General features: G+C 59.2%; 107 protein-coding genes and 5 tRNA genes (2 of these 112 only partly in view). 39 read left to right on the top strand and 73 right to left on the bottom strand.

What is annotated here, in order from left to right:
• A protein-coding gene (locus LG409_RS08970) for a helix-turn-helix domain-containing protein (RefSeq protein ID WP_039177909.1) crosses the window boundary here: on the bottom strand, nt 1-625 show its 5' portion. It extends 8 nt beyond the left edge of the window; 625 of the gene's 633 nt are visible here — the first part of the coding sequence; the start codon lies at nt 623-625; its stop codon lies beyond the left edge, outside the window.
• Nucleotides 626-710: 85 nt separating this feature from the next.
• A complete protein-coding gene (locus LG409_RS08965) occupies nt 711-1,652 on the bottom strand; it encodes a histone deacetylase family protein (protein ID WP_227408042.1) in 942 nt (313 codons plus the stop codon).
• Between the two features lie 106 nt (nt 1,653-1,758).
• Here LG409_RS08965 and LG409_RS08960 point away from each other — a divergent pair, with 106 nt between their 5' ends.
• The gene (locus tag LG409_RS08960; RefSeq protein WP_039177913.1) at nt 1,759-4,506 is read left to right on the top strand and encodes a bifunctional acetate--CoA ligase family protein/GNAT family N-acetyltransferase; all 2,748 of its coding nucleotides are present in this window, start codon (nt 1,759-1,761) and stop codon (nt 4,504-4,506) included.
• A 56-nt stretch (nt 4,507-4,562) separates the two neighbouring features.
• Here LG409_RS08960 and pdxH read toward each other — a convergent pair whose 3' ends face one another.
• Entirely contained in the window at nt 4,563-5,207 is a 645-nt protein-coding gene (gene pdxH, locus LG409_RS08955; protein ID WP_096922983.1) for a pyridoxamine 5'-phosphate oxidase, read from the bottom strand.
• Nucleotides 5,208-5,372: 165 nt separating this feature from the next.
• Between pdxH and LG409_RS08950 the strand changes: the two genes are divergently transcribed.
• On the top strand, nt 5,373-6,065 hold the full coding sequence (locus tag LG409_RS08950) for a cytochrome b/b6 domain-containing protein (protein WP_096922984.1): 693 nt from the start codon (nt 5,373-5,375) through the stop codon (nt 6,063-6,065).
• Between the two features lie 2 nt (nt 6,066-6,067).
• On the opposite strand, the gene LG409_RS08945 is transcribed toward LG409_RS08950, so the two are convergent.
• From LG409_RS08945 to LG409_RS08935, 3 genes are read right to left on the bottom strand one after another with little or no spacing between them, the layout of a single operon-like run.
• On the bottom strand, nt 6,068-6,463 hold the full coding sequence (locus LG409_RS08945; protein ID WP_039177918.1) for a DUF2069 domain-containing protein: 396 nt from the start codon (nt 6,461-6,463) through the stop codon (nt 6,068-6,070).
• A complete protein-coding gene (gene wrbA, locus LG409_RS08940; protein ID WP_096922985.1) occupies nt 6,460-7,089 on the bottom strand; it encodes an NAD(P)H:quinone oxidoreductase in 630 nt (209 codons plus the stop codon). Before wrbA ends, LG409_RS08945 begins: the two co-directional genes overlap by 4 nt.
• Entirely contained in the window at nt 7,086-7,631 is a 546-nt protein-coding gene (locus tag LG409_RS08935) for a gamma-glutamylcyclotransferase family protein (RefSeq protein ID WP_227408041.1), read from the bottom strand. The genes wrbA and LG409_RS08935 overlap by 4 nt, the downstream gene beginning before the upstream one ends.
• A gap of 137 nt (nt 7,632-7,768) precedes the next feature.
• Here LG409_RS08935 and smrA point away from each other — a divergent pair, with 137 nt between their 5' ends.
• Nucleotides 7,769-8,359 carry a DNA endonuclease SmrA gene (gene smrA, locus LG409_RS08930; protein WP_016913852.1) on the top strand — a complete coding sequence of 197 codons (591 nt, stop codon included), beginning with the start codon at nt 7,769-7,771 and terminating at the stop codon, nt 8,357-8,359.
• 58 nt (nt 8,360-8,417) lie between these two features.
• Here smrA and LG409_RS08925 read toward each other — a convergent pair whose 3' ends face one another.
• From LG409_RS08925 to metH, 4 genes are all read right to left on the bottom strand, one after another.
• Nucleotides 8,418-8,960, bottom strand: a complete 543-nt coding sequence (locus LG409_RS08925) for a DUF934 domain-containing protein (protein ID WP_039177925.1) — start codon at nt 8,958-8,960, stop codon at nt 8,418-8,420.
• Complete coding sequence (locus LG409_RS08920; RefSeq protein ID WP_096922987.1) at nt 8,947-10,605, bottom strand: nitrite/sulfite reductase; 1,659 nt, start codon at nt 10,603-10,605, stop codon at nt 8,947-8,949. Before LG409_RS08920 ends, LG409_RS08925 begins: the two co-directional genes overlap by 14 nt.
• A gap of 138 nt (nt 10,606-10,743) precedes the next feature.
• Entirely contained in the window at nt 10,744-12,033 is a 1,290-nt protein-coding gene (locus LG409_RS08915; protein ID WP_227408040.1) for an MATE family efflux transporter, read from the bottom strand.
• Between the two features lie 29 nt (nt 12,034-12,062).
• Entirely contained in the window at nt 12,063-15,758 is a 3,696-nt protein-coding gene (gene metH / locus LG409_RS08910) for a methionine synthase (RefSeq protein ID WP_227408039.1), read from the bottom strand.
• A gap of 235 nt (nt 15,759-15,993) precedes the next feature.
• Between metH and nfuA the strand changes: the two genes are divergently transcribed.
• The gene (nfuA, locus tag LG409_RS08905) at nt 15,994-16,599 is read left to right on the top strand and encodes a Fe-S biogenesis protein NfuA (RefSeq protein ID WP_016913846.1); all 606 of its coding nucleotides are present in this window, start codon (nt 15,994-15,996) and stop codon (nt 16,597-16,599) included.
• A gap of 186 nt (nt 16,600-16,785) precedes the next feature.
• Nucleotides 16,786-18,474 (top strand): BCCT family transporter, encoded by a 1,689-nt coding sequence (locus LG409_RS08900; RefSeq protein WP_084123766.1) that lies wholly within the window; start codon nt 16,786-16,788, stop codon nt 18,472-18,474.
• 118 nt (nt 18,475-18,592) lie between these two features.
• On the opposite strand, the gene LG409_RS08895 is transcribed toward LG409_RS08900, so the two are convergent.
• The gene (locus LG409_RS08895) at nt 18,593-19,609 is read right to left on the bottom strand and encodes a DNA-binding protein (protein WP_227408038.1); all 1,017 of its coding nucleotides are present in this window, start codon (nt 19,607-19,609) and stop codon (nt 18,593-18,595) included.
• A 221-nt stretch (nt 19,610-19,830) separates the two neighbouring features.
• Between LG409_RS08895 and LG409_RS08890 the strand changes: the two genes are divergently transcribed.
• Entirely contained in the window at nt 19,831-21,048 is a 1,218-nt protein-coding gene (locus LG409_RS08890) for a tyrosine-type recombinase/integrase (RefSeq protein ID WP_227408037.1), read from the top strand.
• Nucleotides 21,049-21,097: 49 nt separating this feature from the next.
• Complete coding sequence (locus LG409_RS08885) at nt 21,098-21,514, top strand: SufE family protein (protein WP_016913843.1); 417 nt, start codon at nt 21,098-21,100, stop codon at nt 21,512-21,514.
• 155 nt (nt 21,515-21,669) lie between these two features.
• On the opposite strand, the gene yidD is transcribed toward LG409_RS08885, so the two are convergent.
• The 6 genes from yidD to LG409_RS08855 form a co-directional block, all read right to left on the bottom strand.
• Nucleotides 21,670-21,942 carry a membrane protein insertion efficiency factor YidD gene (yidD, locus tag LG409_RS08880; protein WP_227408105.1) on the bottom strand — a complete coding sequence of 91 codons (273 nt, stop codon included), beginning with the start codon at nt 21,940-21,942 and terminating at the stop codon, nt 21,670-21,672.
• 64 nt (nt 21,943-22,006) lie between these two features.
• Nucleotides 22,007-22,477: a phosphoribosyl-AMP cyclohydrolase gene (hisI, locus tag LG409_RS08875; RefSeq protein ID WP_096922993.1), complete on the bottom strand. Its 471-nt coding sequence runs from the start codon at nt 22,475-22,477 to the stop codon at nt 22,007-22,009.
• A complete protein-coding gene (locus LG409_RS08870) occupies nt 22,477-22,926 on the bottom strand; it encodes a transcriptional repressor (protein ID WP_039177943.1) in 450 nt (149 codons plus the stop codon). The genes hisI and LG409_RS08870 overlap by 1 nt, the downstream gene beginning before the upstream one ends.
• A 31-nt stretch (nt 22,927-22,957) precedes the next feature.
• On the bottom strand, nt 22,958-23,956 hold the full coding sequence (locus tag LG409_RS08865) for an alpha-L-glutamate ligase-like protein (protein ID WP_039177944.1): 999 nt from the start codon (nt 23,954-23,956) through the stop codon (nt 22,958-22,960).
• Nucleotides 23,953-25,476, bottom strand: coding sequence for an inactive transglutaminase family protein (locus LG409_RS08860; RefSeq protein ID WP_096922994.1), 1,524 nt, complete (start codon nt 25,474-25,476; stop codon nt 23,953-23,955). The genes LG409_RS08865 and LG409_RS08860 overlap by 4 nt, the downstream gene beginning before the upstream one ends.
• A gap of 38 nt (nt 25,477-25,514) precedes the next feature.
• On the bottom strand, nt 25,515-26,351 hold the full coding sequence (locus tag LG409_RS08855; protein ID WP_039177948.1) for an ATP-dependent zinc protease family protein: 837 nt from the start codon (nt 26,349-26,351) through the stop codon (nt 25,515-25,517).
• Nucleotides 26,352-26,623: 272 nt separating this feature from the next.
• On the opposite strand from LG409_RS08855, the gene LG409_RS08850 reads away from it, so the two are divergent.
• The gene (locus tag LG409_RS08850) at nt 26,624-27,160 is read left to right on the top strand and encodes a DUF3833 domain-containing protein (RefSeq protein WP_039177950.1); all 537 of its coding nucleotides are present in this window, start codon (nt 26,624-26,626) and stop codon (nt 27,158-27,160) included.
• Between the two features lie 50 nt (nt 27,161-27,210).
• Here the strand turns inward: LG409_RS08850 and LG409_RS08845 are convergent, their stop codons facing one another.
• The 4 genes from LG409_RS08845 to gorA all read right to left on the bottom strand — a co-directional run bounded on the left by LG409_RS08845 (nt 27,211) and on the right by gorA (nt 31,252).
• The gene (locus LG409_RS08845; protein WP_016913836.1) at nt 27,211-27,603 is read right to left on the bottom strand and encodes an ectoine synthase; all 393 of its coding nucleotides are present in this window, start codon (nt 27,601-27,603) and stop codon (nt 27,211-27,213) included.
• 43 nt (nt 27,604-27,646) lie between these two features.
• Entirely contained in the window at nt 27,647-28,915 is a 1,269-nt protein-coding gene (gene ectB, locus LG409_RS08840; protein ID WP_081193193.1) for a diaminobutyrate--2-oxoglutarate transaminase, read from the bottom strand.
• Between the two features lie 96 nt (nt 28,916-29,011).
• Nucleotides 29,012-29,590 (bottom strand): diaminobutyrate acetyltransferase, encoded by a 579-nt coding sequence (ectA, locus tag LG409_RS08835; RefSeq protein ID WP_100730670.1) that lies wholly within the window; start codon nt 29,588-29,590, stop codon nt 29,012-29,014.
• Between the two features lie 252 nt (nt 29,591-29,842).
• Entirely contained in the window at nt 29,843-31,252 is a 1,410-nt protein-coding gene (gene gorA, locus LG409_RS08830; RefSeq protein WP_100730669.1) for a glutathione-disulfide reductase, read from the bottom strand.
• Nucleotides 31,253-31,408: 156 nt separating this feature from the next.
• Between gorA and can the strand changes: the two genes are divergently transcribed.
• Nucleotides 31,409-32,056: a carbonate dehydratase gene (gene can, locus LG409_RS08825; RefSeq protein ID WP_100730668.1), complete on the top strand. Its 648-nt coding sequence runs from the start codon at nt 31,409-31,411 to the stop codon at nt 32,054-32,056.
• A gap of 15 nt (nt 32,057-32,071) precedes the next feature.
• Here can and LG409_RS08820 read toward each other — a convergent pair whose 3' ends face one another.
• The 6 genes from LG409_RS08820 to LG409_RS08795 are packed head-to-tail and all read right to left on the bottom strand — an operon-like array spanning nt 32,072 to nt 41,265.
• A complete protein-coding gene (locus LG409_RS08820) occupies nt 32,072-32,578 on the bottom strand; it encodes a c-type cytochrome (protein WP_227408036.1) in 507 nt (168 codons plus the stop codon).
• Nucleotides 32,579-32,610: 32 nt separating this feature from the next.
• Complete coding sequence (gene msrA, locus LG409_RS08815) at nt 32,611-33,231, bottom strand: peptide-methionine (S)-S-oxide reductase MsrA (protein WP_227408035.1); 621 nt, start codon at nt 33,229-33,231, stop codon at nt 32,611-32,613.
• A gap of 10 nt (nt 33,232-33,241) precedes the next feature.
• Complete coding sequence (tamB, locus tag LG409_RS08810; protein WP_446719094.1) at nt 33,242-37,240, bottom strand: autotransporter assembly complex protein TamB; 3,999 nt, start codon at nt 37,238-37,240, stop codon at nt 33,242-33,244.
• 9 nt (nt 37,241-37,249) lie between these two features.
• Nucleotides 37,250-39,094: an autotransporter assembly complex protein TamA gene (gene tamA, locus LG409_RS08805; RefSeq protein ID WP_446719093.1), complete on the bottom strand. Its 1,845-nt coding sequence runs from the start codon at nt 39,092-39,094 to the stop codon at nt 37,250-37,252.
• A 41-nt stretch (nt 39,095-39,135) separates the two neighbouring features.
• Complete coding sequence (locus tag LG409_RS08800) at nt 39,136-39,963, bottom strand: hypothetical protein (protein ID WP_096923003.1); 828 nt, start codon at nt 39,961-39,963, stop codon at nt 39,136-39,138.
• Nucleotides 39,964-39,972: 9 nt separating this feature from the next.
• The gene (locus LG409_RS08795) at nt 39,973-41,265 is read right to left on the bottom strand and encodes a nucleotide sugar dehydrogenase (protein WP_039177964.1); all 1,293 of its coding nucleotides are present in this window, start codon (nt 41,263-41,265) and stop codon (nt 39,973-39,975) included.
• Nucleotides 41,266-41,446: 181 nt separating this feature from the next.
• Here LG409_RS08795 and ubiG point away from each other — a divergent pair, with 181 nt between their 5' ends.
• Both ubiG and LG409_RS08785 read left to right on the top strand, forming a co-directional pair.
• On the top strand, nt 41,447-42,190 hold the full coding sequence (gene ubiG, locus LG409_RS08790) for a bifunctional 2-polyprenyl-6-hydroxyphenol methylase/3-demethylubiquinol 3-O-methyltransferase UbiG (protein ID WP_016913825.1): 744 nt from the start codon (nt 41,447-41,449) through the stop codon (nt 42,188-42,190).
• Nucleotides 42,191-42,862, top strand: coding sequence for an HAD family hydrolase (locus LG409_RS08785; protein WP_096923005.1), 672 nt, complete (start codon nt 42,191-42,193; stop codon nt 42,860-42,862). It begins immediately after the preceding gene.
• A 54-nt stretch (nt 42,863-42,916) separates the two neighbouring features.
• On the opposite strand, the gene LG409_RS08780 is transcribed toward LG409_RS08785, so the two are convergent.
• From LG409_RS08780 to LG409_RS08720, 13 genes are all read right to left on the bottom strand, one after another.
• Nucleotides 42,917-43,678: a YciK family oxidoreductase gene (locus LG409_RS08780; protein ID WP_016913823.1), complete on the bottom strand. Its 762-nt coding sequence runs from the start codon at nt 43,676-43,678 to the stop codon at nt 42,917-42,919.
• A gap of 27 nt (nt 43,679-43,705) precedes the next feature.
• Nucleotides 43,706-44,512: a tol-pal system protein YbgF gene (ybgF, locus tag LG409_RS08775; RefSeq protein WP_039177973.1), complete on the bottom strand. Its 807-nt coding sequence runs from the start codon at nt 44,510-44,512 to the stop codon at nt 43,706-43,708.
• A gap of 52 nt (nt 44,513-44,564) precedes the next feature.
• Complete coding sequence (pal, locus tag LG409_RS08770) at nt 44,565-45,104, bottom strand: peptidoglycan-associated lipoprotein Pal (protein ID WP_039177975.1); 540 nt, start codon at nt 45,102-45,104, stop codon at nt 44,565-44,567.
• Nucleotides 45,105-45,149: 45 nt separating this feature from the next.
• On the bottom strand, nt 45,150-46,436 hold the full coding sequence (gene tolB / locus LG409_RS08765) for a Tol-Pal system beta propeller repeat protein TolB (RefSeq protein WP_039177977.1): 1,287 nt from the start codon (nt 46,434-46,436) through the stop codon (nt 45,150-45,152).
• Nucleotides 46,436-47,590 (bottom strand): cell envelope integrity protein TolA, encoded by a 1,155-nt coding sequence (gene tolA, locus LG409_RS08760; RefSeq protein ID WP_227408034.1) that lies wholly within the window; start codon nt 47,588-47,590, stop codon nt 46,436-46,438. The genes tolB and tolA overlap by 1 nt, the downstream gene beginning before the upstream one ends.
• Nucleotides 47,591-47,603: 13 nt before the next feature.
• A complete protein-coding gene (gene tolR / locus LG409_RS08755) occupies nt 47,604-48,041 on the bottom strand; it encodes a protein TolR (protein WP_016913818.1) in 438 nt (145 codons plus the stop codon).
• An 11-nt stretch (nt 48,042-48,052) separates the two neighbouring features.
• Nucleotides 48,053-48,733, bottom strand: coding sequence for a protein TolQ (tolQ, locus tag LG409_RS08750; RefSeq protein ID WP_227408033.1), 681 nt, complete (start codon nt 48,731-48,733; stop codon nt 48,053-48,055).
• A gap of 112 nt (nt 48,734-48,845) precedes the next feature.
• Nucleotides 48,846-49,247, bottom strand: coding sequence for a tol-pal system-associated acyl-CoA thioesterase (gene ybgC, locus LG409_RS08745; RefSeq protein WP_039177985.1), 402 nt, complete (start codon nt 49,245-49,247; stop codon nt 48,846-48,848).
• On the bottom strand, nt 49,244-50,281 hold the full coding sequence (gene ruvB / locus LG409_RS08740) for a Holliday junction branch migration DNA helicase RuvB (protein ID WP_039177987.1): 1,038 nt from the start codon (nt 50,279-50,281) through the stop codon (nt 49,244-49,246). Before ruvB ends, ybgC begins: the two co-directional genes overlap by 4 nt.
• A gap of 83 nt (nt 50,282-50,364) precedes the next feature.
• Nucleotides 50,365-50,970, bottom strand: coding sequence for a Holliday junction branch migration protein RuvA (ruvA, locus tag LG409_RS08735; protein WP_039177989.1), 606 nt, complete (start codon nt 50,968-50,970; stop codon nt 50,365-50,367).
• 69 nt (nt 50,971-51,039) lie between these two features.
• On the bottom strand, nt 51,040-51,591 hold the full coding sequence (gene ruvC, locus LG409_RS08730) for a crossover junction endodeoxyribonuclease RuvC (RefSeq protein ID WP_096923010.1): 552 nt from the start codon (nt 51,589-51,591) through the stop codon (nt 51,040-51,042).
• A gap of 99 nt (nt 51,592-51,690) precedes the next feature.
• Entirely contained in the window at nt 51,691-53,472 is a 1,782-nt protein-coding gene (aspS, locus tag LG409_RS08725; protein WP_039177993.1) for an aspartate--tRNA ligase, read from the bottom strand.
• 65 nt (nt 53,473-53,537) lie between these two features.
• A complete protein-coding gene (locus LG409_RS08720) occupies nt 53,538-53,813 on the bottom strand; it encodes an FmdB family zinc ribbon protein (RefSeq protein ID WP_016913811.1) in 276 nt (91 codons plus the stop codon).
• Nucleotides 53,814-54,012: 199 nt separating this feature from the next.
• Here LG409_RS08720 and LG409_RS08715 point away from each other — a divergent pair, with 199 nt between their 5' ends.
• Nucleotides 54,013-54,966 carry a D-2-hydroxyacid dehydrogenase gene (locus tag LG409_RS08715; protein ID WP_227408032.1) on the top strand — a complete coding sequence of 318 codons (954 nt, stop codon included), beginning with the start codon at nt 54,013-54,015 and terminating at the stop codon, nt 54,964-54,966.
• 149 nt (nt 54,967-55,115) lie between these two features.
• On the opposite strand, the gene LG409_RS08710 is transcribed toward LG409_RS08715, so the two are convergent.
• Complete coding sequence (locus tag LG409_RS08710) at nt 55,116-56,015, bottom strand: YihY/virulence factor BrkB family protein (RefSeq protein ID WP_227408031.1); 900 nt, start codon at nt 56,013-56,015, stop codon at nt 55,116-55,118.
• A 178-nt stretch (nt 56,016-56,193) separates the two neighbouring features.
• Between LG409_RS08710 and LG409_RS08705 the strand changes: the two genes are divergently transcribed.
• The gene (locus tag LG409_RS08705) at nt 56,194-57,288 is read left to right on the top strand and encodes a bifunctional nicotinamide-nucleotide adenylyltransferase/Nudix hydroxylase (RefSeq protein WP_227408030.1); all 1,095 of its coding nucleotides are present in this window, start codon (nt 56,194-56,196) and stop codon (nt 57,286-57,288) included.
• On the opposite strand, the gene LG409_RS08700 is transcribed toward LG409_RS08705, so the two are convergent.
• The 7 genes from LG409_RS08700 to LG409_RS08670 all read right to left on the bottom strand — a co-directional run bounded on the left by LG409_RS08700 (nt 57,285) and on the right by LG409_RS08670 (nt 64,957).
• Nucleotides 57,285-58,202, bottom strand: a complete 918-nt coding sequence (locus LG409_RS08700; RefSeq protein ID WP_039178001.1) for a LysR substrate-binding domain-containing protein — start codon at nt 58,200-58,202, stop codon at nt 57,285-57,287. The genes LG409_RS08705 and LG409_RS08700 overlap by 4 nt on opposite strands.
• 57 nt (nt 58,203-58,259) lie before the next feature.
• Entirely contained in the window at nt 58,260-59,678 is a 1,419-nt protein-coding gene (gene cls, locus LG409_RS08695; RefSeq protein WP_144982777.1) for a cardiolipin synthase, read from the bottom strand.
• A 121-nt stretch (nt 59,679-59,799) separates the two neighbouring features.
• Entirely contained in the window at nt 59,800-61,305 is a 1,506-nt protein-coding gene (locus LG409_RS08690; RefSeq protein WP_227408029.1) for a fumarate hydratase, read from the bottom strand.
• Nucleotides 61,306-61,475: 170 nt separating this feature from the next.
• Nucleotides 61,476-62,306 (bottom strand): endonuclease VIII, encoded by an 831-nt coding sequence (gene nei / locus LG409_RS08685; RefSeq protein ID WP_227408028.1) that lies wholly within the window; start codon nt 62,304-62,306, stop codon nt 61,476-61,478.
• 3 nt (nt 62,307-62,309) lie between these two features.
• Nucleotides 62,310-64,334 carry an excinuclease ABC subunit UvrB gene (gene uvrB, locus LG409_RS08680; RefSeq protein WP_039178009.1) on the bottom strand — a complete coding sequence of 675 codons (2,025 nt, stop codon included), beginning with the start codon at nt 64,332-64,334 and terminating at the stop codon, nt 62,310-62,312.
• A 17-nt stretch (nt 64,335-64,351) separates the two neighbouring features.
• Complete coding sequence (locus tag LG409_RS08675) at nt 64,352-64,759, bottom strand: OsmC family protein (protein WP_227408027.1); 408 nt, start codon at nt 64,757-64,759, stop codon at nt 64,352-64,354.
• On the bottom strand, nt 64,760-64,957 hold the full coding sequence (locus tag LG409_RS08670) for a hypothetical protein (protein WP_039178013.1): 198 nt from the start codon (nt 64,955-64,957) through the stop codon (nt 64,760-64,762).
• 221 nt (nt 64,958-65,178) lie between these two features.
• Here LG409_RS08670 and ygfZ point away from each other — a divergent pair, with 221 nt between their 5' ends.
• Nucleotides 65,179-66,129, top strand: a complete 951-nt coding sequence (ygfZ, locus tag LG409_RS08665; RefSeq protein WP_039178015.1) for a CAF17-like 4Fe-4S cluster assembly/insertion protein YgfZ — start codon at nt 65,179-65,181, stop codon at nt 66,127-66,129.
• A 17-nt stretch (nt 66,130-66,146) separates the two neighbouring features.
• Here ygfZ and LG409_RS08660 read toward each other — a convergent pair whose 3' ends face one another.
• The 4 genes from LG409_RS08660 to LG409_RS08645 form a co-directional block, all read right to left on the bottom strand.
• The gene (locus tag LG409_RS08660; protein WP_227408026.1) at nt 66,147-66,920 is read right to left on the bottom strand and encodes a TatD family hydrolase; all 774 of its coding nucleotides are present in this window, start codon (nt 66,918-66,920) and stop codon (nt 66,147-66,149) included.
• A gap of 46 nt (nt 66,921-66,966) precedes the next feature.
• On the bottom strand, nt 66,967-68,556 hold the full coding sequence (locus tag LG409_RS08655) for a peptide chain release factor 3 (protein WP_016913797.1): 1,590 nt from the start codon (nt 68,554-68,556) through the stop codon (nt 66,967-66,969).
• A gap of 151 nt (nt 68,557-68,707) precedes the next feature.
• A complete protein-coding gene (locus tag LG409_RS08650; protein ID WP_039178020.1) occupies nt 68,708-68,917 on the bottom strand; it encodes a putative motility protein in 210 nt (69 codons plus the stop codon).
• An 87-nt stretch (nt 68,918-69,004) separates the two neighbouring features.
• Nucleotides 69,005-70,246 carry an NAD(P)/FAD-dependent oxidoreductase gene (locus LG409_RS08645; RefSeq protein WP_227408025.1) on the bottom strand — a complete coding sequence of 414 codons (1,242 nt, stop codon included), beginning with the start codon at nt 70,244-70,246 and terminating at the stop codon, nt 69,005-69,007.
• Between the two features lie 333 nt (nt 70,247-70,579).
• Between LG409_RS08645 and amt the strand changes: the two genes are divergently transcribed.
• Nucleotides 70,580-73,954: an ammonium transporter gene (amt, locus tag LG409_RS08640; protein WP_227408024.1), complete on the top strand. Its 3,375-nt coding sequence runs from the start codon at nt 70,580-70,582 to the stop codon at nt 73,952-73,954.
• 89 nt (nt 73,955-74,043) lie between these two features.
• Here the strand turns inward: amt and LG409_RS08635 are convergent.
• The 4 genes from LG409_RS08635 to LG409_RS08620 form a co-directional block, all read right to left on the bottom strand.
• A tRNA-His gene (locus LG409_RS08635) sits at nt 74,044-74,118 on the bottom strand.
• 32 nt (nt 74,119-74,150) lie between these two features.
• Nucleotides 74,151-74,225: transfer RNA gene (locus tag LG409_RS08630), tRNA-His, on the bottom strand.
• Nucleotides 74,226-74,282: 57 nt separating this feature from the next.
• Nucleotides 74,283-74,359, bottom strand: a tRNA-Arg gene (locus LG409_RS08625).
• Nucleotides 74,360-74,455: 96 nt separating this feature from the next.
• Nucleotides 74,456-74,532 (bottom strand) — tRNA-Pro (locus LG409_RS08620).
• Nucleotides 74,533-74,737: 205 nt separating this feature from the next.
• Between LG409_RS08620 and folD the strand changes: the two genes are divergently transcribed.
• Nucleotides 74,738-75,598: a bifunctional methylenetetrahydrofolate dehydrogenase/methenyltetrahydrofolate cyclohydrolase FolD gene (folD, locus tag LG409_RS08615; protein ID WP_096923019.1), complete on the top strand. Its 861-nt coding sequence runs from the start codon at nt 74,738-74,740 to the stop codon at nt 75,596-75,598.
• Nucleotides 75,599-75,659: 61 nt separating this feature from the next.
• Nucleotides 75,660-76,367, top strand: a complete 708-nt coding sequence (gene mtnN / locus LG409_RS08610; protein WP_039178027.1) for a 5'-methylthioadenosine/S-adenosylhomocysteine nucleosidase — start codon at nt 75,660-75,662, stop codon at nt 76,365-76,367.
• 42 nt (nt 76,368-76,409) lie between these two features.
• On the opposite strand, the gene pyrC is transcribed toward mtnN, so the two are convergent.
• Nucleotides 76,410-77,447, bottom strand: coding sequence for a dihydroorotase (gene pyrC / locus LG409_RS08605; protein WP_227408023.1), 1,038 nt, complete (start codon nt 77,445-77,447; stop codon nt 76,410-76,412).
• A 150-nt stretch (nt 77,448-77,597) separates the two neighbouring features.
• On the opposite strand from pyrC, the gene LG409_RS08600 reads away from it, so the two are divergent.
• From LG409_RS08600 to LG409_RS08590, 3 genes are read left to right on the top strand one after another with little or no spacing between them, the layout of a single operon-like run.
• Nucleotides 77,598-78,014, top strand: coding sequence for a hypothetical protein (locus LG409_RS08600; RefSeq protein WP_096923021.1), 417 nt, complete (start codon nt 77,598-77,600; stop codon nt 78,012-78,014).
• Nucleotides 78,015-78,020: 6 nt separating this feature from the next.
• Nucleotides 78,021-79,292 carry an ATP-binding protein gene (locus LG409_RS08595; protein ID WP_227408022.1) on the top strand — a complete coding sequence of 424 codons (1,272 nt, stop codon included), beginning with the start codon at nt 78,021-78,023 and terminating at the stop codon, nt 79,290-79,292.
• Between the two features lie 37 nt (nt 79,293-79,329).
• A complete protein-coding gene (locus LG409_RS08590; RefSeq protein ID WP_016913788.1) occupies nt 79,330-79,869 on the top strand; it encodes a response regulator transcription factor in 540 nt (179 codons plus the stop codon).
• 17 nt (nt 79,870-79,886) lie between these two features.
• Here LG409_RS08590 and LG409_RS08585 read toward each other — a convergent pair whose 3' ends face one another.
• Nucleotides 79,887-80,660 (bottom strand): 3-hydroxybutyrate dehydrogenase, encoded by a 774-nt coding sequence (locus LG409_RS08585; protein ID WP_227408021.1) that lies wholly within the window; start codon nt 80,658-80,660, stop codon nt 79,887-79,889.
• Between the two features lie 93 nt (nt 80,661-80,753).
• Nucleotides 80,754-81,185 (bottom strand): [NiFe]-hydrogenase assembly chaperone HybE, encoded by a 432-nt coding sequence (gene hybE / locus LG409_RS08580; protein WP_227408020.1) that lies wholly within the window; start codon nt 81,183-81,185, stop codon nt 80,754-80,756.
• A 149-nt stretch (nt 81,186-81,334) separates the two neighbouring features.
• Here hybE and LG409_RS08575 point away from each other — a divergent pair, with 149 nt between their 5' ends.
• Nucleotides 81,335-81,598, top strand: coding sequence for a GrxA family glutaredoxin (locus LG409_RS08575; RefSeq protein WP_039178039.1), 264 nt, complete (start codon nt 81,335-81,337; stop codon nt 81,596-81,598).
• A 131-nt stretch (nt 81,599-81,729) separates the two neighbouring features.
• Nucleotides 81,730-82,497, top strand: coding sequence for a DUF1338 domain-containing protein (locus LG409_RS08570; protein ID WP_096923023.1), 768 nt, complete (start codon nt 81,730-81,732; stop codon nt 82,495-82,497).
• 25 nt (nt 82,498-82,522) lie between these two features.
• On the opposite strand, the gene LG409_RS08565 is transcribed toward LG409_RS08570, so the two are convergent.
• A complete protein-coding gene (locus tag LG409_RS08565; RefSeq protein ID WP_039178044.1) occupies nt 82,523-83,185 on the bottom strand; it encodes a CoA transferase subunit B in 663 nt (220 codons plus the stop codon).
• A 21-nt stretch (nt 83,186-83,206) separates the two neighbouring features.
• Nucleotides 83,207-83,905 (bottom strand): CoA transferase subunit A, encoded by a 699-nt coding sequence (locus tag LG409_RS08560; protein WP_039178046.1) that lies wholly within the window; start codon nt 83,903-83,905, stop codon nt 83,207-83,209.
• Nucleotides 83,906-84,091: 186 nt separating this feature from the next.
• Between LG409_RS08560 and LG409_RS08555 the strand changes: the two genes are divergently transcribed.
• From LG409_RS08555 to LG409_RS08545, 3 genes are all read left to right on the top strand, one after another.
• On the top strand, nt 84,092-84,988 hold the full coding sequence (locus LG409_RS08555) for a LysR family transcriptional regulator (RefSeq protein ID WP_144982748.1): 897 nt from the start codon (nt 84,092-84,094) through the stop codon (nt 84,986-84,988).
• Nucleotides 84,989-85,174: 186 nt separating this feature from the next.
• Nucleotides 85,175-86,056, top strand: coding sequence for an acyltransferase (locus tag LG409_RS08550; protein ID WP_039178051.1), 882 nt, complete (start codon nt 85,175-85,177; stop codon nt 86,054-86,056).
• A gap of 119 nt (nt 86,057-86,175) precedes the next feature.
• Nucleotides 86,176-86,958 (top strand): LysM peptidoglycan-binding domain-containing protein, encoded by a 783-nt coding sequence (locus LG409_RS08545; protein WP_144982975.1) that lies wholly within the window; start codon nt 86,176-86,178, stop codon nt 86,956-86,958.
• 62 nt (nt 86,959-87,020) lie between these two features.
• Here LG409_RS08545 and LG409_RS08540 read toward each other — a convergent pair whose 3' ends face one another.
• A complete protein-coding gene (locus LG409_RS08540; RefSeq protein ID WP_227408019.1) occupies nt 87,021-87,536 on the bottom strand; it encodes a POTRA domain-containing protein in 516 nt (171 codons plus the stop codon).
• 227 nt (nt 87,537-87,763) lie between these two features.
• Here LG409_RS08540 and LG409_RS08535 point away from each other — a divergent pair, with 227 nt between their 5' ends.
• Nucleotides 87,764-88,783 (top strand): helix-turn-helix domain-containing protein, encoded by a 1,020-nt coding sequence (locus tag LG409_RS08535; protein WP_227408018.1) that lies wholly within the window; start codon nt 87,764-87,766, stop codon nt 88,781-88,783.
• A 28-nt stretch (nt 88,784-88,811) separates the two neighbouring features.
• Here the strand turns inward: LG409_RS08535 and gcvT are convergent, their stop codons facing one another.
• Both gcvT and LG409_RS08525 read right to left on the bottom strand, forming a co-directional pair.
• On the bottom strand, nt 88,812-89,924 hold the full coding sequence (gene gcvT, locus LG409_RS08530) for a glycine cleavage system aminomethyltransferase GcvT (RefSeq protein ID WP_227408017.1): 1,113 nt from the start codon (nt 89,922-89,924) through the stop codon (nt 88,812-88,814).
• Nucleotides 89,925-90,012: 88 nt separating this feature from the next.
• Nucleotides 90,013-91,416: an alanine/glycine:cation symporter family protein gene (locus LG409_RS08525; protein WP_039178057.1), complete on the bottom strand. Its 1,404-nt coding sequence runs from the start codon at nt 91,414-91,416 to the stop codon at nt 90,013-90,015.
• A gap of 410 nt (nt 91,417-91,826) precedes the next feature.
• On the opposite strand from LG409_RS08525, the gene gcvH reads away from it, so the two are divergent.
• Both gcvH and gcvP read left to right on the top strand, forming a co-directional pair.
• Nucleotides 91,827-92,216, top strand: coding sequence for a glycine cleavage system protein GcvH (gene gcvH, locus LG409_RS08520; RefSeq protein ID WP_039178059.1), 390 nt, complete (start codon nt 91,827-91,829; stop codon nt 92,214-92,216).
• A gap of 166 nt (nt 92,217-92,382) precedes the next feature.
• Nucleotides 92,383-95,274, top strand: a complete 2,892-nt coding sequence (gene gcvP / locus LG409_RS08515; protein ID WP_227408016.1) for an aminomethyl-transferring glycine dehydrogenase — start codon at nt 92,383-92,385, stop codon at nt 95,272-95,274.
• A gap of 33 nt (nt 95,275-95,307) precedes the next feature.
• Here the strand turns inward: gcvP and LG409_RS08510 are convergent, their stop codons facing one another.
• Complete coding sequence (locus tag LG409_RS08510) at nt 95,308-96,207, bottom strand: LysR family transcriptional regulator (protein WP_227408015.1); 900 nt, start codon at nt 96,205-96,207, stop codon at nt 95,308-95,310.
• Nucleotides 96,208-96,422: 215 nt separating this feature from the next.
• Between LG409_RS08510 and ppnN the strand changes: the two genes are divergently transcribed.
• From ppnN to LG409_RS08495, 3 genes are all read left to right on the top strand, one after another.
• Entirely contained in the window at nt 96,423-97,805 is a 1,383-nt protein-coding gene (gene ppnN / locus LG409_RS08505; RefSeq protein WP_144982727.1) for a nucleotide 5'-monophosphate nucleosidase PpnN, read from the top strand.
• Between the two features lie 52 nt (nt 97,806-97,857).
• Nucleotides 97,858-98,586 (top strand): sulfite exporter TauE/SafE family protein, encoded by a 729-nt coding sequence (locus tag LG409_RS08500; protein WP_081193248.1) that lies wholly within the window; start codon nt 97,858-97,860, stop codon nt 98,584-98,586.
• 103 nt (nt 98,587-98,689) lie between these two features.
• Nucleotides 98,690-98,893 (top strand): hypothetical protein, encoded by a 204-nt coding sequence (locus tag LG409_RS08495; protein WP_039178069.1) that lies wholly within the window; start codon nt 98,690-98,692, stop codon nt 98,891-98,893.
• Between the two features lie 54 nt (nt 98,894-98,947).
• Here the strand turns inward: LG409_RS08495 and LG409_RS08490 are convergent, their stop codons facing one another.
• Nucleotides 98,948-101,659 (bottom strand): cation-translocating P-type ATPase, encoded by a 2,712-nt coding sequence (locus LG409_RS08490; protein ID WP_227408014.1) that lies wholly within the window; start codon nt 101,657-101,659, stop codon nt 98,948-98,950.
• A gap of 255 nt (nt 101,660-101,914) precedes the next feature.
• Between LG409_RS08490 and LG409_RS08485 the strand changes: the two genes are divergently transcribed.
• Nucleotides 101,915-102,124 (top strand): hypothetical protein, encoded by a 210-nt coding sequence (locus LG409_RS08485; protein ID WP_189463024.1) that lies wholly within the window; start codon nt 101,915-101,917, stop codon nt 102,122-102,124.
• Nucleotides 102,125-102,171: 47 nt separating this feature from the next.
• Here LG409_RS08485 and LG409_RS08480 read toward each other — a convergent pair.
• The 4 genes from LG409_RS08480 to LG409_RS18675 form a co-directional block, all read right to left on the bottom strand.
• A tRNA-Pro gene (locus LG409_RS08480) sits at nt 102,172-102,248 on the bottom strand.
• A gap of 122 nt (nt 102,249-102,370) precedes the next feature.
• The gene (locus LG409_RS08475; protein ID WP_227408013.1) at nt 102,371-103,183 is read right to left on the bottom strand and encodes an inositol monophosphatase family protein; all 813 of its coding nucleotides are present in this window, start codon (nt 103,181-103,183) and stop codon (nt 102,371-102,373) included.
• Between the two features lie 121 nt (nt 103,184-103,304).
• Entirely contained in the window at nt 103,305-103,766 is a 462-nt protein-coding gene (locus LG409_RS08470; protein ID WP_227408012.1) for an anti-virulence regulator CigR family protein, read from the bottom strand.
• A gap of 184 nt (nt 103,767-103,950) precedes the next feature.
• Nucleotides 103,951-104,391 carry a pilin gene (locus tag LG409_RS18675; protein ID WP_319799345.1) on the bottom strand — a complete coding sequence of 147 codons (441 nt, stop codon included), beginning with the start codon at nt 104,389-104,391 and terminating at the stop codon, nt 103,951-103,953.
• 245 nt (nt 104,392-104,636) lie between these two features.
• Here LG409_RS18675 and pilB point away from each other — a divergent pair, with 245 nt between their 5' ends.
• Genes pilB through LG409_RS08435 form a run of 6 tightly spaced genes read left to right on the top strand, consistent with a single transcriptional unit; the run spans nt 104,637 to nt 110,278 of the window.
• A complete protein-coding gene (pilB, locus tag LG409_RS08460) occupies nt 104,637-106,394 on the top strand; it encodes a type IV-A pilus assembly ATPase PilB (protein ID WP_227408011.1) in 1,758 nt (585 codons plus the stop codon).
• 8 nt (nt 106,395-106,402) lie between these two features.
• Nucleotides 106,403-107,632, top strand: a complete 1,230-nt coding sequence (locus tag LG409_RS08455; RefSeq protein ID WP_096923036.1) for a type II secretion system F family protein — start codon at nt 106,403-106,405, stop codon at nt 107,630-107,632.
• 41 nt (nt 107,633-107,673) lie between these two features.
• Nucleotides 107,674-108,516, top strand: coding sequence for a prepilin peptidase (locus tag LG409_RS08450; RefSeq protein ID WP_096923037.1), 843 nt, complete (start codon nt 107,674-107,676; stop codon nt 108,514-108,516).
• Nucleotides 108,517-108,528: 12 nt separating this feature from the next.
• A complete protein-coding gene (coaE, locus tag LG409_RS08445; protein ID WP_039178086.1) occupies nt 108,529-109,128 on the top strand; it encodes a dephospho-CoA kinase in 600 nt (199 codons plus the stop codon).
• Between the two features lie 34 nt (nt 109,129-109,162).
• On the top strand, nt 109,163-109,396 hold the full coding sequence (gene yacG, locus LG409_RS08440; RefSeq protein ID WP_227408010.1) for a DNA gyrase inhibitor YacG: 234 nt from the start codon (nt 109,163-109,165) through the stop codon (nt 109,394-109,396).
• Nucleotides 109,397-109,408: 12 nt separating this feature from the next.
• Nucleotides 109,409-110,278 (top strand): DNA replication terminus site-binding protein, encoded by an 870-nt coding sequence (locus tag LG409_RS08435; protein ID WP_189463019.1) that lies wholly within the window; start codon nt 109,409-109,411, stop codon nt 110,276-110,278.
• A 9-nt stretch (nt 110,279-110,287) separates the two neighbouring features.
• Here LG409_RS08435 and LG409_RS08430 read toward each other — a convergent pair whose 3' ends face one another.
• Entirely contained in the window at nt 110,288-110,617 is a 330-nt protein-coding gene (locus LG409_RS08430; RefSeq protein WP_039178092.1) for a hypothetical protein, read from the bottom strand.
• A gap of 365 nt (nt 110,618-110,982) precedes the next feature.
• Between LG409_RS08430 and LG409_RS08425 the strand changes: the two genes are divergently transcribed.
• Nucleotides 110,983-111,822 (top strand): helix-turn-helix transcriptional regulator, encoded by an 840-nt coding sequence (locus LG409_RS08425; RefSeq protein WP_039178094.1) that lies wholly within the window; start codon nt 110,983-110,985, stop codon nt 111,820-111,822.
• Between the two features lie 126 nt (nt 111,823-111,948).
• On the opposite strand, the gene LG409_RS08420 is transcribed toward LG409_RS08425, so the two are convergent.
• Together LG409_RS08420 and rpsA are read right to left on the bottom strand one after the other, a co-directional pair.
• Nucleotides 111,949-112,323, bottom strand: a complete 375-nt coding sequence (locus tag LG409_RS08420; protein WP_039178096.1) for a histone-like nucleoid-structuring protein, MvaT/MvaU family — start codon at nt 112,321-112,323, stop codon at nt 111,949-111,951.
• A gap of 293 nt (nt 112,324-112,616) precedes the next feature.
• On the bottom strand, nt 112,617-113,801 hold the 3' portion of the coding sequence (rpsA, locus tag LG409_RS08415) for a 30S ribosomal protein S1 (RefSeq protein ID WP_039178097.1). 495 nt of this gene lie beyond the right edge of the window; the window shows 1,185 of its 1,680 coding nt (coding positions 496-1,680); its start codon lies beyond the right edge, outside the window; its stop codon occupies nt 112,617-112,619.

Here is a 113,801-nt window from a genome sequence, read left to right as displayed (position 1 = left end):
GATCTCCACGCGTACAGACCGAGAGCACCACGGCATCGTCCTGGCTGGTCGACACCAGCGCGTGGCCCATGTCGCTGTCGAAATAGATGCTGTCACCCTCTGCCAGTACCAACGGGGCATAAAACTCGGTGTACAGCATGATATCGCCGTGCAATACCATCAAAAACTCTTCGCCGTCGTGACGCACCCACTGATGATATTCGTCAAAGCTGCGGGCGCGCACGATGGTCTTGAACGGGATCATGCGCTTTTGAGCCAACTGATGCCCCAGTAGCTCGTGTTCGTAGGTGGGGGTGGGGTGCAGCTGCCCTTTGCCTTTGCGAGTAAGATCGCGACGCCCCATGGTGTAACGCTCACGCTTGGGCGGCGTAAACAGCTGCGGCAGGTCGATATTCAAACCGCTGATCAGCTTCTGAACCACCCCGAACGTAGGCGAAACCTGATCATTTTCGATCTTGGACAGCGTCGAACGGGCAATGCCGGTACGTTGGCTCACATCTTCCAGGGTCCACTGGTTGGCCAGACGAATCTGCTTCAACCGCTCACCCAGGCGCAGCGGTTCGACAAAAGGTTTTCGCCCTGAGGCAATGCGCAGCGCGGCATGCTCTTCGGAAGTCGCGGTCATAAAGGTCACGTAGTGAGAGCGTCAATGAGAGAGAACGTCAACGAAAGCCGCATGGTACCACAGGCAAAAGGGGCGCGGTGGCGCCCTAGGGCGTATCGGTGAAAGGTAACCCCAACAGGGCCTTGAGATGTGCTTCACTGCTACTGGCCAATGAAGTCAGGTTATAGCCGCCTTCCAGCACTGACACCACTCGGTTGTCGGCATACAGGGCCGCTATCTCCATGGCCAGGTGCGTCACCCAGTAAAAGTCCTCGTCCTCCAGGCATAGGTCGCCCATGGGGTCCTCGCGGTGAGCATCGAACCCCGCCGAGAGCATCACCAGGTCCGGTTTGAACGCATGCAGCACCGGTAGCCACTGACGTTCGATGGCGCTGCGAAACGCCGCGCTGTCGGTACCGGCCTCCAGCGGGGTGTTGACCACGTTCTGCCACTCGCTACGCAGGTAACGCCATGGATAGAAGGGGTACTGGAAGCTGGTACAGACCAGCACATCGGGGTCATTCTTGAAAATATCGATGGTGCCGTTGCACTGATGGACATCGAAATCGAGTATGGCGATACGCCGAGCGCCATATTTTGCGCGGGCATGGGCAGCGCCCACCGCTACGTTGTTGTAGAAGCAGAAGCCCATGGCGTCGGCAGCTTCCGCATGGTGCCCAGGGGGTCGGACCGCACAAAACACGTTGTCTGCCTGCCGTTTGTAAACCTGATCGACACCACGAATCACCGCTCCGGCCGCCACTCTGGCCGCTTTCAGGCTCTCCGGGTTCATCATGGTATCGCTGTCCAGCGTCACGATACCTTCATCGGGCACGCACTTCTCCAGCGCTTTCAGGTGGCGCAGGGGGTGCACCCGCGCAAGCGCTTCATCATCCGCTTCCTTGGCATCCCCCTGCATGGTTTGTTGCAGCAATCCGCTCAGCGACAGGCGTGCACGAATGGCTTCCAATCGCTCAGGGCTTTCAGGATGTTCCGGCCCCATGTGGTGCAATACGCAATGGGGGTGGGTAAGGTAGGCGGTAATCATGCAAGTGCTCCGGTGACGGTAAAGCCACCTTAATCGCCCCGGGGGCTTGCGCGACAGTGTCAATAAGTCGTACACAGTAGGGACCCATGTCAGAGGAGATGCCTTCGTGAGCACACGCTTTCTGCACCATTTTTTCGAGCCTCGCTCCATTGCCGTGTTTGGGGCGTCTGAAAAGCCTGAATCGCTGGGTGGGCTCGTGTTGGGCAACGTGCAGGAGGCGGGCTTCAAAGGTGCGCTATGGGCGGTGAACCTGAGGGGCTACGACAGCGTGTTTGGAGTCAAATGCGTCAGAAATGTCGACGAGCTGCCGGAAGTCCCTGATCTGTGTGTCATCTGCTCGCCTATCGAGGGCGTGCCTCGCTTGATCCGCAAGCTGGGCAAGTTCGGCGCCAAGGCCGCGCTGGTACTGTCAGGCGGCGCCTATCTGGACCGCGAGGAGGGCGACAAGGGGTCGATTCGTCAACGCATGCTGCAGGCCGCTCGGGAATCTGGCATCCGAGTGCTGGGCCCGGAGTGCATGGGCCTGATCGTGCCAGGTAAAAAACTCAATGCCTCTTATGCCAGCCAACCTATCAAGGCCGGGCGAGTCGCGTATCTGGGCCAGTCCGGCATGCTGGCCAATGCGATGATCGACTGGGCGGCGGGGCGGGACGTGGGCTTTTCCCATCTGATTACCGTGGGTGACAGCGTCGATGTGCTGCTGCCCGATTTGATCGACTACGTGAACCAGTACTCACCGGCCCAGGCCATCCTGCTGCACCTCGAACGGGTCACCGACGCCCAGCATTTCATGACCTCCGTGCGGGACGCCTCGCGCAACCGACTGGTGGTGGCGATCAAGAGTGGCCGAACCCCGCAATCGGATATTTCCGGCATGCCGCCGACGCCAGGAATCGCGAACCGTGACGTAGTGTTCGACGCTGCCTTTGCCAGGGCGGGGGTGGTACGGGTGAATGATTCGGACGAGATGCTGGATGCGCTGGAAACGCTGTCACGCATGAAACCACTGCGGGGAGACCGCCTGGCCATCGTGTCCAACGGCCTGGGCCCTGCCATGCTGGCCATCGACAAGCTGATCAGTGCCGGAGGAACGCTGGCCGAGTTCGACGCCGACACCCAGGCGGCTCTGCACAAGAGCCAGGTCGACATGAGCAAGCCGGGGGAAAACCCGGTAGACCTGGGGGGCAACGCCACACCGGAGCGCTTCGTCGAGGCGCTGCAAATCGTCACTGCAGACCCCAATGTCGATGCGGTACTGGTGGTTCACGCCCCCACTCGGCTTGCACCTTCGGTGACCACTGCCCAGGCGCTGATCGATCACCGCAAATCCTTCAAGCGCAACCTGCTGACCAGTTGGATGGGGCTCAAGGAAGCCCTCAACGCCCGCCATGTCTGTAATCTGGCGGGGATTCCTACCTATACGTCACCGGAAAAAGCGGTCAAGGCTTTCATGCACATGGTCGACTATCAGCGGGTGCAGGCGCTGCTGCATGAAATTCCGCCCAGCCTGCCGTTTTCCACCAGTCCGGCGATTCGCGCCGAGTGCCGTGCCCTGATCAAACACGCCAAGGAGCAGGGGCGGCAAACGCTGACCCACTCGGAAACCGCCCGGGTACTGGAAGCCTACGGCATCCCCACGGCAGAGAGTGTCTACCTTCAGTCGCCGGAAGAAGCCTTGCAGGTAGCAGAGCGCTTCCCGGGCCCCAAGGCGTTGAAAGTGATTCACGACGGCAACTGTCGGCCCTATCGTTATCGAAAACATCCCCACAAGATTTCGGCAGGCCTGCTGCAGGACCTCGAAAGCGCTCAGCAGGTGGCCGATGGCGTGCGCCAATTGGGAGACAAGGTCCGTGAGAAATTTCCCGAGCACAGCGTGCGTGAGTACTGCCTTCAGCCCATGCAGCGGGGCAAGCACTCCATGCAGATATGTGCCGGCATCACCCGAGACCCGGTGTTCGGCCCGCTGATCGTGTTTGGTATCGGGGGCTACAAGGTCAACGTGCTGGCGGACCGGCAGGTGGCGCTGCCACCGCTGAACATGAGCCTGGCCTCGGATGTGGTTGGCCGCACCCATGCTGCCTCGCTGATCCGTGAACACTCTGCCGACCCCGAGCGGGACATCCAGCGGCTCTGCCAGCTGCTGGTCAAGCTGTCACAGATGGCCTCCGACCTGACCGATCTGCGCGGCCTGGAGCTCAACCCGCTGTTGCTCAACCGTGACGGTATGCTGGCGGTGGATTTTGCCATGGATTTGGGCACTCCCGCCCGGTTCGCCATCATGCCGTACCCGGAAGAGCTGCGGGAATGGGTCTCCCTGAAAAACGGTTGGCAGGTGGAAGTGCGGCCAATTCGCGCAGAAGATGCGCCGCTGATCACCGCCTTTCACCGGCAGCTGTCGGAGGAGAGCATCCGTTTTCGCTATTTCCACAACAAGTCCAGCCTGACACAGCGTGACCTCTCGATTCTCTCGCATATCAATTATGACCGGCAGATGGCCTTCATTGCCGAGCATCAGCACGACGATGGCAGCAAGGAGATGCTGGGAGTGGTGCGAGTGTGGAACGACCCCGACAACATTCGCACCGAGTTCTCGATCATCATTCGCGATGATTTGCAGGGCTTGGGGATCGGTAGCCTGCTGATGAAGAAAATGATCGATTACTGCACCAGCATCGGCACCCTGGAAATGATCGGCAAGATCATGGTGGACAACCACCCCATGCGGGCGCTGATGAAGCATTTGGGGTTCCGCTGCCGCTATAACATGGAGGAGCAGGTAATCGATGCCGTGCTGAGACTCAACGAGCCGGATAGCGAATGGCAGCGCCACCGCCTGGAGAGCCTGCCGGATTAAGGGCGGGTACTGCCTGAGGAGCGGCCTCCTCAGGCAAGGTTACATGGAAAGCAACGTCAGGGCGCCAGGCGGAAGCGACTCCACTCGCCCCCATCGCGGCGCTCGTAGCGCAGGCGGTCGTGCAGGCGGCTTGGCTGGCCTTGCCAGAACTCGATCATTTCAGGATTGACTCGATAACCTCCCCAGTGAATCGGGCGTGGAATCGTCTGGCCCTCATACGCCTGCTCGAAGCGCTTCTGACGCTCCTCGATCCAGTTGCGGTCAGGAATCACCACGCTCTGGGTAGCGATCCAGGCGCCCAGCTGGCTGCCGCGAGGTCGGCTGGCAAAATACTCGTCTGACTCTGCCGCGGGAACCTGCTGGACAGGCCCTTCGATACGCACCTGCCGTGACAGCGACGGCCACCAGAAAGTGAGTGCCGCGTAAGGCACATTGTTGAGCTCGCTGCCTTTGTGGCTGTGGTAGTTGGTAAAAAACACCATGCCCTGGGCATCGAAGCCCTTGAGCAATACCACGCGAGCATGGGGGCGTCCCTGGCTGTCTACCGTGGCCAGGGTCATGGCGTTGCCATCCTGGCCTTCCTGTTCCAGGGCAAGGCTGAACCACTCATCGAACAGTACAAACGGGTCGCTGGGGGCGGCAGCCTCTTCCAGACGTCCACCTTCATAGTCGCGCCTGACATCGGCAATGTTACGTGTCATGAGCGGATCTCCCTTGCTTTCATCAGTTGTATGCAGGTTATGTTCGCTGGTCTGTGCGTAAAGCTCAAGCATTGATCATGGCTCGCTCCGATGCCGACGCTTGTGACTGTGATACCAACGTGGATAATGAGACACCTTGCCAGCACCATGACAGAGGAACGGGGAATGCAGAAGCAGACAAGACGCATTGCAGTGTGGGATGTGCTGATACGCCTGTGCCACTTGGCCTTGCTGGTCGCCGTCGCCCTGGCCTTTTACACGACCAAAACCGACGGAGCCCCGTTTCTGTTTCCCATCGAGGTGCATGCGCAGGCGGGCTACGTGATTCTGGGGCTGGTCGTCTTCCGCGTACTGTGGGGCCTGGTGGGCAGCCGCTACGCTCGTTTCTCGACCTTTCTCTACTCACCGACGCGCACCACCGACTATGTCCGTGCGCTGATGAAGCGCCAGGAGCCTCGCTATGCCAGCCACAACCCGTTGGGCGGCTGGATGGTCGTGCTGCTGCTGTTGAGTCTGGGATTTCAAGCCCTCAGTGGCCTGTTCCTGAGTGACGACATCTTTTTTCAGGGGCCGCTGAACGGCTGGGTCGAACGTGACCTGAGCCGCGATCTCGCCAGGCTACATGCCTTGAACAGTGATCTGCTGTTGATATTGATCGGCGTGCATGTGGCGGGGGTGGCGCTGCATGGTGCCAAGGGGGAAGGGCTGATGGCGGCCATGGTCACCGGCGTGAAACGCTTTGCCCGGCCGCCTGTGGATGAAGCACCCGCCGTTCACTCGGCGACTACTCAACGGCTGTGTGCCGTCGGTGCGCTGCTGGTGGCGGCGGGTGTCAGTGGTTGGCTGTGGTTTGCGTAAGATCAGCCTTTCAGGTGCTGCTGACGGCTACGGAAACGCGCGTAGCCCATGCAGCCGGTGAATAGCGCCAGTGCCACGATGGCTTCCAGCACGCCGCGCAGACCTTGCCCTGGCAGCGTGGCCAGCATGACCCCTTGGGTGAAATAGAGCAGACTGACGAAGGCCAACCAGGCATGGCCGCGCGCACGCTGGCCAATGATCGAGGGCAGAAACAGTATCAGCGGCAGAATGAATGCCACCACCGGCCGCCAGTTGAAGTCGTCCCCTTGAATGAAAAACCCGCGATAGATGACCAACAGCAGCAGTAGCGCGAAACTCCCCAGTACCAGCTGGCGAGAGTAACGGGTCAACGTATCCAGTCCATGGCGCTGTTCCAGACCATCCAGCCACTGTCTCATGATGCCTCCTTGCGGCGCATTGCTTCGAGTGCCAGGGCCAGACGGGCAATGCGCTTGCCTTGTGCTTGGCACAGCGCACGTTCGTCGGCATCCACCGGACGGTCACTGCGAGCCCCAGCCACGTGGCTCGCCCCGTAGGGGGTTCCGCCGGTTTGGGTGCTCAGCAGCTCGGTTTCGCTGTAGGGTACGCCTGCGTACACCATGCCATGGTGCAGCAGGGGCACCAGCATACTCAGCAGCGTGCTCTCCTGGCCACCGTGAAGGCTAGAGGTCGAGGTGAAGGCACAGGCGGGTTTATCGATCAGTGCACCATTCATCCAGAGGTTGCTGGTGCTGTCCAGGAAGTACTTCAAAGGGGCGGCCATGTTGCCAAAGCGGGTCGGGCTGCCCAATGCCAGCGCGCTGCAGTGGCGTACATCGTCCAGCGTGGCGTAAACCGCGCCTTCTTCCGGAATCTCGGGGTCGACGGCCTCGCAGGTGGTCGATACTGGCGGCACCGTGCGCAGGCGCGCTTCGATACCTGCCACGCTTTCCACGCCTGCGGCCAGCTGTCGTGCCATCTCTGCCGTCGCGCCTGAGCGAGAGTAGTAGAGAATCAATACATAAGGGGTAGCATCGCTGCTCATGGTCGCTCCTGAAGGGGCCTGAAGTAGGCAAGGACGCTGCCTGGGGTTGGCGGCGGCGTCAAAGATGTGGGGTATGTTACCAGAGCGGCCAGGTCGACAGGAGGGGCAAGCCAACGCTGCCCGAGGGTTGGCAAGCGCACATATACCCAGGCCTGCTGCCCGTTGGCCAGCGGCTGTTTGATGCGGTTATAGCGCACTCCCAGCCGTTCGTAGCGGTCCAGCCTTTCCAACTGATCTGCCGTCACGGTCAACAGCAGCCCCTCCACGTGGGCCGCCGGGTTGGGCGACAGGTCGAGGCCCCGGCGTTCGAAGCCCGGTAGCCGTGCTTCGCTTGGATTGCCGGACGCACCCATGACCACCCAGCGCACCGGCCAGTAGAGCAGCGTGCCGTAGACGAACACCTGATGCGTGCGCGGTTCGATCTCGGCCACGGTATCGGGGCGCTCATAAAACCAGGGGCTCAGCATGGTCAGCCACAGCCACCCGGCCATACCGATCAGCAGTAGCGCTATGAGCCACAGCCCGCGTTTGACCCAAACCATGGGCATGACTCCTCAGGTTGCAAATCTCTCAGCTTGAACGGCGTGACGGCACAAGACAAGTCTTAAGCAATATCGCGGGGTTTGCTACGATGGTAGAAGATAGCGTGGCACTCTATAGCTGACGAAAGGAGCCTGATATGAGTCAGTCACTTCGGGATGAGTTGGATTTCCGTTCGCTAGTCGGCGAGGTAACGCCGCTGGCCAAGCGAAACCGTGCCGATACAGGCCCTCGGCGGCAAACGCCCTCCGAGGCGCAGCTGGCCAGACGTGAGAGCGCCGCTCAGCGCTTCGATGAGCGCAATTTTCTGTCCGATGATTTTGTCGATCTGCTGCCTCCTTTCGACCCCATCGAGTTTCGCCGCGAGGGGACCCAGCAAGGCGTGGTCGATAAGTTGAAGCACGGCGGTTACAGCGTTCAAGCTCAGCTTCACCTGCTGCGCAGACCTTTGGCGGAGTGCCGGCGCATGCTGTTTCCGTTCATTCAGGAGGCCTATGCCCACGACTTGCGCTCGGTGCTGATCGTGCATGGTCGTGGCCGCGAGCTGGATAGCCCAGCCAACGTATTACGCTCTTATATCGCCAAGTGGCTGACCCAGTTCGACGAAGTGCAGGCGTATGTCTCCGCCCAGCCGTCGGAGGGCGGGTTGGGCGCCACCTGGGTGATGCTGCGCAAGAGCGATCGCGCCAAGGCCCACAATCGAGAGCGCCAGCAGAAACGGCGAGGCTGAACGCAAAAACGCCGACAGGGGCTGCCCCGGTCGGCGTTTTTTTAACGTATGGCCGCGCCTAGTGGCTGGCGGTCAAACGCTTCTCGAACAGCGCCTGACGCTCTTCGACGTCCGTCTGGTAGCGAACGCTGAAGGCGTTGAGGGCACGTAGGGCGTCTTCGGGGTGCTGATCATCCCGCAGGGCCATGGTCGAAAACCCGCAGCGGCGCATGTAATCGAGCTGGTCGACCAACACGTCACCCACTGCACGAATTTCCCCCGTGAAGCCGTAACGCTCCCGCAGCAGGCGGGCAATGGTGTAACCACGGCCATCGGTAAAGGCAGGAAAATCGACGGCAACGGCAGGTGCTTTATCGAGCGTGCTGGCCAGCTCGGCATTCAGCTCGGTATCACTGGCCAGCAGGGGGGCCAGTTCCGCATCTTCCTTGTTTGCCTGCCAGAGCGCCAGCGGCACGAACGCAGGGCGCTGCTCGGGCAGCGCGTCGGCATCGTAGGAAACGCACCAGGCATTCTCTGCGGCCAACTCACCCTCTTCGATCAGGTGATCCACGTGCACCGGCGTCTGTGGCAGCGCTTCGGCTTGAGTGTCATTGCTGGGCATAAACACGCTCCTTGAAGGGTTTCAGGCCAATGCGACGGTAGGTATCCAGGAAGCGCTCGTCTTCGTGGCGTTCGGCCACGTACACTTCCAGCACTTTCTCGACCACACCCGGCACGTCTTCGCGGAAGAAGGAGGGGCCGAGAATCTTGCCTAACGAAGCATCATCGGTGGCGTTACCGCCAATCGAGATCTGGTAATACTCTTCGCCTTTCTTGTCGACGCCCAGAATGCCGATATGTCCAACGTGGTGGTGACCACAGGCGTTCATGCAGCCGGAGATGTTCAGGTCCAGCGGCCCCAGGTCGTAAAGGAAGTCGAGGTCCTCGAAACGCTCCTGAAGCGCCTGGGCGATGGGGATCGACACCGCATTGGCAAGGCCACAGTAATCACCGCCGGGGCAGCAGATGATGTCGTTGAGCGTGCCTACCGTGGGGTTGGCCATGCCCAGCGCGTCCAGCTCGTTCCAGAGTGCTTCGATCTCGTCGACGGGCACGTCCGAGAGCACCAGGTTCTGCTCATGGGTAACACGTACTTCACCGAAGCTGTAACGGTCTGCCAGGTCGGCAACGGCGTCCATCTGGTCGGCGGTCACGTCGCCAGGCGCGTGCTCACGGCGCTTGAGCGACAGCGTCACGGCCTTGTAGCCCGGCACTTTGTGGTCGGTCACGTTGTTGGTGACGAAACGCGCAAAACTGCGGTTTTCACCGCGCAGCTGTTCGTAGGCGTCGATGGCGCTCTCGCTGACAGGGCGGCGCTCGGGCTCCGGGAAGTGCACCTTGGCGGCATCCACGGCGGCCTGGTTCAGCGTTTGCGGGCCATCCTTCAGGTGGGCCCACTCTTCATCGACGCGGCGACGGAACTCTTCGATACCCAGCGCCTTGACCAGGATCTTGATGCGCGCCTTGAACTTGTTGTCGCGGCGGCCAAACTGGTTGTACACCCGTACACAGGCTTCCAGGTAGGTCAGCAGGTGCTGCCAGGGCAGGTCATGGCGGACCACGTCACCAATCATCGGCGTACGTCCCAGGCCACCGCCTGCCAGTACCGAAATGCGCAGCTCACCTTCATCGTTGCGCCACAGGCGCAGGCCAATATCATGCACCTGAATGGCTGCACGGTCCTGAGCGGCGCCGGTGACGGCGATCTTGAACTTACGCGGCAGGTAAGCGAATTCGGGGTGCAGCGTCGACCATTGGCGAATCAGCTCGCACCACGGGCGCGGGTCTTCCACTTCATCGTTGGCGATACCCGCAAACTGGTCACTGGTGGTATTACGGATACAGTTGCCGCTGGTCTGGATGGCGTGCATCTGCACCTTGGCCAGTTCTGCCAGGATGTCCGGCACGTCTTCCAGGGCGGGCCAGTTCAGCTGGAGATTCTGGCGCGTGGTGAAGTGGCCATAGCCGCGGTCGTAGCGACGGGTGATCTCCGCCAGCGCGCGCAGCTGATAGCCCGCCAGCATGCCGTAGGGAATGGCAATGCGCAGCATCGGGGCATGCTTTTGGATGTAGAGCCCGTTCTGCAACCGCAGGGGGCGGAACTCTTCTTCTCCCAAACGCCCTGCGCGGTAGCGTTCCATCTGGTCGCGGAACTGAGCGACGCGCTCATCGACCAGCGTCTGGTCGTGAATATCATAACGGTACATGTGGCACGATCCTGCTAAAAGCGAAATGGTCACGTCGGGACGGACGGTATTGTGCCGCCACCTTAACGCGGGCGTCATATTCTACAAAAGAATATATAATTATCTTTTTATCGTTAAATGCTATTAATGCGTTAGCGCTCAGGCATTCGCCTTGAGGCCGTGGGCCAGCCAGCGTCGTCGCTGCCAAACCCATAAAAAACTGCTGGAATTGAGCAGCCGATAGCATAGCTGGCTCAGCCATACGCCGACCAGCCCGTAGCCCATGACGATGCCGACCCACCAGGCCAAGGGCAGAAATACCAGCCACTGCATGCCCAGCGTCAACAGCATCACGGTACGTTGTGCGCCCGCTCCCATCAACGCCTGGGCCAGCACCAGGGCAGCCGCATCCAGCACGATCATCACGGCGGTAATGCGTAGCGGGAGTGTCCCCAGTTCGAGCAGCGCCGGATCCGTAAAAAAGATCCCCAGAATCTGCGCGGGAAACAGCAGCATGGGGAGCGCCAGTATACTCAACATCATGGCCGCGACGCGAAGGGCGTCCAGCCCCCAGCGATGTGCCTCGCGCTGATCGTCACGCCCCAGGGCTTCGCCCACCAGGCTCATGGCAGCCACGCCAATACCCACGCCAGGCAGAATCAGCAGCAGAGAGAGGTTCACCAGCACATGGCCTACCGCCACGCTGGAGGTACCCAACCGCCCCAGCAGCCAGAACAGCACCACATAGCCCGCGGCAAACCAGAGCTGTTGAAGTGAGTGGGGGAAGGCCAGCCGGACGGTTTGCCATAAGGCCGCCAACGGCAAGGGCTGCCACGTAATGCGCGCCCGCAGCGTTACCCAGGCCCAGGCCAGCAGGCCCAGCAGCAGTGAAAGGCTGGTGCCCATGGCCGCGCCATTGGTGCCCAGCGCAGGCAAGCCTGCCAACCCGTAGATCAACCCCGCGCTGAGCAGCACGTTGACCAGATGCACCGCCACGACAATACGCAAATACAGGTGGGTGTGCTGAAGCCCGTTCCAGTAGCCCCTCAGGCAGAGGGTCATGGCGATCACCGCAAGCGACAGCACCCGCCAGCGAAAGTAGTCGACGGCCACCTGCGAGACATCATCGGCGGGAGCGATCAGCTGTATCCACCAGGGGGCTTGCCACCATGCCCAGGCGGTCAAGGGAACCCCTACCCCCAGGCTGATGAGCAGCCCGGCCTGCAAGGCAGTGGGCGCGGTGCGGCCTTCTCCGAAAGCGTGAGCGGTCTGGGATTGCACGCTGGACGAGAGGCCGAACACCAGTGCCGTCATCATGAACATGGCGTAGCCACCCAGCCCCACGCCCGCCAGAGCCTCCTCTCCCAAGTGGCCCACCAGCGCGGCATCCACCAGGTTGAGCATGCTCTGTGACAGCATGCCCAGCATGACCGGGAGAGCAAGGCGCATGACCTTGCTCTGACGACGAACCGGCGACATCAGCTCGGATCGTAGGAGAGCACGGGCGCCAACCAGCGCTCCATTTCTTCCAGCGACATCTGTTTGCGCTGCGCCAGCGCATCGACCTGGTCACGGGTGATCTTGCCGGTGGAGAAGTACTTCGACTGCGGATGGGCAAAGTACCAACCGGACACCGCCGCCGCTGGCCACATGGCAAAATTCTCGGTCAGCACGAGCCCGGTATTCTTTTCGGCTTCCAACAGCCGGAACAGCGTGGCTTTTTCGGTGTGATCAGGGCAGGCAGGATAGCCGGGGGCAGGGCGGATGCCCTGGTACTTCTCGGCGATCAAGGCCTCGTTGTCCAGCGTCTCTTCCGGCACGTAGCCCCAGAACTCCTTGCGTACCCGCTCGTGGATACGCTCGGCAAAGGCCTCCGCCAAACGATCGGTCAGTGCCTGTACCAGGATGGCATTGTAGTCATCTCCCGCCGCTTCATAGGCTTTGGAAAGCTCATCCACACCATGGCCCGTGGTGACCGCAAAGCCCCCGATCCAGTCAGCCTTGCCGCTCTCCTTGGGGGCGATGAAATCAGCCAGGCTGTAACAGATGCCGTCACGGCCTTTGGTGGTCTGTTGACGTATATGATGCAGACGCTCGACGACCTGGGTGCGGGATTCGTCGGCATAGACTTCGATGACATCGTCGTCCACGCTGTTGGCAGGCCACAGGCCGATCACACCCCGCGCCTGCACGCGTTTTTCATCGATCAGCTTGCGCAGCATCACCTGCGCATCGGCAAACAGGCTGCGCGCCGCTTCACCCACGATCTCGTCGTCGAGAATTTTCGGGTACTTACCGGCCAGTTGCCAGCTCATGAAGAAGGGCGTCCAGTCGATGCGCTCCACCAGCTCGTTCAGGTCGTAATCGTCGAAGGTCATCAAACCCGGCTGCCGGGGGGCCACAGGGATATGCGTGGCCCAGTCGGTGCGGAAGCGCCGCTTGCGGGCCTGTGTGTAGTCCAGGTCGGCGGCTTTGGGGCGACGCTTGGCGTTGCGCTCGCGGACCTTTTCGTACTCTTCACGAATCTCGGCGACGTAGGCCGCCTTGAGGTTGGGCGCCAGCAGCTTGCCAGCCACGCCCACGGCGCGGGAGGCGTCGGTGACGTAGATGACCGGGTGGTCGTACTGGGGCTCTATCTTGACGGCGGTATGCGCCTTGGAAGTCGTCGCACCGCCGATCAGCAGCGGCAGGTTCATGCCGCGTCGCTGCATCTCCTTGGCCACATGGACCATTTCGTCCAGCGAAGGCGTGATCAGGCCCGACAGGCCGATGATATCGGCATTGTGGTCAATGGCGGCCTGGAGAATTTTCTCGGTGGGCACCATGACGCCCAGGTCGATCACTTCATAGTTGTTACACTGCAGCACCACGCCAACGATGTTCTTGCCGATATCGTGGACATCGCCCTTGACCGTGGCCATCACGATCTTGCCCTTGGCCTGGGTCTCGGCGCTTTTCTCGGCTTCGATGAACGGGATCAGATACGCCACCGCCTGCTTCATGACGCGGGCCGACTTGACCACCTGAGGCAGGAACATCTTGCCCGCGCCAAACAGGTCGCCGACCACGTTCATGCCATCCATCAGCGGTCCTTCGATGACCTCGATGGGGCGTTCAGCCTGGGCGCGGGCCTCTTCGGTATCTTCCTCGATGAACGCCGTCACGCCCTTGACCAGCGCATGCTCGATGCGCTTGTTGACCGGCCAGCTGCGCCACTCCAGATCTTCCTTCTTGGCTGCGCCGCTGCCATCTCCCTTGTATTTGTCGGCAATGTCCAGCAACCGCTCGGTGCCATCATCGCGGCGGTTGAGCACCACGTCTTCGACGGCGTCGCGCAGTTCGGCGGGCAGGTCATCATAAACCGCCAGCTGGCCGGCGTTGACGATGCCCATGGTGAGCCCGGCGCGAATAGCGTGGTAGAGGAACACCGAGTGGATGGCTTCCCGCACCGGGTTGTTGCCACGGAACGAGAACGACACGTTGGAGACGCCGCCGGAAATCATCGCATGGGGCAGGTGCTCACGGATCCACTGGGTGGCCTCGATGAAATCGACGGCGTAGTTGTTGTGCTCCTCGATGCCGGTGGCGATGGCGAAGATATTCGGGTCGAAGATGATGTCTTCCGCCGGGAAGCCTATCTCGTCGACCAGCAGGCGGTAGGCGCGTTCACAGATTTCCACCTTGCGGGCGAAGGTATCGGCCTGGCCCTCTTCGTCGAAGGCCATCACGACGATCGCCGCACCAAAACGGCGACATTTGGTGGCCTGTTCGCGGAACGCCGCTTCACCCTCTTTGAGCGAGATGGAGTTGACCACCGCCTTGCCTTGCACGCACTTCAAGCCCGCCTCGATGATGTCCCACTTGGAGGAGTCGATCATGATGGGCACCCGGGCGATGTCAGGCTCCCCGGCAATCAGGTTGAGGAAGCGCACCATGGCTTCCTGCGACTCCAACATGCCTTCGTCCATGTTGATGTCGATGATTTGCGCGCCGCTCTCGACCTGCTCCAGCGCCACTTCCAGCGCCGTGGTGAAGTCCTCTTCGACGATCAGGCGTTTGAAGCGGGCCGAGCCGGTCACGTTGGTACGCTCACCCACGTTGACGAACAGCGAGTTGGCCTCGATGTTGTAAGGCTCCAGGCCCGCCAGGCGGCAGGCGCGACGGCGCTCGGGCACCTGACGGGGCGCCATGCTGTGAACGGCCTCGGCAATGGCGCGGATATGTTCCGGCGTCGAGCCACAGCAGCCGCCAATGATGTTGACCAGACCGCTCTGGGCAAACTCGCCCACGATGGCCGCCATCTCTTCTGGCGTCTGGTCGTACTCGCCGAACTCGTTCGGCAAGCCCGCATTGGGGTGTGCCGACACGAAGGTATCTGCCTTGGTGGCCAGCTCTTCCAGGTAAGGGCGCAGTTCCTCGGCGCCCAGCGCACAGTTGAGGCCCACCGAGAGGGGCTGGGCATGGCGAATGGAGTTCCAGAAGGCTTCGGTGGTCTGCCCTGACAGGGTGCGCCCGGAGGCATCGGTGATGGTCCCCGAAATCATGATCGGCAAACGACGGCCCAGGTCTTCGTAAAGCTCTTCAAGTGCGTAAATGGCGGCCTTGGCATTGAGCGTGTCGAAAATGGTCTCGATCATGATCAGATCGGCACCACCCTCGATCAGCGCGTTGGCGGCTTCGTAATAATTCTCGCGCAGCTCGTCGAAGGTCACGTTGCGCTTGGCGGGGTCGTTGACGTCCGGCGACAGCGATGCGGTACGCGAGGTAGGCCCCAGCACGCCGGCCACATAGCGGGGGATGTCGGTTTCCGCGGCCACGGCATCACACACCTCTCTGGCCAGCCGGGCAGACTCCCTGTTCAGCTCGGGCACCAGGTCTTCCATGCCATAGTCGGCCTGGGAAAGTCGTGTGCTGTTGAAGGTGTTGGTTTCGAGAATATCGGCGCCTGCCAGCAGGTAGTCGCGATGGATACGGGCCACCACGTCGGGACAGGTCAGGGCCAGCAGGTCGTTGTTGCCCTTGAGATCGGAAGGCCAGTCGTGAAAACGCTCGCCACGAAAATCCTCTTCACTGAGCTGGGCATTCTGCAGCATGGTACCCATGCCGCCATCCAGAATCAGGATGCGTTGGGTCAGGCGTTGGGTAAGGGATGCAGTCAAATCACTAGCGGCCATGGCAGGGGAAGTTCTCCAGCGTCTCGGTCGAAAAGGATATTCTTGTTGTCGTCGTCATGGGTGAGCGGCGCTTATCATACCAAAGGGTGCTCGCAAGGGCAGCAAGTAAGCCATGCCGCTCGCCCAATAGCCGACTAAAACGGTCGGGATTGTGTCGCAACGTGGTTTTGCTTACCATAGGCACAAATGACATGTGAAGTGGCAACGCCACTACCACGGGAGGATAACATCCCTTATGACCACGACTATCGAAGCGCCGGGCATTGACATCACTGATAGCGCACAGGGCTACCTCGCCGAGCTGCTGGAAAAGCAGAACGTCGAAGGCATTGCCGTGCGTATTTTCATTACCCAGCCGGGCACGCCTTATGCAGAAACCTGCCTGGCCTACTGCCGCCCGGGTGAAGAAGAGCCCACCGACGTCAAGCTCGAGCTTGACAAGATCAACGTGTTTCTCGACAAGAACAGCTTGGCGTTTCTTGAAGAAGCCGTGGTGGACTTCAATGCCGACCGTATGGGTGGGCAGCTGACCATCAAGGCACCCAACGCCAAAATGCCCAAGGTCAATGCGGACAGCCCGCTGGAAGACCGCATCAATTATATCCTGTACAGCGAGATCAACCCCGGGCTGGCGGCCCACGGCGGTGAGATCAAGCTGGTCGAGCTGACCGAAGACAAAATGGCCATTCTGGCCTTTGGTGGCGGTTGCCAGGGCTGTGCCGCGGTCGACCTGACCCTCAAGGATGGCGTCGAAAAAACGCTGCTGGAGCGCATCCCCGAGCTGGCGGGTATTCGTGACGTCACCGACCACACCGATACCAGCAACGCCTACTACCGCTGACAAATAGTCGCCCCATGAAAAGGGGCTGAATCCAGGCTGATTTGTTTGTCTGGATGTATGTAGCAAGCGTGTTAGAGCCCGGCAGGCAACTGTCGGGCTCTCTTGTTCATGACCTTGCAACGGCAAGATAGCGGCACGGTTTAAAAAATGTTAGCCAGCAAATAGCGAGAAACAGACCCTAGGTGTATAACTGTTGTAGAGGAGAAACGACAACAGGGAGCATCGATCATCAAAACGTCATCCGCTTTTTCCAACATTCATAAACCCATCTTCTTTGGTTCACTAGGCCTGCTGCTGGCCGTCACGATCCCCCTGGTGCTGTTTCCAGACATGGGACGCGTATGGGTCATGGCGGCGCAAGGCTTCGTCACCACCAACTTCGGTATGCTCTACCTGGCCATGGGGCTGGCTTCTCTGGGCTTCATGTTTTACATCGTGTTCAGCGACATTGGCCAGATCAAGCTGGGGGATGTGGATACCGAACCCGAATTCTCGCTGTTTTCCTGGGGTGCAATGCTCTTTGCCGCAGGTATCGGTGGCTCGGTAGTGTTCTGGGGCATGGTGGAGTGGATGTACTACCTGCAAGCACCGCCATTTCATCTCGAGCCTTTCTCGGAAGAAGCGACGGCCTGGGCAGCCACCTACGGCATGTTTCACTGGGGGCCTATCGCCTGGTCGATCTATCTGGTGCCTGCGCTACCCATGGCGTACTTCCTGCACGTACGCAAGCATAAGGTCTTGAGAATCAGCGAAGCAATTCGCCCAGTGCTGGGTGAAAAGCTGGCCAGAAGCTGGCTGGGCAACATCATCGACGTGCTGTTCATCTTCGGCATGCTGGGTGGCGGTGCCACGTCGCTGGGCATTCTGGTGCCGCTGGTCAATGAAGGGGTGGGCGAGCTGCTGGGCTTCACGCCCAACGCGCTGAGCCAGGTGCTGGTGCTGCTGGGCACGACAGCCCTGTTTGCCGTCAGCGCCTGGCGCGGCTTGAAGGGTGGCATCGAGGTTCTGTCGGACATCAATATGTGGCTGGGGTTGGGGCTGCTGCTCTTCATCCTGATCATGGGGCCCACGGTGTTCATCCTCGATACCGGCCTGAACTCGATCGGCCTGATGCTCAGCAATATCGTTCGCATGGCTACCTGGACCGAACCTTTCGGCAGTTTGAGCGGCTTCGAAGAAACCGGCTTTCATCAGTCGTGGACCATTTTCTATTGGGCCTGGTGGCTGGTATTCGCTCCTACGGTGGGCTTGTTCATCGCGCGGATTTCGAAAGGCCGGCGCATCAAGACCATGGTGGCCGGGTCGATCTTTTTCGGCTCCATGGGCTGTGCACTATTTTTCATGATTCTGGGCAACTACGGCCTCTATCTGCAGCTTTCAGGCACTTTGGATGTCATCCAGGTCATGAATGAACAATCCGCCAACGCTGCCTTCTTTGCTGTATTGGGAGAGCTTCCGTTTGCCTGGCTGGTCAAGCTGCTGGTCGTGGTGCTGCTGTCCATATTCACTGCCACAACCTTCGATTCGATTGCCTATATTCTGTCGTCTGCCGCTGAAAAGAAGCTGGACAAGGAGCCCGCCCGCTGGCACCGACTGTTCTGGGCCTTTACGCTGTCGTTGTTACCCATGTCCTTGCTGTTTCTGGGCGGCCTGCAAACGCTGCAAACTGCCAGTATCGTCAGCGGTCTGCCGCTGCTGGTCATTGCCGTACTGCTCATGGTATCGATGGTTAGGGCAGCGCATTATGACCTGCGCTACCAGCCAGATTACGATGAGCCGGAAATCAATATCGAGGAATTCCCGGAAAACGACCCTTGGACAGAAGAGGGTAGCTGGGAGGTGCCTGAAGAGAGCGGTGCTCCCGACAAGGGATGACCCAACCGCTGGCGAGCGCCACCTCCTTGGAGGTGGCGTTTTGCATTGGATTCATCTTGTAAGGTTTATCTTGTTGCGTCTCTCTTATCGGGACAACCGCAAGGCTTATTTCTGTGGCCTATTCCTGTGACCTAGAGGTCATGGCTTCCGGTAGCGCTGCCAGCTGTGCCTGCATAGCCTCCATTCGCTGCCACAATTGTTGTTGCCACTCTTCACGCCTTGCCGATTGCTGCTGCTCCGCCGCTAACGCCTGCCTTGCCTGATCGAGATTACGCTGAGCGGTTTCCAGTGCCACCTCCAGTGTTTCCTGGTGCCCCTGATGCGTTTGCAGCTGCTGCTCGAGCTTGCCGTTGTCCACCTGCAAACGGCTAACCGTATCGTTTTTATTGCGCAGCTCCTGCTCCAGCGTCTCGCTACGCTTTTCCCACTGCTGCAGACGTTTCTGCAGCGCTTTCTCTTCGTTGGCACGCTCCTGACGCAAGGTGTCCAGCAGCGCCATCAACCGCGCCTCGGCGGCTTCGTTACGCTGCTCCTCCTGTGCGAGGCGCTCCTCCCATGCCTGCTGCTTAGCCTCCAGTTGCATAGTGAAGTCCTCCTCGGCAGCCGTCAGGGCGCGCTGGGCGCCTTGCAGGTCAGCCAGGTGCTGCTCGGCATGCTTTGTGGCCTGCTGAGCCTGCTGCTGCCAATGCCGCTCGCGGGCCTGACACTCTGCCAGTTCACGATGCAGCTGTTCGAGGCGCTGCTCGGTGTGGCGAAGGTGCTCTGCCAGGGCGCTTTCTCGCTGTTCGGCATTGGCGGCCTGCTGGCGTGCTTCGGCGGCTTCCTGCTGAGCGTTTTCTACTTGCTTGTTGGCATCTTCTCGATAGTGCGACAGTGCCTCGTTGGCCAGCTCCTGCGCTTCACTCCATAGTTCACTCGCCACATTGGCCACCACTTCCGGGACGCCCTTGGGTGGGGGAACGTCACGATTCTGCTCACGTGCCGCCCGCCAAGTGCGGAAATGTTCGCTGATGGTGGTGAAGCTGCCGGTTCCCAGTACATCGCGTATGCGCTGCACGCTTGGAGAGTCGCCACGAGACAGCAGCGTATCGATTGCCTGCTGTACATCACTGTACTGAATGCCGTTCCGAGCCATGCCTGTTTGAATCCTTGAAGTGAGTCGCGCCTGAAATGTTCAGGATGGATATTTGCTATGCGCCATTGTCGTGTAAAAACGGACTCAACTCAATTATTACGTATTACATAAAACGTAATATTATTTATCTCAAAACCTATAAATTCAAGATTACCCATATTATCTTGAATTTATGTATCAAAAAGGCGATGCTGAGCGCTCTGATAGCGCGAGTTACCACCATGACCCAGCCACCTGTGCCGCTCTACGACTCAACGCACCTTGTGACCTTCGCCAACGGGCTGGATATGGCCGAGCGGAAGGGCAGTGGCGACGTGTTTTCCGACATAGGGGGCAGGCAGGCAACAACAACCGATTCAGCAACGCCCCATGTGGCGGCCGACACCGACTATCAGGCCGTTGCGCAATGGCTGGCGGAGTACCAGGACAGCCCGCAAACCCTGAAGAGCTATCGCCGTGAAGCGGAGCGGCTGTTGCTCTGGCTGGCCAACCAGGGGCGCGGGCTAAGGGAGGTGAACCGTGAAACGATGCGGGACTACGAGGCATTTCTGGAAAACCCGCAGCCCAGGGAAATGTGGGTAGGACCTTCCAAACCACGCCACCATACGGCTTGGCGACCGTTTCGCGGCGGGCTGTCACCGGCCAGTCGACGTCAAACCCTCGTCATCCTGCAAGGGCTGTTTGGCTGGCTAGTGGAAGCAGGGTGGGTAGGCCACAACCCATTCGTGCTGATGCGCGACAAATCGCGCCGCCTCAATAATCAGACCCAACGTATCGAACGCTACTTGGAGCGACCGCTATGGGACTGGCTATGGGCGTGGCTGAATACACGGCCCATGCCCGCGGATGCACGCGGCCGCTATGAGCATGCGCGGCATCGCTTCATTTTCGGCTTTGCCTACCTATTGGCGCCGCGCATCCATGAGATGGCCAACGCCACCATGGCCGATTTTCGGGTCAGTGAAGGGCGCTGGTGGTGGCATGTGATTGGCAAGGGCGGCAAGCAAGCGCGCATACCGCTGCCCGAGGACATGCAGGCGTGCCTGCAACAGTGGCGCCAGGCGCTGGGCTTAGCGGGCCTGCCCGGTGTTAGCGAACATGGCCCGCTGATCCGCGCGCTGGACAAGCAGCGCGGCATCAGCGACAACCAGCTCTATCGTTTGATCAAGGAGGCCTTCGGTGATGCGGCTCTGGCCCTTGAAGCAGAAGAGGGCAAGAGGGAGTATATCGATGCGCTACGCAAGGCTACGCCCCACTGGCTACGCCACACTTCGATTACCCATCAAGCCCAGGCGGGTGTCAGCCTGCGCTACCTGGCAGAAAACGCCCGCCACTCAAGACTGGATACCACCAGCCGATACCTGCACACCGAAGCCCATGAGTGGCATGAGCAGCAGCAGCGGCATCGCTTGAAAACAGCACCCCCAGAACAGCCTTGAACCGTTATAATGTTGGCCTTCAACGCACTCACCCTGAAAAGGAACCACCATGACCACTTCCGGTGCCGAGCTCGCCCAACAAGAGCTGGTCGAAGAGTTTGAAATGTTCGATAACTGGATGGATCGCTACCAGTACATCATCGATATGGGGAAGCAGCTCCCGGCGTTTCCCGCTGACAAAATCACCGACGAATTCAAGATTCAAGGCTGCCAGTCAAACGTGTGGATGTGCCATGAAGAGCAGGGCGGCCGCTTGATCTTCAAGGCCAAGTCCGACGCTGCCATCGTCTCTGGGCTTATCGCGGTGCTGCTGCGCATTTATAGCGAGCGCACGGCAGAGGAAATCCAGCAGACGGAACCGCATTTTCTGGCAGATCTGGGATTGGACAAGCACCTGTCACCCACCCGGAGCAACGGCCTGCATGCCATGCTGGAGCGCATCTATCAGGTGGCTAAGCAGCATTAGATAAGCAATTTGCTAGGCTTTGTACGAAAAGTCGGCGAGCGATGGCCAGACAAGGCAAAAATCGGCGAAAAGACGGAGTTTACAAGGTGTAAATGAGTACTTTGAGCCGATTTTTAACGCCGTATGGGCGAGCGTAGGCAGTTTTCGTACAAAGCCTAATGCTCTGAAGGTTTGGAGGAGGAGCCTGAGCAGCAGCCATCATCTTCCTTGCAAAGCTGCTCGCTGCGGCCGCCCGGTACCGGGTCCATGCCCCCCGCGCTGCCGGGGTGGCAACGCAGGATGCGCTTGAGCGCCATCCAGCCCCCTTTGAAAGGGCCATGCACCTGGATGGCTTCGATGGCATAGGACGAGCAGCTGGGCCAGTAGCGACAGCGGGGGCCCAAGAGCGGGCTGATCGTATATTGATAAAGCCGAGCCAGGCCGACCATCAATAGTGACACTCCCTTGATCAACGCGTTCTTTACCGCCTTCAACGCTTTCAAGAGGGCGCCTTCAAGGGCTTTTTTTGCCATACAGCGTGGCGGGGTCGATCAAGGGCTGGCTGGTGATGGCGGCCTTGTGGGCATCCACCGCCACGTAAAAACAGCTGCGCCTGCCGGTATGACACGCAGGCCCCGTCTGGTCTACCTGCAGCAGCAGCGTATCGCCATCGCAATCCAGCGCAGCGCTTTTCAGATGCTGCTGCTGGCCGGACGTCTCACCCTTGCGCCAGAGCGCCTGACGAGAGCGAGAGTAGTAGCATACTCGTTGGGTAGTGAGCGTTTCTTCCAGCGCTTCCCGGTTCATCCAGGCCATCATGAGCACTTCGCCGCTGTCGTGCTGCTGTGCTATGGCAGGCAGCAGGCCATCCGAATTGAAGCGCACCGAGGCCAGGATGGTCGCCACATCGGGCAGCGTGTCTGAAGGGGAGGCGGACTCCAGCGACTTGAACAGATCGCCGTCGTACTGGTTGACTATGGACATCACGCGTTACTCGCAGGTCGGCACGCCTGGCACAAGCCCTGAAGCTCGATGGTCTGGCGCTCTACATGAAAGCCCTGGCGCTTGGCCAGCGCAGCCAGCTGGTCGCTGATTTCGTCCAGATGAAGCTCTTCCACATAGCCACACTGACGGCAAATCAACAGCTGAAAGCCGTGGACGTGCTCCGGGCAGGCGCAGGCAACGTAAGCGTTCTGCGACTCGATGCGATGCACCAGCCCCTGGTCGATCAGGAACTCCAGCGCCCGATACACCGTCGGTGGCCGTGCGGCGGCATGCTCCGTGGAGAGCTGATCCAGCAGGTCGTAGGCTTTCAGGCCGCCACCATTTTCGGCGATCAACTCCAGCACCCGGCGGCGGATAGGGGTAAAGCGTACACCGCGAGTGTGGCACTGAGACTCGGCTTGTTGCAGTAACGTGTTGGCTTCAGTCATTGGACAGCTCGTTGAACATCATGGGCCTAGTCTACGCGCTTGCCGAAGAGGTGTCAGGCGTTTCCACCAGCTCGCTTCGTCGCGCAAAGTGATGCTGGGCAAACGCAACCCGCTTGGCAACGGGAACGTTATCTGGCTGCCGTTCGATCAAGTCCAGGCGGCGGCGCAGGCCTTCGCCATTGGTCATCTGGATGGCCAGGCCAGGGCGCGCGTTCAGCTCCAGAAGCATGGGGCCATGCTCCCGATCCAGCACCATATCGGTGCCGAGGTACCCCAGCCCGGTCATTTCATAGCAGCCCGCTGCGAGGTGCAGCAGCGTTTCCCACTGAGGTACCACCAGGCTAGCCAGATCATGCCCGGTGTCCGGGTGGCTGAAGCAGGGGCGGTCGAACTGCACACCGCGCAGCGCGGCTCCCGTGGCGATGTTCAGCCCTACACCCACTGCTCCCTGGTGGAGGTTGGCCTTGCCATCCGAGGCCGCCGTGGACAGGCGCATCATGGCCATGACCGGATACCCCTTGAACACGATGACGCGAATGTCCGGCACGCCTTCGTAGGTATACTCCAGCAGGCTCTCGTCGAAGTTGATCAGCGTTTCGATGACCGCGACGTCAGGGGAGCCCCCCAACGAATAGAGCCCCGAAAGTAGGTTCGAGACATGTCGCTCGATATCTTCCATGGTCAAGGAAGCACCGCTGGGCTTGAAGAACAGGCCATCCTCGACCCGCTCGATCACCAGGATTCCCTTGCCGCCGCTGCCTTTGGCGGGCTTGATGACGAAACCATGGTGACCTACCAGCATCTCGCTCATGTGCTTGACGCCGAATTGCGTGGTCACGGTACCGATCAGTTTGGGCGTGGTAATGCCGTACTGCTCGGCCAGCAGCTTGGTCTTGAGCTTGTCATCCACCAGCGGATAAAGATGGCGCGCGTTATATCGGCCGATATAACGAATATTGCGCCGATTCATGCCAATGATGCCTTTATCCCTCAGCCTGGTCGGCCAGGTCCAGTTTTCGAACCAACTCATGAGGGCTTCTCGTCATCGGTGATGGGTTTGAAGCGACGCAGTTCCAGCAGGCGATAGCCGGTGTAGTTGCCCAGCAGCAGAATGAACGCCATCAGGATCAGCTGTACGCCAAGGAAGTTGAAGGTGATGTGGCGCACCCAGGGGTTGTTCATGGCCAGGTAAGCCAGCACCGCCGTGAGCAGGCTGCCGCCGCCCTGGATCAGTACTTGCTTGGGGCCTTCCTCTTCCCAGAGGATCGACATGCGTTCGATGGTCCAGGCAAGAATGATCATCGGGAAGAAGGTCACCGTCAGACCCGCACTCAGGCCCATGCGGTAGGCGAGTACCGTAAAGATGGAGATGATCGCGATGACCGTGATGATCACCGCCGACACCCTCGCCACCAGCAGCAGGTTGAGGTAGGAAAGGTAGTTGCGGATGATCAGACCAACGCTGACGATCAGCAGGAAACCAATCAGACCGGTCAACAGGGTGGTCTGGATAAAGGCCAGGGCAATCAGCACGGGCATGAAGGTGCCCGACGTTTTCACACCCACCAGCACGCGCAAGAAGACCACCACCAGCGCGCCAATCGGGATCAGCAGAATCGTCTGGAACAGCGCTTGCTCTTCCAGGGGCAGGCTGTGGATCGAGAAGTTGAGCAGCGTATCATCGGAGTAGTGGTTGCGAACCGCCGCTGATGCAGGCTGATTGTGGGTCAGCATGGAGAACGATACTCGCGAGTTGGTACCGCCCTGTACTTCGAGCACGGCACGCCCGCCGGTTTCCCAGAGCAGCAGGTTCTCAGGGCGACCGCGCTCGCCGGTGGCAGGGTTGAACAACGCCCACTCTTCGGCGGTCTGGTCGAATACCTGGATCCAGCTACTCAGGTTCTGGCGACGCCGTCCATCCTCGAGCAGCAGGCCACTCACTTCACGGGCCTGAACGCCCGCCTGGTTGAGCAGACGTACGATCAGCGGCGAAGGCTGCATCTGGGTCAGCAATAGACGGGCATTTTCCCCTTGGCGTTCGCCAGTGATGTCGAGGATGAGCTCGCGGGCAAAGGTCGCGTTGTTGGCGCTACGCGCCCAGGCACGCTCGATGAGCTGGCTGGCGGCCGTGTCATAGGGGCTTTCCCAAGGGGTAATGCTGGGGATCCCTGGTGGCGTTTGAATGGGAGAGCGAGCGTCGGGGGATACCAGCATCTGCACGGAGTAGTAAAGCTGCTGACTACCGGCCGCATCACGAATGGTCCACTGCGCCTGACGACCCATCTCATCGGCCTGGTACGCCAATCCATAGCCGGAAGACGCAGTATTTTCAGTCAATACGCGGTAACCCGCCTGATGAGAAGGCAGCGCGAAGTCTACCTGCACCGGCCCGTTCTGCGCATTGAAATTGATGACGGCTTCGATTTCCCATACCTGCCGCTGTTCACCCGGAAACCAGGGTATTTCGAACTGCAGATGCCTATGCACACTGGTGGCAATACCCGCCAACAGCAGCAACCCAACGATAAAATAAAATGGTAACCGGGACATGATGATTCCTTTCAGCGTAAAGCGGCAGGGGAGTGATATTACTCTTCGGTATCGTCTTGATCGGCCGCTTCATCATCAGCCGCCTGCTCAGAAGGTTCACCGCCTGGAAATTCGGGGCGTTCATGAAGGTAGGTTTCCGCCACGTCGATAGTGGCAATGTCCATCATGAAGCGGCGACCCAGCAGCACCGGAAAATCCAGATGGGTACGGTCGTTCAGGGTGAACTCGACGTTCTCGCGGATCGGCCCCAGAGTCATCAGCAGCGAGATCACCGGACGCGACTCTTCGCCAGAAGCTTGCACGATTCTGACACGACGCTGGATGGGCGCCTCGATCCACTCGTCCCGAACGCGATCTACGACCACATCGTCTTCATTGAGTGCCAGCTTGAAGCGCACCCAGTTTTCACCGTCACGCTCAAAGCGCGTAATGTCCGAGGCGGACAGCGAGGAAGTATTGGCGCCAGAATCCACTCGGGCCTTGAGGTACGTACCGATGCCGGGAAAGCCGACCCATTCGCTGCGCCCAAGCAGCGTCTTGCCGTCTTCGATGGCTTCTGTCGGACACTCTTCACGAATGATCACGGGCTCCTCACCACGTGCTTCGAGATTGGCGACATCGTCACGCAGCAGGCGCAGGAGGCTTCCCACTTCGCGCACGTCGGCGGTCAGCGTGCGCTGCTGGGCAAGCTGCTGTTCATTGAGCGCCGAAGAAGCCTGACACTGTTGCTGCAAGCTGGATTCGAGTTCAAGGATACGCGTGTTGAACGACGCCTCGCTTAGTGGCGGGGGCTCATTCGATTCGGGCTGTGTCACTGCACAGCCTGCAAGCGACATCGACAAACCGGCCATTAGCCATAAAACACCTGAGCGCATAACGAGGGATATCCTTAAACAATAAGAGCACGAATGATAAGGAGAAGGGTATCTGCTTGTCCAACGTCACGGTGGCTTTTAATGGGCTCGCAAGGTGTTTGTGGCATCCTATTTAACATAATATATATTATGCGAACCCGTGTGGCCTGAAAAGACGTGGATGAACGTTCATAGGCAGAACTCGTTCGCCATGCTAAATTCTTTTACAAGAGTCATACCAAAAACCAAGACCATACAGGTAACCCACAATGAAACGTCTTTACCGATGGCCCATGCTCCTTATCATCCTGGTCACCAGCACCCTGCTGATGTCCGGATGCTCCAGTGTAAAGGTCGAAGACTACGCTGGCACGACGCCTGGACTGGACATTGCCGACTACTTCACCGGACAAACACGCGCCTGGGGCATGGTGCAGGATTACAGCGGTGAGGTGCAGCGCCGCTTCACGGTAGATATCGAAGGCACTTACGAAGGTAATACCCTGACGCTAGATGAAGCTTTCGTGTTCGACGACGGCGAAACCGACCGCCGAATCTGGCAGTTCACCCGTATCGATGAGCACCGCTGGATCGGTACCGCCAATGACGTCGAAGGCCAGGTCGAAGCTCGTCAATATGGGCATGTCTTCCACATGCGCTACCCACTGGAGATCGAGGTTAGCGGCCGTTCCATTCGCTTCACCATGGATGACTGGATGTATCTGCAGCCGGACGGTCGCTTGATCAACCGTACCTCCATGCGCAAGTTTGGCCTTACTTTGGGTGAAATTACCCTGGTTTTCGAGCAAGTGGCGCCAACCGACGACTGACGCAAAGCGGCCTGGCACCAGGCCAGGCCGCAAACACCTACGTCCGACGATCAGTCGTCAGCGGGTGCGTAGGATCCATCTTCACGGTGCACTTCGTTGCCGGTAATCGGCGGCGTGAACACACAGGCCAAGTGCATGGTCTTGTGGGCACGCAGCAAGTGCTCATCGTGCTGGTCGAGGATGTAGATGTCACCTGGCTTGATGGGCCAGATCTTGCCATCTGCCAGGGTTTCCACTTCGCCTTCGCCTTCGATGCAGTAGACGGATTCGTAGTGGTGCTTGTAGTGAATATGAGTCTCGGTCCCTTCAAAGATGCGCGTGATATGGAACGAGAAATTGCCGCCGTCATTGGCCAATACCAGGCGCGTGCTATCCCAGTTGCCGTTTTCGGCCGTGACGAGACGGTCGGTCTTGCGAGCTTCTTCGATATTACGAACGATCATGGGCGTACTCCATAACGTGGCAGCCAAGGCGGCTGCCGTTCCATTAAGCGTTGATGACTTTCTTGACCGACGCTTCCAGAATATCCAGCGCTTCGAGCAGGTCGGCATCTGGAATGGTCAGCGGGCACAGACATTTGACCACTTCGCCATCCTGGCCACTGGTTTCGATGATCAGACCCTCCTCGAAAGCCGTGCTGGTGATCTTGTCGGCAATCTCACCCGAGACCACATCGATACCACGCATCAGGCCACGACCGCGCTCTGTAGCAGGCATGCCGTTCTCGCTGAGCAGCGCTGCCAAGGCCTTGAAACGTTCTTCGACGATACGTGCTTTACGCTGAACGTCGCGTTCGAAGGTATCGTTGGACCAGTATTTTTTCAGCGCCGCCGTGGCAGTCACCATGGCGAGATTGAAACCACGGAACGTACCGTTGTATTGGCCTGGCTTCCACTTGTCGAGCTCCGGGCGCATCAATACGTGGGCGAACGGCAAGCCAAAACCTGACAGCGACTTGGAGTTGGTCACGATGTCTGGCGTGATGCCTGCATGCTCGAAGCTGAAGAATTTGCCGGTACGGCCACAGCCTGCCTGAATGTCGTCCACGATGAGAAGAATGTCGTGGGCACGGCAAATCTGTTCCAGGCGCTTGAGCCACTCCAGGCCCGCCACGTTGATACCGCCCTCCCCCTGCACGGTCTCGACGATGACGCCGGCCGGAACATCGAGACCACCCGACTTGTCGTTGAGCAGCTTCTCGAAGTAATCCAGCGTATCGGCGTGCTCGCCCATGTAGCCATCGAACGGCAGGAAGCTGGCACCCTGAGTGGGAATGCCACCGGTGGCTTCGCGGAACTTGCGATTACCGGTGGTGGCCAGTGCGCCCATGGTGACACCGTGGAAGCCGTTGGTGAAGGTCACAATGTTATGGCGACCTTTAGCAACACGGGCCAGGCGAATGGCCGCTTCCACTGCGTTGGTGCCGGTAGGCCCAGGCAGATGCACCTTGTAATCCAGACCCCGTGGTTTGAGGATTACGTTTTCCAGCGTTTCAAGATAGTCACGCTTGGCGCTGGTCCACATGTCCAGGCCATGTACGACACCATCCGTGGCCAGATAGTCGATCATCGCCTGCTTCAGATCGGGGTTGTTGTGGCCGTAGTTAAGCGTGCCGGCACCGGCAAGAAAATCGATGTACTCACGCCCATTCTCATCGGTCAGGCGTGCGTTCTGGGCCTTTTTGAAGACGACAGGAAAAGAACGTGAATAGGTACGAACATTGGATTCCATGCGTTCGAGCGTCTGGGTCTGCATAAGCGACCTCCTTATCAGTCGGGTCTGGTTGGCCTGATCGGCAAAAAGTGGCAGCCGGGGCAACACAAGTGGGAAAACCGTTAACCTTGAAAGCTGTCAGAGACTGCCAGTTTGAAACGGGCCGATTCTTACCAGGTTTTCCGGATCGTGCTCTCCACCGAGCTGTTCGGTCGAAAAGTATTCTCGGCTATTCAGCGGGGCCTGCCAGCGGGCAGCCAGGCGGCGAAACAGCCCCCAGGATGCCTGGTTGTCTGGCGTAATGGTGGTTTCGAGGTGATGCACGTCATCCAGTTCAGGACGCGACATGATCGCCTCTACCAGCCGCCGTGCAAGCCCTGTACCACGGGCTTTCTCACCTACGGCGACTTGCCATAGGAAGTAGGTATCAGGGGCATTGTCTTTCACATAACCTGAGACGAAGCCAACGATTTCGCCCTCTTCGCTAGTGGCCACTGCGCAGGTATCGCGAAACTGGGTTGCCAACAGCAGGTAGGCATACGCGGAGTTGACGTCTAGCGGTGGACACGCCTTGACCAGCTCGTAAATGCCCCAACCGTCGTCGGCGTTGGGCTTGCGAATGAACAGCGGCGCTTCGGCATGGCCCACGACGGCATCGGCCACGGTGGGTCTGGCGAGTTCCGCAGAGGGCGTAAAAGGCTTGATAGGCGTACTCATGGTTATGCTTCGCTGTAGCGAATTTGAGTTTCATTATAACAGCTGATTATGAGCAATTCAAAAATCATATTATTTATCCGTGGCTTTTCCATAATTCAGGATTATCAAAACGCCTGCCCGGCGCGCTGGGATCCACTGCACGACCATGATTCACTGAGTCTAGAACACCCACGCGTATGCGCGAGACAAAAAAAGAGGCAAGCTTCCGCTCGCCTCTCTGTTTGACACTAATGCCTCTGGCCAAGCCGACGCTCAGTAGCGTGAGGGAGTCCTTAGCGTGACGAACTCTTCTGCCGCCGTGGGGTGAATGCCCACGGTACGATCGAAGTCTTCCTTGGTCAGCCCTGCGCGCACGGCAATGGCAATGCCCTGGATCAGTTCCCCCGCCTCTTCGCCTACCATATGGGCCCCCACCACGACATCAGTGGCATCGTCGACGATCAGCTTCATCAATACACGCTCATCGCTCCCCGAGAGCGTGTGCTTCATGGGCTTGAAGTCGGTGCGATAGACCCGAATGCCGTCGAACTGCTCTCTGGCGGCTTCTTCGGAGAGCCCTACCGTGCCGATATTGGGATGACAGAACACGGCGGTCGGGATCGTGTGGTAATCCAGTGGTCGTGGAGCCCGCTGATGAAAGTGGATGTCGACCAGCTGCATGGCTTCTGCCAGCGCGACAGGCGTCAGTTCTGGGCCCGCGGTCAAATCCCCCAGCGCCAGAACGGAGGGCACGCGGGTCTGGAATCGAGCGTCTACCGGCACCTTGCCGTCCGCATCCAGCTCGATCTGCAGCGCCTCGAGCCCTAGTCCTGCCGTATTGGCTTTCCGACCCGTCGCTGCCAACACGGCATCGACTTCCAATACGTCACCGTTGGTCAGCTCCACTCGGAGCGCGCCACACTCCAGCGCATCGATACGAACGATGTTGACACCGAAATGAAGATTGACGCCTTTCTTGGCCATTTCCGCGCGGGTGAACTCCCGAACTTCCTGATCGAACCCTTTCAGGAACATCTCACCGCGATAAATGAGGTGGGTGTCGCTCCCCAGTCCATTGAAGATGCTGGCAAACTCCACCGCGATATAGCCGCCCCCCAGCACCAGGAAACGCTCAGGGAAGCGTTCGAGATCAAATACCTGATTGGAGGTGAGCGCCAGTTCGCTGCCCGGGAACTCGGGCACCCATGGCCAGCCACCCGTCGCCAGCAGGATCTTCTCGGCACTGTAAGTGGTTTCCTGACCCTCTTGGGTCAACACAACCTGATGCGGCCCTACCAACCGTGCACGGCCATTGAGCAGCGTGACGCCCGCACCTTCCAGCATACGCTGGTAAATGCCATTGAGGCGCTTGATCTCGCTGGTCTTGTTGTCGCGCAAGGTAGTCCAGTCAAAGGTCGGCGGCACACTCATTTGCCAGCCAAAACCTGCCGCATCGTCAAAGCTGTCGTGAAAATGCGCAGCGTAGGAGTATAGCTTCTTGGGCACACAGCCTACATTGACGCAGGTGCCACCCAGGTAACGATCCTCAGCCACCGCTACCCGAGCGCCAGTCGCCGCAGCCATACGCGCGGCACGCACGCCTCCCGACCCCGCCCCAATCACCAGTAAATCGTAATCATGCGCCGTGTTGGCTGACCCGGTGTCTGACATCGTTTCTGACATGGTTGCTTCTACTCCTTGCTTGAAGCTGCCGCACTTGATAGGCAGCCCCCGGTTGATCTGGAACTGACGAGACGCATAAAACTCGTTACTCTGTACGCCCTCGGCAGCATTGGCATGCTGCTTCTACGATGGAACTCGTGCTCCTGGGAGACTCAATTGTCCGATAAAATTGCCACGCTGCTGGAAAACAACCGCGCCTGGGCCGAGCGGATGTGTCAGGAAGACCCTGATTATTTCAAGCGCCTCTCGAGCCAACAAAAGCCAGACTACTTGTGGATTGGCTGCTCCGATAGCCGCGTACCGGCCAATCAGATCATCGCGTTGCCGCCTGGCGAAGTGTTCGTTCACCGCAACGTCGCGAATCTGCTGCACCATACCGACATGAACGCCCTGTCGGTGGTGCAGTATGCCGTCGACGTCCTCAAGGTCAGTCATATCATGATCGTTGGCCACTACGGCTGCGGGGGCATCAAGGCCGCCGTCACCGGAGGCGAGTGCGGCGTCGTGGACTACTGGCTGCACTCGGTGCGTGAGCAGTACAACCAGCACCGCCAAACGCTGGAAGCCCTGCCTCTCGACGCGCAAATCGATCGAATGTGTGAACTCAACGTACAGGCGCAAGTGAACAGCCTGTGTCGCACCAAGATCCTCCAGCGCGCCTGGCAGCGTGGCCAGAAGATCTCGGTGCATGGTTGGGTATATGGCCTGGACGATGGCCGAGTGAAGGACCTCGATTGCACCATCAGTGGGCTCGAACAGGTCGAGACCCTCTACCGTATCGACCGCGTTCAGCCGGGCGATTGAGCATAGGCCATCGCGCTAGTTGTAGCGATAAGCGCGGTGGCAGCTCCGGCAGCTGAGACTCACGTCCGAAAAGGCCCGCGTAGCGGCACGGTAATCCTCCTGCTGTGCGGCCTCCACCAGGTCGGCTACTTTTTCTTCCAGGTCAACGAAACCCGCCGAGAAGTCTTCCCACTCCTGCCATATTTCCGGCCGAGCATCGGAACCACGCCCATGGGTGCCTTCGATGAAGGCAGGCAAAAAATGTGCTTGAGTGGCCTTTTGCTGCAGCGCTTCCAGCCGCGGCTCGGCACCACGAGCATCCCGATTATTGACCAGGTCGAAACGCAGCTGGCGCAATAGCCGCTCCAGATCCTTAAGCTCATCCTGACGCCAAATGACGGCGTCTCGTTCGCTGGCAAAAGGCGTGCCCTCTGCCGAGGTCGGCATATCCGACGGGCTGGCTTGAGCCATGGAGCCCATCATCAAAAGTACGCACCCTGCCAGGCTGCTGTGCCATACATCATTGCGTCTACGCTGCCGCATCGTTAGTTTCCTGTTCAAACGGATATCGTGGGCTAGCCAATGGCACAGGTCACACCCGTACCCTTCAACCCGCAGTAGCCGCCGGGATTTTTATCGAGGTACTGCTGGTGATAAGCCTCGGCATAGTAGAACGTATCCAGCGGTTTGATTTCGGTGGTGATACGCCCTTTGCCCGCCGCTTCCAGCGCCTGTTGAAACGCGGCTGCACTCTGCTGGGCACGCGCCAACTGCTGCTCGGTGGTGGTGAAGATCGCTGAACGGTACTGGCTGCCGATATCGTTGCCCTGACGGTCTCCCTGAGTAGGGTCGTGCTCTTCCCAGAAAATCTGCAGCAGCTTTTCCAGACCAATCACACTCGGATCATAAACGACCCGCACGACTTCCGTGTGCCCGGTAAGCCCGGTACAGGTCTCCTGATAAGTAGGGTTGGGAGTGGTACCGCCCGCATAACCGGCAGCTGTGACGACCACACCGGGCTGACGCCAGAAAAGGCGCTCCACGCCCCAGAAGCAGCCCATCCCCAGCACGATTTCCTCGCAGCCAGCCGGAAATGGCGGATGTAGCGACGCCCCCGTCACGGTATGCACCTCACTGGTCTCGATAGACGTGCTGCGGCCTTCGGGTGCCGTCTGGCGAGATGTAAAAAACGACATCGATGTTCTCCTATTGCTGCGGATAGACGTAAGGATCGCCCGAGCGGGTAAAGGTGTAAATCAGGTCAACCGCTTGATTCGCACCAGACACCGCCTGGAGGTACAAGTTCCGCCACAGGGTGTAGCGCAGCGTCAGCTCAGCGATGGGTGAGAAAATGCCTACCCCGTAGCTGATGCGCAGGTCATCGGTCAGCTGGCCACTCACCGCCACTTGGCTTTCATCGCCAGCCCCCGTGGTATCCAGCGTCAGGTCATCGATCCCGAAGGCTTGTCCCAGAGATCCGACAGCCCCACCGGTCCGACCCAATGACATGCCGATCAGTGCCGTGGTCAAAGCACTATCGATACCGCCACCCGAAGCGTCAGGGGCACGACCACGTAACAGATACGAAAGCGCGCGGGTCTCGTCCATGGAGGGTTCGGAAAAGATCATGACGTTCGGCTCTTCGGCGTTGCCCGAGACCCGCAGCCCGGCAATGACTTCGTCTTCGGTAATGTCCGGATTACGAATCGCTTCGAAATCCAGCACGGGCAAGCCGGGCGGACCGCTAAAGAGCAGTTGGCCACGCCGAATCAGCAAGTCCTGCCCAAAGGCCTGGAAGCGGCCATCCACCAGGTTTACGTCGCCAAACAGCTGCAGTACCCCGCTCTCCTGGCGTATTTCCAGGCTACCCCCTAAACCAGACTCGAGGCCGTAGGCGGAAATCTGCATGTCGCGACCCAGGGTCAAGGTAATCAGGACATCGATGGCCATTCCCGTGGCCGCCAGTTCCTCGGCAGCGCTGGGGTCTTCGCCCGCTGCGATGGCGCGCTGGCGCGCCTGTTCGGCTTCTCGATCATCACGCTCGGTAATGATGATCTCATCAGGGCTGGGTGAAGTGGCCGACGAGGGCAAATCGCCTATTTCCAGCCGCGCCCAGGGCAGGTCGACATTGCCCCTGACCTGCAAACGCTCTGGAGTAATGCGTACACGAATGTCTGGTGCGGCTTCCAGGCGGCCGAACTGGGGCAGTACCACCAGCAGGGGCTCCTGAGTGGCATTGAGATCTATCCCGATCCGCCAGGCATCGCTGGCTGGCCAATAAGCTTCGCCGCTGATGTTCATCCGGCCTCTTTCGGCGGCTACGAAGCCGTCGATATCCCCCTGCTCACCATCGAAGATGATGCCGAATTCACCGTCCTGAACATCCACCGGGATGTCCGGGCCATGTACTCGCAGGCCACGCAAGGCGAGCTGCCCCTGCAGGTCGGGCTGCTGTGTGCTACCACCAATTTGGACGCTGCCGTTCAACGCCCCCTCGAGGCGGTCCATGCCCAGCATCATCGGACGATAGGGTTCCAGGGAGACATTGTTGGCACGCAGTTCGCCTGCCAAGGCTCCTTGACCCAAGGGGTCGTTGACGGAGAGATCGAGGGTTATTTCTCCGGCTTCGGACAGCGAGAGCAGCAGGTTGGCATCGGCCTGTGATTGATTGGCCTCGATTTGGGTATCCAGGCTCAACACCGGCAGGGCCACCGGCTGGCCGTAATCGTTGATGGCGGTGATCGCCAGCTCACTGAGTACTTGCACATTGGCTTGCCAGCGCGCGCCTCCCTGACGCCAGTTGGCCGCCAGCTCAGCGGTCGTGGCACCTTCGAAGCTCCACTCTTCGGACAAGAAAGGTTCGAGCATCTCCATGGGGACTTCGCTGACTCGCAGGCTGGCTTGCCCCTGCTCTGCCGATGCCGTGATGGGCTCATCCGAACAGACCAGGCCGCCTTCCAGTCGCCGCAAGCAGAATGGCGACAGTCTCGCCTGGCCATTGGCCAGGTTGTAGCCGATATCCAGCGGCGCTTCGAGGCGAATACTACCCGCCTCGCTGTCCAGCTCCAGCGGCATCAGCCGGGCTTGATACTGCTCCGTAGCCTGATTGAAGCGGCCATCCAAAGCCAACGAGGCAGCGCTGAGCACATTGCCTGGCGCACCGTCGACATCGACGCTCAGAGTGTGTTGAGACAAGCGCCCGCTCAGATTGACGGCCAGGCTGGATAGCGCCTGCCCACCGGCATTGACACTTTGGGCATCGAGTTCGACACGCAGAACCGGATCATCGACCCCCTGAACATTGGCCGCCAGGCCAAGGGTTTCAATACGGTTTTCGGCAAACCTCAGTTGATTGCCGGTCAAGCGTGCGACCAACTCGGGGGCACTAAAGCTCCCGGTAGCGCGGAGGTCGCCGCTGAGGCGACCGGCCAGCTCCGGGTGCAGCGTTTGCAGTTCGGTGAGCGCGATATCCGCCTGCAGCGACATGGCTTGTTCACTCACCTGGCCGGAAGCCGTCAGGCGGTTGTTCCCCTGCGTGAACAGCAGTCGTTCGATAGCGACTTCCAAATCGCTGTTGGCCTCCAGCGCGGCCTCCAGCGTCAGAGGATACTCTTGCAACTCACCGTCGATGGCCAGCTCAGGGAGCGCAATGTCCCAACGCTCTCCCTGCTGCTGAACGTTGGCAGTCAGGCGCCCATTCAGGTTGCCTTCCAACTGGTCGACGAATAGCGAGGGGTCGACACTGCTCAATTGCACACTGGCATCGATGCGCAGCGCCTCGGCCCAGTTCACTTGCCCTTCGCTGGTCAAGCGGCTCTCTTCGATACGCAGGTTGAGGGGCGCCCAGCGGAAGGAGGTCATGTCACCATCGCCGGTCAGGTCTATCGACGTATCCGGTACCTGAGGCGCCTGCGCGTCGACCAACAGCCGCACGGCGTAGGCGTCCAGGCTACCGTTGACGGTCAAATCCACATCTTGTGCCACGTAGGTGGTGTCGGGATCACGCTCCATGCTTTCCAGCGGCCACTCGACGCGTTCGCTCTGCAGCCGCGCGGTGAAGGGCATATCAGGCGCCAGGACATCGACGTCGGCAGCCAGGGTCGCGTTGATCTGCCCCGACACATCCAGCTCCGCCGACAGGTCCGCCAGCGAGCCAGAAAGCCGAAGCATCAGCGTTTCTCCGCTCAAGGCCGGGAAGAGTTCCGGCAGCAGAAGCACGCTGTGCAGCTCGGCTTCCAACGGGTAATCGTCTGCCAGCGTCACATCCGCCATCAACCGCGCCGTGGCATCCTGGGTATCCACCTCAAGCGTAGAAAGCACCACGTTGTCACGCTCAGCATGTCCGGCCAGCAGTACTCGCTCCACGTCATAGGTGAACGCACCTGTCACGCTGACATCGGTGACCAACAGCGACGTGATCGCCACATCGATGGGTAGCTCGATGGCTGGCAGCGACAGTCGTTCACGCGGTGCCGGGGAACCCGCTATTGGCTCCTCATCGTGGGGCTGATTCACTTGGATGGCACTATCGATACCGACGGCGGTGAGCGGCGTGTCGATATCCTCTGTGAGCTGCCCACCCGGTGAAAGCGGCAGATGAACGGCAAGGCGTTCAAGGCGCGTCGGCTCGATGATGAGCTGCTGCTGTGCGCCAGAGAGGGAGGTAGAAAAGCGCTCCCAGGCCACATGGGTGCCATCGGCCAGGTGCAGCTGAACGTCGCTGATATCGATATCACGCAGCTCGATAGGGAATGGCAGGTGAATGCGCGAAAGGGGCGTGGATTCGCTGTCGGGCTCTTCAGGTGCATCGCTGGCAGCCAAGCGGATATCGGCGCCCGAGAGGTGCAATCTTTCCAGGCACAGCCTACCTGACAGCAGACAATCGTCGGCCCAGGCAAGCTCCACCTCATCCAGGGTCACCTGCGTGCCGCCCATGGCCAAGTGAAAGCCCTGAAGCCGAAAGCTCTCCAGCAGCGCCCCTTCCTGCTGTTCATAGCTGAACCAGCCGCGCTGTTCACCTTGTGAGAACAGCTGTGCCGTGCCCCAGGGGGACAGCGCCACGCCCAGCAACAGGGCGGCCAGGCCCAGCACCCAAAGGGGCAACAGAATCATCAAACGCAGCAGACTCCACAGCGTCAGCCATAGGCGACGCCGACTAGAGAGCATCTCGCGGTTTGGGGGTGTCGTTACATCAACCTTGGCCAAAGAGCTCTCCTAGAATTCTGGTCCGATCGAAAAGTGCACGCGGTAGTCATCGTCGTTGTCGAACGGGTGCGCCACGTCGAAGCGTATTGGGCCCACCGGCGATACCCAACGCACACCTACCCCCGCCCCGGTCTTCAGATCTTCGGGGCCCCAGTTATCGAATGCATCACCGCTGTCGACGAAGGCAGCGCCCCACCAGTCGCCCGTCACGCGGCGCTGATACTCCAGCGTGGAGGTCAGCATTTGCTGGCCACCGCGCAAACGACCCTGCTCGTTACGCGGAGAGAGGCTTTCGTAGGAGTACCCGCGTACACTGCGATCCCCACCGGCAAAAAAGCGCAGTGATGGGGGCAGCTTGTCGAAGTCATCGGTTTCGATAGCCCCGATGCTCAGGCGAGCCACGAAGCGGTTGTCGCTGCCCAGCATACGAATCCATTCGGTGTCTCCCGTAAGACGGGCAAAGTCGGCATCGGAGCCCCAGGCACTGTCGGAGTATTCTAGTGACAGCTGCTGGCGATCCCCCCAGAGGGGAAAGCGCTGGGGGCGAGTCCGTGTGCGCGACCATTGAATGCCGGGATAGAAAAGCCATACCTGGTCGGCCTGACCCCCTTGGGTAAAGTCCTCATAGGTGGTTCTGAAGTAAAGCGTTTGCACCCAGCGGTTCTCGAACTCCCAGCGACGCGCTACCTCGACCGTACCCTGCAGTGAGCGGGTATCGCTGTCATCGATATTGCGCACGCCGTACTGGAGGCGATAGTTATCGCGGATCGGGTCTTCTAGCGGAATGTTATACACCCCGGTGAAGCGCTGTTCCGGCGCTGAGAGGTAGAGATTGTGTTCCAGACTGTGGCCCAACGAATTGATCCACGGCTGACGCCAGCCAAAACGCAGCCTGGGGCCTACATCGGTGGCAAACCCTATCCCCACCTCGTACTGATGGCGGTCGGCGGGTTGCACGTTGACATCAACAGGAAGGCGCGTATCGTCGCGGCTATGAAGACTCAGCGCGCTGGCCAGTGCCGCACCGCTGATACGCGGCCGAACAGGCTGTGAGGCCACGGCTTCGCTCCACCAGGGGGAGCCTCCCGTTGGCGGCGCAATGATCAGTTCCCGAGCGGTTTCAAGGCGTGGTCGCACCGACACCGAGCTGAACCAGCCGGTTTCGGCCAGGCGCTGGTTGTAGAGGGCCAGGGACTCCGCCAGGTAAGGGTCGCCTTCGTCGAATGTCTGCATCTGTCGCAGGCGTTCAGGGTCGATGTGACTACCGGTAATCAGCGTATTGCCGAACTGGTAGCGAGGCCCGCTATCGAACCCCATGTAGAGTCTGGCACTTTCCAGGTAGGGACGTACTTCCATACGGCGGTCCGAAAACCCCCAGTCGAAATAGCCGCGCTCGATGGCCAGCCCGGAAAACTGGTTGCGCAGTCGGTCCCAGGGTGCGTGACGCAAAGGGTCTCCCACTTTGAGCGGAAAGTCGTCTAGCGCTTCCTGGAAGGGGGGGTCATCCGCCGCATCGCCAGTGACGTTGATCTCGAGTACGTCTATCGTCACCCGTGGCCCAGGCTCGATACGAACGGCAATCGGAGTCTCTTCGAGAGAGACACGCACCTCGGGCTGGTAATAGCCATATACCCGCATGGCTTCCTGAGTGCGCTGGCGAATTTCACCTTCCAAGCGCACATCGGTGTACTGTTCGGCGTCGATGTTTTCCAGATAGGCATCGATATTGTTACGCACTTGCTGATCGACACCGCTGATGTTGGCTTCCAGCCCCCATACCGACACCGAAGCCGCCAATAACGGTAGTGCACAAGCCATGCGCACCATGCCAGGCCATTGCCGTTGTCTTCCCATACGTCTTTATCCCTAACCCCAAATTATCGGCGTGTGGCGTGCTAGTTACGCAGCATCTCCATTTGTGCGCTAAAGGCCAGTTGGGCTTGCCGCACCTGTCGCACATCGCTTTCGAGGGTCGCCAACCGCTGCGACCACTCGGCTTCCAGTGACGCCAGCTCGGACTGGCTTGCAAACGTGGCGGTGGTGTCATCCTCCAGCGCTTCAGAGAGCTGGGCAAGCTGTTGCTCCATGGTATCACGCCACTGCTGCTGCTCGGCCAAGACAGCCTGCTCGCTGGCCAGTTGCTGCTCCAGCTGCTCGAGTCGTTGGCCGAAGGACTGTTCCAGATAAGACACCTCTTCAAGCAGATTTTGTCTACCGGAAGTCCCTACCTGCTCCAGCGCATTCAGCGAGGCACGAATCGCTGCCAGCTGGTTGTCTCGCATGGCAGCCTGCTCCTCCAGACGCTCGAACTGCTGAGCGACGGAGTTCAGCGCATCACTGGAGGCACTGGCCTCATGGTCAGTGAGCAGGCCATACAACTCTTCACGCGTGGTGGAGAGCGCAATGGCAAGTTGCTCCTGCTCCTGGAACAGTGTGGCCATTTGAGCCTGTACAAAGGTTATCTCATCCTGAGCATCGGTGTCACCCGAGTCCAATCTCGCATGAAGATTGGAGACCTCGCCACTCACCCGGTTGACTTGTCGCAGGAGCTCTTCACGCTCGTACCACAACAGCACCGATGCCCCGGCCAAGGCCACGACGAGCAGCATCAGGAAACACCATAATGGCCAGAGCCTTGGGCCTTTGCGATGCCGCAAGTGCTGCGCAGTGAAGCTCTGGTCGACATCCGGCACGATACGAGGTGATGAGGTGGCGTCAGACATGATTTTTCCTTAGGGCAACATCGGGTCGGCGCGTCGTCCAATTCCCCGGTAGTGTAGGCCACAGCTGGCGACAAAAGCAGGGTCATAAATATTGCGGCCATCCAGTACCAGTTTTTCTCCCAGCAGCGTCGCCAGGCGATGCCAATCCGGGTTCCAGTAAGTCTTCCATTCCGTCACCAGCATCAAGGCATCTGCCCCTTGGCACGCCTGGTAAGGGTCGCCTTGGACGGTAATCAAGTCATCGCGCTGGCCGACGGCTTCATGCAGGGCCGGCAGTGCTGCCGGGTCATGCAACTTGACCGTTACGCCCTGCGCCCAAAGGGCTTCCAGCAGTGTCAGCACAGGGGCGTGGTCGATTCGTGCCGTTCCTGGCTTGAAGGCAGCCCCCCACACGGCAATCGTCTTGCCCGCCAGGTTACCATCGAAAAACGCCCACAATTTTCTGAACAAGGTCTCTTTCTTTTGCTCGTTGATATCCATGACCTGCTCCAGCAAAGCGGAGTAACGGCCATGCGCCGATTGAACATCGGCCAGGCCCATCAGATCACGGGAGAAATTGGGGCCACCAAAACCACAGCCGGGATAGAGATATTCGAAACCGATTCGGCTATCCGCCCCCATCCCCTGGCGCACATGCTCCACGTCCACACCCAAGGTATCCGCCAAGCCAGCAACTTCATTCATGTAGCTGATACGCGTGGCCAACATACCATTGATGGCCAGCTTGGTCAGTTCAGCCGCTCGGCAGGGCATACGCTGAAACACTTCGCTGCGGCGATTGAAGGCCCGCAACAACTCACGCGTGACCTGCTCACCGTGAGCATCATCACAGCCCAGTAGCCAACGCACCGGCCGAGTGAAAGCGGACCATGCCCGGCCTTCTTCCAACGTGTCAGGCAGCGCTACACGGCTATGCTGATGGCCCATCAACGCATGAAGGCGCTCGGTTTCACCCACAGGGAAAGTCGAGTTATTGATCAGCACGCCGCCTTGATAATCAGCAAACGTGGAACTGTTGAGCAGACGGCGCGCTGAATCACGTTGGCTAGGTGACAGAGCCAGCCAGACCACATCGGGCGCGTGAGACGAGTCGAGTGTTTCGATGACGCGCAGTTGCCCCGACGCCAAGGCCTGTTCCAGCTGCGCCATGAGCGAAGGCTCACGGCGCAGCCAGTCGACCTGAGCCAATGATGACCAGGGCATGTCTTCGTGCAACAGCCAGTCCACCTGATGACCTACCCAGGCGAGGGCGGCAGCCGCCGTTGCGGCACTCAGCTCGCTACCGTGCAGTAATACCCGCATTCAAAGGCTCTCCATGGCAAACAACCGTCGATAAAATAGGGGGTTGGGCATCATGCCTCGCTCCTTTTCATGCGTTCCGCTCCGGGAGTGGTTAGAATACTCCCATACTCAACGATAGAAGGGTGATGGGCAAGGCATTGCCCTCTCCGCTTTATTGCCGACTTGCTCAGGGAGCCATACCATGTCATCGACTCTTCAGGATAGCACCACTGACCGCCTACAGGGCAACGTTGATGCGGCAGAAGTTGCCAAATTTGAAGCACTTGCCAGCCGCTGGTGGGACCCTCACAGTGAGTTCAAGCCACTGCACGACATCAACCCTTTACGGCTGGACTTCATTGATGCTCGCGCTGGCCTGGCAGGCAAACAAGTGCTGGATGTAGGTTGCGGGGGCGGCATCTTGAGCGAAGCCATGGCGCACCGTGGTGCACGCGTGACCGGTATCGACATGGGCGAAGCACCGCTGGGAGTGGCCAGACTGCACGCTGAAGAGAGTGGTGTGGCTATCGACTACCAGCACATCAGTGTCGAAGCACTGGCTGCCCAGCAGCCTGGCACGTTCGATGTGGTCACCTGCATGGAGATGCTGGAGCACGTGCCAGACCCGGCTTCTATCATCCGTGCCTGCAGTCAACTGGTACGGCCAGGCGGCCACGTTTTCTTTTCTACGCTGAACCGTACGCCCAAGTCCTACGCCTTCGCTATCGTCGGTGCCGAATACCTGCTCAAGCTACTTCCCCGTGGCACCCACGACTATGCAAAATTCATTCGCCCCTCCGAAATGGCCCACTGGGCGCGTAGCGCCTCGCTGGAAGTGCGTGAGCAGAGCGGTTTGACCTATAACCCGCTGACACGACATTACCGCCTGGTGGCCCATGACGTATCGGTCAACTACATGATGCACTGTCGCAAGGTGAGCGAATAGATGCGCCCTTCTGCCCCCCACGCCGTGATCTTCGACCTGGATGGCACGCTGGTGGACACAGCGCCGGATCTGGCCGCCGCCACCAATGCCTTGAGAGCCCATCATGGCCTCGCGGCCCTGCCCTTCGAACAGATTCGCGGGCAGGTCTCCAATGGTGGCAGTGCTCTGGTCACGCTGGCTCTGGGTCTTGACAGCGGCAGTGACGAGCATGAGCAGGCGCGTGACTTTCTACTCGATGCCTACGAGCAGAAAGTCGCCGTACACAGCCGCCTGTTTTCTCCACTGGACGTGTGGCTGCATGCCTGGCAAGAACGCGCTCGCCCCTGGGGAATCGTCACCAACAAGCCACGGCGCTATACCGTTCCGTTATTGGATGCCTTGGAACTCACACCTGGGGCACTGCTGTGTGCCGATGACCTGAGCGTCAAGAAACCCGCCCCCGAGCCTCTATGGGAAGCTGCCAAGCGGTTGGGCGTAGCGCCCGAGCGTTGTTGGTACATAGGCGATCATGTCAGGGACATGCAGGCAGCGCGAGCGGCTGGCATGCTGGCCGTTGCGGTGGGCTATGGCTACATCAGTGAAGAGGACGACTATCAGCAGTGGCCTGCCGATGTCTGGTTTGCGACGTGCGAGGAGCTGGTGGCCGCGTTAGACGACCACCACTCCCAGTGACATGCTCATCGGCCCATGGGGCCGATGGCGCACTTGCTGCATCCTTCAGGCAAATCAACTACGCGGCGGCTGGGCATCGTACTTCTGGCCGCTGACCCCTTGGCTGTCCGGGCCCATCAGCCATAGGTAGGTGGGCATGATCTCTTCTGGCGTGCGCAGCGTCAGCGGGTCTTCGCCAGGATAGGCCGAACGCCGCATCTGGGTTCGCGTGGCACCAGGATTGAGCGTGTTCACCCGCACATGCGGCTGATTTTCGAGCTCGTCTGCCAGCACTTCCATGAACCCTTCGGTGGCAAACTTGGAGACTGAGTAGGCGCCCCAATAAGCACGACCTTTACGACCGACGCTAGAGGAGGTAAAGATCACCGACGCGTCATCAGACGCCTGCAGCAGCGGCAACAGCGCCTGCGTCATCCAGATGGGGCCGTTGATGTTCACCTGCATGACCTGTTCCCACAGCTCGGGATTGTACTGGTCGAAGGGGGTGATACGGCCCAACAGCCCTGCATTGTGCAACAAACCATCCAGCCGACCGAACTCGTTGTTCAACGTCTCGGCCATGTCGTGGAAGTCTTTTAACGTAGCGCCTTCGAAGTTCAACGGGAAAATGGCTGGCTGAGGACCGCCTTGAGCTTCGATTTCATCGTAAACGCGTTCCAGCTTGGCAATGGTACGACCAAGCAAAATCACGGTTGCCCCATGTTTGGCATACTCAAGCGCTGCAACACGCCCTATGCCATCGCCCGCACCGGTTACCAACACGACGCGGTTTTCAAGCAAGCCAGGCGCTGGTTGATAGTCGATTTTGCAGTTCATGAGGATTCCTTGATCCAAGAAAGCCGATTAACCGGCTGATTGACGGAGAAAATCATTGGCAAGGCCAGCAGCGCTGCTTTGCGGGTAGTCGTCACGCACTTGCTCCAACAGCTCACGACTGCGTGCCGCTTCCCCTTTACGCGCCTTGACCAGTCCCAGCTTGTAAAGCGCATCAGGCACTTTGGAGCTGCCACTGTATTGCTCGATGACACGTGTAAAGGCCTGATCTGCCGCGTCCAACTCACCTTCTGCCGCGTACAGTTCGCCCAGCCAGTAATGGCCATTGGCAGTCAGGCTGCTGTCCGGGTGGTCGGCCACGAACGATTCGAAAGCCGCAATGGCATCGCCGAACTGGCGCGCCTGCACATGAGCAAAGGCAGCCTGGTAATCGGCCTGAGCGTCGTCACTGACGTTGCGGGTCGATGGGGCCTGGGCTACCTGCTCGGCAACTTCCGGTTCGACTTGGGGCGTGGACTGCTCGATCTGACTGGGGCCGCTGCTCATCAGGCGGTCTTCGATATCCAGATACTGCTGCTGAGACTGTCTACGCAGCTGTTCCAACTGGTGACGCAGCTCTTCGATCTGCCCCCGCAACTGCTGGATTTCCTGCTGGTGCTCTTGAACCTGATTGAACAGCACCAGGTTGCCACCCGAGGACTCCTGACGCTGCGTCTGTTGGTAGAAACCCGAAGAACCAGAAGAGAGATCTTGCACCAGCGGCTGCTGAGCAACGGCGGAGGCAGTAAACAGGGATAAGGGCAATACGGACAGCGGGAGCACCAAGGCTCCCGCACCGCACAGCCTCTCAAAATAGCGTTTGAGACTGTGATTCATTGATAGCTCCGAAAGGCCATTGGCGTGCCTGATGGCAGGCACGCCAACGCTATCAGTAGTTGAAGACTACGCGACGGTTCTGAGAGTAAGCGCTTTCGCTCTGACCGCTCACTGCCGGACGCTCTTCACCATAGCTGACAACGCTCATCTGTGAAGGAGAAACGCCCTGAATGTTCAGGAAGCGCTGCACGGCTCCGGCACGACGCTCGCCGAGGGCCATGTTGTATTCACGCGTACCGCGCTCATCGGTGTGGCCATGCAGAACGACGCGCGCGTTCGGGTTGGCACGCAGGTAGCGAGCATGTGCCATGACGACGGACTCATATTCGCTCTTGATGGTATCGCGGTCAAAATCGAAGTAGATGGTACGCACTTCGGGAATACGCGAGTCGGCTTGCTGACCAGCACCCGAGCCAGTGGTGGAACCATACTGACCACCCGCACCTGCGCCCGACGTGCCAGACCCTACGCTGCTGCCAGACTGGCTGCCGTAGGCGTCCCCGTCCTGGGATCCGCCGGTGCTGGAACAGCCAGCGATCACTACGATAGATAACGCTACTGCCAATGAGCGAGCCAACGGCTTAAGTTGCATAATCAGACTCCTTGCCTGAAAACAGAGTTTAGTGCTGTTCATTCGTTAATTTAAAAAAGGTGACCATGCAGGGTCACGCACTTCGCCTTGTGCTGCTGGCAGCCTGAACGATGAACGGCCATCGGCTGAAACGGCACTGAGCACACCCGCACTACCCTGCTGGGTAGCGAAGATTACCATGGTACCGTTCGGTGCAACACTAGGAGATTCATCTCTTGTCGATTCGCTCAAGACCACTAAGCGACCACCGCCAAGATCCTGCTTGGCAACCTGATAACCCCGGCTTGAACGATGGATGAAGAAGATCTCTTCACCGTCGGGAGAGAAGCGGGCACGGGCATTATAGTTACCTGTGAACGTAATGCGATTAGTTTCGCCGCTACCCAGCGAATATTGATAAATCTGCGGCCCACCGCTGCGGTCAGAAGTGAAAATCAGGCTGCGGCCATCGGGTGACCATGCAGGCTCGGTGTCGATGCTGTTGCTTTGGGTGACACGCTCCACGGAGCGGTTGGCCACATCCAGAATATAGATTTCAGGCTGACCATCCTTTGACAGCGACATGGCAATGCGACGGCCATCGGGCGACCAGGTAGGCGCGCCATTGATGCCGTCGAACGACGTCGCCTGCACACGCTGGCCGGTGGCCACGTCCTGAATGTAGATGGCGGCCTGGCCAGACTCGAAAGACACATACGCCAGTTTACGTCCATCCGGTGACCATGCTGGCGACATGATGGGCTGGTCAGAGGTCAGCACTTGCTGGCTTCTGCGGCCATCGGCATCGGCCACGTAGAGGCCGAACTGCATGTTGTCGCCCACGCCTTGCGCAGTCACATAGGCAATGCGCGTGGAGAATGCGCCACGAATATCCGTGATCGCTTCGAAGATCTCATCGCTGATATAGTGCGCCGCACCACGCAGATCATTACTGTTGGCGGTGACGGTTTCACTCAGGATGGGACGCTGACCACTGATATCCATCAGGTCGAACTGCAGCTCATAGCCACTGCCCGATTGGCGCGCTCGGCCTACTACCAGATAGCGGACATCCAATGAACGCCAAGTGCCGAACTGAACGTCGCTGGCCTGGCTGGGGCGCTCGAACATGGCGCCTCTATCCAGCGGTGAAAAGAAGCCGCTGCGCTCGAGGTTGTCCTGGATGATCTGAGCCACGTCTTCCGGGAAGCCTTCGCCTCCCTCGAACGGGACCACGCCAATGGGCAGCGCACGGTCACTGCCACGGGTTATTTCAATGGTCAGGTTTGCGCTTGCCACACTGCTGATCAACAGCAGTACGCAAAAAAGCCACACTTTGCTCAACGTTTGCATCAGCGAACATCCCCCGGGGTAAATCGCAGATTAAATTGACGTAAATTGCGCTGCTGATCCGCTGGCAAGTCGCGTAACTCGCCAAACGGTGCTGCATGTTCGACCGCCTGCATTGCCGACCGGTCAAAGGCACTGTCGCCACTTGAAGTGACCACCGATGTGGCAAGCAGTTCGCCAGATGGTCCAAGCCTTACCTGTATGGTAGCACTCATCGAGTTGCTTGCTCCCGGCGGAATGACCCAGGCCTGCTCAACGGCTCGCCGCACGATGTTGATAAAGCTGTTTGCCGCCTGCTGGGCCTGCTGAGCATTGGCAGCCGCTTCGGCTTCACCCGCCAACTGGCGCTGCATGGCCGCTTCTGCCGCTTCGGCAGCACGTCGCTCCTCAGCCTCACGCTGACGCTGGGCTTCTGCTTCAGCCTCCCGCTGGCGTTGGGCTTCTGCTTCAGCCTCCCGCTGACGTTGGGCTTCTGCTTCGGCTTCCCGCTGGCGTTGGGCTTCTGCTTCGGCTTCCCGCTGGCGTTGGGCTTCTGCTTCGGCCTCCCGCTGGCGCTGGGCTTCTGCTTCGGCCTCCCGCTGGCGCTGGGCTTCTGCTTCCCGCTGGCGCTGGGCTTCTGCTTCCCGCTGGCGCTGGGCTTCTGCTTCGGCTTCCCGCTGGGCTTCCGCCTCGGCTTGGCGTTGGGCTTCTGCTTCTTCCCGGGCGCGCTGCTCAGCGGCCTGCTCTTCTGCTGCCCGCTGAGCTTCCTGCTCGCGCCGCTGGGCCTCTGCTTCGGCCTCGGCCTGGGCTTCGGCCAGCTCACGGGCTTGCTGCTCTGCACGGGCTGCGGCTTCTGCCTCGCGCTGCGCCGCCGCGGCAGCCTCTGCTTCAGCTGCCTGCTCTGCGGGGCTAGGTGCTTCAGGTGCTGGCTCGCTCTCGGCCGGCTCGGTCGCACTGTTCAGCGCGGCCTGCTGCTCGGTGACCTGCTGCGCCTGATCGGTAAAGGTTTCCGTGCTGACAAAAGTGGCCTGCACGATCGATGAGGAGTCGGGCTCTGCAGGCGTGCTGGGTAGCCGAATCAGCGTGAACGCAATCACGACGAGATGCACGCCAATCGCCAGAACCGTCGGCAATGTGTAGCCGACATCCTGGGGGTCGCGTGGTGGTTTCACTGCCATCGGTGACTCGCCCTTAGCCATCTTGCGGCGGCTCTGAGAGCAGCCCAACGTTCGCCACACCAGAGCGTTGCAGGGTGCTCATCAACATGACGACCTGGCCATAAGGCACGCTACGGTCGCCCCTGACCATGACAGGGGTGCCAGGTCGCCGTTGGAGAATGGCAATGACGCGTTCGGAAATCTGCTCCAAAGAGACATTGCTGGTGTCTTCACCCAAGGTGATGAAGTAGCCACCGTCACGATCCACCGAAATGATGATCGGATCACTGTCTTCTTGAGTCTCGATAGGTTCCGAAGTGACCTGCGGCAAATCCACCTGTACGCCTTGCGTCAACATGGGCGCCGTGATCATGAAAATGACCAGCAGCACCAGCATGACATCGATGAAGGGGACGACATTGATCTCCCCCATGGGCTTTTTCTTGCCGCCGCGATTAAACGAACCTTGCATGACGAACTCCTTTAGCGGGCATCGGGCTTGCCGTCGCGACCTTGCAAGTTGCGATGCAGGATCGCATGGAATTCTTCAGCAAAATTTTCGTACTTGCCCAACAGGCGAGAGGCTTCGTTGGAAAGGCGGTTATAGAAGATAACGGCAGGAATCGCTGCCAGAAGACCCATGGCGGTGGCGATCAGGGCTTCGGCAATCCAGGGCGCCACGGTGGCCAAAGTGGCTTGCTGGGTCATGGAAAGCGACTGGAACGAGCCCATGATGCCCCACACCGTACCAAACAGGCCGACATAAGGGCTGACCGATGCCACGGTGGCCAGAAAAATCAGGTGCTGGGTAAGGCGATCCTCTTCCCGCGACCAGGCAACGCGCATGCTGCGCTGAACGCCTTCGAGGATCGTGTCGGCATTACGCGTCTTGGGCATCAGACGGTTGAACTCGCGAAAGCCGGACTGGAAGATATGCTCCGCGCCGTGGCGTGGGTCATCGGCAGGAATTTCGCGGTACAGTTCATTGAGGTCGACACCCGACCAGAATGACTCTTCGAATTGATTGTACTCCTGCTTGGCACGACGCAATGCCATGCTGCGCTGGAAAATCACCACCCAAGAGAGGATCGACCCCACCACCAGCAGTAACATGACGAGCTGCACGACGGTGCTGGCACTCATTATCAAGTGGGGTATGGACATGGTGTTATCGTTCACAGTTGCCCTCTTCAATCTATTGGCGTCGACATGGCGACATGGGTAGCGGTGGTCATTTCACCGGGTTTAGCTAGCACGAGATCACACTGAAGGTCGGCTAGTGAGCCGACACAGAAAGATCGAGCGATGCAGGCCACGCTTTGGGCCGTAAGGTATCAGCGCTCAAACAGGCTATCTCGACTGTGGCGGAGCACAAGAGTTCCTTGTCTCGCCACACCTGCTGCTCGAATGTCATTCGACAACGGCCTTGATTGGCCATGGTGGCCGTTACGGTCAGCGCATCGTCGAGACGTGCTGGCTTGGCATAGCGGCAGGCAATGCGGTATACCACTAGCTGCGTCCCTTCGTCTAGCAGCGTTTGCTGATTCAGCCCCAATTCTCTCAACCATTCACTGCGGGCGCGTTCCATAAACTTCAGATAGTTAACGTAGTAGACAATACCGCCCGCGTCAGTATCTTCTATGTAAACGCGCACTGGCATCGCAAAACCATCGGTCATGGCCGCCGCTCCCCTTCTGCATTCATGGCACTGTCGGGCGCTATACGCTCGAAATGTTGCCACGCCTGGCGCGTCACCACCCGACCACGTGGCGTACGCATCATCAGGCCCTGCTGAATCAGGTAAGGCTCGATCACGTCCTCGATGGTATCGCGCTCCTCGCCAATCGCCGCCGACAGCGAATCGACCCCGACAGGCCCACCGTCGAACTTGTCGATCATGGCCAGCAGCAGGCGGCGATCCATATGGTCCAGGCCATGATGGTCGACGTTGAGCATGTTCAAGGCGGCATCGGCAAGGGTCACATCGACCACCCCGTTGCCCTTGATCTCGGCATAGTCACGTACGCGGCGCAGCAGGCGATTGGCGATGCGAGGCGTCCCCCGCGAGCGCCGTGCAATTTCCACCGCGCCTTCTCGGCTGGTTTCCACCCCTAGCAGGCGTGCCGAACGGGCGACGATTTCCGTCAGCTCTTCGAGATTGTAGAACTCCAGACGCTGGACGATACCGAAGCGATCGCGCAGCGGCGAGGTCAGCAGCCCTGCTCGCGTGGTCGCCCCCACCAGCGTAAAGCGGGGAAGGTCGAGCTTGATGGAGCGCGCCGCAGGCCCTTCACCAATCATGATGTCGAGCTGAAAGTCTTCCATGGCGGGATAGAGGACCTCTTCCACCACGGGCGAAAGGCGATGTATCTCATCGATGAACAGAACGTCACCCGGCTCCAGGTTGGTCAGCATCGCAGCCAGATCCCCGGCCCGCTCGAGCACCGGCCCGGAAGTCGACTTCAGGCCGACCCCCATTTCGGTGGCGATGATATTGGCCAGCGTGGTCTTGCCAAGGCCTGGTGGGCCAAACACCAGCGTGTGGTCGAGGCTCTCTTCCCGCAATCTGGCCGCGCCAATAAAGATTTCCAGCTGCTCACGGACTCGGGGCTGGCCAATGTAGTCCCGAAGGCGCTTGGGCCGAATGGCGTGATCGATGCGAACTTCCCCGTGCTCCGGTTCAGCGGCGATCAATCGGTCATGTTCTAGCATGTCAACTCTTCTACTGGATCTGATCAACGCCGGAGCGACACGAGGTCCGGCACGCGGTGTATCAAGTGGAATTTGCGTTGCGCTCAGCCACTCATGCGCTGAGTCAGCGCCGCCTTGATCAACGCTTCGGTGGATTGATTAGGATCTACATCGGCCAGCATTTTAGCAGCTTCGGTCAGCTTGTAGCCGAGGCTGACCAGCGCTGCCTCTGCATCGGCCAAACTGTCGCGCGGGGCTGGACGGCCACTGGTGGCCTCCAGGGCCAACGGGGCATGGCTCTGCTCCCAGTCGGGAAAGCGATCACGCATGTCGATGATCAGCCGTTCGGCCGTCTTTTTGCCCACCCCAGGCAAACGGGTCAATGCCTTGCTGTCATCGTCACGCACGCAGCGCATGAAGGCGTCCTCATCCATCCCCGAGAGAATCGCCAGCGCCAGTTTGGGGCCTACACCACTGACCTTGATCAAGGCGCGAAACAGCGCACGCTCATGCTCACGGCCGAAGCCATACAGCAAATGGGCATCGTCGCGAATGGTCAAGTGCGTATATAACGAGACGTTTTCACCTGGCGCAGGCAGCGCCACCAGCGTGTTCATGGAGGCTTCCAGTTCGTAGCCAACGCCATGGACATCCACCACGATCCAGGGGGGATGCTTCTCGATCAATAAACCAGTTAACCGACCAATCATAGGGGTGCTCGCGGGTAGTGAAAACGGTAAGCCACTATAAAGCGACTCTGTACAGATGACCAGTAACGGCTATAGCCGCCAACGCCCCGTAGAGCGTCGTTTGCCCTGTTTGGCCGCGGGGGGCACTCGACCACTTCCGGTGAACGCATGGGTCAAGGCAATGGCCAGCGCGTCGGCCGCATCGGCTTGAGGCGTGGCGGTCAACTGCAACAGCGTCGTCACCATGTGCTGCACCTGTGTTTTCTCGGCACCCCCATGTCCCGTGACGGCCTGCTTGATATGCCGGGCAGCATACTCGGAAATACTCAGCCCATGGTTGGCCAGGCATACCAGCGCGGCGCCTCGAGCTTGGCCCAGCTTTAGCGCCGAGTCGGCATTCTTGGCCATGAACACACGCTCTACCGCGACTGCTTCAGGTCGATACAGGCCGATCACTTCCCCGAGCCCGGCATAGATCTGCGCCAAGCGCTGCTCCAGCGCCCCATCAGAGGTACGTATACAGCCGCTGGCCACATAGCGAGGCTTCATGCCGATCAGGTCAATGACGCCGTAGCCGGTAATCCGTGACCCAGGGTCGATACCCATGATTCGAACGACTGCCACGGACTGATGTCCTTCCATGTACTGACTCCTGGTAACGCGATGGCAGATAAGGTGACACATAACAAAACACCGACGCAGAGCGTCGGTGTTGGCTACCTCTGGCAGGCGACAGAGCGTTTACTCGCCTGTGGTCTCCGCCTTGGCCTTTTGGCGCAGTCGAATGCTCAGCTCCTTGAGCTGCTCGGGGCTGACTTCGCCGGGGGCGTCGGTCATCAAGCAGCCAGCGCTTTGCGTTTTCGGGAAGGCGATCACTTCACGGATGGTTTTGGCACCGACCATCAGCATGACCAGGCGATCCAGACCAAAAGCCAAACCACCATGGGGCGGTGCACCGTACTGCAAGGCATCCAGCAGGAAGCCGAATTTCTCCTGCGCTTCCTCCTGGCCAATACCCAGAATGTCGAATACGGTGCTTTGCATGGACTGATCGTGGATACGAATGGAACCACCGCCCAGCTCAGTACCGTTCAATACCATGTCGTAAGCACGCGATAGTGCGGCGGCCGGGTTGGCCTTGAGCTCTTCCGGCGTGCAGGAAGGCGCCGTGAAGGGATGGTGCAGCGGGCTCAGGCGGCCTTGATCATCGGCTTCGAACATCGGGAAATCGACCACCCAGAGCGGCGCCCAGGGCTGGGTATACATGGCCAGATCAGCGCCCAGCTTGACACGCAGTGCGCCGATGGCTTCGTTGACGATGCGCGTTTTGTCGGCACCGAAGAAGATGATGTCACCATCTTCTGCACCCACGCGATCGAGCAGTTCCTCGACGACGTTCTCCATGAACTTGACGATGGGCGACTGCAGGCCTTCCAGCCCTTTGGCGCGCTCGTTGACTTTGATCCAGGCCAGGCCCTTGGCGCCGTAGATACCGACGAATTTGGTGTATTCGTCGATCTCTTTGCGCGACAGCTTCGCTCCACCCGGCACACGCAAGGCAGCTACACGGCCATCTTCCGCGCTGGCAGGACCAGAGAACACCTTGAAATCCACCTGCTGCATCAGGTCATCGACATCCGTCAGCTCCAACGGAATGCGCAGGTCCGGTTTGTCGGAGCCGAAGCGATCCATGGCTTCCTGCCAAGTCATGCGCGGGAACTCCGGCAGCTCGACATCCAGCACTTCCTGGAACAGCTGGCGGATCATGGCTTCGGTGATGCCCATGATATCGTTTTCCTCGACGAACGAGGCCTCGATATCGATCTGGGTAAACTCTGGCTGACGGTCGGCACGCAGGTCTTCGTCACGGAAGCACTTGGCAATCTGGTAGTAGCGGTCAAAGCCCGCCACCATCAGCAGCTGTTTGAACAGCTGCGGCGACTGCGGCAGTGCAAAAAAGCTACCCGCATGGGTGCGGCTCGGCACCAGGTAGTCGCGGGCACCTTCGGGTGTCGCGCGGGTCAGGATGGGCGTTTCGATGTCCAGAAACCCCTGGCCTTCGAGAAACGCACGAACGCTGTGCGAAATACGTGAACGCAGGCGCAGCTTCTCGATCATGTCCGGGCGGCGCAGGTCGATGTAACGATGCTTCAAGCGCACCTCTTCACCCACCTTGCCATGCTCGTCCAGCTGGAAAGGCGGCGTGAGGGCAGTGTTGAGCACCTCGACTTCCTTGGCCAGCACTTCGATCATGCCAGTCGGCATGTTGGGGTTCTGAGTGCCTTCGGGACGCAGGCGAACACGCCCTGTAATACGCAGAACATATTCACTGCGCGCACGGTCGGCATTAGCAAACGCCTCGGCGGTATCGGGGTCGACGACGAATTGCGCAATCCCATCGCGGTCGCGCATGTCGAGAAAGATAACCCCACCGTGATCACGACGGCGATGTACCCAACCGCAGACGGTGACCGTTTGATCCACCAATGTTTCGTTCAGCTGGCCGCAATAATGGCTGCGCATGTCTCTTCCTGTTCTGTTGCGTGACTATGTAAGGGGTCGCCAACTACCTCGGCTGACCGCCGCGGCTAAGCCGCGGCGCCTTTGCTGGGGGATGGCGTGCTGGTGTCGCTGGACGAAGAGCCAGCCGAGCCACCGCCAGCAGCAAGGTTCTTTTTGCTACCGGTTTTGAAATCGGTTTCGTACCAGCCGCCACCGGCCAGACGAAAGCCTGCCGCAGACACCAGCCGTTCGAGGTCATCCTGCTGGCAAGCGGGGCATTGAGTCAGCGGATCAGCGCTGACCTTCTGTAGTTTTTCCATGCGATGGCCGCAGGCCTTGCACTCGTACTCATAGATAGGCATGTTGAGGGCTCCTGAAAAGCACAACGTCAACAGACTGATATTTACAGAAAAGTGGCGAACGACTAGGCCGCCGAGCTGACAATATGTGGCCTGCTGGGATAAATTCCAAGACTGCGGTTGATAGCGCGAACATTATACCCTTTTGTGCCCCCTGCCGGGCAAGGCCAAGCGCCACTTGGCAGCCAATGGAGAAAACAACATGCCTCATGCGGTAATGCTGGATGCAGAAAGCCTGGGCCCCCATATCGACCTGACGCCGATTCGTGAGGCCGTCGATCACCTGGAAACCTATCAACAAAGCACCCCGGAGCAGGCCCACGAGCGCCTGAAAAACGCGGATATTGCCATCGTCAACAAGGTCACACTGGACGCCGACACGTTGTCGCAGTTGCCTTCGCTACGGCTGATCTGCGTCCTGGCCACGGGATTGAACAATATCGATCTTGACGCAGCCAAAGCTCATGGCATCGTCGTCAAGAACGTCTCCGCCTACGGCACGGCCAGTGTCTCTCAGCACACGCTGATGCTGATGCTGTCGCTGGCCAATCGCCTGCCGCGCTATCAGGCAGATATCGCCGCAGGAGCTTGGCAGAAAAGTGATTTCTTCTGCCTCCAGAACCACCCGACGCTGCAGCTGGCTGGCAAGCAACTGGTCATGGTAGGCAGTGGCGAACTGGGCTCGGAAGTCGCTCGTCTGGCCGAGGCCTTCGGCATGCAAGTGACCTTCGCCGCGCGTCCTGGCAACGAAGCCGCCGATAAGCGCCCGGCTCTGGACGACCTGCTGCCCAACGCCGATGTCATCAGCCTGCACTGCCCCCTGAACGACGACACACGACATTTGATCAATCAAGCGCGTTTGGCCAAGGCCAAGCCTTCACTGCTGCTGGTCAACTGCGCGCGCGGCGGCATCATCGACGAAGAGGCCGCTCTGGAGGCGCTGCGCAAAGGAGCGCTGGGCGGGCTGGCCGTTGACGTGCTGCCCGCCGAGCCCCCCCGCCAGGGGCATGCGCTACTGGATGCCTTGGCAGCAGGAGAGCCGCTCAATTTGATCGTCACGCCGCATAACGCCTGGATCACCCCCGAAGCGCGTCAGAACATCGTCTTGCTGTCGGCGAAAAACATCACTGACTGGCAGGCAGAGCAGTCCGCCTGAGGCGGTAATACGTCAAAACGTCGCAAAATGCCCAGAAGCGTGATGTAGGGCCAGGGGTTCCATTGATACGTGGGTCACCCTGGCCCCTTGAACCTTCCCTGGCACCATTCCACGCAGACAGCACTGCGACAATGGCAACCTCCTGTTCATCAAAGCAATTCTTGGCGTACCAATACCGCACTGTTGCGGGGCACCAGAGGGCGCCCTCGGCGCAGCAGCAGCGAACGGGTAAACGATGCACCGAACAACAGTATCAAGGAACTGTAGTAGACCCACAGTAGGATCATCACTACCGAGCCCGCGGCACCATAGGTAGATGCGGTGGCCGTATAGGCCAGATAGATGGCGATCAGGCTGCGGCCTATCGTGAACAGAATCGCCGTCACCAGCGCGCCGATCAGCACGTCCTGCCAACGCAATACCACATCGGGCAGCACTTTGAAGATAGTGGCAAACAACAAGGTCACCATGGCCAGCGAAATGAGCGACTCGACAGTGGTGGTGACGATAGTCGCTATGGGCAGCAGGTCACTGGTGGCGTGCAGCATGCTGCGCAGGAAAACGCCCAGCACCAGAGAAACGAGCAGAATGAAGCCAATCGAAAGCACGACGGTCAGCGACAGCAGGCGCGTCTTGATGAAAATGAAGGCGCTGTTGCTGGTAGGCTTGGCCGTGACGCCCCAGATGGTATTGAGTGAAAACTGCATCTGAGCAAAGACCGTGGTGGCACCCACCAGGAGCGCAACCACCCCTAAAACAGTAGGCAGAAGCCCGGACTCTTCGATACGCGACTGGGCAACCGCCTGTTCCACCGCCTGGGCCGCCTCGGCCCCTAACGTGCCTTGAAGCTGCGCCACGATTTGCCCTTGAGCAGCATCTTCCCCCAGCACCACCCCGATCACAGTGACAGCAATGATGATCGTCGGAGCCAGCGAAAAAAGCGTATAGAACGCCAGCGAACCAGCGTAGCTGAAAGCATTGCGCTCCAGCCATAGAGAGATTGCATCTTGTACCACGTTCCACCAGAAAACGAGCGTGCGCTTCAGCATAGTTATTCCCTTTAAAACCATTCCCAGCGTCCTTTTTTATAACGCCACTATCACTATCAATAGGTAAGCATACCGAATGAAACCGTTGAGCGCAGGGTTTGATGCATTGCACAGAAGTGACTCACTGACCATAATGGCCACGCCTGATGGCCAACTGACCAGCGCGCAAGGACACCCCATGACACCGGATGCTGCCCTCCCCCCTTCGAACCATGAGTTTGACTGCCTAGTCTTCATTGGTCGTTTTCAGCCGCCACATCTGGGGCATTTGGCCATCATCCGCGAAGCGCTCAAACAGGCGCGTCAGGTCATCGTCATGGTCGGCTCTTCGTGGCAAGCGCGTTCGTTACGCAATCCCTGGCACTTCAATGAACGCCAAGCCATGATCCGCTCGGGATTCGACGAAGCCGAGAACCGCCGCCTGGAAATCACCCCACTGCTGGACGCTCTTTACAATGACGATGTCTGGGTGCGGGATGTGCAACGCAAGGTGCGTGACCTGGCTACCCCCGCCAAGGCTCGTCTGCCACGTATCGGACTGATCGGAGCCAGCCGTGGCCAATCGAGCTACTATCTTTCGCTGTTTCCTCAGTGGGAATCGGTCAGCGTTCCGCTGGTGGAAGGCATTTCAGCCAGCCAGATTCGAGAACGGCTGTTTCGCTCCCCGGACGCCACCGGCGACTATCTGAGCACTGGCGCTTATCATGATCTTCCCCCGGGGGTGGTCAGAAGCGTAGGACAGTTCTGCAAGGGTGATGCTTATCATCAGTTGCTGGAGGAGCAGCATTTGCTGGACCAGTATCGCCAGGCCTGGGCAAAAGCCCCTTACCCGCCCATCTTCGTGACGGTAAATGCCGTGGTGGTGCAATCTGGCCATGTATTGCTGGTGAAGCGCACTGCCGCCCCTGGCAAGGGGCTGTTCGCGCTGCCCGGCGGCTTCATCAACCCTCACGAACGCTTGCTGGATGCCTGCCTGCGCGAGCTGCGCGAACGCTTGCGGCTCAAAGTGCCGGAACCGGTGCTGAAGGGCTCGCTACGCGGCCAGCGTCTGTTCGATGAGCCACACCGCAGTTGGCGAGGGCGAACGCTCGCCGAAGCTTTCTATTTTGCGCTGACCCCCGACCAGCAGCTACCTCGCCTGAAGCCGGTCAAAGGCGGCGAGCATGCCCGCTGGGTGGCGTTGGCCGACCTGGAGCCGGAAAGTCTGTTTGAAGACCACTTCTTCATCATTCAAAACTTTCTAGGGCTACCGGCCAACCTGGGCGGCGTTTAGCCCTGCAGAAAATCGCGCGGCAGCTTCATCATTTGCCGCCATAGGCGCTCTACCCCGGGCTTGTGCACCAGCGAGCAACGATACAAACGGATCTCCAGAGGAATATCCCACCCCTCATCTCCTGCCCGAACCAGCCGACCGCTCTTCAGCTCTTCACGGATGCAGAAATCGGGAATCCAGGCCACGCCGACTCCTTGCAACACCATGCCCTTCAGGCCCTCGGCCATGGCCGTTTCGTACACCGTGCGCAGCTTCATGCGTAGCGGATCGTTCTTCAGCAGCATGCGCACGCTACGCCCCAGGAAAGCACCCTGTGTGTAGGCCAGGTAGGGAATCGACTGATCACGCTGCAGCGAGAACAGCGGCTTGCCCTGCTCATCAGGGAGCGACACGGGCAACATCTTGACCTTGCCAATCGAAAAGGACGGGAACACTTCGGCGTCCAGCTGCATGGTGGCAAACGGGTCATAGTAAGCCAGCATGAGGTCACAGTTGCCTTCCCGCAGAACGTGAATCGCCTCGCCCACATTCATGGCCACCAACCGCGTCGGCAGCTCGCCCAAACCCTTCTGCAGCCGCGAGATCCAGGGCGGATAAAAACTCAACGCCAAGGAGTGCGCGGCCACGATATCCAGCGCCTCATTGGCAATCGAGAGGCCACGCAAATGGCTGAGTGATTCATTGAGTTGCTCTACCAGGTTGCGCGCAGTGACCAAAAAAAGCTGGCCTTCCGAGGTGAGCCCTATGGGTGTCGTCGAGCGGTCCACCAAGGTGACTCCCACCGCTTGTTCCAGCGCCCTGATGCGACGACTAAAGGCAGGTTGGGTCACATGGCGCTGCCTGGCAGACGCAGAAAAACTGCGCGTGTTGGCCAGTGCCACAAAATCTTCTAACCATTTTGTTTCAAGATTCACCCAACACTCCCTTTGTTTATTGGTTCTTTGTGATCGCGGCTGGCCCAGCGGCAGCGGCTACTGGACGGGTGACATCAGGTACGCGGCGCGGGATACGACTTTTTTCCACATTGGCCGCTGGCTGACTTCATCGAGGGTAACGCGTCGACACTGGGCGAAATCGGCTTCCAGCATCTCGGCCACCTGTCGGGTAAAATCAGCGCTGGGTATGAAGGCGGTAATCTCGAAATTCAATCTGAACGAGCGATTATCCAGATTGACCGTACCGACGGCAGACGAGCTGTTGTCGATAAGCATGACTTTTTGGTGTAGAAAGCCAGGTTGATAACGGTATATTTTCACACCTGCCTTGAGCATGTCGGGCAAGAACGAAAACGCCGACAGAAAGACCAGCAAGTGATCCGGCCGCTCCGGGATCATCACACGCACATCTACACCGCGCATGGCCGCCAGTCTCAATGAATCCTGAACGCCTTGGTCGGGCACGAAATACGGGCTGGTGACCCAGAAACGTTCGTTGGCACTGTGAATCAGCTGCTGCACCAGCAGCCCTGCCGTGTCCTGCTTGTCCGCAGGCCCCGACGGCACGATGACCACTTGTTGGTCGTGCCCCGCGGCGGGTGCCGCGTGCCAGTTCAGCGTAATCACTTCCCCTGTGGCCCAGTGCCAATCTTCCCAGAACGCTTCCTGGAGGCCGAGAACGCTAGGACCGTGCAGTAACAGATGAGTATCGCGCCAAGGGCCATGCTTCTTGCTCTGCCCCAGATACTCTGTGCCGACATTGAAGCCGCCTACCCACCCCTGCTCCCCATCCACCACGGCAATCTTGCGGTGGTTGCGGAAGTTGAGCTGGAAGCGGTGTTTGATGCCACGCGACGATCGAAACGGGGTCACTTCGACACCTGCCTGTTTCAGCTCTTTGAAATAACCATCTCGCAGCTTGCGGCTGCCAATTTCATCGTAGAGAAAATAGACACGCACACCGCGCTGGGCCGCGCCTACGAGATGCTGCTGCAACTCACGTCCCAGCGCATCATCCCGCACGATGAAGAACTGCAGCAACAGATAGTGCCGAGCCTGCGCGATGCCTTCGAACAAGCTGTCGAACGTTGCTTGCCCATCGATCAGCAGCTGCGGGTGATTGCCTCGGGTCAGCGGCATCATCGCCAGCTGCTCCACGGCCTTGATATCGGTATTGGTGGACTCGACCACGTGGGGCTTGATGTTGTGACGATAGCGCACCAAGACTCTGCGCAGCACCGTATCTCTTGCACCGCGTGCGGTCACATAGCCATAGAAGCGGGGGCGTCCAAAAAACCAGTAGGCGGGTAAAGCGATATAGGGAAAGGTCAGCAGTGAAATGATCCACGCGACGGCACCCTGGGATGTCCGACTGGACATCAACGCCATTACTGCCGAGACCATCCCCAGAACGTGGATCATCATGATCGCCGTGCCTAGCAGCCATGAGGCCATTAACGCTTCCTCGTCATCATCAGGACATCTTGCTGTTTTTCTGTAGCGACCATGCGGAGAAGCCCCGCCTGGGACGGGGCTTCCGATCACTCATCTGGTCACACAGGTTGCCAATCGGCCATCAGGCCTTTTGGGCAATGATTTCTTTCCACTTGGCAGGCCCCGTCTGGTGCACCGACGTGCCCTGGCTATCGACGGCGACCGTGACTGGCATGTCTTCCACCTCGAACTCATAGATGGCTTCCATTCCAAGGTCCTCGAAGCCTACTACACGAGACTTCTTGATGGCCTGGGCCACCAGATAGGCAGAGCCCCCGACCGCCATCAGATAGACGGCCTGGTTGTCGCGAATCGCGTCGATGGCCGCCTGGCCACGCTCGGCCTTGCCCACCATCCCCAGCAGCCCGGTCTCTTCCAGCATGGTACGGGTGAACTTGTCCATACGAGTGGCGGTCGTTGGCCCTGCTGGCCCCACGACTTCATCACCTACCGGGTCTACTGGCCCGACGTAGTAGATGAAGCGACCTTTCATGTCTACCGGCAGCGGCTCACCTTTGGAGATCATGTCGACCATACGCTTGTGCGCCGCATCGCGTCCGGTCAGCAGTTTACCGTTGAGCAGCAGCGTGTCGCCTGGCTGCCAGGTGCTGACCTCTTCGGGAGTGACCGTATCGAGATTCACGCGCTTGACGTTATCACCCGCTTCACGAGTGATTTCCGGCCAATCTTCCAGCCTGGGAGCTGGCAAAGAGACGGCACCGGAACCATCCAGAGTGAAGTGCGCATGACGCGTCGCCGCACAGTTGGGAATGATGGCCACCGGCTTGTTGGCCGCATGGGTGGGATAATCCTTGACCTTGATATCCAGCACCGTGGTCAAGCCGCCCAGCCCCTGGGCACCGATGCCACTCTTGTTGATCTTGTCGAACAGCTCCAGACGCAGCTCTTCTGCCCGATTGCTGGGGCCACGTGCCTGAAGGTCTTGGATGTCGATAGGATCGAGGAGCGCTTCCTTGGCGATTTCCATGGCCTTTTCGGCGGTTCCACCAATCCCGATACCGAGCATACCGGGCGGGCACCAGCCAGCGCCCATCTTGGGCAACTGTTCCATGACCCAATCCACCACGCTGTCGGAAGGGTTGAGCATGGCAAACTTCGATTTTGCCTCGCTACCGCCGCCCTTCGCTGCCACGTGAATATCGATCTTGTCGCCAGGCACGATCTTGTGATGGATGATGGCGGGCGTATTGTCCTTGGTGTTTTGGCGCTTGCCATCCGGGTCGGCCAGAACCGATGCACGCAGAACGTTATCGGGCAATTGATAGGCCCGGCGCACGCCTTCGTTGATCATGTCATCCAGGCTGAGGTCCGCTTCCCAGGTCACGTTCATGCCGACATGCACGAATACCGTCACGATACCGGTGTCCTGGCAGATGGGGCGATGACCCGTGGCGCACATCCGTGAGTTGATCAGGATCTGAGCAATGGCATCCTTGGCCGCCGGATTCTCTTCGCGCTCATAAGCGGCTGCCATGGCATCGATAAAATCCTTGGGGTGATAGTAAGAGATGTACTGCAGAGCATCGGCAACGCTTTGAATCACGTCGTCCTGGCGAATCACGGTCATGGATGAACAGCTCCTCGGTTATCGTGCTGAGTGCGACCTTCTCGGCCGTCTAAGTGTGCTGGAAGTATACCGTATTGAAACAATCCCGGCAGCCACTACAGGTGCTTCCCGCCATGCAGGGGTTAAGGCTTTGGTCTGACAGTGAGCCAGCAGGTTAGATAACGGTATAACTATGATGGCGAAACACCCTGACAGTTCGGGCAGCGATAGAGTCGGCGAGAACCGACCATGGTGCGCTCGATGACATCACCACAGCGATGGCAACTGAGTCCAGCCCGCTCGAACACTGCAAAGCGCCACTGCCTGCGAGGTTCTCCTGAGGCCACCGCCTGGGATATCCACTCGGGCAGGTTGGTGACGCCCGCCTGCAGATAGGCCTGCTGGGTGATCTCGACGATATTTTCGGCCAGTAACGCGAGCTGCGTATCGTTCAGCTCAGCGGGCCGCTGGCGGGGATGCAACTGGGAGAAAAACAGAATTTCCGAGCGCAGGTAGTTACCCAGCCCTGCCACCAGGCTCTGATCCAGCAGCAGTGCCCCCAGGCTACGCCGCCGAAAGGCAGGCAACAGCAAGCGCTGCCTGACCTGCACAGGGGTAACCCGCTCGCTCAACAGATCAGGGCCAAGCCGCGACAAGAACGGGTGTTGAAGCAGGTGCTCTTCATGCCACAAGGAAACATCCGAGGCACTGTAAAGACTGGCAGACCTTCCCTCAGCGCTCAGCCGGACACGCAATGAGCGCTGGGTACTGGGCGGCCTGTCCTCGGCATGCAGTTTCCAGACGCCATAGAGCTGATTGTGTGAATAGAGCACGCGCTGGTCGGCAAAGCGAATCAGCATCGCCTTGCCGCGGGTATCCACCGCCTGCACGTTGACACCAATGAGCGATGCCGCCTGCGGGGCCAGCTCCGGAAACGCAAACCACACGTCTTCCAGCGTTTTCCCCGCGAGCTGCTTTTCGATACGATCCGCGGCACGCCGGATTTCAGGGCCTTCAGGCATCGCCTACCCCAGCGCCAGCTGCTGTTCTTTCATGCGGTGCACCTGGTCACGCAAACGCGCCGCCTCTTCGAACTCCAGGTTCTGGGCGGCCTCGAACATGGCGTCTTCCAACTTGCTGATGGCCGCCAGCAGGTCTTGGCGACTCATGGACGCCACGTCATAGCTACCCTCAGGCTCGGCCACCTTGCGCTCGTTGCCACGTCGGCGGGAGCTCTTCTTGCCGGGCGTTTGGGCGGCTTCGAGAATGTCGGCCACCGAACGCGTCACGGTGGTCGGCGTGATGCCATGCTCTTCGTTATGGGCCATCTGCTTGGCGCGGCGGCGCTCGGTTTCATCGATGGCCTTGCGCATCGAGTCGGTAATCCGGTCACCGTAGAGAATCGCTTTGCCGTTGGCATTACGCGCCGCGCGGCCAATGGTTTGAATCAACGAACGTTCGGCACGCAGGAAACCTTCCTTGTCTGCATCCAGAATGGCGACCAGCGATACTTCCGGAATATCCAGTCCTTCACGCAGCAGGTTGATCCCCACCAGCACATCGAACTTGCCCAGCCGAAGATCGCGGATGATTTCCACCCGCTCGACAGTATCGATATCGGAGTGCAGATAGCGCACCCGAATATCGTGTTCGTCGAGATAGTCGGTCAAATCCTCGGCCATACGCTTGGTCAGCGTGGTCACCAGCACGCGCTCGCCCACCGCGGTGCGCAAGCCGATTTCGGACAGCAGATCGTCGACCTGGGTGCTGGCAGGACGCACTTCGATTTGCGGATCGAGCAGCCCCGTGGGACGCACCACCTGTTCGACCACCTGACCGGCATGCTCTGCTTCATAAGGCCCCGGGGTGGCCGATACGAAAATGGTCTGTGGCGAAATCGACTCCCACTCTTCGAACTTCATCGGCCGGTTGTCCAGCGCGGAAGGCAGGCGGAAGCCGTACTCCACCAGCGTTTCCTTGCGGGAGCGGTCACCTTTGTACATGCCACCCACCTGGGGCACGCTGACGTGGGACTCATCGATGAAGAGCAGCGCATCGTCGGGCAGGTAATCGAAAAATGTCGGCGGCGGCTCGCCAGGAGCACGGCCAGACAAGTAGCGCGAGTAGTTTTCGATGCCGTTGCAGTAACCCAGCTCCAGCATCATTTCGATGTCGTAGAGAGTGCGCTGTTCCAGGCGCTGGGCTTCCACCAGCCGCTCATGCTTTCTCAGCCACTCGAGCCGCTCTTTCAGCTCCCCCTTGATGGCATCGATGGCCTCTAGGATGGTTTCCCTGGGGGTGACATAGTGCGACTTCGGGTAGATCGTCATGCGCGGCACCTGGCCACGTATATCCCCTGTCAGCGGGTCAAACAAGCGAATGGAGTCGATCTCGTCGTCGAAGAGCTCGACCCGTACGGCCTCTTCGTCGGCGTCCGCCGGAAAGATATCGATTACATCGCCTCGTACACGGTAGGTGCCGCGACGAAAATCCATGTCGTTGCGCGTGTACTGCAGCTCCGCCAATCGGCGCAGGAAGGCACGCTGATCGATCAGCTCGCCGCGGGTAAAGTGCAGGCGCATTTTCAGGTACTGGTCCGGGTCACCCAGACCATAGATCGCCGATACCGACACGACGATCAAGGCATCACGCCTTTCCAGCAGCGCCTTGGTGGCGGACAGCCGCATCTGCTCGATGTGATCATTGATCGAGGCATCTTTTTCAATGAACGTGTCCGAGGAAGGCACGTATGCTTCCGGCTGATAGTAGTCGTAGTAGGAGACGAAATATTCGACGGCGTTGTCGGGAAAGAACGACTTGAATTCGCCGTAAAGCTGGGCCGCCAGCGTCTTGTTGGGCGCCATGACGATGGTCGGCCGCTGTAGCTGCTGCACCACGTTGGCCATGGTGAAGGTCTTGCCGGAGCCGGTAACGCCCAGCAGCGTCTGGTGGGCAAGGCCCGACTCCAGGCCGCTTACCAGGCTGCGGATCGCGGTGGGCTGGTCGCCCGCAGGCTTGAATTTTGACTGCAGACGAAATTCCTTGCTCATCATGGCTCCTGGGATGGTCACTCGGTGCGAGTGGTGATCTCGATGGTGGCCTGGGTCATCAACCGCTGAATGGGGCATCGGTGGCTGATCTCTTCCAGCTTGGCTTTCTGCTCAGGGTCGCTGATACCGTGCAGTTCGAGCTGAACGGCCAGCCGGTAAACGCCCTTCTTTTCATCCTGGTCGTCTCGCTGCACCGTGACCGTAATGCCTTCCAACGGCCACTGCTTGCGCTTGGCATACATTTGTACGGTAATGGCCTTGCAGGTTCCCAAAGCGATATCGAAATAGTCGTGAGGGTCCGGCGCACTTTCATCGCCACCCACCACTGCGGGTACGTCTGCGTAGAGGTCTTCCAGGCCCTTGACCTCGATACGCTGGCGAAACGCTCGGTTGCGCTCACTGATCACCACGATAGGCGGATGCATTCACGACACCTTGATGGGTAGCTTGAGCCGTTCGACCGCCTGGATCAGCGCATCGCGCTTGGCACGCCCTTCCACTTCGGCGCCATGACGCCCTACTTCGGCGCTGTCCACCCCATCCAGCATCATCAATGCCGTGGTGATCTTGTTGACCTGATCAGCGTTGGAAACCCCTTGGAAACTGAGTGATTGCACTGCCATGCGTTGCCCTTTTATGTGTTAATGAGTCTTGTTAAGTATATGCTAGCGGGATCGATCGGCGATACGACGCAAAATTCTTGTGCAAGACCGATACGCGGAATTGAAGTTTAGCACGCGCAAGTGCGCTTGCAATTGCAGCCCACTGCCCGCACCTAGCGTAACCTATCGCCGCGCCGCGTCTTTCACTCCATGCCGCGCAGCATTCATCTTCAGGAGAGACCATGGCCACCGCCGAGACTCACCCCTTCACCGGTACTGTTTACCTGACGCACCTGGCAGCGCTGGACGTCACGGGCCCTGATGCCGAAAAATTTCTCCAGGGTCAAACCAGCGCCCAGGTCGGCCTCGCCAATGGACATTTCGCCCCCCTGACCTGCTTTTGCACTCCCAAGGGGCGCATGCTGGCCAACGCCCAACTGCTGCGCCTGGCGCCACAGCACTATCGCCTGATTCTCGACGCCTCGCTGGCCGAGTCTCTGGCCAACCACCTCAAAAAATTTGCTGCTTTCTACAAGACCGAGCTGACGATTGCCACGTCCGTGACATTCGTGGGCAGCAGCGCCCCCGACGCCGCGCTACTGGAGCAGGCAGGCGTGACGTTGCCCGATCAGGCCTATGCCCACCATACCAGCCCTTCGGGCACCGCCCTGCGCATGCCGGGCACTGCCCGCTGGCTGCTGATGCTGGAAACCACACCCCCAGAGCATGTTTCGCAAGAGGCGCAACAGCAAGCCTGGCAGCTGGCAGATATCCGTAGCGGCCTCGCCTGGTTGACGGCGGCACAGCAGGATCACTTCCTGCCACAAATGCTCAACTGGGAAGCGCTGGGCGGCATCAGCTTCAAAAAGGGCTGCTATACCGGGCAAGAAGTCGTCGCTCGGGCGCACTTTCGCGGCCAGGTCAAAAAACGCCTGGTGCATGCGCACGTGAGCGCCAGCGCATTACCCCAGATAGGCGACAGCCTGGTGGATCAGGAAGGGAAAGCCTTGGGTGAAGTCGTCAACAGCGCGTTCAGTGACGAGCAGCAGATAGAGTTGCTGGCGGTCATGAATACCAAAGTGGCGGAGGAGCAGATCTCCGTCTACTGGCAAGCGCAGCCAGTGAGCCTGCACGCGCTGCCTTACCCCGTCGAGCGCCTGGACCCTGAAGCGCTAGCGGCTCAATTGAGCTGACACCAGCGGGGCGGCACTCACAGGCCAAAAATACGTGCAGCGTTGGCACTGCTCAGCGCTGCGACGTGTTCCAGCGATTGCTGACGCAGCTTAGCCACCTGCTCAGCGACGTGCTTCACGCGCGAAGGTTCATTGCGCTGCCCTTGGAAGCCACTCAGCGGCATGTCGGGGCTATCGGTTTCCAGCACAAACCCGTCATCCGGCAATGTGGCCACCACACGATGCAGGCGCTGAGCACGAGCGTAGGTGACGGCGCCTCCCAGCCCCAGTACAAACCCCGCATCCAGAAACCTTGCGGCCTGCTGGTAGGAACCGGCAAAGGCATGGATCATGCCGGGCCTCGCCAGTGCCCATTGATGAAGCCGCTTGGCCACGTCATCGTTGGCCTTCACACAGTGCACGACGGGGGGAAGCTGGCAACGGCTCGCGATACCGAGCTGGGCATCGAAATATTCCCACTGCGGCGAGAGACTCTCGCTGAAGCGGCCATCGATACCACACTCGCCAATCGCCACCAGGGCGGTTTCCGGGCGGGTCAACTGCTGCTTGACCAGCGCCTCCAGCGCCACCAGGTCATCGGTGTGATGCTGGGCAATGAAATAGGGGTGAAGCCCGAGGCAGATACTGACCCCTTCGCTCTCGCCTAGCGCCAGCACATGCTGCCAGCGCTGGCGCACCGTGGCAGGCACGATGAAACCCTTGACGCCCACGGCCCTGGCCGCGGCAATGACGGCCTTTCGGTCTTCATCGAACTCCGCGGCATCCAGGTGGCAGTGGGCGTCAATGAGCATGGCAAGCGCTCTCGTTTGGGTAGGCGTCTTGAGGCGAGTCTTGAAGTTAGTGCTCTCGGGTCGGCTGGAAGCGGATATCCGGCCAACGCTCCTGGGTCATTTGCAGATTAACCCGGGTCGGGGCGATATAGGTCAGGTAGCCACCGCCGTCGATCGCCAGGTTGGCACTTGCCTTGCGCTTGAACTCTTCCAGCATTTTCGCATCGTCACAATAGACCCAGCGAGCCGTCTGCACATTGACGCCCTCGTAGAGACAGTCGACCTTGTACTCTTCCTTCAAGCGGTGTGCAACGACGTCGAACTGCAGCGTACCTACTGCGCCAAGAATCAGATCATTGTTATCCACCGGCATGAAGACCTGAGTAGCCCCTTCCTCCGATAGCTGCTGCAGGCCTTTCTGAAGTGCTTTCATCTTCAGCGGGTCTTTCAGGCGCACGCGCTTGAACAGCTCCGGCGCGAAGTGCGGGATGCCCATGAAGCGCATGTCTTCACCCACGGTAAAGGTGTCACCAATCTGAATGGTGCCGTGGTTGTGCAAACCGATAATATCGCCGGGCCAGGCCTCCTCCACGTGGGAGCGGTCCGAGGCCATGAAGGTCAGCGCATCGGCAATCTTGACGTCCTTGCCAATGCGCACATGGCGCATCTTCATGTTCTTTTCGTACTTGCCGGAACACACCCTCAGAAAGGCAATGCGGTCACGGTGGTTCGGGTCCATGTTGGCCTGGATCTTGAAAACGAAACCGGTAAAGCGATCGTCCTTGGCCGTGACTTCTCGAGTATCGGTCTCGCGGGGCTGCGGCGATGGCGCGTACTCGACGAAGCCGTCCAGCATTTCACGCACACCGAAGTTACCCATGGCGGTACCGAAATAGACCGGGGTCAGCTCGCCACGACGATAGGCTTCCAGGTCGAACTCATGGGAAGCGCCGCGCACCAGATCGACTTCCATGCGCAGCTCTTCGGCCTGCTCTTCGCCCAGAATCGCATCCACCTCCGGGTTGTCCAACCCTTCGATACGCTTGTCGTCAGGGATACGGCTGCCCTGCCCCTGGGTATAGAGGTGAATCACGTCGTTGTAGAGATGATAGACACCCTTGAAGTGCCGCCCCATGCCAATGGGCCAGGTCATCGGGGCGCACTGGATGTTGAGCACCGTCTCCACTTCATCCATGACTTCGATGGGGTCACGAATATCGCGGTCCATCTTGTTCACGAAGGTGAGGATGGGCGTGGTACGCAGTCGACACACTTCCATCAATTTGATGGTGCGATCTTCTACACCCTTGGCCCCATCGATGACCATCAGTGCGGAGTCGACGGCGGTCAGGGTGCGGTACGTGTCTTCCGAGAAGTCCTCGTGTCCTGGAGTGTCCAGCAGGTTGACGATGCGTCCGCCGTAGGGGAACTGCATGACCGACGTCGTCACTGAGATGCCCCGCTCCTGCTCCATCTTCATCCAGTCGGACGTCGCGTGGCGATCATTGCGCTTGCTTTTCACCGAACCGGCCATCTGAATGGCGTTTCCGAACAGCAGCATTTTTTCGGTGATGGTCGTTTTACCGGCGTCAGGGTGGGAAATAATGGCAAAGGTGCGGCGTAGCTCTGCTTCGCGCGCTAATTGAGCGTCAGACATGGAGTTCTCTAAATAGGGGGACTGCGTAATAACCAAATAAGCGCCAGACAAGTGACGGGGTGCGCCTATGGTAACGCAACTCCCTGCCTGCGGCATACCAAAGCAAAAAACGCCGACAAGGTCGGCGTTTGGGGATCAAAAAGCGAGAGCTTCAGGCGAAGGTGTTGATCTGCGTACCGACGCTACCTTCCTGAGCAAGCTCAGGCTGCGCTGCCGCATCGGCCGAAGCCAATACTTCCGTGACCTGATCGGCTTGCTGCTCCAGCGCATCTCTGAACATTTGCATCTGCGCCTGCTCGACCGTTTGCGCCTGGTTCATGTAAAGCGCAGTGCTGACCGTATTACTGACCGCGACATCCATTGCGGAACCTCCATCTGGCGGAATTTCATCTACAGCCTAGCAAACATCCCTTCCAGACGCCAAGCAAACCGGAAAGCGACCTGACATCTAGAAGCGGTCCGCGCGGAACGGTGCCATATCGATGGCTGTCGGTTTATTTTCCATCATGTCGGCCAGCAGCTGGCCGGTAGCAGGCCCCAGCGTAAAGCCCTGGTGACCATGCCCGAACGCCAGCCACAGGCCAGGATGGCGTGGTGCAGGGCCAATTACCGGCTTCATGTCCGGCAGGCAAGGACGCGCGCCCTTCCAGGCACGTTCGTCCTTGCGATCGGCCAGCGGAAAAATGGTTCGCGCCACGCTCTCTGCCGCCCCTAGCTGCTCTTCGTCGGCAGGCGATTCCAGACGATCCAGCTCCGCTCCCGTGGTCAGCCGCACGCCTGCATTCATGGGGGCCAGAAGATAACCGACTTCCGCATCCATCAGCCAGTAATGCAGCTTGGTATCGGGCTGTGTGGCGTAGTGCATATGGTAGCCACGCTTGACGAATGTCGGGAAGTGGTAGCCCAGCGGCTTCATCCATTCTCCCGCCCAGGGCCCTAGCGCCATCACCACGTCATCTGCCGTGAAAGTGTCGGTGGCGGTGCTCACCTGCCACTGCGACCCCTGCTGGCTGACGTCAGTGATGTCCGCTTGTACCAGCTGGCCACCCAAAGCCACGAACGACTCGGCGTAGGCTGCCACGAGGCCACCGGGATCAGCGACGGTCCAGGGGTCCAGCCAATGGATGGCTCCGATGATCTGCTCTCCCAGCTGGGGCTCTTTTTCGGCAACCCCCTGGCGGTCGAGCACCGCAAACTGCACACCATAGAGATCGCGGGCTTCTTCTGCTTCCTTGACACGCTTGGCCAGCTTTTCGGGCGTTCGATATATCTCTAACCAGCCCTCGCGACGTACCAACGCATCGGCACCTGCCGCTTCGATCATCGGCGCGTGGGCGTCGAGGCACAGCTGAATCAGCGACGCGTACTCCGGGACGATCTTCTTGTAGAGCCGCGACGACGAATGATGCCAATAACTGAGCAGCGGAGAAGCCGCCTTGACCATGCCGGTGGGCCGATAGCGAATATCGACACGACGGTTGGGCAGCACGCTCAAAATGGTTTTCATATCGCGAGGAAACGGATACGGCCGTACCGCCTCACGCTGGATGATGCCCGCGTTACCGAACGAGGTTTCACGACCAGGCTGGCGGCGATCGATCAAGGTGACCTGAAAACCGCGCTTTTGCAGTTGCCAGGCGATACTGACGCCGACCATCCCTGCCCCTAAAACCACTGTTTGACGCGCCATTTTGATGCACTCCTCATTGAAAGATGATGCCACTACCAGCCCGTCCTGGCAGCGCCGCAACATATTGAAAAATATCACCAATCAAACAGCAATTACACAGTCATAAATACTGTTTTAAATCATCATTTCAGTTTTTATTAACGTAAAAATCAAAAATAAGGATGAGTCCACTAGCCACGGCACGACAATTGCTTCATTCACGTTAGCAGTGCTTGAAGCGCTCGTCACGCTGACGGGGCTGCCTGCCTCGTCACTCGACGGTGATCCCTTCACCTTCCGACAAAGCACCAAATTAGCGCATACGCCGCACCATGCAGCGACAAGGAGAGGCAGATGACAGTGATGCTGGAAACAAGGCTTCTCGACACTTTATGGGTCCTTTGGGCCGCCGCCATGGTGTTCGTCATGCAGGCAGGCTTTCTGTGCCTGGAAGCCGGCACTACCCGTACCAAGAACGCCATCAACGTCGCCATGAAAAACCTGGCCGACTTCGCGGTTTCGGTGACGGTTTTCTGGCTGATCGGCTTTGGCATGATGTTCGGTGTTTCACAGGGGGGTTGGCTAGGACTGTCGTTATTCGGCTGGGAAATGGAGGCCAGCAACGCCTGGCTGATGACCGTGTTCATCTTTCAAGCCATGTTCTGCGCCACCGCAGCCACTATCGTGGCGGGCGCAGTGGCGGAGCGCATGCCTTTCCTGGGCTACCTATGGACAGCCTTCTGGATAGCACTATTGATCTACCCAGTGTTTGGCCACTGGGCGTGGGGAGGCTTACTCGGTGGCACGCCTGGCTGGCTGGCCGCTCGTGGATTCGTCGACTTTGCCGGAGCAACGGTAGTGCATAGCGTGGGCGGCTGGGTGGCCCTGGCCGCCGTCCTGGTGGTCGGCCCCCGCACCGGGCGCTTTCGCGATGGCGTTCATGCCAACCCGTTCCCGGCGGGCAACCTGCCGCTGGCCATGCTGGGCGCACTGTTCATGATTCTGGGCTGGTTTGGCTTCAATGGCGGCAGCACCCTGGCCATGAATAGCGCCATTCCCGGCATCATCGCCAACACGCTGCTGGGGGCGGCTGGCGGCATTCTGTCGTCCATGCTGATGGGCTGGCGCATTCGCCGCTATGCCGATGTGATGTATGCCATCAACGGTGCCATTGCCGGCCTTGTCGCAGTCACGGCAGGCGCTCATGCCCTGTCGCTGCACGCGGCCTTCATGCTGGGCAGCATTAGCGGCGTGCTGATGGTGGCGGCCAGTGAGTGGCTGCTCAAAAAACGCATCGATGATGCCGTAGGCGCCATTCCCGCCCACCTGGTCACCGGCATCTGGGGCACGTTGGCACTGCCCTGGGTGGCTAACCTGGAGGCGCTGGGAACCTCGCTGAGCCGCTGGGAGCAGTTTCATGTTCAGCTCATGGGCGTGATCGTGTGCGGCGCATGGAGCTTTGGCGTCGCCTGGCTACTGCTGCAAGCGAGCAAGCGCATCATGCCTCTGCGGGTTTCACCGGAGGCAGAGAAAATGGGGCTCAACCTGGCAGAACACGGTGCCCGGAACGAACTGCATCAACTTCTGGAACACATGCGCCAGCATGAGCGCCAGGGGGACATGCGCCAGCGCATCGATGCCGACCCGTTTACCGAGGTAGGGGAAATCGCTGCCAGCTACAATCGAGTATCCGCCGCGCTTGAGCGCGCCGTGGGCCATACCCGGGTCATGCTGCGTAATTTGCGTGACGGCGTCTTGACCTGGCAGGCAGATGGCACGCTCACCAGCCTCAACCCCGGCGCTGAAGCACTGTTCGGCGTTCAGGCACAGCAGCTCGTCGGGCAACCCATCACGACGCTGCTTCCTCATCGGCCATTGACCCCCGGCACACGTCTGGAAATCAAGCGACGTACCGAAGACCAGCAAGTGCGCTATCTCGAAATCCAGGTCAGCGAGGGGGCTGCGGGGTCACACTCGGAACGTTCAGGCATGGTGCGGGACATCACCGAGCGAAAACTGCTGCAAGAGCAGCTGAATCGAGAGCGCGACCTTGCTCGCACCACGCTCGCCTCCATTGGCGACGGGGTGATCACCTGCGATGCCAGTGGCAACATTACTTTCATGAACAGCGAAGCGCAGCGCCTGACCGGCTGGGACGCCAGCGAAGCCTTGAACAAACCGATTCACCGTATCTATCAGCTGCGTGACGAACATAGCGACGAACCAATCAACAATCCGGCCCGCCATGTCCTGACCCAGCACCGCCCACTGCAATACACCGACCCCGGCATGCTGCTGAACCGCAATGGAAAGCGCTACCCCATCCAGCACAGCGCCTCGCCTATTCGCTCGCGCAGCGGCATTACTCTGGGTGCCGTCGTGGTCTTTCAGGATGTCAGCCTGACGCGCAAGCTCTCCGAACAACTCAGCTATCAAGCTTCCCACGACAACCTCACCGAGCTTGTCAATCGACGCGCCTTCGAGGCCCTCCTTGCCAAGCTGCTGACACAGACGGAAAGCGACCATGCCCTATGCTACCTGGATCTCGACCAATTCAAGATCGTCAATGATACCTGTGGTCATCAGGCGGGTGACGAACTGCTCCGACAGGTGGCTCGCAAACTGAAAGCGCATGTCCGCAACAGCGATACCGTGGCACGCCTGGGAGGCGACGAGTTTGCGCTGCTGCTGCCCGACTGCCCGCTGGAAAAAGCCAAATTGATTTGCGAAGCGCTGCGCAGCGACATCGAGCAGTTTCGCTTTGCCTGGCAAGAACACACCTTCGGCATCGGTGTCAGTATCGGGCTCGTTGCCATTACTCCGACGCAACCTCGGCGTCTGGCGGAAACACTCCACGCAGCCGATGCCGCCTGCTATAGCGCCAAGGAGGCAGGCCGCAACCGGATTCACTGCTACCAGCCCGACGACCGCCTGCTGCTGGAGAGGCACGGAGAGCTGCAGTGGGTACAGCGCTTGCAAAATGCACTGGATAACGACACTTTCCGTCTGTTCGCGCAACCGGTTCACCCAGTATGCACGCGAAACAAAGGCTATCAGGAGATCTTGATACGCCTGGAAGAGCATGGCCAGTTGATTGCCCCCGGAAGCTTTTTACCCGCGGCACAACGCTATCACTTCATGCCACGTATCGACCGCTGGGTCATTCGCAACACGCTCGCCTGGCTGAGCGACCGCTATCGCAGCGCGGAGCCCGACGCTATTGGCCACTGGGGCATCAACCTGTCGGGCGATTCGTTATCCGATAGCGATTTCTGCAACGACTTGATTCGGCAGGTACGTGCCGCCAAGCTGCCTGAAGGCAGCTTGTGTTTCGAAATTACCGAAAGCGCCGCCATCGCCCAGCTCTCGAAAGTCAGCGAGCTGATTCAGACACTGAAATCGTTGGGCTGCCAATTCGCTCTGGATGATTTCGGTACGGGACTCTCGTCGTTTGGCTACCTCAAACAGCTATCGGTCGACTATCTCAAGATCGATGGCCGCTTCATCCGCAACCTGCACCACGACCCCATCGACTGCGCAATGGTCGAAGCGATTCATGCGGTAGGCAAAGCGCTGCATATCGAAACGGTCGCTGAATTCGTGGAGACGCAAGAGACCCTGGATAAATTGCGCACACTGGGCATCGACTATGCACAAGGGTATCTGCTGGGCAAGCCAACGGAAATAACACGTGCAGAAGGGAATAACATCAAAGTCATGCCAAGATGATCACGTACAGCTTGACCATAGAATATTGGCAAAAGACATAAAAGAGTTGATATGAGGGTAGAACTTCGAGGGAGAGATAATCAGGTTAATGGGGTGGATGATGGGGATCGAACCCACGACCACCGGAGCCACAATCCGGGGCTCTACCACTGAGCTACATCCACCACAACCTGGATACTGCAGAACGTCTTGTCGATGGGGTGGATGATGGGGATCGAACCCACGACCACCGGAGCCACAATCCGGGGCTCTACCACTGAGCTACACCCACCATGACAAAACAGATGCTTGATAATACCGACTGGAAAAAACGAGACCGTCTTCTTGATGGCACGCCCAGCAGGACTCGAACCCGCAACCTACGGCTTAGAAGGCCGTTGCTCTATCCGGTTGAGCTATAGGCGCACATAATGTATCCAGAGATACCGATGAGCACTTGACCACAACCAAAGCTTGGAAAGCAGTGTTACTTTTGACTTCAAGTAATCGGCTTCAAGTAAATGGTCGGGATGGAGGGATTCGAACCCCCGACATCCTGCTCCCAAAGCAGGCGCGCTACCAGACTGCGCTACATCCCGATACTTGCCTTGACCGCTGCTGCGTGTCCCGTCTCAAGCGAGGCATATATTACTATTTCTGATTCTAAAGTCAACACTTAAAGTGTTTGATTCGATAGATGCTTTGCCTGACCGCCCTGCCATGCGAAAATTGCGCAGCCGAATTGCTCGGTTACCGAGCCGTATCCTTTATTAGCTTCTCCATCTTCAATAGGGATCTCACTACATGACCGCCCAACTCATCGATGGCAAAGCCATCGCCGCGCATGTCCGTCAACGCGTTGCCGCCCGAATCCAGGCGCGTCAGCAGGAAGGTGTGCGTGCACCCGGACTAGCCGTGGTCGTGGTCGGCGAGGACCCTGCCTCACATGTCTATGTCAACAACAAGCACCGCGCCTGTGAGCAGGCAGGCATTCTTTCTTTTCAACATGCCCTGCCCGCCGATACGACGCAATCTGCCCTGGAAGCCTTGGTAGACGAACTCAACGCCGACCCCAGCGTCGATGGCATTCTGGTACAGCTACCGCTACCGGCACACCTCGATGCCAGGCCCATCCTGGAGCGCATCCGTCCCGACAAGGACGTGGATGGCTTCCACCCCTACAACCTGGGACGCCTGGCGCAACGACTGCCCTCCCTGCGCCCCTGCACGCCCAAAGGCATCATGACCATGCTGGCACAAAGCGGCATTGCCGTGCGCGGCATGGACGCCACGATCGTTGGCGCATCAAACATCGTGGGCCGCCCCATGGCCCTGGAGCTGATGCTGGCAGGCTGTACGACAACGGTATGCCACCGCTTCACACGCGACCTGGCAAGTCACGTCAGCCGTGCAGACCTGGTGGTGGTCGCCGTGGGCAAACCCGGCATCGTGAAGGGTGAGTGGATCAAACCCGGCGCGGTGGTCATCGATGTGGGCATCAACCGCCAAGAGGATGGCAGCCTGGTCGGCGACGTGGACTTTAGCGCGGCAGCCGAGCGCGCCAGCCACATCACTCCCGTGCCTGGCGGCGTTGGCCCCATGACGGTGGCCACTCTGCTCGAAAACACGCTGGAAGCCGCTGAGCGCCACGACCAGCAGCGCTGAACCCGGACACGCTCTAGACACTGGCAGCTCCCTGCCTCATTGACCTGCGGAGAACATCACGGTGCAACGTATTGGTATCATCGGCGCCATGGCGCAAGAAGTGAACATCCTGGCCAGCCAACTGGCGGATGCTGAGCGTGCCGAGCACGCAGGCTTCGTATTTCACACCGGCACATTACATGGGCTGGAAGTCGTCATTCTCCAATCCGGCATCGGCAAGGTGAACGCCGCTGTCGGTACCGCCATTCTGCTGGAGCGCTACCAGCCAGAGGCCATCATCAACACCGGGTCTGCAGGCGGTTTTGCCACGGACTTGGCCATTGGTGATGTGATCATTTCGGATGAAGTGCGCCACCATGACGTGGATGCCACGGTCTTTGGCTATGCCTTGGGACAGGTGCCCGGCATGCCCGAGGCCTACCAGGCCAGCGAACACCTGCGCAGCGTGGCACGCAGCGCCATTGCCGCCCTGGGCGAAGTAACGGTGAGAGAAGGCATGGTCGCCACCGGCGATTCGTTCATGGCCGACCCGGAGCGGGTAGCCAAGACCCGCGCCCAGTTCCCCACCATGCTGGCGGTCGAGATGGAAGGTGCCGCCATTGCCCAGACCTGTCATCTGTATGGCTGCCCCTTCGTGGTGATTCGCGCCCTGTCGGATATCCCGGGCAGCGGTGACAACCACCTCTCCTTCGAGCAGTTCCTGGAAGTGGCCGCCGACCACTCTTCACGCATGGTCAATCAGATGCTGTCGAAGCTGGCCAGCGAATGACCCTGAAAACCCCATCGCCGCCAGGCGATGGGGGTTCACCTCTTACCCCTCCATTTGCCACGCCAGGGTTTCACCCGCCTGCAAAGGCACGATGGTCTGCCCTGCAGCATAAGGATAGCTTTCCGGCAGCTGCCACTCCCGGCGCACCAGAGTAACCGTATCGGCGTTGGGCGCCAGCCCATAAAAACGCGGCCCGTTCAGGCTGGCGAATGCCTCCAGCTTGTCCAGTGCCCCAACCGACTCGAACGCCATCGCGTAAAGCTCGATAGCGGCAGGTGCCGTATAGGCGCCGGCGCAGCCGCAGCTTGATTCCTTGTCGCCCTTGGCGTGAGGAGCGCTGTCGGTTCCCAGAAAGAATTTCGCACTGCCGCTGGTGGCCGCTTTCAACAGCGCCTGACGGTGCTGCTCACGCTTCAGGATTGGCAGGCAGTAGTAGTGAGGACGAATGCCACCGGCCAGCATCTGGTTACGATTGAACAACAGGTGGTGAGCGGTGATGGTCGCTGCGACATTGTCCGACGCGTCAGCGACGAATTCAGCGGCTTGCTGCGTCGTGATGTGTTCGAACACGACCTTCAACGTCGGGTGACGAGCCAACAGAGGTTTCATGACGCGCTCGATGAACACGGCTTCACGGTCGAAGATGTCGATGTCGTGGTTGGTCACTTCGCCATGCACCAGCAGCGGCATTCCCAGCCGCGCCATGGTGGCAATGGCTGCGTCGCAATGAGCGATATCGGTGACGCCGGAAGCCGAGTTGGTCGTTGCCCCCGCCGGATAGAGCTTGACCGCTTTGACCACACCGCTGGCAACAGCTCGCTCGATCTCTTCTGCGGGCGTCGTGTCGGTGAGGTACAGCACCATCAGCGGCTCGAACGCGCTGCCTTCCGGCAAGGCCGCCAGGATACGTTCACGATAGGCCATGGCCTGCTCGGTCGTCGTCACCGGCGGCTTGAGGTTGGGCATGATGATGGCCCGCCCCATCTGGGCTGCGGTATGGCCTACCACCGCATTCAGCGCCTCGTCGTCGCGAAGGTGAAGGTGCCAATCGTCGGGGCGAGTGATCGTGATAGCGTCCACGGCAAGTCCTGTCTTGAAAGTGAAAGAGGGGTGTCACGGCTGCACAGTATACCCAATCGCCCCGTGGGATAAATCTGCACACGACCCCCACAGGCCCAGCCAAGTGTCGTATCATGACGCCACGTTGTAAGACCAAGGATGCTGTTGTTTATGCAGAACGTACGACGCTATGCGGATGTCATTGCCAGCATAGAGGGGTTGGTGTGGCTAGGCCTTGCCTGGTCGATCTCCATTTCCATGTATCAGCAGAGTACCGAGCCTACGCTGGCCATGTTGTTCGTGGTAGGCGCACTGCTGCTGTTCAGTTGGGCACACCGACCGCTGCGCTATCTGCTGATGCGCTACCACATTCGCAAGCGGCGCACGGACATGTGGATGCACACATTGGCCCTGCCCCTGTTGCTGGCCATGTTTTTCCATATCCTGCTGGAAACGCTGCTGGGCACTGCCTGGCTGCCACCCAAAATACTGCTGTTCAACCTGCTGGCATCGGCGGGTTGGTTAACCTTCGTCATGACGCTATTCATCAAGTTCGTGATTCATAGCGTCAAGACATCGAGCAAGTAATCGTCCATGGCTACCGCTCTGCCCCTGCCGCTCTCCACGCCCAACCGCAACCTGGTCCGGCTGACCATCGTCCGGGGGATCACCTGGACGGGCTTCCTGATGGCGATCATCGTCGGCATCGAACTGCTGGCATTCAATCTGCCGGTCACGGCGGTGGTCAGCGTAGTCATCGCCATGGGCATGCTGAACATTGCCACCTGGTGGCGGCTGGGCCGCCCCAGAGCGGTCACCCATATCGAGTATCTGGCCCACCTGCTGGCGGATATCACCGGGCTGACGCTGCTGTTCTATTTTTCCGGGGGGTCTACCAACCCTTTCATCACCTACTACCTGGTGCCGGTGACCATTGCCGCTGCCACACTGCCGTGGCGACATGCCTGGATCATTGCTGCCTGTGCCATGGGCGGCTACACCTTCCTGATGTTTTTCTACCACCCCATACCGCAGCTGGGGCATATCAGCAGTGACGGCCCTTTAAGCCTGCATGTGCTGGGCATGTGGCTCAACTTTGGCCTGTCGGCGGGGCTCGTGACCTTTTTTATCTACAAGATGGCCCATGCCCTACGCAGCCGAGACAAAGCGCTATCGCGCACCCGGGAAGCCGCACTGCGCAACGAGCAGGTGCTGGCAGTGGCCACCCAGGCCGCCGGCACGGCCCATGAGCTGGGTACTCCGCTGTCGACCATGGCCGTGCTGCTGAAAGAGATGCAGGCTGACGCAGCCCAGGACTCGGCGCTTGCCGATGACATCGCGCTTCTGCGCCAGCAGGTGGACATCTGCAAATCGCGGCTGCAGCATCTGGTCAACAACGCCGACCGGCGGCGCATGGCCGAGCCGGAGATCCTCGACGCCGAAGTATGGCTGGCAGGCGTGGTCCAACGCTGGCTGGTGATCCGTCCTGACGTCAACCACCATTTCGACGTGGCCGAGCGGCGGGGACGACCATGGATTGCGGTAGATGCCACCCTCGATCAGGCCCTCACCAACCTGCTCAACAACGCCGCCGATGCCAACCCCGAGCACATCGCCATTCGCCTGGATTGGCAGGACGAGAGCGTCGTGATCGATATCCGCGACCATGGCCCCGGCATTGCGATGTCGATAGCCGACCAGCTGGGTGATACCTTCGTATCGACCAAGAGCAAGGGGATGGGCATCGGGCTTTTCCTGACTCACGCCACGATCAATCGGTTTGGTGGTGGTGTGAGCCTGTATAATCACCCGGAAGGGGGAACACTGACGGAAGTGACGCTGCCACGCTGCTCCGCACCGGGCTAGCCTGCCATCAGTGCCAAGTCAGACCATCGAGGATGCCATGCAGAACCAAGACCAGCGCCTGTTGATCGTGGATGATGATGAAATGTTCTGTCACGTACTGAGCCGCGCGCTGACGCGCCGTGGCTTCGAAGTGATGGTAGCCCATGACGCCGACCAGGCCATGGCGACCGCCGCGCAGTTCCTGCCCACCATGGCCACGCTGGATTTGAAGCTCGAGCACAGCTCGGGGCTCAAACTGCTGCCCGAGCTGCTCAATACCGTGCCGGGTTGCCGTATCGTCGTACTGACCGGGTACTCCAGCATTGCCACCGCCGTCGAAGCCATCAAGCTGGGAGCCATCAACTACCTGTGCAAACCCGCCGACGCCGATGACGTCATGGCAGCCTTCGAACATCCGGAGGCCGACCCCAACGTGGAGCTGGCCGACAATCCGCCCTCGATCAACCGCATTACCTGGGAACACATCCAGAAAGTGCTACAGGAGCACGATGGCAACATTTCGGCTACGGCAAGAGCCCTTGGCATGCATCGCCGGACGCTTCAGCGCAAGCTGCAGAAGCGCCCGGTACGCCGTTAGCCGTTAGCCGTTAGCCGTTAGTGGGCAGTCCAGCCCAGGTCGATGTTCCAGCTGGCACCGGTCACCGCGCCAGCGGCATCCGACGCCAGATAAGCGACTAGCTGGGCCACTTCGGAAGGCTCGATCAGGCGTTTCACCGCGGCGTTTTTCAACATGATCTTCTCGATCACTTCCTGCTCATCCATGTTATTGAGCTTTGCCTGGTCGGCAATCTGATTGTCGACCAGCGGCGTCTTGACGTAGGCCGGGCAAATGGCATTGGCCGTGATGCCCTGCTCGCCCCCTTCTAGGGCCGCCGTCTTGGTCAGACCGATCATGCCATGTTTGGCACTGATGTAGGCCGCCTTGCCAGGAGACGCCACCTGCGCATGGATAGAAGCGATATTGATGACCCGCCCCCATCCCTTCCGACGCATGTGCGGCCAGGCGGCCTGGGTCAGCAGGAAAGGCGCGGTCAACATCAGGTCGATGATTTGCCGCCACTTCTCTTCGGGGAACGACTCAATGGCCGCGACGTGCTGGATGCCAGCATTGTTCACCAGGATATCCACGCCACCAAAGCGCTTTACGGCGTCGGCAATGGCACCACGGCAGGCGTCCGGGTCGGTCAAATCGGCCTTGTAGAACGCCGCACCGGCCTGGTCGGCCACCTCCTGACCCGCCTCGTTGAAATCCACTGCCAAGACCTGGTGGCCCTGCTCGCAAAAATGCTTGACCACGGCGGCACCAATACCACTGCTGGTACCGGTGACGACTGCAACACGGGGCGTTGACGCTTTATCTGCTGACATGCAGGCTTCCTTTTATCGATGTGTCTGAAATGAAAATATAAACACTTAAAACTATAGGTGCTGTCTCGGGCTTCTGCCTTCTGCCAAGTAAATTCAGAGCGTGGCAGATGACATCAACTTTTCCATCATGCGCTGGGCAAGCCGAGACGCCTCTTGCAGACTCTCAAGCTCACTCAGGTCGTCCAGAATGCAGCGCTGATAGAACTCGATACCGTTCGGCAAGCGCTCGAGCGTCATGCGATAACGGCCCGATGGCAAGGAGACCACGTGAGACTCTTCCAGAGGGGCCGACAGCGTTGCCTGTTCGGGTACCACCAGCATCCATAATGCACACGGGGTGATCAGCGCGCCTACCAGCGTGCTGGCGCCGCTGATCCGCAGGTCGCTGTATTGAAAGCACAGCGCATCCACACTCAATCGCGGGTTGTAATGGGCCTCCTTTTTCAGCGCCGATAACGATGCGTCTCGGTAGCTGGTCGCCAACTCGGCCAGATAGCCGTAGTCGTGGGCCTGCAAGACTTGCATGAGAATGCTCCTGTAAATGCACGGATCGCGTGACGTCCATTGTAGGGCTTTATGGATAGCGTAGTGTGCTGCTATTGGCGAAACACGCCGGGCTACGCCACAATGGGCGCTACTGTACAAGTCATACCTTATTCAACGGAGTCATTACCATGTTCGTGGTTATTTTTGGGCGTATGTCCTGCCCCTTTTGCGTACGCGCCAAACATCTTGCCGAACACCTGGAGAGCAACGGCAAGATCGAAGGCTATCGCTACGTCGACATGCCATCCGAAGGCGTCACCAAGGAAGATATCGCCAAAACGGCTGGCAAACCCATTCATACCGTACCGCAGGTCTTCATCGACCAACAGCACATCGGCGGTTACACCGAGTTCGACCAGTTCGTCCGCGACAAGCAGCTGCTGGCTTCTTAGCCCGGCCTCGCCGATTCGGGCGTTAAAACCTCCGTTAATCCGCGTTGAAGCAGCGTCTACTCGCTTGCCTATACTGAGCGTTCGATGATCGTGTTCGATTCACTCAGGTCAGCAGGCGGCGAGGAATGGCGATGCAGCGCGAGGAGTTTTTACAACAGCTTTGGCTGGACTATATCCATAATCATCCGGATATCGGGGCGCTCCGACTATGGCCCATCAGCGCCAGCGCCGAATACCTGACGCTGGTGACGATCAACCACGGGCCTTTTGCCATCAATGCCCTGAGCATACCCTTGGCACGGATGGGCTATCGTTCCGTTGGCCACTATGCCATGGCAGACAAAGGGCTCCTGATTCATTTGCTGGCACCTAACGATGACAGCAGTTGGCTAGTGCTCGCCGAACTCCAGGTGGGCACGCTCTCCAAAGCTCCTAGAGAAGCACTCACCGCCTTGATACGGCAGAGCCATCCAACCGACTGCAAGGGCCACAATCTGCTGTCTCGCGGCCGCCCATGGCCCATGCCCAGCTGGACGCTCTACCAACAGCTGCATACCGCCCATCCACTGGCCGCCTGGCTGGCGGTGATGGGGCCACGGCTTCACCACGCCGGGTTCGATTGCGCCACGCTGAATGCCTCGCTGGACTCGCTGGGCCTGCAGTTGGAGCATGTCGGACTGTACGCCCTCGATAGCCAGCAAAACGGGGTTTTCTCGGTCTCCAGCCTGCTGAATCATCGTTTCTACCCCGCCATGCCACAAAAAATCGTGTTCAGCGATGGGGACGAACACCGCCTTTGCCTCGGAGGGCTGTCGCTGACACAGCGCCATGTGGAAGACGACCACAAGCGGCTGGCGGAAATCCTGCTGCCCTTCCATGCCCGCTGCGAAATGGCGTGAGTCTCACTGACCCACGCCACTCATGTCATGCGTCGAAGGTCATTTCAGGCACATGATCGGGAACGATCAGCTTGCCAGCCGTCTTTTCGACGATCTCCTCGACGCTGACGCCAGGCGCACGCTCCTTGAGAATGAACGCTCCGTCCTTGATTTCAAGGTAAGCCAGGTCAGTCAGCACTCGATTGATGCAGCCAGCCCCGGTCAACGGCAGCGAGCATTTTTCCAACAGTTTGGACTCACCATGCTTGGAAGCGTGGGTCATGGTACAGATGATGTTATCGGCACCCGCCACCAGGTCCATGGCACCGCCCATGCCCTTGATGAGCTTACCCGGAATCATCCAGGACGCGATATTGCCTTCCTGGTCTACCTCGAAAGCGCCGAGCACGGTCAAATCCACGTGCCCGCCACGGATCATCGCAAAGGATTCGGCTGAAGAAAAAATGGCCGCGCCAGGTCGTGCTGTCACGGTCTGCTTGCCCGCATTGATCATGTCAGGGTCGACTTCTTCCTCGGTAGGAAAGCGCCCCATGCCCAGCAAGCCGTTTTCCGACTGCAGCATGACATCCATGCCGTCGGGGATATAGTTGGCCACCAGCGTGGGAATACCGATTCCCAGATTCACATAGAACCCGTCCTGGAGTTCACGAGCCACTCGCTGTGCCATTTGTTCGCGTGTCAAAGCCATGGTGCCACCTCTTGTCGTTGATTAGCTGCGCACGGTGCGCTGTTCGATACGTTTCTCGAACGTGCCCTGAATGATGCGATCCACATAAATACCCGGCGTATGGATCTGACTGGGCTCCAGTTCGCCTGGCTCAACGATCTCCTCTACTTCTACGACGGTGATCTTGCCGGCAGTAGCGGCCATGGGGTTGAAGTTCTGGGCGGTGTGGCGGTACATGACGTTGCCGTAACGATCGGCTTTCCACCCTTTGACGATGGCGAAGTCACCTTTGATAGCCTCTTCGAGGATATAGTGACGACCGTCGAACTCACGCACTTCCTTGCCTTCACCGATCGGCGTACCGTACCCGGTGGCTGTAAAGAACGCCGGGATGCCCGCTCCGCCTGCGCGCATCTTCTCTGCCAGCGTACCTTGCGGTGTCAGCACCACTTCGATTTCATTGTTCAGCATCTGTTGCTCGAACAATGCGTTTTCGCCTACATAGGACGCGATGATCTTGCTGATCTGACGGTCTTCGAGGAGGATACCCAGCCCAAAGCCATCGACACCACAGTTGTTGGACACCACGGTCAGGTCATTGACCGCACGGCGTTTGATTTCGGCAATCAGGTTCTCGGGAATGCCACACAGGCCAAAGCCACCTGCAATCACGGTCATGCCGCTTTCCAGGCCTTCCATTGCTTCTTCATAGGAAGATACACGCTTGTCGAATCCTGCCATTGTGTTGCCTCACGTGGTTGGTAAAACGTTATCAGATATTGTTGGTTACGTGGTTGCTGACCAGTCTGGCACAAAAGCTGCGCGCTGGATGCAGTTGCTTCGATAGAGTCAGTGTTGTGTCTGGTGATATATTTGTTAAGTTTGTTTTTCTTATCAATTTATTTTAATAACTTATAAAGAGTTCTCATGACCGTCAAGCAGCTCAGGGCCTTTCTGGCCGTGGCCCAAACACTCAGCTTTACTCAGGCATGCGAACGCCTGCATCTTTCCCAACCCGCGCTCAGCCTGGCCATCAAAGGGCTCGAAGACTCACTGGGCGGCAAGCTGCTGATTCGCAGCACGCGTAGCGTTCGTCTCACACCCGAGGGGGAGTCGCTGTTTCCGCTGGCCAAGCACCTGCTGGCCCAGTGGGACAACACCGAAGAACGCTTGCGGCAACGCTTTACCCTGCAGCTGGGACGGCTGAGCGTGGCCGCCATGCCGTCGTTTGCCTGCAACTTGCTGCCCGGCGCGCTGGTCAAGTTCCGTCAGCGCTATCCCAAGATCAACGTCACCGTGCACGATGTCATCAATGAAGAAGTCATGGACATGGTGCGCTCCAGGCAAGTCGAGCTGGGCATTGCGTTCGCCCCCGAAGGCGCTGGCAGCTTGAGCTTTACGCCGCTCTTCGAAGATCAGTTCGTGGCCGTCGTCCCCCTCGACTCCCCGTTGGCCCATCGGCAAAGCCTGGATTGGCAAGAGCTGCTGCGCCACGACGTGATCACCCTGCAACGCCCTTCCATGGTACGGCGCCTGCTGGAACAGGAATTAGCCGCTCAAGGTATCGAACTGCCCGTCGCCTTCGAAAGCCATCAGCTGTCGACCGTGGGGCGTATGGTCGCTGCGGGTCTGGGCGTCAGCGCCGTGCCCTCCATGTGTATTCAACAAATGGACGAGCTAGGTGCCCATTGCCTGCCACTGACCGAGCCCAGCATTGCCTGTCGAGTGGGCATCTTGACCCACCAGGAGCTCTCCGTCGCGGCCCATGCGCTGCGTAACGTCCTCATCGAAAACGTTAAAACTCCCAGGCTGGCGCGGCACTGACAACGCCCTTCATGGCAAAGTTATGCTGGGCAGCTCGCGCTTGTTCCATTAGCATTTGTCCCCACATGCGTAGAGTCGTCTTGGCACGCCTTCCACATCAGGGGCCTTGGCAGTTGCTTTGTGCGTAGTATCGCTTTGTGCGTAGTATCGCTTTGTGCGTAGTATCAGTAGATCGAGGACCGCGGTATGCCAATTATCAAAGGGGGTGTCAGCATCTTGCTGCTGACGCTGAACACACTGGTTTGGGGTGTGCCCCTGATTATTCTGACGCTGCTCAAAGTAATGGCACCTGGCCGAAAGGCCAAGGAGTGGTTGCTGAAAGGGCTGTGCGCGGTGGCCTTGAACTGGATAGGCGTCAACCTATGGTGGATGCGCCTATGGTTGAAGCCGCAGGTGTCCATTCAGGTGCCCGACAACCTCACGCCCGAGCAGTGGTGGCTGGTCATTTCCAATCACCGCAGTTGGACCGATATTTTCATTCTGTTCATGGCGCTCCATCGTCGCATCCCGATGCCGCGTTTTTTTCTCAAGCATCAACTGATCTGGATTCCGATTGTGGGGCTGGCTTTCTGGGCACTGGAATTTCCTTTCATGCGACGTTTTACCCGCGAGCAGATTGCCAGAAACCCAAAGCTGGCCACGATCGACAGAGAATCCACCGAGCGAATTTGCCGCCGTGCACGGCACGCCCCCATTTCGATTTTCAATTTTGTGGAAGGCACTCGCTTCACGCCGCTCAAGCGTGATGCACAGCAGAGCCCTTATCGCCACTTGCTGCGTCCCAAGGCAGGCGGCGTCGGGCAAGTACTTAGCCTGCTGGGTAACCAATTGGATGGTATCCTTGATGTCACCATCAGCTATACCAATCCAACCCCGACGTTCATGGGCTTTCTGTGTGGAAAAGAAGCCCCGATTACCCTCGAAGCCAGGCAGATTGATATCCCGGAGTGGATGCAAAATGCCAACTACCACGAAGATTCGCAGCACAAGGAACGCTTCCACGCATGGATCAATTCACTGTGGCAGGAAAAAGACGCGTTGCTGGACACTCTCAGCGACCACGACTAGGGCACTGGTTGAGCGCTTGCCTGGTCGTCAGCCTGCTGGCGGGCTGTGCCAGCTCGACCCCCGCAACCAGCCAACGTGCCCCGACAAGCAGCAGCGCCAGCACGTTGAGCGGTGGCTGGATCGAAGTGGGCCGCGGAGACACCTTGGGGCAGTTGGCCGCTCGCGCCAATGTCCCCATCGAACGCTTGGAGCGCTTCAATCCGGGTGTCGATGCGCGACGCCTGAACGTCGGTCAACGGCTGTTAATACCCACCCAGCAGGAGCGCGCGCCCTCAGGCGGGCCTTACCGCTATCAGGTACGCGCGGGTGATACCTATTCTGGCATTGCACGCCATTTCGGCACGACCACAGGAAGGATCCAGAGCGCCAACCCCGGCACTCCCGCTACCGCACTGCGGGTTGGCCAGATCATCAGCGTACCGTTGAGCGGCAGCGGCAGAGCCGTTGCAGCCAGCAGTGGCGGGTCGAGCGGCTCATCGGCAGCACCCGCGACGCCTGCGGCAACGCCCAGCGCCAGCCTGCCCGCCTCGGCACGCCGTTGGCCATGGCCACTGGAAGATTACCGGGTCGTGCGGCGCTTTGGTGCCGATAGCCGTGGCACGCTGCAACCGATGTTGCTGGCCACCCAGGCTGGTGCCAAGGCCAAGGCCGTGGCGCCTGGAGAAGTGCGCTTTGCCGATGGCATGCGCCAGTTGGGTGAGGTGGTGATCGTGCATCATGCCGACAACCTGCAAAGCGTATATGCGCTTTGCGAGCGGCTGCTGGTCAACGTCGGCCAGCAGGTCAGCGCTGGCGATGCCTTGTGCGAAGTTGGCCAAAGCGCCTCGACGCAGCGCTATGATCTGCTCTTCGACCTGCGCCAGGGCGGCAAGCCCATCGACCCGCGACAGGTATTGAGGTAAGCATCCATCCATATCAGGGGCGGTGAGGATCGCCGCCCCTTCCTCTATTTTCAAACCGATGTCTACAAACCGCCACTCGACTCCGTTGCAGCCACCCACCCCCGCTTGGTGTGACTCCGCTCGACCACTCTCACATGCAGCGTCCCCCCAAACAGATCCTGCTTCATCAAGCGTGCTCTGGCCGACAAGCCTCGCTCACGATAAAGCTCACTCAGCGTCAACATGGCCGCCTGGATCTCTTCAAGACTCAACGTCTGGCCAAGCAGTGGCGACAGGTAGTCGGATAACTCTGCCGCAGGAATGAGAGAGGCTCCTTGAATGACGACCTGCTCAAAGCGCATTTTAGGCTCGGCCGTGTAGAGGTAGGCCTGGGTAGGCACGCTCAGCCATGGCATGACCAGTGCCTGTCGCTCGCTCATGGCTGCCACCCCCTCAGGAGATGCAGAAGGCGTATCTTCGGCAAATGCCAATGGGGAGCAAACGATAATCGACCACCTGGCCAGCTGCCTGATACGTGACCATGCTGGCGGCTGTCCGATGTCGGCCCGCCCCGCCGAGTTGAATGCTGATTCAGCCATGAGTATCCCCTGTGTCGTTAACGCCCATCGCACTGCACACACTCGAAACAGCCAATGTGTTACAGATTGTGTTGTGTGTTACTGATTGTTTTTCCTTGGAGAAATAACCACAACCCTTGGCCGACACTTTGGGACGCCATGAAGATAGAAAGAGACACTTTGCGATAAACGCAACCCATCAGCGATAATCCGCTCACCCCCTTGTGCGCTTCCTGGAGAACCAGGTGATGACTGATCAACGTATCGTTTACACCTCGTCTGACGCATTGTTGCCAGGCATGACGCGCATGGAAGAGTGGCAGTTTCGCATGCAGGCTACGTTGAATTTTGACACCTCGTTTGCATGCGAGCAGGCCAGCCAGCTGGCCTGGGAAGTCACGACCCATCACTTCGCAGGTTTGATCGGCGTACTCATGCAGCTGTCGCCGCAGAAGATAGAACGCACGCCAGCCAGCCTCTCCCAGGCAGACGTGGACTATCTGATGGTGGACTTGATACTGGCAGGAGAAGTGTGGAGCCGCGCCGGGCACCGTGAGACAGTCGCCAAAGCCGGAGATTTCCTGGTACTGGATCTGATGCAGCAGAGCACCATCACCCTGCATCAGCCTGCCACGCTGATTTCCTGGGTACTTCCCAGAACTGCCCTGCCCCAGGATCCAGCAGCGCTACACGGGATGTTACTCGACCATCGCCAGCCCGCTGCTCGGCTACTGGGAGCACAGTTGCGGGAACTCATGGCGTGCAGCCCGGAACTGAACGCAGAAGACATCGCCTTTTATGGTGCCGAAAGCACACATCTACTGGCCTCAACGCTCTCTCGACAACTGGCTCAACCTGGCCAGGTCGAGTATCAGCACCCCTTGCTGGGGCGCATTTGCCTGTATATCGAACAACATCTCGGTGACAGAACGCTTTCTCCACAGGATTTGTCGCACCGTTTCGGCTTGGCTCGCGCTTCTCTCTACCGCCTCTTCGAACCCATGGGAGGCGTGGCGAGTTACATTCGCAAGCGCCGCCTGCTCACCGCTAGGCGCTGCTTGATGGATCATCGACAGCATCACTTGCGCATAGGGCAAATCGCCCACCGCTGTGGGCTCGAGGCGAGCACGTTCAGCCGTTTGTATACCCAAGCGTTCGAGATGACACCGCGTCAGGCACGCACCCTGAGCCTGATGGCACACCCGCTGGAATCCATCGAAACCCTCGATATCCAGCGAGCGCACCTGGGCTGGTTTCGTCAGCTATAGCCAACGGCCCTCATGGCCGGCACAGGGCTCAACCTCGATAGTAGCCTGGTTCCACGAAAGGCATTGGCGTGACCGTCATGGGCAGCGATTTACCTCGAACCAGCGCAAACACCGTCGTGCCCGGCGCTTCCCATTGCCGTTCCACGTAGCCCATGGCCACGGGCTTATTGACGCTGGGGCCAAACCCGCCGGAGGTTACCTGACCGATCTCCTGGCCTGACTCATCCACCAGTGTGACGCCCTCACGCACAGGGGCACGCCCTTCCCCCACCAGACCGACCCGCTTGCGGGAATGATCCTTGGCATCCACCTGATGCAGAATGATATCCGCCCCCGGGAAACCTGCCGGGCGCTCTCCCCCATGGCGGCGCGGCTTGCCGATGGCCCAGATCAAGCTGGCCTCTACCGGCGTGGTGGTCATGTCCATGTCGTGACCATAAAGGCACAGACCCGCCTCAAGACGCAGAGAATCCCGTGCCCCCAGGCCAATCGCCTCCACTTCCGGTTCGGCGAGTAGCGCTTCGGCCAACGCCTGGCTCGCCTCTGCGGCCACGGAAATCTCGAAGCCATCCTCTCCGGTATAACCGCTGCGGCTGATCCACACCTCGTGACCGGCCAGGCTGAAACGACCATGTTGCATGAACGTCATGTCACAGGCCGCGGGGCACAGGCGCTGCATGACATCACGCGCCTGGGGCCCTTGCAGCGCCAGCAAACCTCGATCCAGCACATCGATCTGGTGAGTAGAACCCAGATTGGTGCGTAGATGAGCAATATCCTGATCCTTGCAGGCCGCATTGACCACCAGATAGAAGTGATCTCCGGCGTTCACCACCATCAGGTCATCGATGATGCCGCCCTCGGTCCCGGTAAACAGGCCATAGCGCTGCTGGCCGACCTTCAGCCCCACCAGATCGGCGGGAATCAACGTCTCCAGGGCTTCTGCCACACCGTCGCCGGACACCAGAATCTGCCCCATGTGCGACACGTCAAACAGGCCGCACTGCTGGCGCGTATGCTCGTGCTCCTTTTTCACCCCCAACGGGTACTGTACGGGCATCTCATAGCCCGCAAAGGGCACCATTTTCGCGCCTAGCTGAGTGTGCAGTGAATGCAGCGGCGTACGTTTAAGTTCGGTCATGGGTTTCCTCAATGGTCAAAAGAGAAACGGGAAGCCTTAAAGGCTTCCCGGCTCTGGTGGATCTTATCTTCCCGCCTGTGAAAGGCGCTTATTTATCGTGATCCAGGGCTTCACCCGGCAGGATGTCCTTACCCGCAAAATAATCCCGAGTGAGTTTAAACACAACCGGCGACAGCAGCGCCAGCGCAATCAGGTTGGGAATGGCCATCATCGCGTTGAAGGTATCGGCCATCAGCCAGATGAAGCCCAGTTGCGCGATGGCACCCAGCGGGATGGCCAAGACGAACAGCACGCGGTACAGCATGATGGAGCGCGTGCCAAACAGGAACTGGCAGCACTTCTCGCCGTAGAACGACCAGCCCAGAATGGTGGTAAAGGCAAAGATGGCCAGCGCCACGGCGACGATCTGATTACCAAAGCCCGGCAAGGCTGCATCGAAGGAGAGCGCGGTCAGAGAGGCCCCTGCTTCGCCATCGATCCATACCGTAGAGGTCAGAATGACCAGCGCGGTGATGGTACATACGATGATCGTGTCGATGAACGTACCCAGCATGGCGATCAAGCCCTGACGAACTGGGTTGCGGGTCTGTGCCGCCGCATGGGCGATCGGCGCACTACCGAGGCCCGCTTCGTTGGAGAAGATGCCCCGCGCCACGCCAAAACGAATAGCCGCCATGACGGCAGCACCGGCAAAGCCACCGGCAGCGGCAATCGGATTGAAGGCATAGTAGAAAATCAGTCCAAAAGCCTCGCCAATTTGTCCGGCATTGACGATCAGTACCAGCAACCCAGCGGCGACATAGGCAATCCCCATGATCGGCACCAGCTTGCCTGCCACCTTGGCAATACGCTTGATACCACCGAGAATCACCGCCCCGGCCAGTACCATGATGATCACACCCGTCAGCCAATGGGGCACGCCAAAGGTGGCATCCATGGCATCCGCCACCGAGTTGGACTGCACGGTATTACCAATGCCAAAGGCAGCCACGGCACCAAAGAATGAAAACAGGCCGCCCAGCCATAGCCACTTCTTGCCCAGGCCGTTCTTGATATAGAACATCGGCCCACCAATGTGGTGACCGGTGCTGTCGGTTTCACGGTAACGCACCGCCAGAACCGCCTCGGCGAATTTCGTCGCCATGCCCACTAACGCAGTAATCCACATCCAGAAAACCGCACCTGGGCCACCCAGCGCGATGGCCGTCGCGACACCGGCAATGTTACCTGTGCCAATGGTGGCAGAGAGCGCCGTCATCAGCGCATTGAAAGGCGAAATCTCGCCTTCATCGCTGGCTTTCGAAGCGCTCTTGTCGGCAGGTTTTACATCGCGGCCTTGCCACATTAGCTTGAAACCCATGCCGAGCTTGCGTATCGGCATCAGTTTCAAGCCAATTTGCAGGTAGATACCCACCCCCAGCAGCAACACCAGCATCAACGGCCCCCACACCACGCCGTTAATTGCGCCCAACAGGCTCGTCAACATTTCCACACGACTCTCCTTAACCGAAGGATTAGTAAATTTATTATAAAGGTCCTGTCGCTCTTCCACCCATGACGCTCACGGAAGAACACCCTCACGCATGCCTACCATAGCGCTTACTGCACGCTGGAAAAACGCAAGATTGGCATGTTTTATACCATTTTACTGGTCTACATCCATGGTCATGTCGCCAAAAGGCAGAGAAAGCCTCTTTTTTTGGAAAACCAGCCTGCCGTGCCATGCCGTGAATGACATGCGTTTTTTTCTCATTTTGACACTCAAGAGAAACTTGTTTCCAATCGGAAACAAGGTACCATACGCTCATGGCACGCCAGACACCCCGTGCCCAACAGTCGCCAAGCTGAACGACAAACGCTAGTATGCTGTCGTTCACTCCACTGTTTAACAAGGGAACCTTCATGAGCAATCTTCCAGCTAATTTGCGCTACGCTGCCAGCCACGAATGGGTACTGGATCATCAGGACGGTACCGTTACCGTCGGCATCACCGACCACGCCCAACAAGCGCTCGGCGATGTGGTCTTCGTCGAGCTGCCGGAGGTAGGTCAGAGCCTCAGCAAGGGCAAAGAGTTTGGCGTGATCGAATCGGTCAAGGCTGCTTCTGATCTCTACTCGCCGGTGGATGGCGAAGTGATCGAGGTCAATGAAGCGCTGGAAGATGCGCCCGAAACGGTCAATGAAGCCCCTTACGAAGGTGGCTGGATCATGAAGGTACGCGTTGACGGTCAGGCCCTGGAAGGCCTGCTGGATGCCGATGCCTACCAGGCGTCGCTCAGCACCGACGATTGATTCTGCTTCACCCGAACGCCTGCCTCCGTGCAGGCGTTCACGTTAACACCCTGATGCATCACGCGGCCGCACACCCCCCCCACGGGTTGTACGAGCGGCACCACAGCCACGCAGAACAGGCTGCCCTGAGACCCCACGGTTTACTCATCACGTTCGGAACCTTCCCATGCCTTTTGAAACACGCCGTTTGGCCGAACTGGCCGACCACGATGCTTTTATCAAACGCCATAACGGGCCTAGCCCCGACGATGTCGCCACCATGCTAAAAGCGCTCGATTTACAGCGCATGGAAGATCTGATCGAGCAGACCGTGCCAAGCGATATTCGCTTGGGCCGCGAACTGGCACTGGACGCCCCCCGCAGTGAAGCAGAAGCCCTGGATTACCTGAGCCAGCTGGCACGCCAGAACCGCGTGGCCAAAAGTTACATTGGCCAGGGTTATTACAACACTCACATGCCCGCTGTGATTCAGCGCAACGTGCTGGAAAACCCAGGCTGGTACACCGCCTACACGCCTTACCAGCCCGAGATTTCTCAGGGGCGCCTGGAAGGTCTGCTGAATTTCCAGCAGGTGGTCATGGATCTCACCGGCATGGAGCTTGCCAACGCTTCCCTGCTGGATGAGGCCACCGCCGCCGCCGAGGCCATGGCGCTGTGCAAACGCGGCAACAAGAAGAGCAAGTCCAACACCTTTTTCGTGGCCGAAGACGTCTTCCCGCAAACCCTGGACGTCATCAAGACCCGCGCGGAATTCTTTGGCTTCGAACTGAAGATTGCACCGGCGGAGCAGCTGGCAGACGAAGACGTGTTTGGCGCGCTGGTTCAGTATCCGTCCGCCAGCGGCACCATCACCGACCTCGCCCCGCTGCTCGCCAAGGCCCAGGAAAAGGGCGTCATGACCTGTGTCGCCACGGATCTGCTGAGCCTGGTACTGCTGAAAGAGCCCGGTATCTTTGGTGCCGACATCGTGGTGGGCAGCTCGCAGCGCTTTGGCGTACCCATGGGCTTCGGTGGCCCCCACGCGGCGTTTTTTGCCACCTCCGACAAGCTCAAGCGCTCCATTCCGGGCCGCATCATCGGCGTTTCAAAAGACAGCCGTGGCAAGACCGCGCTGCGCATGGCCATGCAGACCCGCGAACAGCACATTCGTCGCGAGAAGGCCACTTCCAACATTTGTACCGCCCAAGCGCTGCTGGCCAACATTGCCGGTTTCTATGCCACTTATCACGGTGCCGAGGGGCTGCGCAAAATTGCTGGCCGCGTTCACCGTCTGACCACCCTGCTGGCCACCGGCCTGCAACAGGCGGGCGTGCAGCTGGCCAACGATAGCTGGTTCGATACGCTGCGCCTTGCGCAGGTCGATGCTGGCAAGATCCATGGCCGCGCCATGACCCATGACATCAACCTGCACTACTTCGCCAATGGCGATGTCGGCATCAGCCTCGACGAAACCACGACGGCCCATGACGTCGCGACCCTGTTCGATGTCCTGCTCGGCGATGAGCACGGTCTTTCCGTCGCCGCCCTCGACGAGCAAGTGGTGGAAGGCAAGCTGACAGGCATTCCGGCAGAGTACCAGCGGGAAAGCGACTTCCTGAGCCATCCGACGTTCACGCGCTACCGCAGCGAAACCGAAATGCTGCGCTACCTGAAACGCCTGGAGAACAAGGACCTCTCCCTGGCCCATGCCATGATTCCGCTGGGCTCATGCACCATGAAGCTCAACGCCACCAGCGAGATGATTCCGGTCTCTTGGCCTGCCTTCGCGCACCTGCACCCCTTCGCGCCTCGCGACCAGGTGGCGGGCTATCATCAGATGATCGACGAGCTGGCCGCTTTCCTGGTGGAAGTGACCGGCTATGACCATATCTCCATGCAGCCCAACTCTGGCGCTCAGGGCGAATATGCCGGCCTGCTGGCCATTCGCCGCTACCAGGCCGCCCAAGGCGAAGCCCACCGGGATGTGTGCCTGATTCCCAGCTCTGCCCACGGCACCAACCCGGCATCTGCCGCCATGCTGAGCATGGAGGTGGTGGTGGTCGAGTGCGACGCCAACGGCAACATCGACCTGACCGACCTGACCCAGAAGGCCGAGCAGTACAGCGAGCGGCTCTCGGCGGTGATGATCACCTACCCGTCTACCCACGGCGTGTTCGAGTCCCACGTTCGTCAGGTGTGTGAGGTGATTCACCAGCACGGCGGCCAGGTCTACGTGGACGGTGCCAACATGAACGCCCAGGTGGGACTGACACGCCCAGGCGACTTCGGCGGGGATGTATCGCACCTCAACCTGCACAAGACCTTCTGCATTCCTCACGGGGGTGGCGGTCCGGGCATGGGCCCCATTGGCGTCAAGGCGCATCTGGCTCCTTACGTTTCCAACCACGTGGTCACGCCCATCGATGGCGTACAGCCCGGTGGCGCAGTGTCTGCTGCCGCCTTTGGCAGCGCCTCGATCCTGCCCATCTCCTGGGCGTACATCAAAATGATGGGCGCGCGGGGGCTGCGCGAGGCAACGGAGATCGCCATTCTCAACGCCAACTACATCGCCAAACGGCTGGCGCCGTCCTACCCGATTCTCTATCGCGGCCAGAACGGCTATGTGGCCCACGAGTGCATCATCGACATCCGCCCGCTCAAGAGCGCCTCGGGTATCAGTGAAGAAGATATCGCCAAGCGACTGATGGACTATGGCTTCCATGCGCCGACCATGTCGTTCCCGGTACCCGGCACGCTGATGATCGAGCCTACCGAGTCCGAATCACTCTACGAGATCGACCGCTTCTGCGACGCGATGATTGCCATTCGTGAAGAGATCGCGCGCGTCGAGAATGGAGAGTGGCCGCTGGACAACAACCCGCTGGTCAATGCGCCGCATACCCAGGCCGACGTCATGGACAGCGACTGGCAGCGCCCCTATGACCGCCAGCTAGGGGCTTTCCCCAGCGAAGCCGTCGCCGCCGCCAAGTACTGGCCGTCGGTCAACCGAGTGGATAACGTCTTTGGTGATCGCCAACTGGTGTGCTCGTGCCCCAGCATTGACGAATACCGCCGCTAGGCAAGCCCCCCTCACACGCCTCTGGGGCCCTGTTCAGGGTTTCAGAGGCGTCGTTTCTTGTAGCCGCTGATCATGGAAGCCCTTGAGCAGCTTCTCGTAACGCTTGGGCAACACGGAATCCTTGCGCCGCAGCAGATAGAGCACTTCGTGAATGACCTGCGACAGTGGCAGCGGCTTCACCTGGCGCTGCCAGGGAGACGTTTCCAATACCAGCCGTGACACGACGGTAAAGCCAAGCCCCCGGGCCACGGCGTCCAGCACCATGCTGACTTCGTTGGTAAACCCCTGATGGCGAAAATGCGTCATGGAGCGGAACTCGTCGGGGAAGTTGGCCCGTAGCAGCGCGTTGGCGTGATTGATGCCATCGTAGTAATTGATGAAGCCCAACCCCATCAGTTCGGCCAGGGTACTGCCCGCGAAGTCGGCGGGTACCACCAGGCACAGAGGCTCCTTGTGCCAGACGGTGCAGGCAAGCTCGGTATGGTTGAGCTGCTCGGTGACGATGCCGATATCGTAACGCCCTTCCAACAGGTCGTTGACGATTTCATGATTGAAAGCAAAGCTGTAGTTGACGGTCAGGCTGGGGTGCATCTGCTGCTGCCCCAGGATGTAGGGGTAGAACATCAGTCCGACGCTGCCTGGGGAGGCAATGCGGCACTCGCCGCTGTCCAGCGAATCATCGTCCAGACCATGCCTGAACTGCTCATGCTCGGCGAACAGCTTCAACGCATAGTCGTAAGCGCGACGACCAGACTCGGTCAGCGTAAAACTGCGCCCGTGACGCTCGATCAGCGCTTTATCCAGATAGGTTTCCAGCTTTCTGACGTGCTGGCTGACGCCCGGCTGCGTCATCTCCAGGCGTCGCGCGGTGCGCGTGAAACTGCCCGTTTCCACCAGCGTGATAAAGGTACGAAAGTATTGAGCGTTGAACATGGGTTCCCGGCAACTTCATCATTAACGGTCACTGTCACAGTGAGGATCATCAGGGCGCCTAGAATGGATGCCTACCGGCGCCAAGCCTCTAGCCTAGCATAAAAAACGACCGCCTCGGGCTCGGATGCCCGTAGCAGGGCAAGGCAGCTGAACGTGAGGGAGCAGCATGCTAGTATGCCGTTTGGTCATGATCATACTCAGGGATAGTCCATACAATGACGCAACCTTCAGCACCCCGCGCCACCATTTCCAGCATCATTTCTCCCGAAGGCAGCCTGGAAGTGCTGTCTCAGCACGAGGTCAATCGCCTCAAGAGCACCTCGAAAAGCGGGTTACATGACTTGTTGCGCCGCTGTGCCCTCGCCGTGCTCAACTGCGGCAGCCCTACCGATGACAGCCTGGCCCTTCTCGAAGCCTACAAGGATTTCGACATCGAAGTGCTGCAGCAGGATCGCGGCATACGCCTGAAGCTCACCAACGCCCCAGCGGAAGCCTTCGTGGACGGACGCATGATACGCGGCATTCGTGAGCACCTGTCGTCGATCATCCGTGACATCGTCTACGTCTATAACGAGATCCAGCATCATAATCGCTTCGATCTCAGCACTGGCGAAGGCACCACCAATGCCGTGTTCCACATTCTGCGCAAGGCGGGCACGCTGAAGCCGGGCCGCGACCCGAGCCTGGTAGTGTGCTGGGGCGGCCACTCGATCTCCCGTGAAGAGTACGAATATACCAAGGACGTCGGCTATCACCTGGGGCTCCGCGACCTGGACATTTGCACCGGCTGCGGCCCAGGGGCCATGAAAGGTCCCATGAAAGGTGCCAACGTCGCGCATGCCAAGCAGCGCCGCAAGGAAGGCCGCTACCTGGGCATTTCCGAGCCTGGCATCATCGCTGCTGAAGCTCCCAACCCGATCGTCAATGAGCTGGTGGTGATGCCGGACATCGAAAAGCGCCTGGAAGCCTTCGTGCGCCTGGGCCATGGCATCATCGTGTTCCCCGGTGGCGTGGGTACCGCCGAAGAGATCCTTTACCTGCTGGGCATTCTATTGCACCCCGGCAACCAGGACATTCCCTTCCCGCTGATCTTTACCGGCCCCGCCAGTTCCGCCGCGTACTTCGAGAAGATCGACGAGTTTCTGGTCTACACCCTGGGTGAAGATATCCGCCGCTTCTACACCATCATCACCGGGGACCCGGCGGCCGTGGCGCGCAAGATGCGCGATGGCATCCACCAGGTCAGCGAGTTCCGCCGCCAGCACCAGGATGCGTTCTACTACAACTGGCGCCTGACCATTGCCCGCGAGTTCCAGGCACCCTTCGAGCCTACCCACGAAGCCATGCGCAGCCTGGCGCTGCACCGCCAGCAGCCCACCCACGAGCTGGCAGCCAACCTGCGCCGCGCTTTTTCGGGCATCGTGGCAGGTAACGTGAAAGAGCCGGGCATTCGGGCCATCGAGGCTCACGGGCCTTTCGAACTGACCGCAGAGCCCGAGCTGATGCAGCGCCTGGACGACCTGCTCGGCTCTTTCGTGGCCCAGGGCCGCATGAAACTGGACGGACAGCCCTACACGCCCTGCTATGTACTCAAGTAAGCCCATGTACTCAAGTAAGCTCATGTACTCAAGTAATTCTGAGTAACGCCGCATGATCGTCGCCTTTTTGACGCTGATGGCCGCGGGGATCATCAAGGGTGCCATCGGCTCTGGCGTACCGGTCATCGTCATTCCCGTGCTGACCATGCTGTACGACGTCAAGCTGGCCATTGCCGTGCTGGTGGCCCCGAACCTGTTCAGCAATGCCCTGCAGGTCTGGCAGTACCGCCACCATCTGCTGCCGCATCGCTTTCTGCTCTGGTTCGGCCTCTCCGGTGGGCTGGGCATCGTGATCGGCACCTGGGGGCTGGTGGTGCTGTCGCCCACGCTGCTGTCGCTGGGCGTGGCGGCTGCCATCGTGCTCTACCTGGCCATCAAGCTGGCCAACCGCAGCTTTACGCTGCCCTTCCCGCTGGCGCAGCGCATCGTGTTGCCGGTGGGGCTGGTGGCAGGCGTGCTGCAAGGTGCGGCGGGCATGTCCGCCCCGGCGTCGGTGACCTTTCTGAACGCGATGCGTCTGGAGCGCCCGGTGTTCATCGGCTCGATATCGGTGTTCTTCGTGGCGATCACGCTGGTACAGATCCCGGCTCTGCTCAGCGCCGGGATTCTCACCTGGGAGCGCTCGTTGTACAGTCTGGCTGCCCTGCTGGTCATTCTGGCAGCCATGCCCCTGGGCGCCAGGCTGGGCAAACGCCTGCCGCATCGCTGGTTCGACAGGCTCATCATGTGCCTGTTGGCCACGATTGCCATCAAGATCGTCGTGGATGCATTGATGGCCTAGTCTATACTGATGCATGATCGTGCCGAACCGTACTCGGCATTCATGTCATGTATACTTCTTGACTCTTTATCTCTGACTTCAGCACCAAGGAAAGGAGCGACCCATGGAAATGATCAACCAGTTGAGCGATGGCAAGGCCAAAGCCTTTGCCAAACACTGTTTTGAAAGCTATTCCCCGGAAGAACTGAACGCAGCGGCGGCAGGCAGTCCTGACAAGGACCAGGCCGACCACTGGGGCATTACCGAAGGACAGTGGCAAGAAGCCGTGACAGCGGCCCTTGCCGACCATAAAGCCCAGAGTGACTGAACACCTCTTATCGCACTGACGTTGCCGCTGCCTGCCCATGGCAGGCGGTGGCACTCACCTCCTCCGGCGCAAGATGCTTTTTTCCACCTCGACCACGCCATACACGGCCATACTTCCCACCAGAATGGCGAGCCAGTGGTGAGCAGAAAGCCCCTCGCTGACCAGCACGAACTGCAAGAAGGATAAGTAGGTGAACCCCAATTGCAGCAGCAGGACCAACCCGATGGCAAGCCACACCGGCCGACTACCAAAGATGCCTTTCCAGGTCAGCGTGCTGTTGAGCAAATAGCGGCTGTTGATCAGGTAAGCGGCACTGCCCGCCACCAGCATGTTGACCGCGCCCGTGCGGGCCAGCGCTTCGCTACCCCCCTGCCCCAGAATCCAGTTGAACATGCCGAATACGCCCACCAGCAGCAGCAGCGATACGAACACCACCCGCCAAAGCAGAAAGAGATCCAGCAGCGGCGCTTTGGGGTCCCGGGGCGGGCGCTGCATCAGATCCTTCTCGCCAGATTCGAACGCCAATGCCAGGCCCAGCGTAATGGCCACCACCATGTTCACCCAGAGCGCCTGCAGCGGAGTCACCGGCAGGCTCGTGCCCGCCAGCACGGCCAGCATGATGGCAAGCCCCTGGGCACCGTTGGTGGGCAGGATGAAGGTAATCGTCTTGCGAATGTTGTCGTAAACCTTACGCCCCTCTTCGATGGCGTGGACGATGGTGGCGAAGTTGTCGTCGGCCAGCACCATTTGCGAAGCATCCTTGGCCGCTTCCGTTCCTTGAATGCCCATGGCGACACCCACATCTGCCCGTTTGAGCGCCGGGCCATCGTTGACCCCATCACCCGTCATGGCGCATACGCCTCCACGCGCCTGCATGGCCTTGACCAGCCGCAGCTTGTGCTCTGGCGACGCCCGAGCAAACACATCCACCTCCAGAATGATCGCTTCGAGCTGCTCATCCGACATGGCTTCCATGTCGCGCCCGGTCAAGGCCCGCTCGGTGTGCTGAAATCCCAGCTGCCGCGCAATGGCCAAGGCAGTGGCAGCATGGTCTCCGGTGATCATCACCGGGCGAATACCGGCGCGCTGGCAGCGTTTCACCGCCTCGGTGGCCTCTTCACGGGGCGGGTCCAACAGCCCTATCAACCCCAGCAGGCGCAACCCCGACTGCACATGAGGGTGATCGAGCTCAGCGCCTTCTTCCATTGCCTTCTCGGCAATCGCCAGCACCCGCAAGCCTTTCGAGGACAGCGCTTCGATATGCGCCTCCCACTCGCTGGCCACCAGCGGGGCTTCGCCTTCATCGGTGATCACATGGCTGCTCATTTCGATAATGCGATCCGGCGCACCCTTGACCAGCAGCTGCCGCCCACCCTCAAGGTCATGCAGCGTGGCCATGTACTTGTGCTCTGACTCAAAAGGAATCGCATCGAGACGCGGGTACTGCTGGCGCAATGCAAGGTGATCGAGCCCCGCTTTCTCGGCGGCCACCACCAGCGCCCCTTCGGTGGGGTCGCCAAAGATGCGATAGCGTTCATCTTCCTGGTGCAGCTCGGCATCGTTGCACAGCACGCTGGCCAACAGGCAACGTTGCAAGGCAGGCTCATGGGCCAGTCCATTGCACTGCTCCTCGGCGGCCGCTCCTTCTCGGTATAGCTTGCCATGCGGGGCAAAGCCGATACCCTCGAGCGTGAAACGGGCATCCTGCAGCCAGATTGCCTGGGCAGTCATCTCATTACGGGTCAGCGTGCCGGTCTTGTCGGAGAAAATGGTGGAAATCGAACCCAGCGTTTCCACGGCGGGCAGCCGCCGGATGATGGCCCGCCGCTTGGCCATACGCTGAACGCCCAGTGCCAGACCAATGGTCACAATCGCAGGCAGGCCTTCGGGAATGGCCGCTACCGCCAGGCCCACGGCCGCCATGAACATCTCGCCCAAGGGCTGCTGATGCAGCCAGCTACCCAGCAGCGCCGTGATCCCAGCGGCCAGCAGGATAAACACCGCCAGCACTCGGCCAGCTCTATCCAACTGCTGTAACAATGGCGTCTTGATCTGCTCGACACTGCGCAGCAGCTCGGAAATTTTGCCAATTTCCGAGCGTCCTCCGGTCGCCACCACCAGGCCACGGGCATTCCCCTGCACGACCAGCGTGCTGGCAAACGCCATGTTCGAACGCTCGGCCAGCTCGGTATCGTGGGCCAGCGGCGCGGGCTGCTTATCGACGGGCACCGACTCACCGGTCAGGGCAGCCTCATCGGTTTTCAAGCGCCGTACTTCCAGCAACCGAACATCCGCAGGCACGCGATCCCCGCTCTCGAACAGCACGATATCCCCCGGCACCAGCGCCTCGGCAGGCACCGTGGTACGCTGGCCATCGCGCAGCACGTTTGCCTGGGGAGACAGCATGTTGCGAATACTGTCCAGCGCCTGCTCGGCCTTGCCTTCCTGGAAAAAGCCGATCAAGGCAATGATCAACACCACGCCCACGATGGCGGCCGCATCGACCATGTGGCCCAGCAGAAAGCTGGCCACCGCCGCGACCACCAGAATCAGCATCAGGATATTGGCAAACTGCGACAGCAACCGCTTGTACCAGGGGCGCCCCTGGGCCTGCTCCAGGCGGTTTTCTCCATACTGAGCCAAACGCGCCGCTGCTTCTTCGCGGCTCAAGCCTTCACGGGTCGCCGACTGCCGCGCCAACGCTTCGTCTACCGGCAGCCCATGCCATGCTTCGGGCGTTGCAGCCTGCTTGCCTGTGCGACTCATCCCTGCCTCCTGGTCGATGCTCTCGAGAAGGTATCTCACCCTGCACCAGAGCATACCGTACCCAGCTACGCATGATGCCTCCTACCGCTAAAAGCTTGACTTGCATCAAGAGTACCCAGACGCCAGCCTATTTAATCTGCATCATGCAACCTGAAAGAGTGCTGTACTAGACTGTCACGCAGACCAACAGCAAACGCCGACGGCGCTACATCCACAGAGTACGTCAAAAGGATTGCCACACAGAGGAGGTGCTGCATGGAGAAAGCGGTCATCGACATCATTCGAGAGAAGGAAGGCCTACCCGACAGCATGAGCGACAGCGACATTGTGCGTGAGTACAAAGGCACCTATACCGCGGCCCGCGCCGCCATCAGTGTCGACCATAAGCCGCTGGATCAGGTGATGGCCGATACCATGGCCAAAATACTGCCCTTCATGCGCCATGATCGAAAGAAGAAAAAGTGAACCAACGAAAAAAGCCGCTGCAATGAATGCAGCGGCTTTTTCGATATTGGTCGGAGTGACAGGATTCGAACCTGCGACCTTTGCAACCCCATTGCAACGCGCTACCAAGCTGCGCCACACTCCGATGCCCGTTGGCTTTCGCTTCAGGACGGTGCGTATACTAGCGCTTTATCAGCCAAATGAAAAGCCCTTTTTGCGCTTTCTTTTCAAATGCTTGCCGTGCTGGGCTGAAAAGCACCCATCAAGCTAGCGATCCGCGCTTGCCAGCAGCGTCGCCATGGCATCGTACACGCCGGGGGCGGTTACCAACAGCTGCTCAGGGAAAAGGTCGGCAGGAATGCCTTCCGGCACCTCGACCAAATGCCCCACGCGTGCACCGGCTTCCCGGGCGATCACCCAGCCTGCCACAAAATCCCAGGGGGATACGGTTTCGTAATAGGCATCCAGGCGCCCACAGGCGATGTCGCAGATATCCAGCGCCGCCGCCCCGTTGCGTCGGATGTCCTGGCAGTGGGTCAATACGGCTTCGAGCCGTGGCAGCAGGGCCTTGCGGGCCTGCTTGTCGTAGGGAAACCCGGTACCTACCAGCGTGTTGGCCAGGGATTCGGCACCGCTGGGTTGGATAGGCCGCTGGTTGCAGTAGGCACCCAGCCCCTGGGCAGCGCTGAAGGTTTCATTCAGAAACGGTGCGTGAACGACGCCCACCTTGCCCACGCCCTGCTCGATCCAGCCAATCGACACCGCCACATGGCGTTGGCCCTGGGCAAAGTTCACCGTGCCATCGATAGGGTCCACGACCCATAGTTGCTCGGCGGGATGATAGAGCGCCTGTTCGGGGCTCAGCTCTTCGCTTAATTTTGCCTCACCGGGAAAGTGCTCTTCCAGGCGCTGGCTGATTCGCTGGTCGACAGCGACATCGACATCGGTGACCAGCTCCATGCCGTCTTTAAGCCGTTGGGCGAAGTTCTGCTGCTCGCGCGCCTCGCGGATCATCTGCCCCGCCTCTTCGGCGATGGTGATTGCCAGCGCCAGGCGCGCTTCCAGGGTATACGCTGCCATCAGGTTGCCTCTTCTAACGAACAATGGATGAGTCAATAGAGCGATCAGCATAAGCGCTGGCCGATGGCATTACCATGAACGCTCGCTCACGCGGCTACCCACAACACTCGCCAAGAGCTCGTTAACGCAGGGCATCTACCAGTATATCTACCACCACCCGCGTAGCGGCTTCGATGAGCACCACGTCTGCCCCGACGCGCTCCCACTCATAGCCGGGGTAGCGCGGCAGCTGCTGTGCAATGGGGCCATCGAAGCGCTTGGCGATCCCCGGCGGTAGCGGCTTGCCCCGCTCCAGCTGGCGTTGTATGCCGGGCGGCAGCGGCTCGGCGCGGGGGGCTTCGTACTGGCGCAGCAGGCCGAGCAGCTCCCGCTCGTTGATACGCGGCAGATCGATATAGCGCTCCGAGCGCTGCTCACGGCGATATTCATGGCGATGTTCTTGACGATGCTCACGCCCACCCTGGCCCACCTGCTGCTCCTGGTGGCCGCGAGCACCATGGGCGGGGGCATGCGCAGGCTGAGCACTTGCCAGGCCGTGCCAGCACAATGTGGCGATTACAACGCCTAAAGTGATGAGTTTCATAGCAAGCTCCGTTGGTGAATTTGCCTAGTCAGAGCTTTGAGTGTAAAAGACAATTGCGCAGAGAGTATGGAAGCAGCCAAGGCTATTAAAACTCATACAAAAGCCGCCATAAAGGCGGCTGAACAATGAACAAAATAAATATTAATTAGTAACTAAAATCAACACTTTTAGTATTTTTGACAGGTCAATTACTACGACAAGCTTGCGGAAGCTGCGAATCATCTGCGCTTGCCGCAGCAGTCTCAGGCCTTGGAGAGCAATCCCACGAATTATTCACCCGAGTAAAAGTAAAATTGGTAGATTGAAGTAATGCTTGCGTTGCAGTAGCAGCCGCATCTGAGTCGAAGGTTGTTAACTCGATGTTATTATTGGGCAGCCCTAAAGGTGTACTCACTGCAGCTGCGTCTCCTGGGTTGTTAGAAGAGACTTCCACATCTACTAAGGCACGATAGGAGTTGAGTTCTCCAAATTCGGATGCAAACGTAGCTCGCTCTACATAATTCTGATACTGAGGCACACCCACAGCAGCAAGCACGCCAATAATCGCCACCACAATCAGCAGCTCGATGAGGGTGAAGCCCTGCTGCTTGAGGCGGCGGGGTTGGTTGGGTTGGGTCGTTTGCATTAAGAGGTTCCCTTGCGGTGTAGGAGTCATCGTCAGGCCGAAGGTTAATGAACCTCAGCCTTGCGTACCGGTTACATTAGCTTACCCACCCCCCCTTGGCAACCAGCTTTATCCTCCTGGCATGCCCCGATAATCGGCTTATTTCACGGCATGGAACCTGTACGTGGCTGGTACCTCAGGAACAGTAAATATGGTACAACCCTCAGCATTGCATTCCGTTTCATTTGCCCGCTGCCGAGTATGCCATGAGCCAACCTGCCCCTGAGTCTACGCTGAGCCATGCTGCCCTGAACGGGGGGTTGCGGGGCATCGCCAAACGGCTGGTCAAGCACGGCCTGCTTACGGATGCCCAGGCAACCATTGCAGAAAGTACTGCTGCCGAACTCCAGATTTCGCTGCTGCAGCATGTGGTCGATAGTGGCTTGGTCCCCGCCGACGAGGCCGCCGTCGCCGCCGCCTGGGAGTACGGCCTGCCAGTGGTGAACCTGGAAGCCCTGCGCGTCACCGCCCTGCCTGCCGCCAACGACTACCCCGTCAAGATTCTGGAGCGACTGGGCATTCTACCGCTGGCACGTCACGGCCATCGCCTCACCGTGGCGGTTCCTTACCCCGCCACGCTGACCCAGCTGGACGAGCTGCAGTTTGCCACGGGGCTCAGTGTGGACGGCGTACTGGCGCCAGCGGATCAACTGCGCGACACGCTGGTACAGTATCTGGCGCAAAACGAACGCAGCATGCTGGATGAGCTGGAAGACGTGGATGATGCCGTCAGTGAGCTCAACATCATACAGCACGAAGATGGTACCGAGACCACGCTGGACAAGGCGACCCAAAGCGGCGAAGACGCGCCAGTCGTCAAGTTCGTCAATAAAATCCTGTTGGATGCCATCAGCCGGGGCGCTTCGGATATTCACTTCGAACCTTACGAGACGCAGTATCGCGTGCGGTTTCGCATCGACGGCATGCTGGTGGAGATTGCTCGACCACCGTTTGCCCTTCGCCATCGCATTGCTGCGCGCTTGAAGATCATGTCACGGCTCGATATCTCCGAGCGTCGCCTCCCCCAGGATGGCGCGTTGAAGCTGCAGCTGTCACGCACCCGCTCGATCGATTTCCGCGTCAACTCGCTGCCCACCGTCTGGGGCGAGAAGGTCGTACTGCGGATTCTCGACCCCACGTCTGCTCAGCTGGGGATCGACCAGTTGGGGTTCACCCCAGAACAGCAAACCGCCTACGAGAGTGCGCTCAAAAAACCCCAGGGCATGATTCTGGTCACCGGCCCTACCGGTAGCGGTAAAACCGTGACCCTGTATACCGGCATCAATATCCTGAATCAGGTGCAGCGCAATATCTGTACGGCGGAAGACCCGGTGGAAATCAAGGTATCCGGCATCAATCAGGTCAACGTATTGCCCAAGATCGGGCTCAATTTCGCCAGCGCCCTGCGCGCCTTCCTTCGCCAGGACCCGGACGTGGTGATGGTCGGTGAGATCCGCGATCTGGAAACGGCGGAAATCGCCGTCAAGGCTGCACAAACCGGCCACCTGGTGCTCTCCACCGTGCATACCAACTCCGCCGCCGAAACCTTGACGCGCCTCGCCAACATGGGGGTGGCCACGTACAACATTGCCAGCTCGGTAAGCCTGATCATCGCCCAGCGGCTGGCGCGCAAGCTATGCAACCAGTGCAAAGCACCTGCCGACATTCCCGCAGAAGCGCTGCGCAAGGCGGGCTTTAGCCAGCAGGACATTCGCCATGCCACCATTTATCATGCGGTGGGCTGCAAGCAGTGTACCCAAGGCTACAAGGGCCGGATCGGGGTGTACGAAGTCGTACCCATCAGCGACGACATGCGCCAGTTGATCATGCGCGACGGCAACGCCATCGAGATCGATCAGCAGGCCAGGCGCGAAGGTCATCCCAGCCTCTACCAAAGTTGCCTCGGCCGCGTGCTGGATGGCAGTACCAGCCTCGACGAAGTTAACCGTATCAGCAAGGAGTGACCCCTCGCATGGCCAAAGCCAAGGCGCGCCGCGCCAAACCGGCCCCGTTGCATCGCTGGAAGTGGTCTGGCAAAGGCCCACAGGACCGCCCGATGAAGGGGGAGCTGATCGGCAGAACCAAGGCCGATATCGTCGATCAGCTCGCCAAGCAACGGATCGTCGCCGGCAAGATCCAAAAACGCAGCAGCTTCAGCGGCCGAGGCAAGGTCAACAATGTCGATATCATGGTGTTCGCGCGGCAAATGGCCACCATGGTGCGCGCTGGCATTCCCATCCTTCAAGCTCTTCAGGCGGTCTCCGAAAGCCTCAAAAAACCCGCCATGGTGGCGCTGACCCAGCAGATCATGGAAGACGTCTCTTCCGGTGATAGCCTCTCCGCGGCCATGGCCAAGCACCCAAAACAGTTCGATCGCCTGTTCGTCAATCTGGTAGATGCCGGTGAGCAAGCCGGTGCCCTGGACCAGATGCTGGAGCGTATTGCCAGCTACAAGGAAAAGGTCGAATCGCTGAAAAATCGCGTCAAGAAAGCGCTCTGGTATCCCACGGCGGTCATGGCCATCGGGGTCGGGGTCACCATGCTGCTGCTGATCAAGGTGGTCCCGGAGTTCGAAAGCATGTTCCAGGGGTTTGGCGCAGAGCTGCCAGCGCTGACACAATTTACCGTCAACCTTTCCGAGATGGCCCAGCGCTACTGGCTGCATGCCATCGGCGGGCTGGTGGGCAGTGTGATGCTGCTCAAGGCCGCGGCTCGGCGCTCTCCAAAACTCGCCTACCGACTGGATGGCCTGCTGCTCAAGCTGCCGGTGATCGGTGACATCATGCATAAATCGGCGGTATCACGTTTCACGCGGACGCTGGCAACGACCTTTGCTTCCGGGGTGCCGCTGGTAGAGGGGCTGGAAACGGCGGCGGGCGCCGCCGATAATCGTGTTTACATAAAGGCCATCAACGAAGTGCGCCAGGACGTGACCACCGGCCAACAGCTGCACTTTGCCATGCGCATGACCAATCGCTTCCCTGCGCTGGCGGTGCAGATGGTGAGCATTGGTGAAGAGGCGGGCTCGCTGGATGCCATGCTCAACCGAGTGGCCGACTACTATGAAGAAGAAGTCGACAACAAGGTCGATGCGCTGACGTCGCTGATGGAGCCCCTTATCATCGTGGTATTGGGCGCCCTGGTAGGCGGTGTCGTGGTTTCCATGTACCTGCCCATCTTCGAAATCGGCACGGCGCTTTAATCGCTCGGCCATCGACACCCTTATTTTACCTCAGGATCTCCATGGGCTTATCGCCAATCTTACTGCTTGCTATCTCACTGGTGCTGGGGCTTTGCCTCGGCAGCTTCTTGAACGTCGTCATCACGCGACTACCCGTCATGCTGATGCGCCAGTGGCGCAACGAAGCCCTGATAGCGCTGGAACAGCCACCCGAAGCACACCCCCGCTTCAACCTGGCATACCCTGCCTCATTGTGCCCTTCATGCGAGCACGCCATTGCCTGGCACGACAACCTGCCCCTGCTGGGCTGGCTGAAACGCCGTGGGCGCTGTGCCAACTGCCACACCCGCATCAGCCCCCAGTACCCCGTTGTGGAGCTGATGGGTGGGCTGTTGGCGGTGGCCGTGGTGCAACTGCACGGCGCAACGCTGGCCAGCCTGTTTCTGTACGCTGCCTGCTTGACGCTGCTGGTACTGGCAGTCATCGACCTGCGTACCTATCTGCTGCCAGACATTCTCACCCTACCCCTGCTGTGGATGGGGCTACTGTATCAGCTGCTGTTTCAACCGCTGATGCTGCCCAGCGCCGTGATCGGCGCCATGGCGGGTTACTTGATCCTCTGGAGCTTCTACTGGCTGTTCAAACTACTCACCGGCAAGGAAGGCATGGGGTTTGGCGATTTCAAGCTGCTGGCAGGCCTGGGCGCGTGGCTCGGCTGGGAAATGCTGCCACTGCTGCTGATCGTCTCGGCAGGCCTTGGGGCCATCATCGGCCTGGGCGTTCAAGCCATGATGCCCAAGCTTCGCGGCCAACCCATGCCCTTCGGGCCTTTTCTCGCCCTGGCGGGCTGGTTAGGGCTTTTGGCGGGCAATGAGCTGATGGCCCTTTATCTCTCACTCTTCTGATCGGAGGCGATAATGATCATCGGATTGACAGGCGGTATCGGCTCCGGCAAATCGACCGTGGCGCGCGCATTTGGCGAACTAGGGGCAGGCTGGGTAGATGCCGATGATATCGCCCGCGAAGTGGTCATGCCCGGCGAGCCTGCACTGGCAGCGATTGCACAACGTTTTGGCCAACAGATACTCGATGCCGATGGTGGCCTGAACCGCGCTGCGCTGCGTCAGATCGTTTTCAGCGACCCCGAGCAGCGCCGCTGGCTGGAAAGCGAAACCCACCCGCGCATTCGGGAACGCCTGCAGTTGCGGCTAAAGGAGCTTGCTCTGAACTCGCCTTATGTTTTGCTGGTATCGCCACTGCTGTTCGAGTCGGGCCAGGATGCGCTGGCGCAACGCACACTAGTGGTCGATGTACCGGAGGCGCTGCAGCTATCGCGCACTTTAGCGCGCGACGGGGTGAGTGAAGCCCAGGTGCGTGCTATCCTCGCCGCCCAGCTATCGCGCCAGGAACGGCTCAGCCGTGCCCATGACGTGATCGACAACAGCGGCAGCCTGGAGCACCTGCAGCACCAGGTCGTCACGCTGCATCGACGCTACAGCACGATAGCGCACGATTGAGTAATGCACGATTGAGTCATGAGAGGAGAGATGCATGAAGAGCGCTGCCAACGATGCTCCACTGGAAGTCGCCTGCCCACAATGTGCCACGCCCGTGACCTGGAGCGCACAAAGTACCTATCGACCGTTTTGCAGCCAGCGCTGCCAGCTACTCGACCTGGGTGCCTGGGCCGACGAGTCGCACCGTATTTCCGGTGAATCGGACATGGACGAAGCGGATATCGATACCCTGCTGGCTCAGGCCGATCGCGATGCCCCGCTCTCCTGAGGACTAGCCAAGATGCTCCCATCGGCCTCGCCCGCCTACCGCCTGCTGCATGAACTGGATGATCGCTTTGATCGGTTGATGGAAGCCATCGAGCAGGTTGCCTTGCTTTATGAGTCCCAGCCGTTACCCACCTGGCGTTTCGATGGCCTCAGCGACCCCGGCTGGGTAAGGCATGCACTGTTGGATATGTGGCATCAGCAAGCTCAGGATGGACGCGAAACGCGCAATTATATTGGAGTCATCGCAGCGGACGAAGCGCTATTGAAGGCCTTTCAAGACGTCAATCATGCCAAACAGGCCATCAGTGACTGGCTCAGGCACATCAAACAGGCCCACCCAGCTGCATTGAGCGAAGCCAAGCAGCGGCTACCACGCCGCCACCCTGACCTCGACAGCGTACTGCGCCAGAGCGGGCTGGCCAGGCTGCACTTGAAGCAGTGCTGGCGACTACTCCCCATCGCAGAGGCTCCCGTCGCCAGAATACGCTTTGCCTGGTATACCAGCGGCCGTTCCATCAAACGCCTCAGCGTCCAGGAGGCGGAACAGAAATTACTGCAACTGGATACCGAAGCCCCTCATGTGCGTATCCAATTACGCAAGCTGGCCAGCCTGCCCAGCCAAGAAGTGTTGGCCCAAGTTCAGAGCCAAGCCCCGCTGATGCGCGCCAATCTTTTCTACACCGAACCGCTGGCAGATGGGCATACGCGACGGGCGCTCAATGTGGCCATGCCCCTCGTGGTACCTGCCCCAGAGGGGCGCTTACCGGATATCAAGCCACCCCCACCCTCAGCGCCCACCACCCGCACCCGTGCAAAGCGCCGGGATGAAAAGCTGGAGAGTGAGGTGTTTCTGCCCAGCCTGCGGGTCTTCCGCTACCGTTAGCAGACCCCTTCACTCACCGGGTATTTCCTCCAACGCCCATACATTGTACTTGAGCAACGTATCGATCAACTCGCGCAGCGCCCCTGCCGATTGGTCGTACTCGGCCATCAGCACATTCAGGCGCTCGCCGAACAGCTCATCACGCCGCTTCTGTTGGTCCGCCTGATCCTCTGCTTCTAGCTCGGCCAAGGAGCGCACCGGAGGGCCGGTGGGAATATCGAAATCACTGTCAGGGTCTTCCAACTGACGCAGTGCTTGGGCAAAGGCGTCATCCAGCTCACGAAACTTGCGCAGCTTCTCACGCTCATCCAGCTGTTTAGAAACCTTGTGATATTTCATTGATGTTTCATCTACACCTTACGAAAAATGGTCGACAAACCTGAGAACAGGCCATTTTAATCAAAAACTGTGCACAAACGCGTATTCTTGAAGTGCAAACTTGCCTTTGCTACCGCTTGGAAGCATAAAGACAGCAGCGCGAAGACCTCACCATCGGTAACAATGATTAACCGAACAGGTGATTTAAGCTAATACCTTTTACGTCATCGTCGGCAAGGAACAGCCACTCTGTCTATCTCCATGCCCTGGCACATACTGCCACCAGAGATGGCCTACCAGGTCATGAGTACCCATACGCACCGGGAGAGTGCACTGACAGGTCAGTCACAAGCTACCTGTTTGAACCACGCATAGGAGGCCAGATAGTGTTCAATGCAATGTCGCGAGCTGAGATCTGGCTGCAAGACTCGCTTGATCAACCACTGAGTATCGAAGATCTTGCCAGTCACTTGGGATATTCAGCATCACAGGTGCGGCGTCAATTCCGCCAATGCTTCAGCATGTCGCCCCGAGCGTACCGAGAGCAACGGAGACTGGAGCGTGCAGCAGTGCTGCTGTCGTTGACCCAGCAAAATATAGCGCATATCGCCGCGCAGTGCGGCTATGTGAATCATTCTTCCTTTTCACGCGCTTTTCAACGACGCTACCAGCTGTCTCCCAGGCATTATCGCCAAGCTGTCAACGATATGCATCACCTGATACCCCCGGCAAAGTCATTTACCACGGATATAAAGCAAGGCAGCCCTCGTCAAGCCGTCTATATGCGTATCTACAAGGCGGCACACGCCATTAGCGGCTTGGGCAACCGCAAGCGCCATTCCAACCATCTCTCCTGCCTGGAAGCTCAGCTCGGCGGCTCTACGCCCGCTGTGGCTCTCCCCGACCTGCTGGCAGACAAGATCTCTGCGCTCAACAGTACGACAAAGCAGTATAAATTACGCACCGATATCGGGCTGCATCTCGAAAACCAGACGGGCACCGATAGCGTAGCCTTACCCGTAGAATATCGACGTATCGATATTCCCTCACAACACTATGCGGTAACGCTGTTTGATGATTTTAGCGAGCTCGCTGATGCGTTGACGGCGACACTGTGTCAACTGCACTATCACCAGAGCCTTTATCACATTAGCGGGGGCGCACCTCATGTGCTGTGGCGCAAGGAGCACCTGGAACTCAAGGTACCCTTGCAACGCCTTACATAGTCACTGTACGACGATGCACGAAAGAGGCCGGGAAGTTATGGAGAGCATTACCTGGCCTCGATGGCAACACTGCGATACCGCTAAAACAAAACCGGCACTTCTGGGAAGAAATGCCGGTCGAGAAACTTAATCTTCCAGACGAACGAGCCAAGACTCGACGGTATCATCGCCGTGCTCGTCTTTCCAGCTGCGCAGGCCTTTGTGATTACCGCCGCGAGTTTCGATCACTTCACCCGTGTTCGGGTTCTTGTAGATCTTCAGGCGGCGCTTGCGGCGAGTAGCAGCAGCCGGCGCCTTGGGAGCGCCACGCTGGTCAGCAGCGGGGTCCAGCAGAGCGATGACATCACCAGGGCGCTTGCCGAACTCGGTCATTAACGCTTCCAGCTTGGCTTTAAACTCGAGCTCACTTTTCAGACGCTGGTCGTTTTCCAAGCGCTGCAGTTCTTCCTGAAGCTGCTTAAGCTGCTGTTCTTTTTGGATGTAATCATTTAACAGAGACATGGGAGGTCCTTTTAGAGTGAAGATAACTACCTTGGCACTGAGCCGGGAAACTCAACACCGACTATTTCAGGATGCGGACACATTATTGCCTTAAATCCGCTGATTGACAATAGTCTAGTTGATTTTAGCGCCTTTACTAAACAATTTTATACACTCTTGCGCTATTTAAAGGCGCCATGACAATTGCAAACCCCTTTTATAGCAACGCCTGCAATGCTTAATCACAACGTATTTTAAAACCACAGAAACAAAAACGCCGCCCCGAGGGCGGCGTTTTTCGAGACAGGACTAAATTAGTCTTGACCCATTTGCTGCTTGATCAGATCACCAATCGTGGTCGGACCACCGGCAGCTTCCGGCTCTTGCTCACGCAGTTTCTTCATGTTCTGACGCGTGTCATCCTGCTCTTTGGCTTTCACGGACAGAGCAATCTGACGGCTCTTGCGGTCAACGCTGACGATACGCGCTTCGACGCTGTCGCCTTCGCTCAGCACGTTACGCGCGTCTTCAACGCGGTCAGCACTGATTTCAGAGGCTTTCAGAATCGCGATGACGTCGGTAGCCAGCTCGATGTGAGCTTCTTTGGCGTCAACTTCCACGACGCGACCCGTCACGATGCTGCCCTTGTCGTTGACGGACAGGTATTCGGCAACCGGATCGGAATCCATCTGCTTGATACCCAGAGAGATGCGCTCGCGCTCGGGGTCGATAGACAGGATAACGGCTTCTGCCTCGTCGCCTTTCTTGAAGTTGCGAACCGCTTCTTCGCCGGTTTCTGTCCAGGAGATGTCGGACAGGTGAACCAGACCGTCGATACCGCCTTCCAGGCCGATGAAGATACCGAAGTCCGTGATGGACTTGATGGTACCAGAAACGCGATCGCCCTTGTTGTACTCGGCGTTGAAGGTTTCCCACGGGTTAGCAGTGCACTGCTTGATACCCAGAGAGATACGACGACGCTCTTCGTCGATATCGAGCACCATGACGTCAACATCGTCGCCCACTTGAACGACTTTAGACGGATGGATGTTCTTGTTGGTCCAGTCCATTTCAGACACGTGAACCAGACCTTCGACGCCTTCTTCCAGCTCGGCGAAGCAGCCGTAATCGGTCAGGTTAGTGACCACTGCCTGCACTTTCATGCCTTCCGGGTAGCGCTCTTTGATGTTGACCCACGGGTCTTCACCCAGCTGCTTCAGACCCAGAGAAACGCGGTTGCGCTCACGGTCGAACTTCAGCACTTTGACGTTGATCTCGTCGCCAACGGCAACGATTTCAGACGGATGCTTGATACGCTTCCACGCCATGTCGGTGATGTGCAGCAGGCCATCGACACCGCCCAGATCTACGAAAGCACCGTAGTCGGTCAGGTTCTTGACGATACCCTTGATTTGCTGACCTTCTTGCAGCGTCGCCAGCAGTGCTTCACGCTCGGCGCTGTTTTCGGCTTCAAGCACGGCGCGACGCGAAACAACGAC

Origin of the sequence: Halomonas sp. NyZ770 (assembly GCF_020616575.1) — a bacterium.
Classification (GTDB): Bacteria; Pseudomonadota; Gammaproteobacteria; order Pseudomonadales; family Halomonadaceae; genus Vreelandella; species Vreelandella hamiltonii.
This window is presented reverse-complemented; position numbering and strand designations above follow the sequence as displayed.

Coding starts and splice junctions, on each gene's coding strand:
- LG409_RS08870 (WP_039177943.1), bottom strand. CDS start 22,926: ATGACTGAAGCCAACACGTTACTGCAACAAGCCGAGTCTCAGTGCCAC.
- msrA (WP_227408035.1), bottom strand. CDS start 33,231: ATGTCGTTTTTTACATCTCGCCAGACGGCACCCGAAGGCCGCAGCACG.
- LG409_RS08785 (WP_096923005.1), top strand. CDS start 42,191: ATGCGCCCTTCTGCCCCCCACGCCGTGATCTTCGACCTGGATGGCACG.
- LG409_RS08435 (WP_189463019.1), top strand. CDS start 109,409: ATGCTCCCATCGGCCTCGCCCGCCTACCGCCTGCTGCATGAACTGGAT.
- LG409_RS08535 (WP_227408018.1), top strand. CDS start 87,764: ATGACTGATCAACGTATCGTTTACACCTCGTCTGACGCATTGTTGCCA.
- LG409_RS08820 (WP_227408036.1), bottom strand. CDS start 32,578: ATGCGGCAGCGTAGACGCAATGATGTATGGCACAGCAGCCTGGCAGGG.
- LG409_RS08555 (WP_144982748.1), top strand. CDS start 84,092: ATGACCGTCAAGCAGCTCAGGGCCTTTCTGGCCGTGGCCCAAACACTC.
- ectA (WP_100730670.1), bottom strand. CDS start 29,590: ATGAGTACGCCTATCAAGCCTTTTACGCCCTCTGCGGAACTCGCCAGA.
- LG409_RS08945 (WP_039177918.1), bottom strand. CDS start 6,463: ATGAGACAGTGGCTGGATGGTCTGGAACAGCGCCATGGACTGGATACG.
- aspS (WP_039177993.1), bottom strand. CDS start 53,472: ATGCGCAGCCATTATTGCGGCCAGCTGAACGAAACATTGGTGGATCAA.
- tamA (WP_446719093.1), bottom strand. CDS start 39,094: ATGGGAAGACAACGGCAATGGCCTGGCATGGTGCGCATGGCTTGTGCA.
- folD (WP_096923019.1), top strand. CDS start 74,738: ATGACCGCCCAACTCATCGATGGCAAAGCCATCGCCGCGCATGTCCGT.
- LG409_RS08495 (WP_039178069.1), top strand. CDS start 98,690: ATGGAAATGATCAACCAGTTGAGCGATGGCAAGGCCAAAGCCTTTGCC.
- LG409_RS08890 (WP_227408037.1), top strand. CDS start 19,831: ATGACCCAGCCACCTGTGCCGCTCTACGACTCAACGCACCTTGTGACC.
- metH (WP_227408039.1), bottom strand. CDS start 15,758: ATGGCCGCTAGTGATTTGACTGCATCCCTTACCCAACGCCTGACCCAA.
- pilB (WP_227408011.1), top strand. CDS start 104,637: ATGAGCCAACCTGCCCCTGAGTCTACGCTGAGCCATGCTGCCCTGAAC.
- LG409_RS08850 (WP_039177950.1), top strand. CDS start 26,624: ATGCTCCTTATCATCCTGGTCACCAGCACCCTGCTGATGTCCGGATGC.
- LG409_RS08655 (WP_016913797.1), bottom strand. CDS start 68,556: ATGTCTGACGCTCAATTAGCGCGCGAAGCAGAGCTACGCCGCACCTTT.
- LG409_RS08550 (WP_039178051.1), top strand. CDS start 85,175: ATGCCAATTATCAAAGGGGGTGTCAGCATCTTGCTGCTGACGCTGAAC.
- tolB (WP_039177977.1), bottom strand. CDS start 46,436: ATGCAAACGTTGAGCAAAGTGTGGCTTTTTTGCGTACTGCTGTTGATC.
- LG409_RS08935 (WP_227408041.1), bottom strand. CDS start 7,631: ATGGTTTGGGTCAAACGCGGGCTGTGGCTCATAGCGCTACTGCTGATC.
- ruvA (WP_039177989.1), bottom strand. CDS start 50,970: ATGATTGGTCGGTTAACTGGTTTATTGATCGAGAAGCATCCCCCCTGG.
- LG409_RS08650 (WP_039178020.1), bottom strand. CDS start 68,917: ATGGATGTCGCGGTCAGTAATACGGTCAGCACTGCGCTTTACATGAAC.
- LG409_RS08780 (WP_016913823.1), bottom strand. CDS start 43,678: ATGAACTGCAAAATCGACTATCAACCAGCGCCTGGCTTGCTTGAAAAC.
- LG409_RS08865 (WP_039177944.1), bottom strand. CDS start 23,956: ATGAGTTGGTTCGAAAACTGGACCTGGCCGACCAGGCTGAGGGATAAA.
- LG409_RS08470 (WP_227408012.1), bottom strand. CDS start 103,766: ATGAAACTCATCACTTTAGGCGTTGTAATCGCCACATTGTGCTGGCAC.
- gcvH (WP_039178059.1), top strand. CDS start 91,827: ATGAGCAATCTTCCAGCTAATTTGCGCTACGCTGCCAGCCACGAATGG.
- ruvB (WP_039177987.1), bottom strand. CDS start 50,281: ATGCTAGAACATGACCGATTGATCGCCGCTGAACCGGAGCACGGGGAA.
- gcvT (WP_227408017.1), bottom strand. CDS start 89,924: ATGACCGAACTTAAACGTACGCCGCTGCATTCACTGCACACTCAGCTA.
- tolR (WP_016913818.1), bottom strand. CDS start 48,041: ATGCAAGGTTCGTTTAATCGCGGCGGCAAGAAAAAGCCCATGGGGGAG.
- LG409_RS08565 (WP_039178044.1), bottom strand. CDS start 83,185: ATGGCTTTGACACGCGAACAAATGGCACAGCGAGTGGCTCGTGAACTC.
- hisI (WP_096922993.1), bottom strand. CDS start 22,477: ATGTCCATAGTCAACCAGTACGACGGCGATCTGTTCAAGTCGCTGGAG.
- uvrB (WP_039178009.1), bottom strand. CDS start 64,334: ATGAGCAAGGAATTTCGTCTGCAGTCAAAATTCAAGCCTGCGGGCGAC.
- pal (WP_039177975.1), bottom strand. CDS start 45,104: ATGCAACTTAAGCCGTTGGCTCGCTCATTGGCAGTAGCGTTATCTATC.
- ygfZ (WP_039178015.1), top strand. CDS start 65,179: ATGGCCACCGCCGAGACTCACCCCTTCACCGGTACTGTTTACCTGACG.
- LG409_RS08660 (WP_227408026.1), bottom strand. CDS start 66,920: ATGCTCATTGACGCCCACTGCCACCTGGATGCCGCGGAGTTCGATGAA.
- gorA (WP_100730669.1), bottom strand. CDS start 31,252: ATGTCAGAAACGATGTCAGACACCGGGTCAGCCAACACGGCGCATGAT.
- LG409_RS08490 (WP_227408014.1), bottom strand. CDS start 101,659: ATGAGTCGCACAGGCAAGCAGGCTGCAACGCCCGAAGCATGGCATGGG.
- tolA (WP_227408034.1), bottom strand. CDS start 47,590: ATGGCAGTGAAACCACCACGCGACCCCCAGGATGTCGGCTACACATTG.
- LG409_RS08710 (WP_227408031.1), bottom strand. CDS start 56,015: ATGCTGAAGCGCACGCTCGTTTTCTGGTGGAACGTGGTACAAGATGCA.
- LG409_RS08595 (WP_227408022.1), top strand. CDS start 78,021: ATGGCTACCGCTCTGCCCCTGCCGCTCTCCACGCCCAACCGCAACCTG.
- LG409_RS08965 (WP_227408042.1), bottom strand. CDS start 1,652: ATGATTACCGCCTACCTTACCCACCCCCATTGCGTATTGCACCACATG.
- yacG (WP_227408010.1), top strand. CDS start 109,163: ATGAAGAGCGCTGCCAACGATGCTCCACTGGAAGTCGCCTGCCCACAA.
- LG409_RS08715 (WP_227408032.1), top strand. CDS start 54,013: ATGCCTCATGCGGTAATGCTGGATGCAGAAAGCCTGGGCCCCCATATC.
- LG409_RS08560 (WP_039178046.1), bottom strand. CDS start 83,905: ATGGCAGGATTCGACAAGCGTGTATCTTCCTATGAAGAAGCAATGGAA.
- LG409_RS08675 (WP_227408027.1), bottom strand. CDS start 64,759: ATGCATCCGCCTATCGTGGTGATCAGTGAGCGCAACCGAGCGTTTCGC.
- LG409_RS08845 (WP_016913836.1), bottom strand. CDS start 27,603: ATGATCGTTCGTAATATCGAAGAAGCTCGCAAGACCGACCGTCTCGTC.
- wrbA (WP_096922985.1), bottom strand. CDS start 7,089: ATGAGCAGCGATGCTACCCCTTATGTATTGATTCTCTACTACTCTCGC.
- LG409_RS08510 (WP_227408015.1), bottom strand. CDS start 96,207: ATGTTCAACGCTCAATACTTTCGTACCTTTATCACGCTGGTGGAAACG.
- LG409_RS08455 (WP_096923036.1), top strand. CDS start 106,403: ATGGCCAAAGCCAAGGCGCGCCGCGCCAAACCGGCCCCGTTGCATCGC.
- ppnN (WP_144982727.1), top strand. CDS start 96,423: ATGACGCAACCTTCAGCACCCCGCGCCACCATTTCCAGCATCATTTCT.
- LG409_RS08430 (WP_039178092.1), bottom strand. CDS start 110,617: ATGAAATATCACAAGGTTTCTAAACAGCTGGATGAGCGTGAGAAGCTG.
- LG409_RS08720 (WP_016913811.1), bottom strand. CDS start 53,813: ATGCCTATCTATGAGTACGAGTGCAAGGCCTGCGGCCATCGCATGGAA.
- LG409_RS08950 (WP_096922984.1), top strand. CDS start 5,373: ATGCAGAAGCAGACAAGACGCATTGCAGTGTGGGATGTGCTGATACGC.
- ybgF (WP_039177973.1), bottom strand. CDS start 44,512: ATGAATCACAGTCTCAAACGCTATTTTGAGAGGCTGTGCGGTGCGGGA.
- LG409_RS08690 (WP_227408029.1), bottom strand. CDS start 61,305: ATGACCGTGATTCGCCAGGACGACGTGATTCAAAGCGTTGCCGATGCT.
- LG409_RS08450 (WP_096923037.1), top strand. CDS start 107,674: ATGGGCTTATCGCCAATCTTACTGCTTGCTATCTCACTGGTGCTGGGG.
- smrA (WP_016913852.1), top strand. CDS start 7,769: ATGAGTCAGTCACTTCGGGATGAGTTGGATTTCCGTTCGCTAGTCGGC.
- LG409_RS08645 (WP_227408025.1), bottom strand. CDS start 70,246: ATGGCGCGTCAAACAGTGGTTTTAGGGGCAGGGATGGTCGGCGTCAGT.
- LG409_RS08705 (WP_227408030.1), top strand. CDS start 56,194: ATGACACCGGATGCTGCCCTCCCCCCTTCGAACCATGAGTTTGACTGC.
- gcvP (WP_227408016.1), top strand. CDS start 92,383: ATGCCTTTTGAAACACGCCGTTTGGCCGAACTGGCCGACCACGATGCT.
- LG409_RS08485 (WP_189463024.1), top strand. CDS start 101,915: ATGGAGAAAGCGGTCATCGACATCATTCGAGAGAAGGAAGGCCTACCC.
- LG409_RS08920 (WP_096922987.1), bottom strand. CDS start 10,605: ATGTACCGTTATGATATTCACGACCAGACGCTGGTCGATGAGCGCGTC.
- coaE (WP_039178086.1), top strand. CDS start 108,529: ATGATCATCGGATTGACAGGCGGTATCGGCTCCGGCAAATCGACCGTG.
- ybgC (WP_039177985.1), bottom strand. CDS start 49,247: ATGACCGATGGTTTTGCGATGCCAGTGCGCGTTTACATAGAAGATACT.
- ruvC (WP_096923010.1), bottom strand. CDS start 51,591: ATGGAAGGACATCAGTCCGTGGCAGTCGTTCGAATCATGGGTATCGAC.
- LG409_RS08895 (WP_227408038.1), bottom strand. CDS start 19,609: ATGGCTCGGAACGGCATTCAGTACAGTGATGTACAGCAGGCAATCGAT.
- LG409_RS08800 (WP_096923003.1), bottom strand. CDS start 39,963: ATGTCTGACGCCACCTCATCACCTCGTATCGTGCCGGATGTCGACCAG.
- LG409_RS08795 (WP_039177964.1), bottom strand. CDS start 41,265: ATGCGGGTATTACTGCACGGTAGCGAGCTGAGTGCCGCAACGGCGGCT.
- LG409_RS08500 (WP_081193248.1), top strand. CDS start 97,858: ATGATCGTCGCCTTTTTGACGCTGATGGCCGCGGGGATCATCAAGGGT.
- cls (WP_144982777.1), bottom strand. CDS start 59,678: ATGGCCTCATGGCTGCTAGGCACGGCGATCATGATGATCCACGTTCTG.
- LG409_RS08925 (WP_039177925.1), bottom strand. CDS start 8,960: ATGCCCAGCAATGACACTCAAGCCGAAGCGCTGCCACAGACGCCGGTG.
- LG409_RS08885 (WP_016913843.1), top strand. CDS start 21,098: ATGACCACTTCCGGTGCCGAGCTCGCCCAACAAGAGCTGGTCGAAGAG.
- LG409_RS08670 (WP_039178013.1), bottom strand. CDS start 64,957: ATGGCAGTGCAATCACTCAGTTTCCAAGGGGTTTCCAACGCTGATCAG.
- LG409_RS18675 (WP_319799345.1), bottom strand. CDS start 104,391: ATGCAAACGACCCAACCCAACCAACCCCGCCGCCTCAAGCAGCAGGGC.
- nfuA (WP_016913846.1), top strand. CDS start 15,994: ATGACCACGACTATCGAAGCGCCGGGCATTGACATCACTGATAGCGCA.
- LG409_RS08575 (WP_039178039.1), top strand. CDS start 81,335: ATGTTCGTGGTTATTTTTGGGCGTATGTCCTGCCCCTTTTGCGTACGC.
- nei (WP_227408028.1), bottom strand. CDS start 62,306: ATGCCTGAAGGCCCTGAAATCCGGCGTGCCGCGGATCGTATCGAAAAG.
- amt (WP_227408024.1), top strand. CDS start 70,580: ATGACAGTGATGCTGGAAACAAGGCTTCTCGACACTTTATGGGTCCTT.
- ubiG (WP_016913825.1), top strand. CDS start 41,447: ATGTCATCGACTCTTCAGGATAGCACCACTGACCGCCTACAGGGCAAC.
- LG409_RS08915 (WP_227408040.1), bottom strand. CDS start 12,033: ATGCGCCTTGCTCTCCCGGTCATGCTGGGCATGCTGTCACAGAGCATG.
- LG409_RS08570 (WP_096923023.1), top strand. CDS start 81,730: ATGCAGCGCGAGGAGTTTTTACAACAGCTTTGGCTGGACTATATCCAT.
- LG409_RS08420 (WP_039178096.1), bottom strand. CDS start 112,323: ATGTCTCTGTTAAATGATTACATCCAAAAAGAACAGCAGCTTAAGCAG.
- hybE (WP_227408020.1), bottom strand. CDS start 81,185: ATGCAAGTCTTGCAGGCCCACGACTACGGCTATCTGGCCGAGTTGGCG.
- ectB (WP_081193193.1), bottom strand. CDS start 28,915: ATGCAGACCCAGACGCTCGAACGCATGGAATCCAATGTTCGTACCTAT.
- tolQ (WP_227408033.1), bottom strand. CDS start 48,733: ATGTCCATACCCCACTTGATAATGAGTGCCAGCACCGTCGTGCAGCTC.
- LG409_RS08600 (WP_096923021.1), top strand. CDS start 77,598: ATGCAGAACGTACGACGCTATGCGGATGTCATTGCCAGCATAGAGGGG.
- pdxH (WP_096922983.1), bottom strand. CDS start 5,207: ATGACACGTAACATTGCCGATGTCAGGCGCGACTATGAAGGTGGACGT.
- LG409_RS08475 (WP_227408013.1), bottom strand. CDS start 103,183: ATGGCAGCGTATACCCTGGAAGCGCGCCTGGCGCTGGCAATCACCATC.
- LG409_RS08590 (WP_016913788.1), top strand. CDS start 79,330: ATGCAGAACCAAGACCAGCGCCTGTTGATCGTGGATGATGATGAAATG.
- LG409_RS08540 (WP_227408019.1), bottom strand. CDS start 87,536: ATGGCTGAATCAGCATTCAACTCGGCGGGGCGGGCCGACATCGGACAG.
- LG409_RS08585 (WP_227408021.1), bottom strand. CDS start 80,660: ATGTCAGCAGATAAAGCGTCAACGCCCCGTGTTGCAGTCGTCACCGGT.
- yidD (WP_227408105.1), bottom strand. CDS start 21,942: ATGGTCGGCCTGGCTCGGCTTTATCAATATACGATCAGCCCGCTCTTG.
- LG409_RS08855 (WP_039177948.1), bottom strand. CDS start 26,351: ATGCGCTCAGGTGTTTTATGGCTAATGGCCGGTTTGTCGATGTCGCTT.
- LG409_RS08860 (WP_096922994.1), bottom strand. CDS start 25,476: ATGTCCCGGTTACCATTTTATTTTATCGTTGGGTTGCTGCTGTTGGCG.